Annotated in this window: 76 protein-coding genes and 7 pseudogenes; 66 read left to right on the plus strand and 17 right to left on the minus strand. The window is 33.2% G+C overall.

Going from position 1 to position 83,025, the window contains the following annotated elements:
- Nucleotides 1-420 (plus strand): DUF4183 domain-containing protein (locus AC3WVA_RS11985; RefSeq protein ID WP_492321931.1); only part of this gene is annotated, 420 nt, incomplete at its 5' end.
- A gap of 58 nt (nt 421-478) precedes the next feature.
- On the opposite strand, the pseudogene AC3WVA_RS11990 reads toward AC3WVA_RS11985, so the two are convergent.
- Nucleotides 479-719 (minus strand): annotated as a pseudogene (locus AC3WVA_RS11990) (DUF4183 domain-containing protein).
- Between the two features lie 469 nt (nt 720-1,188).
- Between AC3WVA_RS11990 and AC3WVA_RS11995 the strand changes: the two are divergent.
- Nucleotides 1,189-2,478, plus strand: coding sequence for an exosporium glycoprotein BclB-related protein (locus AC3WVA_RS11995; RefSeq protein WP_098880956.1), 1,290 nt, complete (start codon nt 1,189-1,191; stop codon nt 2,476-2,478).
- Nucleotides 2,479-3,044: 566 nt separating this feature from the next.
- On the opposite strand, the gene AC3WVA_RS12000 is transcribed toward AC3WVA_RS11995, so the two are convergent.
- Nucleotides 3,045-3,677 carry a cupin domain-containing protein gene (locus AC3WVA_RS12000; RefSeq protein WP_098345214.1) on the minus strand — a complete coding sequence of 211 codons (633 nt, stop codon included), beginning with the start codon at nt 3,675-3,677 and terminating at the stop codon, nt 3,045-3,047.
- A gap of 326 nt (nt 3,678-4,003) precedes the next feature.
- Between AC3WVA_RS12000 and AC3WVA_RS12005 the strand changes: the two genes are divergently transcribed.
- From AC3WVA_RS12005 to AC3WVA_RS12015, 3 genes are all read left to right on the plus strand, one after another.
- Nucleotides 4,004-4,309: a luciferase domain-containing protein gene (locus tag AC3WVA_RS12005; protein WP_141539527.1), complete on the plus strand. Its 306-nt coding sequence runs from the start codon at nt 4,004-4,006 to the stop codon at nt 4,307-4,309.
- 93 nt (nt 4,310-4,402) lie between these two features.
- Nucleotides 4,403-5,713 (plus strand): protoporphyrinogen/coproporphyrinogen oxidase, encoded by a 1,311-nt coding sequence (locus AC3WVA_RS12010; RefSeq protein ID WP_098345212.1) that lies wholly within the window; start codon nt 4,403-4,405, stop codon nt 5,711-5,713.
- A complete protein-coding gene (locus tag AC3WVA_RS12015; RefSeq protein WP_098880955.1) occupies nt 5,691-6,560 on the plus strand; it encodes an RNA polymerase sigma-70 factor in 870 nt (289 codons plus the stop codon). Before AC3WVA_RS12010 ends, AC3WVA_RS12015 begins: the two co-directional genes overlap by 23 nt.
- 32 nt (nt 6,561-6,592) lie before the next feature.
- On the opposite strand, the gene AC3WVA_RS12020 is transcribed toward AC3WVA_RS12015, so the two are convergent.
- Nucleotides 6,593-6,751 (minus strand): hypothetical protein, encoded by a 159-nt coding sequence (locus AC3WVA_RS12020; protein ID WP_001100983.1) that lies wholly within the window; start codon nt 6,749-6,751, stop codon nt 6,593-6,595.
- A gap of 303 nt (nt 6,752-7,054) precedes the next feature.
- On the opposite strand from AC3WVA_RS12020, the gene AC3WVA_RS12025 reads away from it, so the two are divergent.
- From AC3WVA_RS12025 to AC3WVA_RS12035, 3 genes are all read left to right on the plus strand, one after another.
- Nucleotides 7,055-7,654, plus strand: coding sequence for an O-methyltransferase (locus tag AC3WVA_RS12025; protein ID WP_098345210.1), 600 nt, complete (start codon nt 7,055-7,057; stop codon nt 7,652-7,654).
- Nucleotides 7,655-7,962: 308 nt separating this feature from the next.
- On the plus strand, nt 7,963-9,075 hold the full coding sequence (locus AC3WVA_RS12030; protein ID WP_048524825.1) for a toxic anion resistance protein: 1,113 nt from the start codon (nt 7,963-7,965) through the stop codon (nt 9,073-9,075).
- A 24-nt stretch (nt 9,076-9,099) separates the two neighbouring features.
- Nucleotides 9,100-9,933: a DUF3974 domain-containing protein gene (locus AC3WVA_RS12035; RefSeq protein ID WP_048524826.1), complete on the plus strand. Its 834-nt coding sequence runs from the start codon at nt 9,100-9,102 to the stop codon at nt 9,931-9,933.
- A 55-nt stretch (nt 9,934-9,988) separates the two neighbouring features.
- On the opposite strand, the gene AC3WVA_RS12040 is transcribed toward AC3WVA_RS12035, so the two are convergent.
- Nucleotides 9,989-11,548: a glycoside hydrolase family 10-like protein gene (locus AC3WVA_RS12040; RefSeq protein WP_098880954.1), complete on the minus strand. Its 1,560-nt coding sequence runs from the start codon at nt 11,546-11,548 to the stop codon at nt 9,989-9,991.
- A gap of 227 nt (nt 11,549-11,775) precedes the next feature.
- On the opposite strand from AC3WVA_RS12040, the gene AC3WVA_RS12045 reads away from it, so the two are divergent.
- The 8 genes from AC3WVA_RS12045 to tdcB all read left to right on the plus strand — a co-directional run bounded on the left by AC3WVA_RS12045 (nt 11,776) and on the right by tdcB (nt 19,232).
- A complete protein-coding gene (locus AC3WVA_RS12045) occupies nt 11,776-12,081 on the plus strand; it encodes a PTS sugar transporter subunit IIB (protein ID WP_097840994.1) in 306 nt (101 codons plus the stop codon).
- Between the two features lie 11 nt (nt 12,082-12,092).
- A complete protein-coding gene (locus AC3WVA_RS12050) occupies nt 12,093-13,376 on the plus strand; it encodes a PTS sugar transporter subunit IIC (protein WP_098345208.1) in 1,284 nt (427 codons plus the stop codon).
- Nucleotides 13,377-13,454: 78 nt separating this feature from the next.
- A complete protein-coding gene (locus AC3WVA_RS12055) occupies nt 13,455-13,721 on the plus strand; it encodes a hypothetical protein (protein ID WP_098345207.1) in 267 nt (88 codons plus the stop codon).
- A gap of 13 nt (nt 13,722-13,734) precedes the next feature.
- Nucleotides 13,735-14,901 (plus strand): anhydro-N-acetylmuramic acid kinase AnmK, encoded by a 1,167-nt coding sequence (gene anmK, locus AC3WVA_RS12060; RefSeq protein WP_142320957.1) that lies wholly within the window; start codon nt 13,735-13,737, stop codon nt 14,899-14,901.
- A gap of 9 nt (nt 14,902-14,910) precedes the next feature.
- Entirely contained in the window at nt 14,911-15,810 is a 900-nt protein-coding gene (locus AC3WVA_RS12065) for a BadF/BadG/BcrA/BcrD ATPase family protein (protein ID WP_088314764.1), read from the plus strand.
- Between the two features lie 132 nt (nt 15,811-15,942).
- Complete coding sequence (gene plsY / locus AC3WVA_RS12070) at nt 15,943-16,491, plus strand: glycerol-3-phosphate 1-O-acyltransferase PlsY (RefSeq protein WP_048524834.1); 549 nt, start codon at nt 15,943-15,945, stop codon at nt 16,489-16,491.
- 69 nt (nt 16,492-16,560) lie between these two features.
- A complete protein-coding gene (locus AC3WVA_RS12075; RefSeq protein WP_492321932.1) occupies nt 16,561-18,144 on the plus strand; it encodes an aminotransferase class V-fold PLP-dependent enzyme in 1,584 nt (527 codons plus the stop codon).
- An 86-nt stretch (nt 18,145-18,230) separates the two neighbouring features.
- On the plus strand, nt 18,231-19,232 hold the full coding sequence (tdcB, locus tag AC3WVA_RS12080; protein WP_048524838.1) for a bifunctional threonine ammonia-lyase/L-serine ammonia-lyase TdcB: 1,002 nt from the start codon (nt 18,231-18,233) through the stop codon (nt 19,230-19,232).
- A 60-nt stretch (nt 19,233-19,292) separates the two neighbouring features.
- Here the strand turns inward: tdcB and AC3WVA_RS12085 are convergent, their stop codons facing one another.
- Nucleotides 19,293-19,622, minus strand: coding sequence for a YkvA family protein (locus AC3WVA_RS12085; RefSeq protein WP_048524840.1), 330 nt, complete (start codon nt 19,620-19,622; stop codon nt 19,293-19,295).
- Nucleotides 19,623-19,851: 229 nt separating this feature from the next.
- On the opposite strand from AC3WVA_RS12085, the gene AC3WVA_RS12090 reads away from it, so the two are divergent.
- Nucleotides 19,852-20,538, plus strand: coding sequence for an MBL fold metallo-hydrolase (locus AC3WVA_RS12090; RefSeq protein ID WP_492321933.1), 687 nt, complete (start codon nt 19,852-19,854; stop codon nt 20,536-20,538).
- A 130-nt stretch (nt 20,539-20,668) separates the two neighbouring features.
- Here AC3WVA_RS12090 and AC3WVA_RS12095 read toward each other — a convergent pair.
- Together AC3WVA_RS12095 and AC3WVA_RS12100 are read right to left on the minus strand one after the other, a co-directional pair.
- Nucleotides 20,669-20,755 (minus strand): annotated as a pseudogene (locus AC3WVA_RS12095) (restriction endonuclease); the annotation flags it as partial.
- A 12-nt stretch (nt 20,756-20,767) separates the two neighbouring features.
- Nucleotides 20,768-21,262: a hypothetical protein gene (locus AC3WVA_RS12100; RefSeq protein WP_098880951.1), complete on the minus strand. Its 495-nt coding sequence runs from the start codon at nt 21,260-21,262 to the stop codon at nt 20,768-20,770.
- 168 nt (nt 21,263-21,430) lie between these two features.
- On the opposite strand from AC3WVA_RS12100, the pseudogene AC3WVA_RS12105 reads away from it, so the two are divergent.
- The 4 genes and pseudogenes from AC3WVA_RS12105 to AC3WVA_RS12120 form a co-directional block, all read left to right on the plus strand.
- A pseudogene (locus AC3WVA_RS12105) lies at nt 21,431-21,634 on the plus strand (YolD-like family protein); the annotation flags it as partial.
- A 66-nt stretch (nt 21,635-21,700) separates the two neighbouring features.
- Nucleotides 21,701-22,069 (plus strand): annotated as a pseudogene (locus AC3WVA_RS12110) (helix-turn-helix domain-containing protein); the annotation flags it as partial.
- Nucleotides 22,070-22,249: 180 nt separating this feature from the next.
- Nucleotides 22,250-23,626 carry a DEAD/DEAH box helicase gene (locus AC3WVA_RS12115; protein WP_098345202.1) on the plus strand — a complete coding sequence of 459 codons (1,377 nt, stop codon included), beginning with the start codon at nt 22,250-22,252 and terminating at the stop codon, nt 23,624-23,626.
- A gap of 231 nt (nt 23,627-23,857) precedes the next feature.
- Nucleotides 23,858-24,172 (plus strand): annotated as a pseudogene (locus AC3WVA_RS12120) (hypothetical protein).
- Nucleotides 24,173-25,049: 877 nt separating this feature from the next.
- On the opposite strand, the gene exsF reads toward AC3WVA_RS12120, so the two are convergent.
- Complete coding sequence (gene exsF, locus AC3WVA_RS12125; protein ID WP_048524848.1) at nt 25,050-25,553, minus strand: exosporium protein ExsF; 504 nt, start codon at nt 25,551-25,553, stop codon at nt 25,050-25,052.
- Between the two features lie 1,249 nt (nt 25,554-26,802).
- On the opposite strand from exsF, the pseudogene AC3WVA_RS12130 reads away from it, so the two are divergent.
- The 3 genes and pseudogenes from AC3WVA_RS12130 to AC3WVA_RS12140 form a co-directional block, all read left to right on the plus strand.
- Nucleotides 26,803-26,886: pseudogene (locus tag AC3WVA_RS12130) on the plus strand (ABC transporter ATP-binding protein); the annotation flags it as partial.
- A gap of 98 nt (nt 26,887-26,984) precedes the next feature.
- On the plus strand, nt 26,985-27,695 hold the full coding sequence (locus tag AC3WVA_RS12135; RefSeq protein WP_098345201.1) for a class I SAM-dependent methyltransferase: 711 nt from the start codon (nt 26,985-26,987) through the stop codon (nt 27,693-27,695).
- Between the two features lie 119 nt (nt 27,696-27,814).
- Nucleotides 27,815-28,222: a VOC family protein gene (locus AC3WVA_RS12140; RefSeq protein WP_071756918.1), complete on the plus strand. Its 408-nt coding sequence runs from the start codon at nt 27,815-27,817 to the stop codon at nt 28,220-28,222.
- Nucleotides 28,223-28,266: 44 nt separating this feature from the next.
- On the opposite strand, the gene AC3WVA_RS12145 is transcribed toward AC3WVA_RS12140, so the two are convergent.
- Nucleotides 28,267-29,952 (minus strand): alpha-keto acid decarboxylase family protein, encoded by a 1,686-nt coding sequence (locus AC3WVA_RS12145; protein WP_098520586.1) that lies wholly within the window; start codon nt 29,950-29,952, stop codon nt 28,267-28,269.
- A 107-nt stretch (nt 29,953-30,059) separates the two neighbouring features.
- Between AC3WVA_RS12145 and AC3WVA_RS12150 the strand changes: the two genes are divergently transcribed.
- The 5 genes from AC3WVA_RS12150 (at nt 30,060) to spoIISB (ending at nt 32,862) form a co-directional block, all read left to right on the plus strand.
- Nucleotides 30,060-30,542: a MarR family winged helix-turn-helix transcriptional regulator gene (locus tag AC3WVA_RS12150; RefSeq protein ID WP_048529992.1), complete on the plus strand. Its 483-nt coding sequence runs from the start codon at nt 30,060-30,062 to the stop codon at nt 30,540-30,542.
- Nucleotides 30,543-30,708: 166 nt separating this feature from the next.
- Nucleotides 30,709-31,446: a 2,3-diphosphoglycerate-dependent phosphoglycerate mutase gene (gpmA, locus tag AC3WVA_RS12155; protein WP_098520587.1), complete on the plus strand. Its 738-nt coding sequence runs from the start codon at nt 30,709-30,711 to the stop codon at nt 31,444-31,446.
- Between the two features lie 188 nt (nt 31,447-31,634).
- Nucleotides 31,635-32,372: a type II toxin-antitoxin system SpoIISA family toxin gene (locus AC3WVA_RS12160; RefSeq protein WP_053082870.1), complete on the plus strand. Its 738-nt coding sequence runs from the start codon at nt 31,635-31,637 to the stop codon at nt 32,370-32,372.
- Nucleotides 32,373-32,484: 112 nt separating this feature from the next.
- Nucleotides 32,485-32,610 (plus strand): hypothetical protein, encoded by a 126-nt coding sequence (locus AC3WVA_RS12165; protein WP_048529988.1) that lies wholly within the window; start codon nt 32,485-32,487, stop codon nt 32,608-32,610.
- Nucleotides 32,611-32,685: 75 nt separating this feature from the next.
- Nucleotides 32,686-32,862: a stage II sporulation protein SB gene (spoIISB, locus tag AC3WVA_RS12170; RefSeq protein ID WP_000852620.1), complete on the plus strand. Its 177-nt coding sequence runs from the start codon at nt 32,686-32,688 to the stop codon at nt 32,860-32,862.
- 18 nt (nt 32,863-32,880) lie between these two features.
- Here the strand turns inward: spoIISB and AC3WVA_RS12175 are convergent, their stop codons facing one another.
- Nucleotides 32,881-33,270, minus strand: coding sequence for a YxeA family protein (locus tag AC3WVA_RS12175; RefSeq protein ID WP_098345198.1), 390 nt, complete (start codon nt 33,268-33,270; stop codon nt 32,881-32,883).
- A gap of 216 nt (nt 33,271-33,486) precedes the next feature.
- On the opposite strand from AC3WVA_RS12175, the gene pepD reads away from it, so the two are divergent.
- On the plus strand, nt 33,487-34,956 hold the full coding sequence (gene pepD, locus AC3WVA_RS12180) for a beta-Ala-His dipeptidase (protein ID WP_492321934.1): 1,470 nt from the start codon (nt 33,487-33,489) through the stop codon (nt 34,954-34,956).
- A 594-nt stretch (nt 34,957-35,550) separates the two neighbouring features.
- Here pepD and AC3WVA_RS12185 read toward each other — a convergent pair.
- Complete coding sequence (locus AC3WVA_RS12185) at nt 35,551-36,021, minus strand: DUF5065 family protein (RefSeq protein WP_098345196.1); 471 nt, start codon at nt 36,019-36,021, stop codon at nt 35,551-35,553.
- Between the two features lie 453 nt (nt 36,022-36,474).
- On the opposite strand from AC3WVA_RS12185, the gene AC3WVA_RS12190 reads away from it, so the two are divergent.
- The 6 genes from AC3WVA_RS12190 to AC3WVA_RS12215 all read left to right on the plus strand — a co-directional run bounded on the left by AC3WVA_RS12190 (nt 36,475) and on the right by AC3WVA_RS12215 (nt 44,165).
- Nucleotides 36,475-37,134 carry a CatB-related O-acetyltransferase gene (locus AC3WVA_RS12190; protein WP_071756913.1) on the plus strand — a complete coding sequence of 220 codons (660 nt, stop codon included), beginning with the start codon at nt 36,475-36,477 and terminating at the stop codon, nt 37,132-37,134.
- 475 nt (nt 37,135-37,609) lie between these two features.
- Nucleotides 37,610-38,923, plus strand: a complete 1,314-nt coding sequence (locus tag AC3WVA_RS12195; RefSeq protein WP_098520589.1) for a D-alanyl-D-alanine carboxypeptidase family protein — start codon at nt 37,610-37,612, stop codon at nt 38,921-38,923.
- Between the two features lie 347 nt (nt 38,924-39,270).
- Nucleotides 39,271-39,864 carry an SGNH/GDSL hydrolase family protein gene (locus tag AC3WVA_RS12200; RefSeq protein WP_492321935.1) on the plus strand — a complete coding sequence of 198 codons (594 nt, stop codon included), beginning with the start codon at nt 39,271-39,273 and terminating at the stop codon, nt 39,862-39,864.
- Between the two features lie 392 nt (nt 39,865-40,256).
- Nucleotides 40,257-42,224, plus strand: a complete 1,968-nt coding sequence (locus AC3WVA_RS12205; RefSeq protein ID WP_098880948.1) for a penicillin-binding transpeptidase domain-containing protein — start codon at nt 40,257-40,259, stop codon at nt 42,222-42,224.
- A gap of 590 nt (nt 42,225-42,814) precedes the next feature.
- Nucleotides 42,815-43,348 (plus strand): RNA polymerase sigma factor, encoded by a 534-nt coding sequence (locus AC3WVA_RS12210; RefSeq protein WP_048529973.1) that lies wholly within the window; start codon nt 42,815-42,817, stop codon nt 43,346-43,348.
- A complete protein-coding gene (locus AC3WVA_RS12215) occupies nt 43,338-44,165 on the plus strand; it encodes an anti-sigma factor (RefSeq protein ID WP_098345191.1) in 828 nt (275 codons plus the stop codon). Before AC3WVA_RS12210 ends, AC3WVA_RS12215 begins: the two co-directional genes overlap by 11 nt.
- An 11-nt stretch (nt 44,166-44,176) precedes the next feature.
- Here the strand turns inward: AC3WVA_RS12215 and AC3WVA_RS12220 are convergent, their stop codons facing one another.
- Nucleotides 44,177-45,937, minus strand: a complete 1,761-nt coding sequence (locus AC3WVA_RS12220; protein ID WP_098345190.1) for a peptidoglycan D,D-transpeptidase FtsI family protein — start codon at nt 45,935-45,937, stop codon at nt 44,177-44,179.
- A gap of 318 nt (nt 45,938-46,255) precedes the next feature.
- Between AC3WVA_RS12220 and AC3WVA_RS12225 the strand changes: the two genes are divergently transcribed.
- From AC3WVA_RS12225 to AC3WVA_RS12255, 7 genes are all read left to right on the plus strand, one after another.
- Nucleotides 46,256-48,385 (plus strand): peptidoglycan D,D-transpeptidase FtsI family protein, encoded by a 2,130-nt coding sequence (locus AC3WVA_RS12225; protein ID WP_098520688.1) that lies wholly within the window; start codon nt 46,256-46,258, stop codon nt 48,383-48,385.
- 224 nt (nt 48,386-48,609) lie between these two features.
- Nucleotides 48,610-49,539 carry a class A beta-lactamase Bla1 gene (gene bla / locus AC3WVA_RS12230; protein WP_411470214.1) on the plus strand — a complete coding sequence of 310 codons (930 nt, stop codon included), beginning with the start codon at nt 48,610-48,612 and terminating at the stop codon, nt 49,537-49,539.
- A gap of 251 nt (nt 49,540-49,790) precedes the next feature.
- The gene (locus tag AC3WVA_RS12235) at nt 49,791-50,633 is read left to right on the plus strand and encodes a metallophosphoesterase (RefSeq protein WP_492321936.1); all 843 of its coding nucleotides are present in this window, start codon (nt 49,791-49,793) and stop codon (nt 50,631-50,633) included.
- Between the two features lie 211 nt (nt 50,634-50,844).
- Entirely contained in the window at nt 50,845-51,096 is a 252-nt protein-coding gene (locus AC3WVA_RS12240; protein WP_048529963.1) for a hypothetical protein, read from the plus strand.
- Between the two features lie 178 nt (nt 51,097-51,274).
- On the plus strand, nt 51,275-52,000 hold the full coding sequence (locus AC3WVA_RS12245; RefSeq protein WP_141539530.1) for an ABC transporter ATP-binding protein: 726 nt from the start codon (nt 51,275-51,277) through the stop codon (nt 51,998-52,000).
- Nucleotides 51,997-53,016 (plus strand): ABC transporter permease, encoded by a 1,020-nt coding sequence (locus AC3WVA_RS12250; protein WP_098880947.1) that lies wholly within the window; start codon nt 51,997-51,999, stop codon nt 53,014-53,016. The genes AC3WVA_RS12245 and AC3WVA_RS12250 overlap by 4 nt, the downstream gene beginning before the upstream one ends.
- A 24-nt stretch (nt 53,017-53,040) precedes the next feature.
- Complete coding sequence (locus tag AC3WVA_RS12255) at nt 53,041-53,694, plus strand: TetR/AcrR family transcriptional regulator (protein WP_098345186.1); 654 nt, start codon at nt 53,041-53,043, stop codon at nt 53,692-53,694.
- A 121-nt stretch (nt 53,695-53,815) separates the two neighbouring features.
- On the opposite strand, the gene AC3WVA_RS12260 is transcribed toward AC3WVA_RS12255, so the two are convergent.
- Nucleotides 53,816-54,115 (minus strand): WGxxGxxG family protein, encoded by a 300-nt coding sequence (locus tag AC3WVA_RS12260; protein ID WP_000728148.1) that lies wholly within the window; start codon nt 54,113-54,115, stop codon nt 53,816-53,818.
- A 228-nt stretch (nt 54,116-54,343) separates the two neighbouring features.
- Between AC3WVA_RS12260 and AC3WVA_RS12265 the strand changes: the two genes are divergently transcribed.
- The 13 genes from AC3WVA_RS12265 to AC3WVA_RS12325 all read left to right on the plus strand — a co-directional run bounded on the left by AC3WVA_RS12265 (nt 54,344) and on the right by AC3WVA_RS12325 (nt 66,576).
- Nucleotides 54,344-55,312 carry a YbgA family protein gene (locus tag AC3WVA_RS12265; RefSeq protein WP_098345184.1) on the plus strand — a complete coding sequence of 323 codons (969 nt, stop codon included), beginning with the start codon at nt 54,344-54,346 and terminating at the stop codon, nt 55,310-55,312.
- 216 nt (nt 55,313-55,528) lie between these two features.
- Entirely contained in the window at nt 55,529-56,674 is a 1,146-nt protein-coding gene (locus AC3WVA_RS12270; RefSeq protein ID WP_001994329.1) for an acyl-CoA dehydrogenase, read from the plus strand.
- Between the two features lie 15 nt (nt 56,675-56,689).
- On the plus strand, nt 56,690-58,027 hold the full coding sequence (locus AC3WVA_RS12275; RefSeq protein ID WP_098880946.1) for an acetyl-CoA carboxylase biotin carboxylase subunit: 1,338 nt from the start codon (nt 56,690-56,692) through the stop codon (nt 58,025-58,027).
- Between the two features lie 26 nt (nt 58,028-58,053).
- Nucleotides 58,054-58,269, plus strand: coding sequence for an acetyl-CoA carboxylase biotin carboxyl carrier protein subunit (locus AC3WVA_RS12280; protein WP_001985297.1), 216 nt, complete (start codon nt 58,054-58,056; stop codon nt 58,267-58,269).
- Between the two features lie 21 nt (nt 58,270-58,290).
- Nucleotides 58,291-59,202: a hydroxymethylglutaryl-CoA lyase gene (gene mvaB / locus AC3WVA_RS12285; RefSeq protein WP_098880945.1), complete on the plus strand. Its 912-nt coding sequence runs from the start codon at nt 58,291-58,293 to the stop codon at nt 59,200-59,202.
- A 4-nt stretch (nt 59,203-59,206) separates the two neighbouring features.
- A complete protein-coding gene (locus AC3WVA_RS12290; RefSeq protein WP_098520594.1) occupies nt 59,207-59,995 on the plus strand; it encodes an enoyl-CoA hydratase in 789 nt (262 codons plus the stop codon).
- Between the two features lie 2 nt (nt 59,996-59,997).
- A complete protein-coding gene (locus AC3WVA_RS12295) occupies nt 59,998-61,539 on the plus strand; it encodes an acyl-CoA carboxylase subunit beta (RefSeq protein ID WP_098880944.1) in 1,542 nt (513 codons plus the stop codon).
- Between the two features lie 49 nt (nt 61,540-61,588).
- Nucleotides 61,589-63,529, plus strand: coding sequence for an AMP-binding protein (locus tag AC3WVA_RS12300; protein ID WP_492321937.1), 1,941 nt, complete (start codon nt 61,589-61,591; stop codon nt 63,527-63,529).
- A 274-nt stretch (nt 63,530-63,803) separates the two neighbouring features.
- Nucleotides 63,804-64,118 carry an exosporium protein ExsK gene (gene exsK / locus AC3WVA_RS12305; RefSeq protein ID WP_048529942.1) on the plus strand — a complete coding sequence of 105 codons (315 nt, stop codon included), beginning with the start codon at nt 63,804-63,806 and terminating at the stop codon, nt 64,116-64,118.
- A 114-nt stretch (nt 64,119-64,232) separates the two neighbouring features.
- Nucleotides 64,233-64,775: a GNAT family N-acetyltransferase gene (locus tag AC3WVA_RS12310; protein ID WP_142342005.1), complete on the plus strand. Its 543-nt coding sequence runs from the start codon at nt 64,233-64,235 to the stop codon at nt 64,773-64,775.
- Nucleotides 64,776-64,822: 47 nt separating this feature from the next.
- A complete protein-coding gene (locus AC3WVA_RS12315; protein WP_098880976.1) occupies nt 64,823-65,383 on the plus strand; it encodes a nucleoside/nucleotide kinase family protein in 561 nt (186 codons plus the stop codon).
- On the plus strand, nt 65,376-66,104 hold the full coding sequence (locus AC3WVA_RS12320) for an alpha/beta fold hydrolase (RefSeq protein ID WP_098880942.1): 729 nt from the start codon (nt 65,376-65,378) through the stop codon (nt 66,102-66,104). Before AC3WVA_RS12315 ends, AC3WVA_RS12320 begins: the two co-directional genes overlap by 8 nt.
- Before the next feature lie 13 nt (nt 66,105-66,117).
- Complete coding sequence (locus AC3WVA_RS12325) at nt 66,118-66,576, plus strand: DinB family protein (protein ID WP_088316141.1); 459 nt, start codon at nt 66,118-66,120, stop codon at nt 66,574-66,576.
- Nucleotides 66,577-66,633: 57 nt separating this feature from the next.
- On the opposite strand, the gene AC3WVA_RS12330 is transcribed toward AC3WVA_RS12325, so the two are convergent.
- From AC3WVA_RS12330 to AC3WVA_RS12340, 3 genes are all read right to left on the minus strand, one after another.
- On the minus strand, nt 66,634-67,650 hold the full coding sequence (locus AC3WVA_RS12330) for a D-alanyl-D-alanine carboxypeptidase family protein (RefSeq protein WP_098345178.1): 1,017 nt from the start codon (nt 67,648-67,650) through the stop codon (nt 66,634-66,636).
- 181 nt (nt 67,651-67,831) lie between these two features.
- On the minus strand, nt 67,832-68,989 hold the full coding sequence (locus AC3WVA_RS12335) for a sensor histidine kinase (RefSeq protein ID WP_048529932.1): 1,158 nt from the start codon (nt 68,987-68,989) through the stop codon (nt 67,832-67,834).
- Complete coding sequence (locus tag AC3WVA_RS12340; RefSeq protein WP_048529930.1) at nt 68,979-69,674, minus strand: response regulator transcription factor; 696 nt, start codon at nt 69,672-69,674, stop codon at nt 68,979-68,981. Before AC3WVA_RS12340 ends, AC3WVA_RS12335 begins: the two co-directional genes overlap by 11 nt.
- A gap of 191 nt (nt 69,675-69,865) precedes the next feature.
- Between AC3WVA_RS12340 and yqeK the strand changes: the two genes are divergently transcribed.
- The 7 genes and pseudogenes from yqeK (at nt 69,866) to AC3WVA_RS12375 (ending at nt 76,868) form a co-directional block, all read left to right on the plus strand.
- A complete protein-coding gene (gene yqeK, locus AC3WVA_RS12345) occupies nt 69,866-70,474 on the plus strand; it encodes a bis(5'-nucleosyl)-tetraphosphatase (symmetrical) YqeK (protein ID WP_098345176.1) in 609 nt (202 codons plus the stop codon).
- A gap of 13 nt (nt 70,475-70,487) precedes the next feature.
- Nucleotides 70,488-71,159 (plus strand): annotated as a pseudogene (locus AC3WVA_RS12350) (DUF3885 domain-containing protein).
- Nucleotides 71,159-71,896 carry a phosphorylase family protein gene (locus AC3WVA_RS12355; RefSeq protein ID WP_141539548.1) on the plus strand — a complete coding sequence of 246 codons (738 nt, stop codon included), beginning with the start codon at nt 71,159-71,161 and terminating at the stop codon, nt 71,894-71,896. Before AC3WVA_RS12350 ends, AC3WVA_RS12355 begins: the two are co-directional and overlap by 1 nt.
- A 15-nt stretch (nt 71,897-71,911) precedes the next feature.
- Nucleotides 71,912-72,547, plus strand: coding sequence for an SDR family oxidoreductase (locus AC3WVA_RS12360; protein WP_098880941.1), 636 nt, complete (start codon nt 71,912-71,914; stop codon nt 72,545-72,547).
- 102 nt (nt 72,548-72,649) lie between these two features.
- On the plus strand, nt 72,650-73,498 hold the full coding sequence (locus AC3WVA_RS12365) for a GNAT family N-acetyltransferase (protein ID WP_098345173.1): 849 nt from the start codon (nt 72,650-72,652) through the stop codon (nt 73,496-73,498).
- A gap of 108 nt (nt 73,499-73,606) precedes the next feature.
- Nucleotides 73,607-73,981 (plus strand): hypothetical protein, encoded by a 375-nt coding sequence (locus tag AC3WVA_RS12370; protein ID WP_048529919.1) that lies wholly within the window; start codon nt 73,607-73,609, stop codon nt 73,979-73,981.
- A 205-nt stretch (nt 73,982-74,186) separates the two neighbouring features.
- Nucleotides 74,187-76,868 (plus strand): M4 family metallopeptidase, encoded by a 2,682-nt coding sequence (locus AC3WVA_RS12375; RefSeq protein WP_098880940.1) that lies wholly within the window; start codon nt 74,187-74,189, stop codon nt 76,866-76,868.
- A 291-nt stretch (nt 76,869-77,159) separates the two neighbouring features.
- On the opposite strand, the gene AC3WVA_RS12380 is transcribed toward AC3WVA_RS12375, so the two are convergent.
- A complete protein-coding gene (locus AC3WVA_RS12380) occupies nt 77,160-78,386 on the minus strand; it encodes an AraC family transcriptional regulator (protein WP_492321938.1) in 1,227 nt (408 codons plus the stop codon).
- 572 nt (nt 78,387-78,958) lie between these two features.
- Here AC3WVA_RS12380 and AC3WVA_RS12385 point away from each other — a divergent pair.
- The 3 genes from AC3WVA_RS12385 to AC3WVA_RS12395 all read left to right on the plus strand — a co-directional run.
- Nucleotides 78,959-80,620 carry a SpaA isopeptide-forming pilin-related protein gene (locus AC3WVA_RS12385; protein ID WP_492321939.1) on the plus strand — a complete coding sequence of 554 codons (1,662 nt, stop codon included), beginning with the start codon at nt 78,959-78,961 and terminating at the stop codon, nt 80,618-80,620.
- A gap of 92 nt (nt 80,621-80,712) precedes the next feature.
- Nucleotides 80,713-81,516, plus strand: a complete 804-nt coding sequence (locus AC3WVA_RS12390; protein WP_098345216.1) for a class C sortase — start codon at nt 80,713-80,715, stop codon at nt 81,514-81,516.
- A 157-nt stretch (nt 81,517-81,673) separates the two neighbouring features.
- Nucleotides 81,674-83,025, plus strand: a 1,352-nt coding sequence (locus AC3WVA_RS12395; RefSeq protein WP_492321940.1) for a collagen-binding domain-containing protein, incomplete at its 3' end; no start/stop codon positions are given.

An 83,025-nucleotide genomic window follows, 5' to 3' on the forward strand; every position in this document is an offset into this window, starting at 1 on the left:
ACAGGCCCAACTGGTGTAACGGGAGCAACAGGGATAACAGGCCCAACTGGTGTAACGGGAGCAACAGGGATAACAGGTTCACCTGGCGTAACGGGAGCAACAGGGATAACAGGTCCGACTGGTGTAACAGGCTCAACGGGTCCAACTGGAGTTATTGGCCCCATTACAACAACTAATTTATTATTTTACACTTTTGCAGATGGAGAAAAACTTATATATACAGATTCAGATGGGATCGCTCAATATGGTACAACTCACATATTATCTCCTAATGAGGTTTCATATATTAACTTGTTTATTAATGGAATACTTCAACCACAACCTTTATATCAGGTTAGTACTGGTCAGCTAACATTATTGGATAATCAACCACCATCACAAGGTTCATCAATTATTTTGCAATTTATCACTATTAGTTAAAAAAGACAGATTCTTATATGAAAAGAATCTGTCTTTTTCTACTTTAAATTAGTTAAAATCAAGTGACAATAAATTCGATTGTAATTGGAATTCCATCGTCTAATGCATCTCCACCAGGAATTGTGATAGCGCCAGTAGGTCCAGTAGTAACACTGGAGTTCACACTAGGTTGAAGAATGCCGTTTACATATAAGTTATAATATAATACGTAAAAGTCGGAAAAGCAGTTGCAGTAGTACTGGCATCGTTTAAACAAGCTGTTGCAGCTCTAGTGTAGAGGTGAATCTTCTAGATGCCATAAATGGTTGAATAATAGGCGATTAATTCTCACTCTCTAAATTGTTTTTTGAACGAAGTATACAATAACTTGTCCACTATATTGTATGCGAGTTTTTGATAATAGAAACGGCTTCATGATAGTAGAGGGAATACAATTTTAGTAAAGGTATTGTTGTTACTTGGTGGTTATATGCTAATACTTAGTTTTTATACTCAAATCAAAATGTACTTTTGGACCTAAGAGATAAACGTGGAAAAATAAAATAAACTCTTAAGTTTAGGTGTTTAATCTAAGCAGTCAATTATTAAAAACATATAATTAATATGTGAGTCATGAACATAATTAAATAACGTTTTTTCAGTTTAATTATTATTCATGTTTCCTATTTTAAGTAAAACAAATAACAACTCACTCACTTTTTTTAATCGGATTTTTTAGTTCTTAAAATAGGAAAACACTCAACTATAAGAAAAGTAAGGAGGAAATAAATGAAACATAATGATTGTTTTGGTCATAACAACTGCAATAATCCGATTGTTTTCACTCCAGATTGTTGTAATAATCCACAAACGGTTCCAATTACTAGCGAACAATTAGGGAGATTGATTACTTTACTAAATTCTTTAATTGCGGCTATTGCAGCGTTTTTTGCAAATCCAAGTGACGCAAACAGATTAGCTTTACTCAATTTGTTTACTCAACTATTGAACTTACTAAATGAATTAGCACCTTCTCCAGAAGGGAATTTCTTAAAACAACTAATTCAAAGTATTATTAATTTATTACAATCTCCTAACCCAGACCTAGGTCAATTACTTTCTTTATTACAACAATTCTACAGTGCTCTTGCACCATTCTTCTTCTCTTTAATTATTGATCCAGCAAGTTTACAACTTCTATTAAATTTATTAACTCAATTAATTGGGGCTACTCCAGGAGGAGGAGCAACAGGTCCAACAGGTCCAACAGGTCCAGGAGGAGGAGCAACAGGTCCAACAGGTCCAACGGGTCCAGGAGGAGGAGCAACAGGTCCAACAGGAGATACTGGAGCAGCAGGCCCGACAGGTCCAACGGGAGACACAGGTCTAGCAGGAGCAACAGGCCCAACAGGAGACACTGGAGCAGCAGGCCCAACAGGTCCAACGGGAGACACAGGTCTAGCAGGAGCAACGGGAGCAACAGGTCCAACGGGAGATACAGGCCCGACAGGAGCAACGGGAGCAACAGGTCCAACGGGAGATACAGGACCGACAGGATTAACAGGAGCAACTGGTGCAACTGGTGGCGGAGCAATTATTCCGTTTGCTTCAGGTACAACACCAGCTCTGTTAGTTAATGCGGCATTAGCTAATACAGGAACTCTTCTTGGATTTGGATTTAGTCAGCCTGGCATAGCTCCAGGTGTGGGAGGAACTCTCACAATACTACCAGGTGTTGTAGGTGATTATGCATTTGTAGCACCACGTGATGGAATTATCACGTCATTAGCAGGATTCTTTAGTGCAACAGCGGCGTTAGCTCCATTAGCACCTGTTCAAATTCAGATGCAAATATTTATCGCACCTGCTGCAAGTAATACGTTTACACCAGTAGCGCCACCTCTATTATTAACACCAGCATTACCAGCAATAGCAATTGGTACTACAGCAACAGGAATCCAAGCTTATAATGTTCCAGTAGTTGCTGGGGATAAAATATTAGTATATGTTTCATTAACAGGAGCTAGTCCAATAGCTGCAGTTGCCGGATTTGTAAGCGCAGGTCTTAATATCGTCTAATTTGTTACAATGTTAATAGGAAATTAAACAGAGGTTCGTATATAGTCCTTCCTAATAAATTTAGGAAGGACTATATTTTTTGGGGGAATATGTAATAAATTAAATGAACAATTACTCTTTGTTAAGTTCGTATAAAAAAGTATAATTTTACCTTTCTTATTTAAGGAATAAATTATGTAACTTAAAAAATTCCAATCAGCAAAAAAAAAGATGAATTCTTTTAAAAAAGAATTCATCCATAAAATAAACTATTTATTTTTATTACAGTTACATCCTTTTTTCTTTACATAGCCTTGCTGAGTTAAGTCTCTTTGCGATTGGGAATTGGAAGATTGCGAATTCGAAGATTGAGAGGATGCTGAAGAGCTACTATTTTTATTATAAGAGTAGTTTTTTCGATAGTTATAATTACTCATAGTACTATCACCTCCAATTTAATATATAAATATTATATGTATGTACACTATCAATTGTTACTATTATTAATAGGAAGAGAAGATACAATAAAAAAATCTCCTCGGTATTTTCCTAGGAGATAAATGATGATTCTTTTGAAAATTTACAAATTAATAGCCCCAGTAAAAAGGAAAGTAATAAGAATCTTGACGATACGGATTGTGGTGTTGAGCGGGGGGATGGGGTGGATGATTTTTCATTTCACGGTTTTGATTACAATTTGCTGGAGGACCAATTACTGTAGTGGATTGAATAGGGGATACTGCTTGTTTCCATTGTTGTTCATCGAGACAGTAAGTATGGGCCATTATATTAGTGGGAGTTAATCTTAACATGTCAGAACCAAAAATAACTTCTGGTGTTGGTGCGTCGAAAATTGCTAATAAATGAGTGTTATCTGCTGTAGCAATTTCATAATGCCACCATGCTTGTGGAATATTTGCAACTTGCCCCGGTTTTATTGGTAAGTTTAATATTTGATTTGTAAAAGGATTAAGTAAAGAAACAACCGCCGATCCTGAAATACAGTAAACAAGTTCAGCTGCATTTTGATGTATATGCGGCTCTACAACATTTCCTGTACTTAAATAGATATCTAATAAAGAAGTGTTTTCTAACGTATTTAATTGTTTCATGCCAAGTACGTTTATATAATTTTGGGCATCTTTCTGAAAAAAATTACTTTTATTTAAATCATAAGTGAAATTAGTTGAGGGGGAAGTGTAGTCGATATTGGAAGTCAATTGTATTACCTGCCTTTCTATTAGTAAGTAAAGATACAAAATTAGGATATGTGTCTAGTGTTTGTTATGTGCTGTTGTTGATATCATAATAAATTCGCCTTTTGTAATAATACCTCGTTCATATAAATCTATCCCTTAAAATTATTTTTAATAATAATTCTATATAATAGAATAAATACCCTTTGAAATTATTTTCATTATGAAATAAATAAAGGTGTTGAGATTAAACTATATTCGTATCCCCATTCATACTTTGGATTGATGGAAAAAAGTAATGAAAATGTTAATTTATAATTACATCAATCATTTATAAGGAGTGAATGTCCATGTCATTTAGTGAAATGATTAGAAATGAAGTGCTCAGCTGGGCGGGTGTTTCTGAAAAACCGCATCGATTTGGTGGTATTGAAATAAATTATGGTAAGAAAGAACTTGGTCATCTGCATGGAGATAAGTTAGTTGATTTACCATTTCCAAAGTTAAAGCGAGATGAATTAGTAAACAAAGGATTAGTGAAAGCACATCACGTATTACCTGAATCAGGATGGATCAGTTATTATATAAGAAGTGCAGAGGATATACCGTTTGCAATTGAGTTATTTCGTATGCAATATGACAGAATAAAAAAATAATGAAATAAAATAGATGAGTAAAAATATATTTTTATGTCACATCCCTCTTTAATCGTTCGTCTTGTATGTAGAACGATAAGGAGGGATTTTATTATGAAGAAATTTGATGTAGCAATTGTTGGTGGTGGCCTTGCTGGATTAACAGCATCTATATATTTAGCGAAAGCTGGAAGGAAAGTGATTGTGTTAGAAAAGTCCAGTCGTTTTGGTGGTCGAGGGATGACTATAAATAAAAATGGGATCTGTATGAACCTTGGTGCACACGCCTTATATAGAGGAGGAGCAGCATTTTTAACTTTTAATGAGCTCGGTATGAATCTACCGGGTGGAATCCCATCTACAAAAGCACATGGAATATGGAAAAAGGATATATTCACCATCCCAACAGATTTTCGCTCAATTTTATCAACACCACTACTTTCGTGGTCTGCAAAAGTACAATTCTTACGTCTAATGATTCGTTTAGGGAATTTAAATGTAGGAGAAGTTCAAAAAATGAGCCTAACTACATGGACAGAAAATGAAATAAAAGATCCAATGGTTCGAAATATATTTTATGCATTATGCCGAACAACAACATATACGTTTGCTCCTACAATACAATTAGCATCATCTGTACTAAAGCAAATACAGCTTTCAATAAAAGAAGGGGTATTTTATGTAGATGGTGGCTGGGAGACGATAATAACAAAATTAAGAGACATAGCGAATCATGTCGGGGTGCAATTTTTGGCTAAAAAGCATGTTTTGGAAATAGAGCATTACGAAGATAAACAAAGAATATATTGTTTTGACGATGAGGTATTTGAAGTAGGTACAGTCATTGTGACGACTCCACCGAAAGAAGCTTGTAACATAATAAAAGGTGCAGAAGGAACAAGCTTGCATAGATGGAGTGAACAATCGGTACCGGTTACTGTTGCTGCATTAGATATTGGTTTGAGACGATTACCTAATCCGACACATCAATTTGCATTAGGGTTAGATCAACCTATATTTTTCACGAATCAATCAAGAGCAGCTAAATTAAGTGATGATGGATCAATTGCTGTGAGTTTAATAAAGTACCAGAATCCTGCACTAGAGATGAAACACACTCATGAAGATAAAGAACAGTTAGAAAGTACGATGGATTTGTTACATCCAAATTGGAAAAGAGAAGTTGTTGCACAGCAATATTTACCGACAATAAAGGTAGTATATGATTTTCCTCATATTAACCGAGTTGAAACCCCAGGTCCTAATATCCCTGAAATGCCAGGTGTTTACGTTGCAGGTGATTGGGCTGGGCATGATGAAATATTAGCTGATGCTGCAGTAGCAAGCGGGAAACGTGCAGCGTTACACATTTTAAAGCAATTAGAAAGTGAGGCAGTTCATCATGGAAACGGAGCAATTATATGAAGTGTATCAACCATTATTATTTTCGTTAGCATATAGAATCCTTGGGAGTGTTATGGATGCTGAGGATATCGTTCAGGATGTATTTATCTCATTAAATAACATAGAAGATCTTCAGTCTATAGAAAATATGAAAGCCTATTTGTGTAAGATGGCGACAAATCGTTCAATTGATAAATTACGTTCGGCAGCGTATAAACGCAACGTGTACGTAGGGATGTGGTTGCCAGAGCCACTAGTAGAAGAAAGTGATGAGCCATCAGAGTCATTTGTAATGAAAGAATCCCTTTCCACAGCATATTTATTACTTTTACAACAACTGTCTGAGGTAGAAAGGATTGTTTTCATATTAAGAGAGGTTTTCAGTTATGAATACGAAGAAATAGCTTCGATTGTTGATAAGAGTAGTGTGAACTGTAGAAAGATTTTTCAACGGGCACGAAAAAGTATATTGGATAAGCCGAAGCAATCGACATTAAGTACGAAGAAAATGGCTGCTTATGTTGAAAAGTTTGTATCATCATTACAGTGTGGGGATGCGCAAGGTATGTTAGAAGTATTAAAAACAGATGCTATACTCAAAGCTGATGGTGGTGGTAAAGTTACGACTGCGATTCATCCGATTTATTCTGCGGATCGAATTATACGTTTGTTCTTTGGGATTGCGCAACGATTGACAGAAGAGTACACTGTTGATTTCAAAATAGTAAATGGTATGCCAGGAGTTATAGTTACAATAAATAATAAAATAACATATGTTCTTTCGTTCGCATTTGAGGATGAGAAGATTTCAAACATTTATATGGTAGTTAATCCTGAGAAGCTTATGCATTTAAATGTAAAAATATAAAAAACGCATTTCTTCAGAAATGCGTTTTTTTATTATTTTTCTAACATTTCAAGAGGCACATCTTTTTCGCCGGCTACCTCAAATTTAATTTCCCCGTCTTCTTCATAAATACGTGAAATAATCGGTATAGTAATCATTAATTTTTTATGCTGTTTTCGCTTTCGAGCAGCATCTAAGCTAATCACGTTCATTGTAAGCATCCTTTCTTCTAGAAATATATAAACAAAAGAAAATGCGTCCGGAAAGGGCGCTTAATTGAATTTGAAATACCGATTCATTTAATTGGGGGTTATATAATTTAATAACTGCAATTGAATTAAAAATAGTATGAATGGAATAATTGCACGTAGAAATTAACTTTACCAAAAAACGAAACAATATGCTATAAAAAAATTTAAATCTTTGTCATATAACGAGAAAAAGGTTTTCGTTTCGCATATAATGAAAGTAGACAGGCAACAAGAGCTTTTTCATCATATTGCTTTGGAAAGGCGATGAAAAGAATGGATACGTTACATTCATTATTATTTCAACTTGAACAATATGGAGAAGAGCATGATCGAAATAAAAAAACACGGGAAGAAAAATTACGGAATATTTCTCGTGAGATGGGGCAATTTTTATCAATTTTAGCAAAAGGGTGTAGCGCAAAAAATATTTTAGAAATTGGAACTTCTAATGGTTATTCTACATTGTGGTTAGCTCATGCGGTAGAAGAAACAAATGGAAATGTAACAACTGTGGAGCTTTCTTCAGAACGAGTTGGAGAGGCGCTTGTTAATTTTGAAAAGGCAAACCTGTTGCAAAGGATTGATGTTCATAATCAAGAAGCAGGGGCATTTTTAGATGCGCAAATAGATCATTCATTTGATTTTATTTTCCTAGATTCAGAGCGTACGCAATACATGTGGTGGCTTGAGCATATAAAACGCATTTTACAACCAAAAGGTATTCTTGTTGTTGATAATGCAACTTCTCATGCAAGTGAATTAGCCGAGTTTAGAAAAATGATTAAAGAAGATGAAATGTTTGAAACGGTGTTATTAGCATTTCAAAATGGAGCATTCGTAGCGCGCAAGAAGAAATGGACTTGAGCGTAATATAATTATCACATTGAAAAAGGGTGTATGTCAAAAGATTGAGTACAGTTTGATAGGAAGAACATCCTTTATATACGTAACATACGAAGAATCCGCCTTCAGCATGTTGTTCTCTAGGTCTTAAGTCTGAGGAAAATTATGTTGATTACAGGTATACTTATAGTAAGAAACAGGGAATGACTGCATAAACAGGCATTTCTAAATAAATCGATTTCAAGCAATTAGAATGAATATGAAATACGATATAATAGATGAAATATAGTGCATATAAATTCGCACATATAAATAAAGGAGCGATTTTGTTGACTGAACTCGAGAAAAAAGAACCTGTATCGATTGTGAAAGATAATAATGTAGAAATAGTGGTTGATACAGTTATAAAAGATGCGGAATTAGAGGAACTGAATAAAGAAGCTGATCTTTATGTACAAAAGTTAAATAGCGAGCAAAATACAGATTTATCAAAAGTATTGTCTCAACTAGGCGATTTAGGGGATAAAGAGCAACAAGCAGCAGGACAAACGTTATCAGCATTAAAACGTCCTGTCACAGCGATGATGAATGGAAAGAACGAAGAAATTCCAAATACATTGTTAGAATTACGCAAAGTGGTATCAGAGCTTGATCCGAATTCACTAAAAGCAAGTGGTATGAAGAAAATAATGTTTAAAGTATTCAAGAAAAACCCACTTGAAACATACGTGCATAAATATCAATCTATAGATAAGCAAATTGAGGAGATTATAAGATCCCTTCTTATTGGTCGTGACAACTTACAAGAAGATACAGTTGGCCTTGAAATGCTTAAAGAGCAATCGCACGATAAAATTCACGCTCTTGATAAACAAGTATACTTAGGAAGAAAACTTGCTGGCATGCTGGAAGCTGAGAAACAAAATCCAGAACGTCAAAGAGATATTCCATTAATTAACGATGCATTAGAAAAGATTTTAGTGCGTACGCGTAATATGCAGCAAGCGAAAAGTGTGTTATTACAATCTATCGCATCTGTAGACATTATTAAGAAAAATAATGAAAAGTTAACGGAGGCAATTCGTAATGCAATTACGATGACGCAAAACGTTGTAACAGTTTCTGCTGCTATCCAGCTAGCATTAACAAATCAGCGTAAAACAATTGATGCAGTGAATGCGACAAATGAAGCAATTGAATCAATGGTATTAAGCAATTCTCAAGCATTAAAACAAAATACAGAAGAAACAACAAAACTGCTTGAAAATCCTGCAATTAGCATGGATAAATTACGCGAGTCATTCCAAAACGTATTCGCTGCAATTGAAGCTTCTGAGAAATCGTCAGAACGTATTATCGAGTCAAGTAAGAAGTTTGTTATTGAACTAGACACATTTAATGATGAAATGAAACAAAAACTCATTCAGCGCCCAAGAAAATAGCAGACTTTTAGAGGAGGTGAAAAAATGAGTTTCATTCAAACTGTATTAGTACTATTAGGTACATTGCTTTTAATCGCATTTACTGTCGTTGTATTAGTTGTATATTTCGGACGTAAACTGTATTTTTCATGGACGAAGCCATATAAAAGAGCACACGATTCTTTAGATAAGTTATCGAATAAATCATTACCGTTTCTACAAGAATTTACACAACACCCTCTCTTTTATCGTTGGATTCGTACGGAAGGAAAGAAAGAACAACATACATTAAACACTCTTTTCTGTGCATCGGGTCAACGTACGAGAGAGCAAGTATTCTCGATGTTACCGAAAGAAAAACAGAAAAAAGTACATGTAATGGCAAAAACAACGAAAAAGCTTACTAATGAAGATATTGATGTAGCGGCGATGAAAGTAAAAGATTTTTTAAGACAAGAAACGCAGCAAACTGTAAAACCGACAGATTTATCGTTTTATAAATTGTATTTTTATGATCGATATCCAGATGCATTAAATACAATTCAAGCGTATAAACGCTCAATAAATCCTTCATTACAACGAACGGTTGATGATATTACAATTTCAGTATTAAATGCTTTGCCGTATTATCAAGAACAACGCATGTTTGAGCAACAACATAAACTTGAAACGTTCTTAATGAAAGATTTAACAGCTATGCTGTCGTTAGTCGTACAATTACCACCTTCACAACGACCAGAAAAAGAAGAAGAACTAAAAATCTACTTGCAAAATTTCAAAAAAGAAATGGAAGTAGTAGAACGAGATATTCGTGACTCAATTGATCACGATTTGAATGTGAAGATGAGAGCAGCGACTGAGAAGTTTAAAAATAAATAATAAAAGCGCCTTAAAGCTATCGTTTTTAGCTTTTAAGGCGCTTTTTTATTAGATGTTATTTTGCTTTAACGGTTGTATGACTAGATGCAACACTTTCATTATGCAATCGATCAATTGCAGTTACTACATACGTATACGTTTCTCCAGAAATAGCTGTTTTATCTACATAAATCTCTCCAAGTTTTGTTTTTCTTACAGTAGTAAGTAAATTTTTTGGATTTTCTATATCCACTTCATTTTTTCCATTCACTCGGTAAATGGCGTAATAAGCAGAGTCATTCTCTCTATCATCAATGATACCGACAGCAATACCTTCATCTCTTGGAATGGCTCCTTTTAAAGTCGGTTGTTTTGGTGGTTCATGATCAAGCCAAGGCATAGGCGGGATTAATGCAGGATGTTTATATACGTCTTTTGCGAGTCTATCTTTAACTCCTAGTGGATTGTTATTAATATCTTTTAAGCTAAAATGCATACTCCCTTTTATTTCAGGATATAACCGGTTTAATGCAATTTGTCTTGGATATTCTTCAGGATCAGACCAAGCGGGGACAGAATTATTATTAATTTTATAGGCCGCCTGACCGATGTATAAGTGAATCGGTTTATTAGTTGTTTCTTTTACCCACCAATCTACTAATATGTCATATGCAGCTGGTGTGAAACCAATATTCCAATATATTTGCGGTGTAATGTAATCAATGTAACCTTTTTGTATCCATTCACGTGTATCAGCATAAAGATCATCATAGTTTCTTTGACCTGCAGTTGTGTTAGAGCCAGTTGGATCGTCAGCTATATTTCGCCATACGCCGAAAGGACTAATGCCAAACTTTACATATGATTTCTCTTGTTTTATAGCAGTATTTAAACCTCTTACAAGTTCATTTACATTGTCACGTCGCCAATCCTCTATATTTGTAAATTTACCGTTATTATATGTTTCGTACGTTTTTTGATCGGGGAATTGTTCACCCGCTACTTTATATGGATAAAAATAATCATCCATATGGAGCGCATCAATGTCATAATTTTGCACAATTTCTAAAGCACCTTCAGTTATAAACTTTTTCACTTCTGGAATACCAGGGTTGTAATATAATTTTCCGCCATAAGGTACAACCCAATCCGGGTGCTGTCTTGCAGGGTGATTATTTGATAATCGATTTATATCAGTGTGATTCATCGTTATTCGGTATGGGTTAATCCATGCGTGGAATTCTATATTTCTTTTATGTGCTTCTTCAATCATAAATGCTAGTGGATCGTAACCAGGATCTTTTCCTTGTGTACCTGTAAGGTATTCAGACCAAGGACCGTAATTGGAAGGGTAAAAAGCATCAGCGGTTGGTTTTATTTGTACAACAACTGCATTCATACCGGTGTTTTTTACATCGTCTAATAATCTAATAAACTCTTGTTTTTGATTTTCGATAGGTAAGCCAGTTTTTGAGGGCCAATCAATATTAAGAACAGATGCAACCCATACAGCACGTAATTCATGTTTTTTGTACGTAGTATTTACTTCAGCATAAGTAGAGTAAGGGGAAATGAAAGAGAAAGAAATAAAAAAGATGACGATACAACATATCATTAACAAACGTTTAACGATCATTTATACGCCTCCCTATTTTATCGTTAACTAATATAATATCCGAGGAGAGGTTGTTCTTACAATTGAGAAAAATGAATATTGAAACATTAATTTAATAGGAAAAATATTTTTATTGAAATTTACTTTCATCATAACTAAATTCTTTCACTTCTTCATATGCTTGTTAGTAAAGTGAAACTTCCTTTCATTCGAAGGGTGATAAATTATAAGTATAGGAGGATTAATAAATGAAGGTTTTATTTGTTTGTTCTGGAGGGATGTCCAGTGCAATTGTTGTAAACGCTTTAAAAAAAGAAGCGGAGAAAAAAGGGGTAAACATGGAAGTGCATGCGATTGGAACAAATGAGGTGGAAGAAGAAGTGAAGAATGGCTGGGATGTTGTAATGGTTGCACCTCAAGTAAGACATCGATTTGATTCAGTTAAAAAATTCGCAGAAGAGGTATCTATCCCGTGCGGTATTATACCGCCGCAAGCATACACGCCGCTTGGCGGACCGACTTTATTAAAAACTGTAAATGATTTAATTAGTTAGGGGGAAGCGTTATGAATAATTTTGTCACGTTTCTTGATAAAAATTTATCTGGACCGATGGCAAGGCTTTCTGAACAGAGGCATTTACAAGCAATCCGTGATGGAGTTATTTCAGCATTACCTTTTATCATTGTAGGAAGTTTCTTTTTAATCGTAGCATTTCCACCATTACCGAAAGATAGTTTCATATCAGTTTGGGCATTAAAAAATCAAACGAGTATATTAATACCATATCGTTTAACAATGTTTATTATGTCTTTATATATAGCATTTGGAATAGGATATAATTTAGCGAAAAGTTATAAGCTAGATGCTTTATCAGGGGCACAGCTTGCAGTATGTTCATTACTATTAACATTAACGCCTGAATTAATTGATAAAAAAGGATTTATGCTTCCGATGACAAATCTCGGAGGTCATGGACTATTCGTGACGATGATTGTTTCTATTTTATCAGTGGAGATTTTAAGGTTTTGTAAGAAGAAAAACGTAACGATCAAAATGCCAGAGCAAGTACCACCATCAGTAGCGCGTTCGTTTGAAGCACTTATACCTGCGGCTTTCGTTATTATTATTATGAGTCTTATTACTGTCGTTTTTAAAGTGGATGTACATTACGTTGTAGATAAATTAGCAGCACCGTTAGTTAAAGCTGGTGATAGTTACTTTGGTGTTATTATACCTGTATTTTTAATTACATTTTTCTGGTCTTTCGGGATACACGGTGTATCCGTTGTAGGTACTGTAGCAAGGCCGCTTTGGGATGTGTATTTAGGGAAGAACGGTGAAGCTGTAGCAAGTGGTGCAAGTCATTTTCCATTCATTGCACCAGAGCCGTTTTATCAATGGTTTATTTGGATTGGTGGTTCAGGAGCGACGTTAGGACTTGTGTTAGCTATGATTGTATTTGGACGATCAAAATATTCGAAAGCACTATCGAGGACTTGTATAGTGCCTGGTATTTTTAATATTAATGAACCAGTTATATTCGGTTTACCAATTGTCCTGAATCCAATCTTAATTATTCCTTTCGTTATTACACCGCTAGTAACAGCTACTATAGCTTATTCTGCAACTGCAATGGGATTTGTAACACCAACGCATATTATGCCGCCTTGGACACTACCAGCTCCAATTGGTGCGTACTTAGCTACAGGAGGAGATTGGCGTGCAGTTGTATTAGTGTCAATAAATATAGCAATATCATTCCTTATTTATCTACCATTCTTTAAAATGTACGACAAAAATATGCTTGAAATTGAAAAGAATGGAGACGGAGAATCTGTTAATTCGTAAGCTCCATACTCTATTTATGAGTGATAGGCATTCTGTCTATCACTTCTTTTACATGAAGTTCAGAGAGGGTGAATTAGGATGAATATAAAATTTAGTTATAAAGGGGTATTTTTATTACTATTTGGAGTAATATGTTCAAATTTTCTTTTTGTACCTTTATTAAGAATGCTACATCTATCACAAATGCATAGTATATGGCTCGTTACAAGCATTGCGGCAAGTATTTTGCTTACTATAGTTGTTTCTTTTATTGATGGATCGTTTGTATCAAAAGCTCAGTTGTTTTTTAGATTTATATTATTTTCATTCGGTTGTACGTTTGTAACTTACATGATTGTTTTTTAATAAAGAGGAGGTTATGCATGTTATGTATGTTGCAGGGGTAATGTCTGGTACTTCGTTAGACGGTATAGATGTAGCACTCGTTCATATAGAAGGAAGCGGTGTGGGTTCTAAAGTTGAACTCATCCATTTTACGACTGTGCCATTTAGTAATGATATAAAAAATGAGATCCAGCAGGCATTATCAATAGAAAATTCAAATGTACAACTTATATGCAGTTTAAATTTCAAACTCGGTTTATGCTTCGCCGATGCTGTAAAGGAAGTTTGTAAAGAGACCAATTTTCCTTTGGGACAATTAGATTTAATTGGTTCTCACGGACAAACGATTTATCATCAGCCACAGCAAGATGGTAGTATGATTCCTTCCACATTGCAAATTGGAGAACCAGCAGTTATAGCGTATGAAACGAAAACGACGGTTATCTCTAATTTTCGAACGATGGATATGGCAGCAGGGGGACAAGGTGCACCACTTGTACCATATTCAGAGATTATTTTGTATCGCCACCAAACTAAAAATAGACTACTACAAAATATTGGCGGAATCGGTAATGTTACCGCTATACCAAGTAAACTAAGTGAGAAGAGCGTTATAGCTTTTGATACTGGTCCAGGGAATATGATAATGGATGAAGTATGTCAAAGATTATTTCAGTTGCCATATGATCAAAATGGTAAGATTGCAAAACAGGGTGTAGTTGTAGAAGAGGTTTTGACATATTGTATGAACCATCCATTTTTGAAAATGAGTCCACCGAAATCAACTGGTAGAGAACAGTTTGGAGAAGAATTTGTCAGTGAGTTATTGAAGCGGTTTGAAAAGCATAGTAAAGAAAATATATTGACGACTGTCACAATGTTTACAGCAAGTTCAATTGTTCATCACTATAAGGAGTTTATTTTGCCGTATTATGAAATCGATGAGGTAATTCTAGGTGGTGGCGGAAGTTATAATGATACACTTGTAGAAATGATACGTTATGGATTGAAAGAAGAAAAATGTGCATTATTCCTTCAAGAAGATATAGGCTATTCTTCAGAAGCGAAGGAAGCAATCGCCTTTGCCATTTTAGCAAATGAAACGTATCATCGTAATCCGAGTAATGTCCCGAGCGCAACTGGTGCTAAGCAATCTGTAGTTTTAGGGAACATAACATTCCCTCTAATTTCAAGAGAATGAGGCGAACGCATGAAGTATATGATTGGAGTAGACGGCGGCGGAACGAAGACAGAAGCAATTGCATTTGATAAAGACGGAAACGAACTTGTAAGAGCTACAAGTGGCTTTGGAAATATATTAATAGATTTTGAAGAAGCACTTTTTCATATTATGGAAGCGATTGATCAATGCCAGAGAGGGTTATTAAATGGGGATTGCGTTTGTATTTGTTTAGGATTAGCGGGTGTAAGTGGAGCAAATACAAATGAATTAACATTACGTTTAAAAAAGAAGTATGGAACACCAATTGAAGTTTTTAATGACGCAATGATTGCACATGCAGCTACTTTAAAAGGAAAAGATGGAATTTTAACAATTGGCGGTACAGGCGCGATTTGTATTGGAAAGATAGGAGAAGTGTATGAGTATAGCGGTGGATGGGGACATATTTTAGGAGATGAAGGAAGTGGGTATTGGATTGCGTTACAAGGTTTAAAGAGAATGGCAAATCAATTTGATCAAGGGGTTACACTTTGCCCATTAAGCATAAGGATTCAAGATGAGTTTCAACTTTTGACGTCGTCTCATATAAAAAGACTAGTTTATAGTTCTTCAAAAGATAAAGTGGCAGCAATTGCACCATCCGTTATTGGGGAAGCTAGAAATGGGAATGATGATGCACATGAAATCATTTTACAAGCGGCTAAGGAATTAACGAGAATTACGGTGAATATTTACAATAAAATGCAGTTTGATGTAACAACTTCAATTGCAGTAAGTGGCAGCATACTGCGTTTCGTACCTGAAATATATGCTGAATTTAAGAAATGCTGTGAGAAAAGTATAGGAGACGTTACATTTGTACCACAATCAGAACTAGCAGTGAAAGGAACATATTATTTAATGAAGAATAAATATTTTAAAATATAACTGCATGAGAATTTTTGTATGATTTGTAAATATATGATGTTAAAATATATAAAGGGGTGTGGATAAAAAAGTACAATATACATAGTTCTTGAATATTGTATATGTATTCCCATGTAGAAAGTGAATGATTACATGATTAATAGTATGCAGTTTTTGTATTTGGTCGCTTCTTATTTATTTGGAAACATATTGACCGCTTATATAGTAACGAAATGGAGACATAACGTTGATATTCGGGATGAAGGAAGCGGTAATCCTGGCGCAAGAAATATGGGGCGTGTATATGGAAAAGGATATTTCATCGCTACATTTTTAGGTGATGCAATTAAAGGGGCAATCGTAGTTTCTATTGCAAAATACCTTTTTGGAGATTCTACATTTGTATTGTTAGCTTTACTGGCTGTTTTACTTGGTCATATTTATCCAATTGTATTTAAAGGCAAGGGCGGAAAAGGCATATCAACTTTTATTGGAGGATTAATCGCATTTGATTATTTGATAGCGCTTACTCTTGTTGCTGTTTTCGTTATATTTTATTTAATCTTTAAAGGATTTACTAAGCCAGGGTTAATTACAATCGCTTGTTTACCAGTTTGCATGATTTTGTATTCTTACTCTATTGTTACGACTATTTTAAGTGCACTTATCATTGTACTTATTTTATATGTAAATCGCGAATGAAATGAACTTTTAATAAGTGGAGTTAATCTCCACTTATCATTTTTATTAAATGCATAAAGGAGAGAAAGCATGGGGTTAATTTATAAAGTTGCTGATCAAGCTTGGGAATTTGAACATATACATAAATTGAATTATAAAACATTTGTAGAAGAAATCCCGCAACATGAAGAAATGAAAGAGCGTGTTCGTATAGATCGTTTTCATGATGAAAATACATATTTAATTTGTTTAGATGAAGATAAGTTAGTAGGTATGGTTGCATTGCGAGGAAAACGACCATTCTCATTAGATTATAAAATTTCAAATTTAGATTTTTATTTGCAAGAGCATGGAGAAAACGTGTATGAAATTCGTTTACTCTCAGTAGAACGTGAATATCGAAATGGAAGAGCATTGTTAGGATTAATTCGCTTTTTACATCGTTATTTGCTTCTAAATGGATATGAATTAGCACTCATTTCTGCGACAACACGTGAACTACCTTTATATGAGCAAATGGGATTCAAATCTTTCCATTCGTTAGTTGGTACAGAAGAAGCAGCCTTCCAGCCAATGTATGTTACTCCAGCTATGTTTGAAGTATCGAGTGTTGGTGGGATTATGACGAAAGAATATACATTTTTACCAGGTCCAGTAGATATTGAAGAAAATGTTCGAAAGGCATTTTCTACTAAGCCGATTTCGCATCGTTCTAAGTCATTTCAAGTGACGATGGAAAATGTGAAAAAACGTTTACTACATATGACGAAAGCGAAATATGTGCAAATCATGTTAGGAACAGGGACGTTAGCGAGTGATGCTATTGCTTTACAATTACGCTCTGTAAAAGGAAAAGGACTAGTATTAACGAATGGGGAATTTGGCAATAGATTAGTTGGACACGCAACACGCGCGCAATTACATTTTGATACGTATAAAAAGGAAATGGGACAACCATTTATTTATACAGAATTAGAACAAATAATGGAAGCTGGAAATTATGAATGGCTTTGGTTTGTTCACCATGAAACATCTACCGGAATGTTAAATGATTTAGACGAGTTAAATGCATTATGTGAAAAGTATAAAGTGAAACTATGTGTAGATTGTATTAGCTCAATTGGAGCGATACCGATAGATTTAAAGGATGTATATTTTGCGAGCGGCGTGAGCGGAAAGGCAATTAAATCGTTTACTGGATTATCTTTCGTTTTTCATAATCATAATGTGAAAGTAAACGAGACTTTACCGGCCTATATGGACATTGGTATGTACGAAGAAAATGAAAGTATTCCATATTCACATTCATGGAATTTAATTTATGCATTGCAAGAAGCATTAAAAAGATTCGAAGATGAAATGGTATTTGAAAAAATAAAAGAGACGTATGCATATATTGAACAAGCTATTACTACTATAGGCTTAAATCTAGTTTCACCTAGAGAACATTCTGCGCCAATTATACTTACCATTCAATTAAATAAAGGTCTTTCTTCTAAAGCGTTAGGGGATGCGTTAGCGTTACAAGGATATATCGTCCATTATGAATCAGCGTATTTACAAAAGAATAACTGGATCCAAATTGCATGCCTAAATCATTACAAAGAACGTGATATGAAGAGGATGTTGAATTGTTTGCAAATGTGTGTATTACAGAGTGAGGTACATATATAAAGATTTTTTCTTAATATAGATGGATTCGTATAAAGGAGTTGCTAAATACGAAAACTTAGGAATAGATCATTGGAAGAGGTGTTAGTATGATAACAAAAAAACTACCGTTACATATAGATGATATTAAAAAAGCTCAAAACATTTTAGACAGAAATGCTCGTAAAACGCCATTAGTAAAATCATTTTATTTGACTAGTAAAACAGGCGGAGAAATTCACTTGAAATTAGAAAATATGCAATTAACGGGTTCTTTTAAATTCCGTGGTGCATTTAATAAAATGTCACAGTTAACAAATCAGGAAAAAGAGAGAGGAGTAATTGCTTGTTCTGCTGGTAATCATGCACAAGGAATTGCTTTATCAGCTCATTTACTTGGTATTAAGAGTAAAATTGTTATGCCGATTTCTGCACCTCAGGCGAAAGTTGAAGCAACTAGAGGATATGGATCAGAAGTGATTTTATATGGTGAAACTTTTGATGATGCGAAGGCAAAATGTGAGGAGATTATTAAGGAAACAGGTGAAACGTATTTACATCCATATGACGATGTAGAAGTAATGGCTGGTCAAGGAACAATAGGATTAGATATTCTTGATGATATGTGGGATGTAGATACTGTCATTGTACCAATTGGCGGAGGCGGAATTATTTCTGGTATTGCTGTTGCATTAAAATCTTTTAATCCATCCATTAATATTATTGGTGTCCAAGCAGATAATGTTCATGGAATGAAGGCTTCTTATGACAAAGGTACGATTGTAGAGCATTATGAGGCACCTACAATAGCAGATGGTTGCGCAGTTAAAATACCAGGTGATTTAACGTTTGAAGTAGTAAAGGAATTAGTAGATGATATTGTAACGGTATCAGAAGGTGAATTAGAAGTAGCGATGAAAGACTTATTACAACGTGGTAAAGCTGTTGTAGAAGGTGCTGGCGCATTAGCAACTGCTGCTCTACTTGCAGGGAAAGTGGATCCGTATATTAAAGGAAAAAAAGTAGTAGCGGTTATATCTGGTGGGAACGTAGATTTGCAGCGCATTTCCAGTGTTTGTGAGCAATTTTTTGTAGCTAATGAAGTGAAATAGTATTTTAAAAAATAGTGTTAAGAATGAGGAGCTAAGAGGATTGATCTTAGCTCTTTTTAATTATACTTGAGCAGAAGTAAATAATGACTCCATTTTTATTTTACTCTTTTCTCGAATTTCAGCATCTGCATGGCGCATTACAAATTTATGCGCAATAGCGATTGCTAAAACATCATCTAATAAGCCAATCCCAATAATAGCAGCTATATCTGGAATGAAGTCGATTGTTAATACGTAATAGGATAAAGCGGCTAATATTATAAATTTCGCTTTAGTAGGTAACCCTTTTTTTCTCATTGTGTAGTATAAAATAATACTTTCATATACGCTAGATTTCCCAAGGTTTGCTGAGCTTTTTTTGAATTTTTTCCAAAGTGTCTGTTTCTCCATATAAACACTCCTTTTACAAAAACATAGATTTTTTAAAAGGATAGACAAAGAAGTAGTGAAATAATCAATTTTATTGTATATTTCCATAAAAATAAGAATTTACCTGTTCAAAATAATAGAATGTTGGTTATGTAACGACTCACAGTGTTTTGTTACATAAGTATGTACAGTAAAATGTATGTGGATGATTTATTAGCGAGCATCTAATAAAAGGTATGGGGGAAGAAAAGTGAAGATAATAGAACTACCAATTGAATTTGAATTTAATGGGGCAAAACAATGTATATATCCGAGCTTAATTATAATAAACAATGAATTAACTTTAGTAGATACAGGTTATGTAAACTTTTTACCATTAATTGAAGACGCAATTTTAAAACATGGGTATGAGATAAAAAATTTAAAAAATATAATTATTACTCATTATGATGACGATCATATAGGATCTTTATATGATTTCAAAGTGAAATATCCTCACGTTAATATTATTGCTAGTGAAATTGAATCCCACTACATTAGTGGTGAAATAAAATCGGAGAGACTAGTTCAAGCAGAAGACATGTTACAACGTATGCCAATTGAAGAGAAAGAATTTGGTGAATGGTTTATACAACAATTAAAAAATATAAGACATATTTCTGTCGGTGAAAAAGTATATGATGGTCAAATGATTTTAAATAATGAATGTCAAATAGTAGCGACGCCAGGACATACTTCGGGGCATATTTCATTATATTTTCCGAATTCAAACTGTGTAATTACAGGGGATGCGGCCGTTCAAGAAAATTGTGAATTAGTAATAGCTAATCCGAATTTTTGCTTAGATATAGAAAAAGCGGAAGAATCTTTAAAGAGAATTAAAAACCTTAAAGCAGCAAGCTATTATTGCTATCATGGAGGAAAGCTTACTGTATAAAATAATAAAAAAACCGATCTTTCCCATTTCGAAAAGATCGATTTTTTTTAATTCATAGATTCTGTAATTCTAATTAATTCATTAAAAATGGTTTTATAAGAAAAAAGCCAAGTCTTTAAAAGAGCTGGCTTCAGGAATTCATCATGTGAATGAGCTTATCACCATCAATTAACTTAATATTTTTATTCGCAGCATATTGCTTGCGTTTTGGTTGGAAGTACTCAGTAGTTTAGTCGTCACAAATATCCTCAGCTGTTAAAACCCCCAATATATCTTCATATACAGGGCTAGTATCCACATAGGAGGAAGAACGCATGCTCTCGTAACTAGAAAAAGTTACTCTAATTTCTACAGAGAAATTTAATTCATCTTGAATTCGTTGAGCACATGTTTGATAGTTCTCCCTAATCTCTTGTAGACAGCTTACAATATCTTCTCCATATATTGGATGATTTATAATTATACGTAGTTGTCTGTTGTTTTCTGATTGCTCATTTAGGAAATAAGCGCTATCCAATTTAATATCTTCGCCAGTGATAGAAGAAGATACAATTTCTTCTATCACTGTAGCCAAAGTCTCATCACGCATTTTTTCTATTTTACTAATAATCCCGAGCTTTTTAGATGCATTACGTATCAATTTATTTTCTTTTTGATTATGCTGATGAATGAGTTGTTCCAGGTCGTCCAAAAAACATAGTAACTCCATGTGGTTATCTATCATTATGTACCCCCCTTTTTTTTATATAGTGAGATGCAGAGGGAAATATTCGCGAAAAATGAATTGGTACTAGCAATTGACAACCTATTGTGAGCATACACTGATAGGGCTAGAAGCCGCTAGCAGAAGCATGTCCAAGAAAGAGTGGTTGAGTGGTAAACACAAACTTAGGAGGAAAAGGAATTTATAGAAAACATATTATTATGCTCATTGTTATCTGAATAAGAAATGCTAATTACATATTATGAGGATGGTTATTTGCTCAATGGATATATGACTGTGATTGATATAGATCCGTTAAATAGTGCTTTAATCTGTACAGATGTTTTTTACCACAGGGTTGCACTTGTTTTTTTGATATTATTACTAGTAAAAAAGACGAATCTTAGGATGTGCACCCCGATTGTTAGACACAAACAACAATTGGAGGTGTACTTTTTTATAGTTAAATTCTCACTAGAAGAAAAAGTAAAGGTAGTAAAAAAACATTCAGATGAAGGTGACGGAGTGAAAAGACTTGCGGGATCCATAAAGGTTCATCCGAGTGTACTCCAGCAGTGGATTAAACAATATAATGCGGCAGTTGAAAAACGCTATAGAAGATATCCCCTGGATTATAAACTGGATGTAATTAATTATATGGATAGACAAGGGACATATATTAGAGAACCAGGGGCTATTTTTAATATCTCATCTTATGGAATGGTTCGTAGGTGGAAGGAAGCATATGATTTAAAAGGCATGGATTCCCTACATGAAAAGAAGAGAGGGTGTCCAACTATGAAAAATACAAATACAATAGAAAAATTAAGAAGTACATTTTGTCTCCGGCTAATATGAAAGGGTTATTAAAATCGGAAAGAAAACAAAAAGAATTTGTCCAACTAGTACACGATGAATATAAAAAAAGAAGATAAGAATTTTTTTATTTTTCATATTTGGCGAAACAAATGGTACAATGAAAGCTAATGTGAAAAATAAGGAAAAGAAGTGGTCTATTTGAAAAACTTTTTAGAATTAGGAATTAGTGAAACGTTTAATCATACATTACGTGAAAATGGAATTACAGAAGCAACACCAATTCAAGAGCAGGCAATTCCTGTTATTATGTCAGGTAAAGACATTATTGGGCAGGCGAAAACAGGAACGGGTAAAACGTTAGCATTTGTGTTACCGATTTTAGAAAAAATTGATCCAGAGTGTAGTGATGTTCAATCTTTAATTGTTGCACCAACAAGGGAACTAGCACTACAAATTACGACTGAAATTAAAAAAATGCTTGTTCAAAGAGAAGATATTAATGTACTAGCGATTTATGGCGGGCAAGATGTAGCACAGCAATTGAGAAAATTAAAAGGCAATACACATATAGTTGTTGCGACACCAGGACGTTTATTAGATCATATACGTCGTGAAACAATCGATTTAAGTAATCTTTCAACGATTGTACTAGATGAAGCGGATCAAATGCTTTATTTCGGTTTCTTATATGATATTGAAGATATTTTAGATGAGACACCTGGTAGTAAACAAACGATGTTATTCTCAGCTACGATGCCTAAAGATATTAAAAAATTGGCGAAGCGATATATGGATGAACCGCAAATGGTTCAAGTACAAAGTGAAGAAGTAACGGTAAATACAATTGAGCAGCGTGTCATTGAGACGACAGATCGTGCAAAGCCAGATGCACTTCGTTTTGTTATGGACCGTGATCAGCCATTTTTAGCAGTTATTTTCTGTCGTACAAAGGCTAGAGCGAGTAAGCTTTATGATAATTTAAAAGGACTAGGTTATAATTGTGCTGAACTTCATGGTGATATACCTCAAGCGAAACGTGAAAGAGTTATGAAGAGTTTCCGCGAAGCGAAAATTCAGTACTTAATCGCGACCGATGTAGCAGCTCGTGGACTTGATGTAGATGGTGTAACGCACGTATTTAACTTTGATATCCCTGAAGATGTAGAAAGTTATATTCACCGCATTGGTCGAACAGGACGTGCAGGTGGATCAGGTCTTGCAATTACGTTCGTTGCTGCGAAAGATGAAAAACATCTAGAAGAAATTGAAAAAACGCTTGGTGCACCACTGCAAAGAGAAATAATCGAACAACCGATGATAAAACATTTTGATGAAAATGGAAAACCGGTACCAAAGCCGGCTCCAAAGAAATCAGGTCCGAATCGTCAAAGAGATAGCCGTGAAGGTTCAAGAAGTGAATCAAGACGTGATTCGAGAAATAGCTCAAGAAGTGATTCAAGAAATAGTTCAAGAAATAGTTCGAGAAATGAAAACAACCGATCATTTAATAAGCCAAGTAATAAAAAAGGTAATACAAAGCAAGGTCAGCAAAGACGTGGCCGTTAAATAGTTATAATTGTAAAGAGTCGCAAAATATTGTGGCTCTTTTTTTGTTTGTATAGAACAAGGATGATGGCAAGAAAAAATAAAAATTTTATTCACCGTATGTAAAACTTATAAAAGAGATTTTATAGTCCAAAACCAGTAGAGAAAGGGTATTACAAGCATGTTGCAATTCAAGAACAAGTGCAAATTACGTATGAACAATATTTAATTGAAAAAAATTGAGAGAAAGCAATTTATACTAGCTCCTTTGATGATGATACGAATTATGAAAAAACAATTGGTATAACGATACGAAAATATTTTTTGCAAACAAAGAATTGGACAATTTGGTGAAAGAAATTCGTAACACATACAAACGGTACGGGAATGTTATGCTGCAGCAAAAAGAGAATGGAACAAGAGAAGTTTATGAGGATTAAACTCGTATTCGGGTACGATTGTTGGAAACTTAATTTGTTAGTTTTGTTCGATGGGGAACTCGAGAAGCACAACTGCCATCCTTATTGGGAAATTGCTTATTACGATCATGAAGGTAATGCAGTGTGATGTTAACAGAAGGGATAGTATGCGAAATAAGAAAAAAGGACTAACAGTCGTACCTGCCGTCCTTTAATAGGAGAAAAAGTAATCTTGTTTAGAACTACGCATAAACAGAAAATCTGCTTGTAATTAGTTTTGCCATAAATATACGTGTCTATACAAAAAAGGGATAAGTAAAAAATACTTATCCCCGGAAGGGAAATCCGAAGCACCAAAATGGCTCGTATTGGTCTGCAGGTTCAAAAGTAGTATATGTAAAACAAAAAATCTCATACAAAAAGCAGACAACGATTTTGGTTGTCTGCCAGTGAGTTCAATGAGTTAGCTAATTTTGATAATTTGCATCCCCGTTACGAGAAGAGTGAAGCTGCTAGTTCAAACAGCTTGTTGGTATTATTTTCGATTTCTTAAAAAATATACAGAGAAAGCAGATAAGTGAAGAACCTACCTGCTTCTGCTGTAACAAAAGAAAGAAGTATTAGCCGTGGACACGGCGGCTTGAAAATAGTATGTATTTTTATTTAAAAAATATTCAAGGGGTGAAGAAACATGGAATGTTTAATAAATGGTGTTTGCGAAATTTATCAGCTAATTAGTAAAACAAAGAGAAAAACAATGAGCAAATATAACAATAAAAAAGGTAAATGTCCAAAAGAGCGATGAGTATAAAGTGATACAAAATAGTCATATTAAAACTTGATTTTCATAAAAAATAAAGCACACATATAAGTGTGCTCTTATGAACGCTTTAGATTTGTATGACTACATAGTCACCATACAATAAAATATGCTTGTTTTATATAAATGTGTGTCAAATCTATAACATATATTTTAGTGTGTAGAAGGAACATTAAATGTTAATTAGCTAAACATATTGCTTTGATTAACGAATTTGTGCAACTGTTAACGCTGCAGAACGAATATCTACTGTACCAATTACTTCAACGGGTACAATTTGAATTAAATCACCAGGGTTTAAGTTAATTAGAATGACACCACTGGATACATCGACTTCACCGGTTCCGATAATATTAGAACGGACTGCGGTTCCAGATCCTGCAATAATATTAGTTGATGTGTTTAGTGTCAAGAAAAAGCGCGCTGCTTCCGGGGCTACTGGAACGTTATCGAGGCTGATTGTTAATGTATAACTGATTTGATAAATACCAGCTACTTGAATTCTAATTCCAGTTCCAGTACTAATTGTATCATTTATTACAGGGACAGTAATATTAGGGTTTGGACCCGTACTAGGTAATAGTAATGGCGTGAATAGTGTTGCAAATTGAGGTGAAGTAGCATTGAAAGCAAAACCAAGAGCTGGTAGTGTACTAGGGGCTTGTGCTCCACAATTAAAGTTTGTGTGCTTACGACAAGATGAACGCATATTTTCACTCCTTTCTTTCATTTAGATCGCATGAGTAATAATCTCACGATTTGGACAAGCGTAATACAATATATGAAAATTAATAGTGAATAGTGCAGAGTTGTACTGTTATGGATAAAACTAGCTGTCTGTTGTACAAAAGGAAACACTACGCTTACAGAAATAGTTTGTAATCTAAAGTTGAAAAAGAGTATGAACAGGGTTAAAAATGTTATTCAGAAATGAAAGGAAACACAATAAAAAGAGCACGCATATAAGCATGCTCTTTAACAAGAAAGGTAGATTTCTAGGAGGGACGTCTCCATACAATAATGAATGCTTGTCCGGTTAAAAGTTGAAAAAATTTATAAAAAAGTTATTTAGTAAATGATTATAAAAATTTTATTTTGTTATAAATAAAAGAGCACTTTTGAACAGTGCTCTTTCTCGGAGTGAATTGTGTCAAAAACTTTCTAAAACAGAATTGAAAAGTAGAATACTCAAGCAGTGAGTCATGAGTAATAATTCTCAAATATAAGAATGATTTTGATTTTCTATGTAAAGTATGAATCACCATATATATAGGTGATAAAAGTAAAAAAGCAGTTAGCAAAAGCTAACTGCTCGCCTCTCGACCAAGAGAGCAAGAGTGGGAAGAATTAAAAACTACCTTTTAAATTCTTCTATAGTATCGGAAAGTATTTAGAATTTTATTCGTGTAAAACATAAAAAGGCAGCTAACAAAAGCTAGCCATTAAGCCCTAGGGTATGAAAGGAATAAGAAACTGTATTTGTAGAACTAACCTAATGTTTAGTTATATTCAGGTGATTACATTACATGTTTGATGATATAGTCTTTTATTAGTAAAAAAGCTGCAAGGAGAAACATTACGTCAATCGAGAACCAAAACATATCTTTTTGAGGTTTTTTAAACTCTGATATTATGGAAAACATTAAAAATAAGGCAACAGCTATTACAATACAGAGTTTAGTTATATCAGACATTTATAGCACTCCTAACATTTAATCTTTTTTATTATATAGCTATTTCCAATGTTGAGGGATTTTAAAAGTGTTTTATGAGAATTCAAACAAAATGATCCTTTTATAAGAAAGCGAGGTTAGGAGAATAGAGGATAACATAAAGCTTTTAGGTGATGATGGGATGTTAGAGATGGAGTTTAAAGAAAGTAAGGTCAATGTTTATATCGATAAAGGATATATGATGGAATTGCTTTCGACAAGAGAACAGATTAAAGAAATGATTGACTACAATTAGGTAAGCTTAGGAACGATGATTTAATAGTGCGAGAAGAGAAGTTGTTAAAATGGTTAGCTATACTTGGATTTTAAAGAAAAAACTCCTATTGAATGTAGGAGTTTTTTCTTTGTACGAAAGCCCTAAAAGATATATAATAATTTTCTGACTATTTAAAATTGGAGGGGTAAAAATGAAAAATGAAACGTTGCACACGGAAGAAGATATTATTAAAATGCTTGATTCATTATTAAGACCAGCAGAACCATTTTGGAATGAATTTTATGAAAATAGAGAAAAGGATGTTCCGTTTTTTGAAAATGTGCCAGATGAAAATCTAGTTTCATATATAGAAACAGGATGGGTTTCCAAAGGGAAAGTGCTGGAGCTTGGATGTGGTCCAGGAAGAAATGCAATTTATTTGGCGAATGAAGGATTTGAAGTAACAGCAGTGGATTTATCTATAGAAGGTATAAATTGGGCGAAAGAGAGGGCGTTAGCAAAAGGAATAGAAATTGATTTTATTTGTGATTCAATTTTTAATCTAGAGTGTCAAAATGATTTTGATTTTATATATGATTCGGGCTTGTTACATCATATTCCACCGCATAGAAGAATAAGTTATGTGAATTTAATTAAAAACTCATTGAAACCAGGTGGTTATTTTGGAATAACATGTTTTGCAGCAGGTGATTTAGATGAGCGAAATGGATCAGAAATAACTGATTGGGACGTATATAGAGGGTGGAGTCTACAAGGTGGTCTTGCATATTCTGAAGAAAAATTAAGAGGGATATTTAAAGAATTTGAAGTGATTGAAATTAGAAAGATGAAGCAAATTGATCAACCAAATACTATGTTTGGAGAATCATTTCTTTGGACAACATTATTTAAGAAGAAATAAAAAAGTATTTAATTGACAAACTCATCTTTTTTATAGACAATATATTTACGGGAATATATGTTCGTTTTTGCTTCCCGGTGTATGTTTTGCATAAATACATAACAAGGGGATGCCTCTATATGAGTACTACAAATCAAAAAATCACTACGTTTTTAATGTTCGAAGGTAAAGCTGAGGAGGCGATGAATTTTTACACGTCGCTATTCGATCGATCAGAAATTGTAAATATCTCTCGTTACGATGAAAATGGACCTGGTAAAGAGGGGTCTGTCATTCATGCAACTTTTATGTTACACGGGCAAGAGTTCATGTGCATAGATAGTTATGTAAATCATAATTTTACATTTACACCAGCTATGTCTCTTTATGTAACTTGTGATACAGAAGAAGAAATTGAAACTGCTTTTAATAAACTAGCCAAAGAGGGAGCCGTACTTATGCCTTTAGGTGCCTATCCATTTAGTAAAAAATTTGGTTGGTTAAATGATAAGTATGGTGTGTCTTGGCAGTTAACGCTTGCGGAATAGAAATAAGAAAAAGCGTAGCCCATTTATAGCTACGCTTTTTCTTATTAAGAATTTTGCAACCCGAATCTTTTCCCAAGCTTAGCTAACAATTCAGGCTGATCCCATTGGCTTATTACAACTTCAATAAAGATAAGTTGATTCGTATTTAAAGTTATATTCGTTAAGACTTCTGCTAACTCTATTTCATTTTCCACTTTATATGTTAGACTTTTTTCTTCTGATCCGAATATGTTTGCAAGTTTTGTGTAATCCCACATTTGTATGTCATTATACGGTTCGTTTTGTCCGTGAATTGCACGTTCAACAGTGTATCCATTGTTATTAATTAAAAATATAATCGGTTTTAAATTTTGCCGAAGTATAGTTGATAACTCTTGAACAGTTAATTGAAAAGAACCATCACCAATAATTAAAATGTTACGCCGCGATAAATTAGCGAGCTGTGTACCGAGTAGAGCAGGTAATGTATAACCAATTGATCCCCATAATGCTTGTGCTACATATGTAGTGCTATTTGGTAAAGGGATAGCAGCACTACCGAAGAAAGGGGTTCCTTGCTCTGTAATTAAAACATCGTTTTCTTGTAAGAAATGGTATATTTGTTGCCAAAACCGTTTTTGTGTAACCATTTGTGCTTTTGGATTGAACTCTTCTGTTATAGATAGTGATTCTGAAATAAACGGCTTAATTTCAAGTGTTTCTTCTTTGCGATGTTCAATTAAATCACTTAATTGTTGTAAAACATCTTTCATTACAACGGGTCCATATTTTTTATCTATAATTTTCACAGTATAGGGATGGATTTCTATCACTTGCTCTTTCGTAAAGCCTTGTGTAAAGCCACCAGTAATAGTATCAGTTAATTTCACGCCAATACTAATAATACAGTCAGATTCATCAATTCTTTTTCGTAAGTATGAAGAACTAACATCACCAGTATAAATTCCTATAAATTGAAGGTGTTTTTCAGGGAATATTCCTTTCCCCATACTTAATGTTGCGATAGGAAACCCAGTTTTTTCTACGAATTCATGCAAATATTCTTCAGCATGAAAACGAGCCACTTCAAAATCAGCTAAAATAACAGGTTTTTTAGCACTTTTTATTTTTGAAGTTGCATGTAGAAGCATTTTATCCAGCGCATCTTTATTACTTACAATTGGTTTATGTAAAATGGGTTCCGTAGGTTTATTAATTGGTTTATTATACACATCAATCGGTAATTGAATATGAATAGGGCGTTTCTCACTCCAACATGCACGTAATACACGGTCAATTTCTTCAGCGGCATGCTCAGGTGTTAATTTTGATTGTGCCACCGTGATTTCTCTATACATATTGGAAAAATGATCGAACTTTCCATCACCTAACGTATGATGAGCAAGTGCTCCATTTTCCATTACTGTTGTTGGTGGTGTCCCCGTGATTTTTATAACAGGTACATTTTCTGCGTATGAGCCAGCAACGCCGTTAATGGCGCTTAATTCTCCAACACCGAAAGTGGTAATAAGAGCGGCGATTCCTTTTATACGAGCATATCCATCAGCAGCATATGCTGCATTTAGTTCATTACAATTACCAATCCACTCTAACTTTTCATGTGCTACTACGTCATCTAAAAAAGCCAAAGTATAATCTCCAGGGACACCAAAAATATGCTCGATTCCTAATTCGCTTAGTCGGTCTAATAAATATGTACTTACCGTATATTGCGTTTTCAATTGAATCATCTCCTACTTATACAGTGAATATTTCAATAGACTAAAGAAGTTCCAATGCGTTCATTAAAATATTGATTACTGGATTGTGGTATAATTTACATACAGGGGGAAAGTAGATGACACAACATAAAGAAGAACAGATGAATGAAGCGTTAGCATTATTTTACTTTGCATATAAAACATTTACTGAAAAGCCAGATGAAATTATAAAAGAGTATGGCATACAACGAGTACATCACCGAATTTTATTTTTTATCGCACGCTTTCCAGGGATAAGTGTAAATGAGTTATTATCACTGCTAGAAATAAGTAAACAAGCTCTCCACGGACCACTACGACAACTTGTGGAAAAGGGCTTAATTGAGAGTAATGAAGCGACACATGACCGCCGTGTGAAACAGTTATCATTAACAGAGGAAGGTACCGATTTAGAGAAAAAATTAAGCGATGTACAAAGACAACAAATGAGTGCTATTTTTTCAAAATTTGGTGAATCGTGTGAAGAAAATTGGCATCAAGTTATGAATGAAATGGCAAATAGCCGATCAGGTTTTGATGCCTGGATGTCGAAACGGGAAGTTGCAATCGATCAAAAATGATAAGAAATACATCTGTTTTATAGTTTGAAAAACAACAAATTTTATCCGTACATTTGGCAACTATGGATTGGTCATAGAGTGAATGGATAAAAAGATACATTACTAGATACTTTATACGTGTACGCAATGGAACAATACAATTCACATTTCCGAGAGGGGAATTATTATGATAAAACTTGTACTTATTCGTCACGGACAAAGTTTATGGAATCTTGAAAATCGCTTTACAGGATGGACAGATGTAGATTTATCAGAGAATGGATTAAGTGAAGCGAGAGAAGCAGGAGCGATATTAAAGAAAAATGGATATACTTTTGATGTCGCTTATACATCTGTATTAAAACGAGCAATCCGGACGTTATGGATTGTACTTCATGAGATGGATCTTGCTTGGGTCCCAGTACATAAATGTTGGAAGCTAAATGAAAGACATTACGGTGCATTGCAAGGGTTAAATAAAGATGAAACAGCGAAAAAATATGGTGAGGAGCAAGTTTATATTTGGAGAAGAAGTATTGATGTAAGACCACCTGCTCTTACTGAAGATGATCCTAGATATGAAATGAATGATCCAAAATATAAAGCACTTAAAAAAGCTGAGTTTCCATTGACTGAATGTTTAGTGGATACGGAGAAAAGAGTACTTAATTATTGGCATTCAGAAATTGCGCCATCATTAAAAAGTGGTGAAAAGGTGATAATTTCATCGCACGGTAATACAATTCGTTCGCTAGTAAAATACTTAGATAACCTTTCAAGTGATGGTGTTGTTTCATTAAATATTCCAACAAGCATTCCGCTCGTTTATGAATTAGACGATGATTTACGTCCAATTCGTCATTATTACTTAAGTATGGACGGAGAAGTACCAGAAGGGGAAATTCCGAAACATATTTCTTTTTAACATGAAAATTTGAAACGCATGCTTGTCTACATATACAATGGAGATTCAAGATAAAAGACGTGGTACCTTCTAATGTATATGCGATATTGCTAAATTTAGAAGCTTGTCCACGTCTTTTGTCATAAAGAGAGCTGCTTGTGCATGTAATGATATCGTGAGTAGTTTTTGAATGGAGGGTGATGTCATTGGTGATCTCTAACATTCGAATCGGCTTATTTATTTTAGCAATCGTTTTTCTAGTTCTTGTTTTCTTTTACTGGAGAAATGAAGAGTTGTACGAAGAGAAGAAGCAACGGATTAGAAAGACTTGGTATGGGTTATTTATAGTATCAGTCACCGTGTATTTCATGATAAAAGGAATTGATTTAACCCTCTGGAAAAATCTTTTAATGTTCACTGCAATGGTTATTTTCGTTGATATTGCATTTATTTTAACACCTAATATTTCAGAAATATGGGGAGCGAAATTTAGCGATATCGGCAAGACTGTTCAATCGATAAAAAGATCATTAATTGCTTCTAAAGCAAGAGGAGAAATATACACAACAATTATTCAAAATGTGAATCCAGCAGTATTCGGTACGATGGAATGGCATACGGAAGAAGACTATACAAAAAGTTTAAATGCATTTTTAGATTCATACGGGGAAAAGATTGGAGCGAAAATTGTTGTATTTGAATCGGCAAAGGAATTAAATACAAACTTTCGCGGTATCCGCTCGCAATTTAGTACTATCGTTCCATTTGAACACATTGAGCAATTGAATGAGCAGAAAGCGGTGCAAGTAGAAAATGTCGGAATTATACCAGCAAAAATAGTGAGTGATGTTTTCATTGTTATTGATGGGAAGAAAAATAATCTGCAAGATCGGGATTTTGAAAATGTATATAATTTAACAATACATCATAGTTACTTTAGTAAATAAGGACAGGATTTTCTTCTGTCCTTTTCACTTATACATAAAGACAAAGTAAATTCAGACAAACTTGTATAAAATCGGACAATCATCCCTACACTAGCACGTAGAGGTGATTGTAGTGATAAAAGATTATGACAATGATTTTTTTAAAGAAGATAATGAAGATGCAACAGATTTCTCGTTAATAAAAGGAGATACATTACAGCAAGTAGAAGAATTAGAAGAAGAATTAAAAAGAAAGTGATACTTGTACACGCTGTCTACATTTGCGATATAATATAAATAGAAGATTGTATCTGTTTGAAAAGGGGGAGAAGAGATGGCTGAAGTGAATGTACAAAAATCTTCATTTTTTAAAGAGAAAAAAGAAGAACCAAATACAGATTTCTCTCTTGTGAAAGGTGCGTTAACGGAAAATATAAATCGTTTAGAGAAACTGATGAATAATAGCAGTTCAAAATATATACGAGTGAAAAAAACAAAAGAAAATGCATAGAGCATTTTCTTTTGTTTTTTATTTAGCATTTAACTTTTCTTTTACTTTTGCAGGTAACTCAGCTTCTTGAATCTCTTCATATGATTTCACTTCAATTGATGATATTTCATTTTTGCTCTTATCATCTTGATCTACATAAAGACATAAAAATGCATTTTTATTTAATTTATGTTCGTTTGATGCTTTCTTACTTCTAAATGTAATTTGTTTTTTTACTCCGTCTTCGTCATAAGCAGGCAGTGTGTAGTTTCTTAAGTTTTTACCTTCAACTTTTTCGATAGTTCCCTCGCCTTGTATCTGTACGTAATATACATCTTTACCAATTCGATTTAATGATGCTCTTTCACATCCAATAGTAAAACTAGAAAATAATAAACATAGTGTAATAATTACTAAAAACCTTTTCATTTTCTTTATCTCCTTCAATCTGTTTCTTTACACAGTATACGGCTATTATGAAATGAGAAAAATCGATTTAGAATACAACACTCTTACAGTGTTGTAAGAGTGTTGTCCATAAAATGAACACTATATTAAAAAGTTAAAAGAAAGGTAAAATAATGAATCATGGTATAATGATAAAAGACTTACATATTATTTTGTCATTTTGAGAGGAGCTTAAAAATGTATTCTACTTTAGAACAATTAACAAAGCACCCTGTATTTTATCATTTTGCAGAAATTTCAAAGATTCCTAGAGGATCAGGTAATGAAAAGGAAATTAGTGATTATTTAGTTGGCTTTGCAAAAGAGCGTAACTTAGAAGTGATTCAAGATGAAGCATTAAATGTCATTATTAAAAAAGAAGCAACTACTGGTTATGAAAATGTACCAGCTATAATCATTCAAGGTCATATGGATATGGTATGTGAAAAAAATCAAGCAACCGTACATGATTTTGAAAAAGATCCAATTGAATTACGCATCATTGGGGACATGTTATATGCAAATCAAACGACTTTAGGTGCTGATAATGGTATTGCAGTTGCGTATGCGATGGCTTTATTAGATTCAAAAGACATTCCGCATCCAGCACTTGAAGTAGTTATTACTACTGAAGAAGAAACAACAATGGGCGGGGCTTTCGCTGTTGATGCAAATCACTTTGATGGTAAGATTTTTATTAATATTGATTCTGAAGAAGATCATAAATTACTTGTAAGTAGCGCAGGTGGTGCGAAAGCTGTTGAAACAATTCCAGTTATTTGGGATGAAGCGCCAGCGAATACGGATGCATACCGTCTATATGTTGGTGGTTTAAAAGGCGGACATTCTGGTATGGAAATTGATAAACAACGTGGTAATGCAAACAAAGTATTAGGACGAGTATTACGCGATTTATCAGCAAATATTAAATTTGATATAAGTGAAGTTCACGGCGGATTAAAAACAAATGCAATTCCGCGTGAAAGTGTAGCTACAATTGTATTACGTACAGAAGATGTAGAGAAAGTAGAAGAAAAACTAGTATCTTGGACAAGAGTATTACAAGAAGAAATGCGTGCTGTTGATCCAGATGTTCACGTTACACTTACAAAATTGGATGAGAAAGTAGAAAAAGTATTTGCTAAAGAGACACAAAAGCAACTTATTTCATCATTATTCTTAATTCCAAACGGCATTCAAAGTATGAGCTTGGATATTAAAGGTCTTGTAGAAAGTTCAACAAATTTAGGCGTTATTGAAACGTTACAAAATGAAATTAAATTACGTAACGAAGTGAGAAGTTCTGTAAGAAGTTTAAAACAACATGTTGCAGATGAGATTAAATGTATCGCCGAGTTAGTTGGTGCAACATTTGAAATCGAGTCAGAGTATCCAGAATGGCCATACAATCCGAATTCACAAATTCGTAATTTGTTTGAAAAAGTGCATCAAGAAAAATACAATAAAGATGTTGAAATCTTTGCTGTACATGCAGGAATCGAATGTAGTGTATTCGTTCAAAAGATGCCTGAATTAGATGCAATTTCATTCGGTCCAGATATATTTAATGTTCACACTCCAGATGAACATATTAGTATTTCTTCTGTTGTGAATAACTGGGGATTCTTCGTTGATGTAATGAAGGGGACGAAAGAATTAGCTAAATAAGATTGCTGAAATGAAAAGTAGCCTAAAAAAGCCTAAAAACTTGATAGGCTACTTTTTTGTATAGCGTTTTATTAGAAATTCACTTTTACGTTAGTAATTAATTTTTGGTTTTATTTCTAGAGGAGATCGTACCAAAGACCGCTCCAGAAATTGCTCCAATTAAAGTCATAAAAATTGCACTCCATGCTGCAAATGACATTTTTACACCTCCAAATAATCAATTATTGTTTCTTAGTCTTTTGAATAGAAATGATAATTGCAACAACTATTAAGAAAATAAGGGGAGACCAAGAATAGAAAGACATGTAATATTCTCCTTCTAATGTTAATTTTAAATATTTTTATAGATAAATTATCTCATTTTTAAAGAGTGAACAAATAAAATATGCACTATTGCATATTTTATTTGTAGAACTTAAAGAACTCGAAATAGTTATTGAATAAAATGCTAATTTATAAAGAGAGTAAGCATTTTTTTAACCTTAAAAAGGGTGAATAATCAAAAAGCTCCGCTATCTTATATAAGGTAGCGGAGCTTTTAAAATGGTTTTTACTCAATAAAAATAGTATCCAATATTTTTTGGGGAGATTTAATTATTTTGAGATTTTAAAGCTGCCTCCATAATAATAATTTTCTCCAAGTTTCATAACAGCTACATATGTTCCAGGATTATAGGACTTAGTAATAGGTGTTACAAATCTACCATAATTATGTTTCAAACCCGAGTCATAAATAGTTTTATATCTATGCAAGTTTATTTCATCATTTTCATTTCCACTCAATTGATATATTTTTACTATACCAGTATCTTTACCACCAGTATATATAGTAACATCGAATGTATCTCCGTGTTTTAAGTCACCAACTGCTAACTCTTCTATAAAATCTGCATTATGATGTAATAAAAAGTAGTTTTGCCACTGCCAATTATCTAAAAATGGTGATACTTTTTGTGTAAGTTGTGATTGTGCAGATACAGGTGTGATTGTATAAATTGTATTCGATAATAAAACTCCTCCAACAGTCAATGCACCAATAATTGTGGATTGCCTTAAAAGTTTCATGTTCTAAACCTCCTATTTACTTAAGGATTCAGAAATCGCTGTGTGAAAAACTGGCTGTGAAATCTAATAGATGATAATATCTTCTATAATCATATTAACATTTATTGATTTATCAGACAAATTAAAATGTAATAAGACTATATCGAGGAAGTTACAGCTAATACAGGAAAGAAGTTGGATGTTTAGTTAAGAAATCTTTATCATATGTAATTGGGATTTGTTATTTGAAAACTCGATTGTTTTAATGTTTAAATTTCTATGCACACTTTAAGTTTCAGTACATCATTTTACAATTTGACTTATGTAATTTAACACGTTATGATTTTTTTATTATAACAGAAAGGCTTGAATATAATGATTCGTCGTTTGAGAAAGCTAAAAAATGTAGCAGTCGTAGTAAGCTTCTAAGTGAATGACAAAGATCTACAATACTTAGAAGCGAGGAATAAAGTTATGAAGCATCCATTATATAATCATTGGTCAGAAACGAAGTATTTAAAAGATATAGTAACAAATCCACTTATTGAGGTAGGAGAGTACTCCTATTATTCAGGTTATTATGGTCATCAAAATTTTGAAGATGGCTGTGTAAGGTATTTGTGGGGGGATGCTAAGTCCCGAGCACTTTTCAATCCAATTGAACAGATGGGATGGCATCTTGATAAACTCATTATTGGGAATTATGTTTGTATTGCCAGTGGAGTAGTCATTTTAATGGGCGGTAATCATAATCATCACTCAGAATGGATTACGGTATATCCATTCGCTGAGCAAATTGAACATTCATATGAACCGAAGGGTGATACAGTCATTAAAAGTGATGCTTGGATTGGAATGAATGCTATTATAATGCCTGGCGTTACAATTGGTGAAGGCGCAATCGTTGCAGCAGGATCTGTCGTAAGTAAAGATGTTCCGCCCTATACAATAGTTGGTGGAAATCCTGCTAAGGAAATAAAGAAACGATTCACTGACACAGAAATGAATCTGCTGATGGAAATGCGTTGGTTTGATTGGGATAGAGAATTAATTGAGAAGGCAATGCCCATATTATCTAGCTCATCTATTAAACAATTATATGATTTTTATAAAAAGGAAGTAAAAAATAGATAAGTCTGTGAAAAAACTACATTCTATATAGGATGTAGTTTTTTATTATAAAAAATTAATAGTCTAAACTAAGGAAAATTCATCTCTAGTATGAGTATAGCAAATAGCTGAATTAAATAATTTAAATCCTTGATAGGTAATAAATGAATGTTCGGTTACCGGTGTGCCACGAAAATTAATCGGGACACACTGCTTTTATTTTTTATAAATGTGGAACAAATGTATTACTTAGATTGTCTATGAAGTGTAATCCTCAAAAATATGAAAGTGCGAATCATTTTGAAAAATACAAAGGTATTAAAAAGAGGTATGTGTGTAGGAATATTAAGTATCAATAGGCCTAAAAGGGTGGGATGAGATGTTCTATATGAAAGTGGGACTAATGTCTTATATTTAGAATTTGATAACGTTGTCTATTTTTTGAAGGATTATGTTAGAATAACGTTTTTTGGGTGCAAAGATATTGGAGGTAATAGAAGTGAAAGATGTGTTGTGCAAGAGATTTATTGTAATAATAACAGTGCTTACACTATTTTGTAGCATAGTTGTTACATCTGGAAGAGCAACAGCGGAAACAGTTTCTGCTATAGAAGTAGAAGCAGGATCAGCAATTTTAGTAGAAGCAAATTCCGGAAAGATTTTATATGAAAAAAATGCAGATGAATCATTAGCAATTGCTAGTATGACAAAAATGATGAGTGAATACTTAGTTCATGAAGCGGTGGAGAACGGAAAACTTAAATGGGATCAAAAAGTTAAAATCTCTGAATATGCATATAAGATTTCACAAGATCGCTCATTATCAAACGTTCCATTAGAAAATGGTGGCTCTTATACAGTAAAAGAGTTATATGAGGCAATGGCAATTTACTCTGCAAACGGTGCAACAATTGCTTTAGTTGAAGAAATTGCTGGAAAAGAAGCCGATTTCGTGAAAATGATGAATGATAAGTCAAAAGAGTTTGGAATGAAAAATTACAAATTTGTAAACTCTACAGGCTTAACAAACTATGATTTAAAAGGACATCATCCAGAAGGGACAACTCCAGATGAGAAAAATAAAATGTCCGCAAGAGATTGTGCGATTTTAGCGCAACGTCTCGTTCAAGATTTTCCGGAAATATTAGATACAGCAAAAATCCCCAAAAAAACATTCCAAAATGGTGGCAAATATCCAATTGATATGGTGAATTTTAACATGATGTTACAAGGTTTAATTAAACAATACGAAGGTGTAGATGGGTTGAAAACAGGAACTACTCCAGAAGCTGGTGATTGCTTCACTGGTACAGTAGAAAGAAACGGTATGCGTCTAATATCTGTGGTGATAAAAGCAAACTCCCATACAGCACGTTTTGATGAAACGAAGAAATTATATGATTATGGATTTGGGAATTTTGAAATGAAGAAAGTTTATGGAAAAGATTCAGTAGTAAACGGATATGAAACAGTGCGAGTAGCAAATGCAAAAGACAAAGATGTAGTTGTTCAAACGAAGCAAGCTGTTTCACTTCCAATACCAAAGAGCAACAAAGACGTATATAAAAAAGAATTTAAAGTATTGAATGAAGAACAAGAAGCACCTATTAAAAAAGGTGTAACAATTAGTAAAATGATTATCTCGCCTAAAGACAGTACAGATCCAGGGTTCTTATTAGGTAAATCATTACAAGTAGACCTTGTAACAAAATCTGATATAGAACAAGCAAATTGGTTAACACGTTTTATGCGTAACATCGGATCTTTTTTTAGCGGTATGTGGGATAGTGCGGTTGATATAGTAAAAAGCTAATTTTATAGTCTGAAACAAAAGGTTTCAAAGTATTATAGATTTTTATGTTGATGGCTTGGAATTGAAGAGGGTATTATTTTTCAAATTTTGCCAGTCGGAACTTTTCGTATTGCTATTAAGCTAAAATAAATTTGTATCTATATAATCAAAAAACGCTATTCTTTTTGTAGAAATATACAAAAAGGATGGCGTTTATTTAAATTTAAAGCACCCTGGTACAAGGAGAGTTTAATAAAGTTACACAGGATGGAAGAAGATTCATTATTCAATTAAATTGCAATGGAAATAGATATGCGCTGTGAACTATTATATAGTGTAGATATGGATAACAAAAAGGGGGAGTACATATGTGGAAGCGATTTGTAGCGATTGGTGATAGTTTTACAGAGGGGATAGGGGATGAAGTTGAGGGAATTGCATTAAAAAGCTGTGTAGAACATTTTGTTCAACTTTGTGTCAACGATATAGAATATGCTAATTTTGCAAAACGTGGGTTAGTAACTAAAGAAATTCGCTCGCAGCAATTGGAAAAAGCATTAACGTTTAATCCAGATTTGGTAAGTCTAATCGCAGGTGCAAACGATGTATTAAAAGGACGTTGGAATCATCAAGAATATAAGAACGATATGGAAATTATAATAGATACATTAAGTAAAACAGATGCTGATATTATTATAGGAAACCTTCCAGATTTTACAGTTAGGCTTCCTTTTGCTTCTGAAAAAAAAGAAGTTTTAAAAGAACAGTTATTAGAGGCAAACGAAGTTATATTTTCAGTGAGTAGGGAGTATAAGCTTCATCATATTGACTTTTGGAATCATCCACTAGTTAATGATAATACGGTTTGGTCTAAGGATTTAATTCACCCAAACTCAAAAGGATATGTAAAAGTTGCTGAATTAATTCATAGTAGTTTACCTGTACATGACTCTTCTAAATAAGCTTTAGAGTGAACGAATCCCCAGTCGCATACAGCATATGGGTTTCGATGCGGAATAGAAGATATATAGCGTCTATAAATTAAACTTTAAGTATTTTTTTGTTGAAGGCCTCTTAGAATAAGGGGCCTTTTTTGTATTAAATATCTACAAAAAAGGATAAGAGCTGGGAATCTAAACAAAAAGATATTTTAATTAATAGTGTTAAATAGATACGCTCCTTTTGTTTGTAAAAATATTAATATCTTCTCCTTTGAATGGAACTTAATCATAAATTATTTTTTTGTAAATGTGGAACAATTTCATTACTTACACTGTCTATTAAGAGTTACAACATTTTTTATTTAATTTATTAAGAAAGGAATAAACATTTTTAACTAAGGGAGAAGATTGAATTGAAAAAATTATGTATGCTGCTTTTCTTTTGTTTTGCAGTTATGTTGGTAGGATGTAATAAAAACGATTCGCCAAAACAAGCATTTGAAGAATATATAAATTTATGGAATGATAGAGAATTTGCAAATATGTATGATCATTTATCAGAACATGCCCAAAAAACGATTTCTAAAAAGGAATTCACAGAGAAATATCAAAAAATTTATGAGGGCATTGGCGTTAAGAATTTAAAAGTTAAAACGAAAGGAGAGAATGCTAAAGATAAAGAACTTTTTCTTTTTGAAGTTAAGATGGATACGGATGGAGGAACAGCTTCATTTATCCATGAAGCAAAACTTGTGAAAGATAAAGATGCTTGGAAAATAGATTGGACACCAGATTTCATTTTTCCAGGTATGAAAAAAGATTACAAAGTACGTATGCAAACAGAATATGGAAAACGAGGAGAAATATACGATCGAAATGGGAAAGGTCTTGCAACGAATGGTAAAGCGACTGAAGTTGGAATTATTCCGGAGAAACTAGGTGAAACGGCAGCGCAAACAAAAGAAATAGTAGCACAGTTACTGGATATGTCTATAGAAGAGGTCGATCAGAAGCTTACAGCGAAATGGATAAAACCGGACTCCTTTGTACCAATTGGTATTTTAAAAGAGGGAACTAGACAGAATGATTATATTGAATTAGAAGGAGTATCATCTCGCCCAGTAAATATTCGTACGTATTCATTAGGAGAAGCAGCGGCACACTTAACTGGCTATATAGGAAATGTGAATGCAGAGGAGTTAAAATCGCTTCAAAAAAGAGGTTATCAAGCTGATGATTTAATAGGTAAGACAGGTTTAGAGAAAGTACTGGAGAATAAATTGCGTGGTGAAAAGGGTGGACGCGTATTTATAGAAGATGAGAATGGGAAAGAGATTAAAAACGTAGCAAAAAAAGAAGCGAAAGCAGGGGGAAATGTTACGTTAACAATTGATGCTGCAATTCAAGAAAAAATCTATAATGAGATGAAAAATGAAGCAGGCTCTAGTGCAGCAATCAATCCTAAAACAGGTGAAACAATCGCACTAGTAAGTAGCCCTGCTTATAACCCAAATACAATAGTTAGAGGAGCATCAAAGGCCCAACGAGAAGCATGGAATAACGACTTGAAACTACCAATGATGAATCGTTTCACACAAGCATTTGTACCAGGTTCCGTATTTAAAACGATTACAGGTGCAATTGGTTTGGAAACAAACACAATAAAACCTAAGGAAGAATTTAATATTCAAGGATTAAAGTGGACAAAAGATTCCTCTTGGGGAAATTATTATGTAACACGTGTGAAGGATGCAAGTCCAATTGATTTTGACAAGGCAATGAAATACTCTGATAATATTTATTTTGCTCAACAAGCCTTGAAGATGGGAAAAGATAAGTATGTAAATGAATTTAAGAAATACGGATTTCATGAAAAATTACCAATCGAATACGAATTTCCTATTTCAATCATTGCAAGAGATGGGATAAAAAATGATATTCAACTAGCAGACACGGGATACGGACAAGGACAAGTATTAATGACACCACTTCATTTAGCGTTAACATATGCACCGATTGTAAATGAAGGGAATATTCCCTCGCCTCATCTTTTAAAAGAAGCAAAAGTAGAAGGGAATTGGAAAGAAAATGTGGTTTCTAAAAAGAATCAAGAGATATTAAAAAGTGCATTAATAAAAGTCATTAATGATCCTGATGGTGCGGGGAGAATTGCTAAGGTTGATGGTATAACTCTTGCTGGTAAAACCGGTACAGCAGAACTGAAAGATTCGAAAGAAGCAGAAGGAAAAGAACTTGGATGGTTTGCAGCTTTTGATGAAAATGAGCCGAACATGATTGTTACCATGATGATCGAAGATGTAAAAGGAAGAGGGGGGAGTAACGTACCAGGTGAAAAAATAAAACATATTTTCCAAAAATAATAATTAATTATAAAGTAAAATCTTTTACTACATTTATTTTTTGATTAACACAAAGGTATAAATCATGCAAAAGAAAGTATAATTAAGCTTCGAAAAAGCATTCTTCTTAATCGAGAATGCTTTTTGTTGTGTGTGTAGAAAGTTGATATCCCATCTTTATTTTCATTTTTGAAAGGGTGACATTGCTGATAGTAAATAGAAGAGGTGAACAAATTGAAATGGACAAGTTTTAAACTAAAAAAATCAGTTATTTAGTAAAACATAAATAGAGCACACAAATAAGTATGCTCTAAGAAAAATAGGTGATACAACTAGAGTGTTGTGTGAAATTCAAAATAATAATCAGATTTTTATGAGTGTATTTCTAACATTGTATGTGTTACTTGTTTTTTTAGGAGCCTGTCATGTGAGAAAATATATATTTGATTATTTTATGAAAGTAATTGCACACCTTTACATTTTTAGGAGGATTTTTTTATCAAAAAAGATAAGCAATGGAACAAATGCAACTTGTATCTTGTCTATATATTGAAACCATAATAAAAGTGAGGGTAGTTTTATGTTTATTCAAATAAGTTCGAGGTGTGGAAATGGAACAGAAGTTTATTGAAAAATGTAATCATGATGAGCTTGACTATGTTATAAACGATTATTGGCAAGATGTATGGAATTATTCATTTATTATTACGAAAGATCCACACTTATCAGATGATATCACGCAAGATGTATTTATAAAGGTATTTAAAAACTGGAATTCATTTCGAAAGGAGTCATCTATTAAAACGTGGATATTAAAAATTACAAGAAATACGGCAATAAACTATTTGAAATCCTCCTATTTTAAAAGGATATCTTTAGTAGGATTTTTTATTGATGATAAACAATCTCCATCGGCAGAAAAAGAATTTTTTAATCAAGAGGAAATGAATGAAGTTTGGGATGTTGTATTAAAACTACCTAAAAAACATCGTGAAATAATAATTTTAGACGCGAAATATGAATTATCTTATGAAGAAATGGCTGAAACACTAGGAGTATCTATTGGAACTGTAAAATCTAGATTAAGCCGAGCGAGAAGTAAGGTTTCAAAATTAATTGGGGAGGGTAGTAGTGATGAACAATAAACAAAATCCCGACTGGTATAGTAAATTAAAAAAAGGTCCCATGGAGAAGCGTAAAGATGAAGAAGAGTTTATTTTTAAAATAAAGCAGTCTATATATGAAAATAATGAAGCGGATCTTGTAAAACATAAAAAACCGTTTCGTAAAAAAGCGCTGCCTATTGTAGTTGTTTTCGTTTGTACAATGTTATTTGTTATTGTTCAACAACCTTGGCTTAATGATAATAAATCACCGGTCCAAAGCAGCACTCAAATTAAGCCTAAAACGAAAGACGAGTCTGCTCAAGATCCAACATTAAAACAATTTATGAATGATTTATATCAAAGTACAAATGCAAAAAATGAAAACGACTTGAATAGAGCGTTAAATGATGAAGTTTTATTTAAAGGGAAGAGTTATAAGAAGGATGAATTGAAGTTTGATGAAGATATTTTTCATGAGTTGCAAGTTGCCCTTACAATGGGGGGGGAATTTACAAATGATACAAAGCAAGCGTACAAAGTACCAAGTGGATTGACAGAAAGTAACGAACGAAAGCAAGTGCATTTTATATATGCAACAGTTACTGGAAATAAAACGAAAATATTAGCTGAACCAAAGCGAGAATCACGAGTTTTATATGAAGTATCTAATGAAATGGTAAAAGCTTGGATTCCAGAAAAAGTGAAAAATGATGAATATATAAAAGTATCGACAATTAGCGGTAATACTGGATATGTACAAAAAGAGTATGTATTAACTGATATTAAATATTCATTTATGTTCGAAAAGGATCGTGAAGGTAAATGGAAAATAACGAATATAGATTCTATATGGTAAAAGAGGAAGGTTCACTTTAATGAACCTTCCTCTTTATTTTTATTTTCTTTTTGAAGTGTATTCCAGTACTCTAAAATTTCTGATGTAACGAGAGCAGCAATGTTTTTTTCTGAATTACTACCAGGAATAACGACAGAAACGGCAATTTGTGGATCTTCGGTAGGAGCATATGCAATGAAAAGAGAATGATTGATCATCCTTGCTTGCTCATTCGGAAAACCTGTAATTCCTGTTTTGCCTGCGACGTCAAAAGGTAGCTTTTTAATCTCCTCTATATTTTGGCTCATTCCGCCTTGCACGACATTCCAAAAGTCCATCGGATAATGATTTGAACTTTCTAAAATTGGTTTGAAATTTTTCGTTTCCTTACCATTTGGACCAATAATAGCACTTATGATTTGAGGTTTATATTTATCACCTTTACTTGCCAAAGTTGCTGCATATTGAGCAAGTTGAAGAGGAGTGTGTACTTCATTTCCTCCCCAAGAGGCATTTAATAAAGCTGAGATTCCATTTTCAAATTTATTAGATGGATGAAGCTCATATTGTCCGTCTTCTTCAAAGGGTAAATCAATCCCCGTTTTAGAACGAAGGCCGAATTGCATTAAATAATCGGTCCAAATGTTTGCCACTTTTTCTATATTGCCATTATTTTGGTTGAATAAGGGCAGAGCTATTTTTGCTGTCATAAATGTATTAGATGAATTAATGATAGCCTGCCGCGGTGTAATCTCACCTGTTGGCGTTCCAGGTGCATTCATAATGTTATTTTGATTATCATACTGAAAAGTACCTTTATCAAAGTAAGTATCTTTAGGTTGAAAAAGCTTTTCGTTTAATCCAATTAAAATAGTAAGTGGCTTTATAGTAGAGGCCATATTTACATAAGATTCACCATACTTTAATTTTTGAATTGCTTTATTTTGCGAAAGTGATTTAATGTTTTCTTTTTCAGGTGATGTATGTAATATATTTGGATCAAATACTGCTGAGTTGGCCATAGTTAAAATTGCGCCAGTTTTTGCATCGCTCACTACAGCATAACCAGCTTTAGCATCAGGTGTTTTCTTAATTTGAGATCTTAATGCTTCTTCTGCCTTTTGCTGCAACTCAGAGTCTAAAGCTAGCCGTACATCTTTACCTTTTTGTACTTTTTGAATGTTCCACAAGAACTTTTTATTATTCAATTTAAAAATAAGAGTTTTACCTGGTTTTCCTTTTAAATCATTTTCATATTGAAGCTCAACCCCACTTTTTCCAACAGGCATATTCTCTGAATTAAGGTCATTTTCTACATAACCAATTACTTGTGAACCAATTTCATGCTTGGGATAATATCGGATCACTTCATCTTTAATTATTACATTATTGGGTTTGTTCCTATTTACGAATGTAAGTTCACTCTCATTAATGTCAGAGTATAACGGTATATCATTCATAGTTTGCTTTTTACAAGATTGTTGTAAGTGTAATTTTATGTCTTTTGCAGAAATGTCATGTTGAAACTCGCTTGAAAATTGATTGAAAAAAGCTAATGTGTTTGATGTATCTAGTTTCGATATCTTTTCATCATTAAAAGTGCAATATAGAGACTTAACTTTCTTATTTGTAGCTAGTATTACACCATTTTGATCAAGTATTTGTCCTCTTTCGGCTGAAGAGGTTTCGATAGTAATTGAAAAGAAATGGCTTTTAAACAAAATTATTAATATAAAACCTACAATAGAAAGAATCGCTATAAATCTCCATCTTTTTATTTTTGTATGTAACATAAAACCCTCCCTTTTTAGCTTATTCCATATTATAGTTAATTATTTTTTTTGTAAATGTGGAACAACTTTATTATTTAGGTTGTCTATTAAGTATTACAGCATGAAGAAAGGAATAAATAGTATGAAATTTTACTTTTAAGATGGGTCGTATTTCTAATGCAAGCGACAAAAAGTAGAGAGAAAACAAGACAGGAGAGTTTTGAATTACGTAGCAAAACGAAAAGAAATGGATGCTTACAATGGTTTAGTGAAAAAGTCGAATCGATATTTATAATCGGCCATCGCTATGTAATATATAAGCAAATAAATGGAGGATTTATGGAAAAGCAAAAAGGAAATAAGAAGACATATATATCTATTCGATTAAATATAATGTTCCTTTGCATATTTTTATTATTTTCAGCTATTATTATGCAGCTTGGAAAAGTGCAAATCGTAGAGGGAGAGGCTTATAAGAATCAAGTGGAAAACAGTCAAAATGCAACAACTAGCATTCCAGTTCCACGTGGACAAATACTAGATCGCGAAGGGAAAACAGTTGTTAATAATAAATCTCTTCGTACGATTACGTATACAAGGGCAAAGGGAATTACTAGTGAAGATATTTTAAAAACTGCAAAAGACTTGGCAAAAGTACTTGAAATGCCTGAACAAGATATAAACAAATTAACAGATATCGATAAAAAAGATTTTTGGATGCAGTTGAATACGAAACGTGCGGAGACAAAGATTACGAAAAAAGATATAGAGAAGTTTAAAGAAAAAGGTATAGAGGGAAAAGAGTTAGATAAAAAAATAGAAGACTTAAGACGAAGTCGTATTAAAGAAGCAGAATTGGCAGAATTAACAGCACAAGATTTAAAGGTGTTAGCGATTAAAAGTAAAATGAGCTCAGGTTATCAACTGACACCCCAAATTATAAAAAAAGATGTAACAGATCAAGAGTATGCGCAAATCAGTGAAAATCTTGCGGAGTTTCCTGGGGTAGATGCAACAGTTGATTGGGAGCGCAATTATGTAAATGGTGATTTATTTCGTTCCGTGTTAGGTAATATTACGAGTAGTGAAGAAGGTCTGCCAAAAGAAAATTTAGATTCTTATTTAGTACGCGGATATAACCGTAATGATCGTGTTGGAAAAAGTTATATTGAACAACGATATGAAGATGTGTTACACGGTACAAAAGAAGAAGTGAAAAATATTACAGATAAATCAGGAAATATTATAAACACAGAAATAATTTCTAAAGGAAAAAGTGGTAATAGTTTAACATTAACGATTGATATGGAATTACAAAAGAAAGTGGAAGAAAGTTTAGAGAAAAATTTGAGAGCTTTTAAGAGTTCAGAGACACTATTGGACCGAGCTTTTGTTGTTATGACGAATCCGAATAACGGACAGATTCTATCTATGGCAGGCAAAAGGATTGTAGAAAAAGAAGGGAAAATGGAAATCGAGGATTTGGCATTAGGTAATATGACAACTTCGTATGAACTAGGATCAGCTGTAAAAGGTGCAACTTTATTAACTGGATATGAGACAGGGGCAATACAACCAGGAGATCAATTTTATGATGCACCGATGAAATTTAAAGGTACACAAGCTAAGAAATCGTGGAATGTATCCGGATTTGGTAATATTAATGATTTACGAGCTCTACAAGTATCTTCGAATGTATACATGTTCCAAACAGCTTTAAAAATTGCGGGCGTTAATTACGTACCAAATGGTTCATTGGATATAAAACAAGAAGCATTTAATACGATGCGCTATTATTTTAAGCAATTTGGGTTAGGCGTGCCAACAGGTATTGATTTACCGAATGAAATAATTGGACAAACTAGAAAAGTAGATAGTCAGCCTGGTTTTTTACTAGATTTTTCTATCGGCCAGTATGATACGTATACGCCATTGCAATTAGCACAATATATTTCAACGATTGCTAATGGCGGTTATAGAATGCAACCTCAAATTGTACAAGAAATACGAGAGCAATCAATAAAAGAAGAGGTTGGCAAAGTTATTCGTTCTATAGATCCTGTCGTATTAAATCGGATTGATATGAAGACAGAGCATATTGATCGAATAAAAGAAGGCTTTAGATGGGTATTCCAAGAAGGTGATGGAACTGGTGTGAAGTATTTCAAAAATGCTCAGTACAAGCCAGCAGGAAAGACCGGGACGGCTCAAACTGTGTATGGTGGAGATGATCCGATTGGTAGAAATGCGAAAGGAGAACGTATGGAATGTTACAACTTAACGTTAGTTGGGTATGCTCCTTATGATAATCCAGAAGTAGCATTCTCTGTAGTAGTTCCGTGGCTTCATAACGATAAAAGTGGTATTAATTCTATAATTGGAAAAGAAGTTTTAGATGTATACTTTGATTTGAAAAAGGAACGTATACATGGTGAAGCTACTAGTACAGATAGTTCTAATCAAAATTAGTAAAATGTGAGTACTTTTCTCAGGGGAAGAGACTCTGTTTATATAAAAGACTTTAAAAGTTAAAAGAAGATTTGAAATAAGAGATAACAGTTATCCTAGTTGATATCTTTTATTTTGTTAATAATACCGATATTAATTATAAAGTTTTTTTAGTTTATGGAACAAACTTGTTTCGGTGATTGTCTATTATGTGTAAGTAAAAAAGTATTAAGATCTTGAAAGGAATGATGATTTTGAAAAACAAGAGGATGCTAAAGATAGGAATATGCGTTGGTATATTAGGTTTAAGTATTACAAGTCTACATGCTTTTACAGGAGGGGTGTTCCAAGTTGAAGCGAAAGAAAAGACAGCACCAGTTAAACATAATAATCATGGGACGTATAAAGAATTCTCTCAACTTGAGAAAAAATATGATGCTCGATTAGGTGTGTATGCTATTGATACTGGTACAAATGAAACAATCTCTTATCGACCTAACGAAAGGTTTGCTTTTGCATCAACCTACAAGGCGTTAGCGGCAGGGGTATTACTTCAGCAAAACTCTACTGAGAAATTAAATGAAGTTATTACTTATACGAAAGAAGACTTAGTGGATTATTCACCTGTTACCGAGAAACATGTAGACACTGGAATGACGCTAGGAGAAATTGCTGAGGCTGCTGTTCGTTATAGTGATAATACTGCCGGGAACATTTTATTTCATAAAATAGGCGGACCGAAAGGATATGAAAAAGCACTTAGACAGATGGGGGATCGGGTTACTATGTCTGATCGCTTTGAAACAGAATTAAACGAGGCAATTCCAGGAGACATTCGTGATACTAGTACAGCGAAAGCAATTGCTACAAATCTTAAAGCTTTTACGGTTGGAAATGCACTTCCAGATCATAAACGTAACATTTTTACAGAGTGGATGAAAGGAAATGCAACTGGAGACAAACTTATTCGTGCGGGCGTACCAACTAACTGGGTAGTTGGAGATAAATCAGGAGCAGGAAGTTATGGGACACGAAATGATATTGCTATCGTTTGGCCACCAAATAGAGCACCAATTATTATCGCAATTTTATCCAGTAAAGATGAGAAAGAAGCTACCTATGATAATCAACTTATTGCAGAGGCAGCTAAAGTTATAGTTAATGCTTTAATGTGATAGTATATGAATTTTACATTTGTAAAAATAATGTTATTGAAAGAATAAAGTTAGAAAACGATTCTTTTTCATGTGAAAAGAATCGTTTTTGTATTCTTATTATGAAAAAGATAAAAGTAAAAAACTTCAAATAGTTATTACGTATTTCATCTGGAATTTCAAATACTGCATTTTATTAACGTAAACAATTTTGAAAATATATAATATAATTCAGTTAAAATAAGTGTTTTATAAAAATATAAGGAGAGAATATGAACAAAAAGACTAAAAGAATCATATTATTTATTGTGACTTTAATAGGTATGAGTGTTTTTTTATATGTACAGAATAATTTAATTAGCATAACGAGAGTTGATATAACATCTAGTAAAATTCCTTCTACATTTAAAGGCTTTAAAATTCTACAAATTTCAGATTTACATAATAAAAAATTTGGCAACAATCAAGAAACTTTAATTCAAAAAGTAAAAGGTGAAAATCCAGATGTTATTGTTATTACAGGTGATCTAATTGACAGTAAATCATACGATGCAGAAGTAAGTATGGAATTAATACGAGAACTTGTAAAGAAGTATCCTATATATTATGTGACAGGAAACCATGAAAAATGGTCAGGAAAATATAATGATTTAGAGAAAGAATTAAAGAAACACCATGTTACTGTTTTAAGAAATGAACATGTAACGATTCATAAAGGGGAACAAAAAATAAATTTACTTGGAATTGATGATCCGGCATTTGTAGCTGGAAACCGTGATGAAGGAAATGTTGTAAAAGATGAAATTTTAAAAGCAAAATTTGAAATGAAGCCACATGCATATAACGTATTACTATCCCATAGACCTGAATTTCTGGCAGAGTATGCTAATGAGAAAATAGATTTAGTGTTATCAGGGCATGCTCATGGAGGTCAAGTTAGATTGCCATTTATCGGAGGATTAGTTGCTCCAAATCAAGGTATATTCCCTACATATACAGCCGGTTTATATGAAAAACAAAATACATCTATGGTAGTGAGTAGAGGCTTAGGTAATAGTGTCATTCCGCAAAGAATTTTCAATAGGCCAGAACTTGTAGTCGTACAGTTAAATTGAACTGTACGATTTTTTGTATATAAAAATAAATAGGCGATATGCATTTTATATAAGTTAACATTACAATTTTGTTAAAAATTTTCTTCGTTACATAAAGTAACAAAATTTGACCCGAAGAGTTTGTTATAGTGTAAATAATCAAAAAACTTAAAAATTAGTCGAGTGAAAAGTGTGATAAAGAATCTGTATAAAAACATAAAGGGGTGTACACATGCATAAAGAATATGAAATTGAAGAGTATACGGCGATTGAGGAACAAATACATTATTATTGTAAATGCTTATTAGTAAGTCATCCTGATCAAATTATAAAGTATTTAGAAAGAAGGTTAGAAAAATATGCAGAAACGTTACAATATGCCCATTTATATCCCGACACGGTTATATTACCGTTACAGCAGTTAGTTATCGAATATTCTTTAGATGTTGCTAGAATTAGGAAATATATGAATTTAAAAACGTAAAGTAAAATATATAATTTAAATGAAACAGAGTCGACTTTAAGAAATGATATTCTAATGTCGACTCTGTTTCATTGTTTAAGACTGAAAATACATACTAATCAATGAAGTTTGACATATAATTACGCAAGAGTAAAATAAAAGTGAGTACTCACTCATTTTTAAAAAGGGGGAAGAAAACGTGCAGCAACCTGCAATTATTTTACGAACCGTTTCAAAAAGTTTTGGAAAAAAAGAAGTGTTACACAATCTTGCATTGCAAGTTGAAAAAGCTGAGATATTTGGTTTAGTTGGGCCTTCTGGTTCAGGGAAAACGACACTTATTAAATTGATTGCTGGTATTAATGAGCCGACTAAAGGTGAAGTGTTTGTTTACAACACGAACATGCCTAATTTAAATGAAATGAAAAGAATTGGCTATATGGCTCAGGCGGATGCATTATACGAAGAATTATCAGCATATGAAAATGCAGATTTTATGGCAACAATGTATGGATTAAAGGGAAAGCATAAAAAAGAAAGAATACAAGAGGTTTTTGAACTTGTTCAATTATCACAACATATGAAAAAGCAAGTACAGCATTTTTCAGGCGGGATGAAGAAGCGTTTATCATTAGCGATAGCACTCCTTCATGAACCTGAAATATTAATTTTAGATGAACCGACAGTCGGGATAGATCCGATTCTTAGAAAAACAATCTGGGAAAAATTTTATGATCTTAAAAAGAAAGGTACTACCATTATTGTAACAACGCACATTATGGATGAAGCTGAGTTTTGTGAACGATTAGGGTTAATTAGAGAAGGAAAGTTAGTTGCGATTGGAACACCTGAAGAATTGAAAAAGCGAGTATCTTCAGGACGGATTGAAGATGTCTTTTTGTTTGATGAGGAGGTCCTATCATGAGAGTTACTGGTGTAATCATTCGTATTATTCGTCAATTTTTTCGGGATAAGCGTTCGTTAGCGATGATGTTTGGGGCACCTATGTTATTACTTTGGTTATTATCGCTAGTGTTTACACAAAAAGACTATGTACCGCATATCGCTGTTGTTGATATGCCCGCTCGGGTAGTAAAAATGATGAAAAATCAGGAAGCGTCAATTTATGAATATAGTAAAGAAAAGGCAATGTCTGAGCTGGAAAATCAAAAGTTAGATGCAGTAATTCGTTTGGAAAACGGAAAAATGAATATTGTATTAGAAGGTAGTGATTCGTCAAAAAATCGTGCTGTCCTTCAAATATTACAAAAAAGTACAGAGAAGAACGATGTATCAATTATGAAAACTGAAGTGAATTATTTACATGGTTCTAAAGATTTTACAATGTTTGATGGGCTTGGTCCTGTATTAATCGGTTTCTTTACATTTTTCTTTGTATTTATTCTATCAGGGGTCTCTTTTGTAAGAGAACGTTTAAGTGGTACTTTAGAAAGGTTATTATCGACTCCAATTAAAAGATGGGAAATAGTTGTAGGATATATTATTGGTTTTGGGATCTTTGCATTTATACAATCCATTATAATTGTAAGTTTTTCAGTTTATATTTTAGACTTGTATGTAGCTGGCTCCATATGGCTAACGCTACTTATTACATGCATGCTTTCTTTAACAGCATTAACGTTAGGGACGTTTTTATCAGCATACGCAAACAATGAATTTCAAATGATTCAGTTTATACCGCTTGTCATCGTGCCACAAATTTTCTTTTCTGGGTTGTTTCCAATTGAATCTATGAATAAGTGGCTTCAAATGTTAGGGAAATTATTTCCGCTCACATATGGCGCTGACGCAATGAGACAAGTGATGATTCGAAATCAAGGTTTTACAGAGATTGCATTAGATTTAACTGTTTTACTATTTTTCTCAGTATTATTTGCAATAGGAAATGTATTTGCATTAAAGAAACATCGGAAAATATAATGATGATACAAAGGGGCATTATAGATGAAGAAAGATTGGCTAGAAGAATTAATTGCCGCAACAAATACGGATAAACGAAATGAACGTCAAATGCGTATACTAGAGGCAGCTGTTGATATGTTTGGAGAAAAAGGATATGCTTCCACTTCAACAAGTGAAATTGCAAAGCGTGCTGGTGTAGCGGAAGGAACAATCTTTCGCTACTATAAAACGAAAAAAGATTTATTGTTAGCAGTCGTCATGCCAACATTAACAAAGTTTGCTGCGCCATTTTTCGTACAAGCCTTTGCAAAGGAAGTATTTAAGTCGGAATATAAATCATATGAAGCGTTTCTAAGAGTTGTTATTCATAATAGATTTGAATTTGCAAAAAAGCATTTTCCAATGATAAAAATATTAATTCAAGAAGTGCCATTTCAGCCAGAACTAAAAAATGAAATACAACATTTAGTAGAAACAGAGTTATTTTCACATTTTAAAAAGTTGATTGTAAAGTTTCAAGAAGACGGGGAAATTATTGAAATGCCGCCATCTTCTGTATTAAGACTTACTTTATCAGCTGTATTAGGTTTATTATTAACAAGATTTTTATTATTGCCAGAAGAAAAATGGAATGATGAAGTGGAAATTGAAAATACGATTCAATTTATATTGTATGGAGTAACGCCACGAAATTAATCATCGAAGTATGAATTATATATGTTACATTTAAGCAAAATAATAAATCGCCTTTAAAAAGGCGATTTATATTTGTTATATTTTTGATAAATAAGTACTTGTTTACGAAAAACATTCTAGATTAACGTACTTCTTTGTCTCTTCTTCTAAGACCTAATAATCCTGCTAGTCCTAATAAACCAAGCCAAGCCCAATTATTATTTCTATCACGATTATCATTTAAATCATTTGTCGTATTTACATTTCGAGTTCTCACATCATTATTAACTCTGTCTAAGTTATTGTCATTAACTCGAGTTGAAATATCAGTGTTATTAACTCTATTCATATGATTTCCATCGTATTCAGCTTGAGCAGATGTGCCTAAAAACATAATAGATAGTGCTAAAACACTTAAAATAGATGATAATTTTTTCTTCATAAATTCCCCTCCTTTCTTACGTATTAAATTCTCCAACTCTTTTGTGCATTATTCATATGACAGTATCAAACCATATTTATAAAGTGAACATCTTTACGTCGTAGAGTTAAATAACTGTTAAAATGTCATTGGAAATGTTTGTTAAAATATAAATAAAACAAACTTTGATTATGATACTAAACTTAGTACAATTTATATGGTAAGGACTAGTACAAAGGAGGTAATGAAATGCGACAATTTGCGAAACCAACAATTGTTGTAAGTAAATGTTTAGAATTTGAAGCTTGTCGTTATAATGGCGAGATGATTCCAGATGTAACAATACGAAATTTGCAGCCATTTGTTACATTTATACCTGTTTGTCCAGAAGTCGAGATCGGATTGGGGACTCCTCGTGAAACGATACGAATTGTAGAAGAAAATGGTGTGAATAAGCTTGTACAGCCGTCGACGCGGGAAGATGTAACTAAAAAAATGGAGCAATTTTCAAATGACTTTTTACAAACGATACCTGATGTGGATGGTTTTATTTTAAAGAATCGTTCGCCAAGTTGTGGTACCCGTGATGTGAAAATTTATTCTGGTTTTGAAAAAGCGCCAGCAAGAGGAAAGGGCTCTGGTTTATTTGGCGGAGCAGTAATAAAAAATTTTTCGCATCTTCCAATTGAAGAAGAAGGTAGATTGTCGAATTTTATTATTAGAGAACATTTCTTTACAAAGTTATTTACAATCGCATATTACAAAATGATCAAACATAATAAAAATATGAAAGATCTTGTATCCTTTCAGTCTGATAATAAATATTTATTTATGGCATATAATCAGGTAAAACAAAAGGAATTGGGGCGAATAATTGCAAATCACAAAAATGAAAAGATTGAAGTAGTATTTGAAAATTATGAGAAAACTTTATATGAATTATTTATGCGCACACCCCGTTATACATCGAATGTAAATGTATGTGAACATATTTTTGGATATTTTAAAACAAAATTGAAAAAACAAGAAAAAGATCATTTTTTAGATCTGATACAAAAATATAAAGAAAAGAAAAGCCCGCTTAGTAGTATACTTGCAATTTTAAAATCATGGGCTCTTCGATTTGATGAAAAGTATTTATTACGACAAACATATTTCGAACCATACCCTGAAGCTTTAGTAGAGATTTCAGATTCGGGTAAAGGTAGAGATTATTAAACAATAAATTACATATTTCGACAATAAAACTCCTATGTTGTTGTAGAACAATGTAGGAATTTTTTTGTGCATTAGTACAGGATCTGTTTTAAAATTAGATTATGACAGAATTATAACAATTATCTAACTAATATTCTTGTCTTTTAATCTGTAGTGTTTGCAGTAGAAACTCGCACGCTGTCGAAACTCAATATTCGATAAGGGGTGTGTAGCGGAATGGAATTTACTCTAACTCGCGAAAAACAAATGATTAAAGAAATGGTACGTGACTTTGCTGAAAAGGAAATCGCACCGAAAGCTGTGTATTATGACAAAACTGCGGAATTTCCATATGAAACATTTCAAAAAATGGGCGAACTAGGATTATTAGGCATCCCATTCCCTGAAGAGTATGGAGGTTCAGGTGGCGATACTGTATCGTACGCGTTAGCAGTTGAAGAAATTGGTCGTGCTTGTGGTGGAACAGGATTAAGTTACGCTGCAACAATTTCATTAGGTGCTTCTCCAATTTATTATTTCGGTACAGAAGAACAGAAAAAGAAATATTTAGTTCCAATGGCATCAGGTAAAACGTTAGGTGCTTTCGGATTAACTGAGCCGAATGCTGGATCTGATGCAGGTGGTACACAAACGAAAGCTGTATTAGATGGCGATGAATATGTAATTAGTGGTGAAAAGTGTTGGATTACAAATGCAGAGTATGCAAATACAATTATTGTAACCGCTGTCAACGGTGTTGAAGACAATGGTAGAAAACGCATTTCGGCATTTATTGTACCGACTACTAGTGAAGGATTAACGATCTCAAGTCCTTACGATAAAATGGGTGTCCGTGCTTCTAATACATGTGAAATCGTACTTGATGGTGTACGTGTACCGAAAGAAAATATTCTTGGTGATGTAAATAAAGGATTTAAACAATTCTTATATACACTTGATGGAGGACGTATTTCAATCGCAGCATTAGCTGTTGGTATTGCACAATCTGCATTTGAACGTGCGCTGCAATACGCGAAAGAACGTCAACAATTTGGAAAGTCAATCTCTAATTTCCAAGCGATTCAATTTAAATTAGCTGATATGGCGACTGAAGTAGAGCTAGCGCGTAATTTAGTACATAAAGCAGCTTGGTTAAAAGATAACGATAAACCTTTCGGTAAAGAAGCGGCTATGGCAAAGTTATTTGCATCTGAAGCAGCAAGCCGTATTGCAAATCAAGCAGTACAAATTCACGGTGGATACGGTTATATGCGTGAATATGAAGTGGAACGACATATTCGTGATGCGAAACTATTAGAAATTGGTGAAGGAACTTCTGAAATTCAACGTCTCGTAATTGCTAGACATTTAGGATGTAGATAAAAGGGAGGAATCACTATGTTTCAAAAAATATTAATTGCTAATCGCGGGGAAATCGCAGTTCGTATTATGAAAACTTGTCAAAAACTTGGCATTCGCACTGTTGCTATTTATTCTGAGGCTGATGAAAACGCCCTACATGTAAAAATGGCAAATGAAGCTTACTTAGTAGGTGGGTCGCGTGTCCAAGAAAGCTATTTAAACCTTGAAAAAATTATTGAGATAGCTAAGAAGACAAATGCTGAAGCAATCCATCCGGGATATGGATTATTATCTGAGAATCCGTCTTTTCCGGTTCGCTGTAAAGAAGAAGGAATTGTATTTATCGGACCGTCAGAAGAAATCATTACGAAGATGGGAAGTAAAATTGAATCACGTATTGCAATGCAAGCTGCAGATGTCCCAGTAGTTCCAGGTATTACTACAAATATTGAAACTGCTGAAGAAGCAATTGAAATTGCAAAACAGATTGGTTATCCATTAATGTTGAAGGCATCCGCAGGCGGCGGAGGCATTGGAATGCAGTTGATGGAAACTGAGCAAACGCTCACCAAAGCATTTGAAAGTAACAAAACAAGAGCGCAAAACTTCTTCGGTAACGGAGAAATGTATTTAGAACGCTATATAGCAGATGCGCACCATATTGAAATTCAGCTTTTAGCAGATACACATGGTAATACAGTGTATTTATGGGAGCGTGAATGTTCAGTACAACGCCGAAATCAGAAAGTAATTGAAGAAGCACCTTCACCATTTTTAGATGAAGGTACACGAAAAGCGATGGGTGAAGTTGCTGTACAAGCTGCCAAAGCTCTAGGATATACAAATGCTGGTACAGTTGAGTTTCTAGTTGATGATCAGAAAAACTTCTATTTCTTAGAGATGAATACGAGATTACAAGTAGAGCATCCAGTTACAGAAGAAATTACTGGTTTAGATCTTGTAGAACAACAACTTCTAATTGCATATGGTGAGAAATTATCGTTTACACAAGATGATGTAAAACGTAGTGGTCATGCCATTGAGGCACGTATTTATGCAGAAGATCCGAAGACTTTCTTCCCATCACCTGGGAAAATTACAGATTTAACGCTTCCAACAAATGTACGTATTGATCACTTTTTAGAGAATCAAGTAACGATTACACCTTTCTATGATCCAATGATTGCGAAAGTCATTGCTCATGGTGAAACTCGTGAAGAAGCAATTTTGAAATTACATGATGCTTTAGAAGAATTAAAGGTAGAAGGCATTAAAACGAACACGCCAATGTTAATTCAAGTTTTAGAAGATGATGTGTTCAAAAGCGGTATTTATACGACGGGTTTTGTAACGAAACAACTTGTTAAAAAATAAGATTTAACAATATTAAGGGGGAAAAAATGATGACGAAAGTATATGCATCGATGGCGGGAAATGTATGGAAGATTGTTGTAGGAGTAGGAGATACAGTAGAGGAAGAGCAGGATGTCGTCATTTTGGAATCTATGAAAATGGAAATTCCAATCGTTTCAGAAGAAGCTGGCACAGTTATGAAAATTAATGTGCAAGAAGGCGATTTTGTAAATGAAGGAGATGTATTGCTAGAAATTGAATAGGGAGATATAGGGGGAAGCGAATTGAAACTACCTAATTTTGCTGTCATTAAAGAAGTCGGGCCACGTGATGGCTTACAAAATGAAAAAAAGATTGTTGGCACAAAAGATAAAGTAAAATGGATTCAACTACTTACAGAGGCGGGATTATCGTACGTTGAAGTTTCCTCATTCGTTCACCCTAAATGGGTTCCTGCATTAGCTGATGCAAATGATGTGTTTTCTGAGCTGAAAAGGGATCCAAATGTTACATATGCAGCGCTTGTTCCAAATCAAAATGGTTTGGAACGAGCTTTTTTGCAAAATGTAGATGAGGTGAATGTTTTTTTATCAGCAAGTGAATCTCATAATAAAAGTAATATTAATAAATCAATTAAAGAAGCATTAGCTGTAATTGAAGATATAACAAAACAGGCATTATTCGAAGGGAAAAAGGTAAGGGGCTATGTTTCTACTGTATTTGGATGTCCTTATGAAGGAGATATAAGCGTCGTAGCAGTTGACGAATTATGTAATCAACTATTTTCATATGGCATTTATGAAGTATCTCTTGGTGACACGATCGGTGTAGCGAATCCGTTACAAGTAGAGAAAGTATTAGAACATTTATTAAAGAAATATGATGCTTCGCAGTTTGCAATGCACTTCCATAATACGTATGGAATGGCTCTGGCGAATGTAGTTAAGTCATTGGAATATGGTATTACAACATTTGATAGTTCTTGTGGTGGTCTTGGGGGATGCCCATATGCACCAGGAGCATCAGGCAATGTTGCAACAGATGACTTAGTTCATATGCTCCATAAGTTAGGAGTCCAAACGAACATTGATGAAGAGAAGTTATTGAGAGCAAGTCAATTTATTCAAAGTAAATTAAATATCCAATTACCGAGTCATGTGTATAGAGCGCTTCAACATAAAACGATAAGTAGGTGAGAAGATGCTACAATTACAAAACATTTCAGTTGATTATGTAACACCTCACGTTGTAAAGATTTCATTATATCGTGAAAGACAAGCTAACTCATTATCTTTAGCGTTATTAGAAGAGTTACAAAACATATTAACTCAAATAAATGAAGAGTCAAATACTCGTGTAGTTATTCTAACAGGTGCTGGTGAAAAAGCATTTTGTGCCGGAGCTGATTTAAAAGAACGTGCTGGCATGAATGAAGAACAAGTTCGTCATGCTGTTAGTATGATTCGTTCTACTATGGAAATGGTTGAACAATTACCACAGCCAGTTATTGCTGCTATAAATGGAATCGCACTTGGTGGTGGTACGGAATTAAGTTTAGCTTGTGATTTTAGAATTGCTTCAGACACTGCAAGTCTTGGTCTTACTGAAACGACTCTTGCAATTATACCAGGAGCAGGTGGTACGCAGCGTTTACCAAGATTAATTGGTGTTGGTAGAGCGAAAGAATTAATTTATACAGGCAGACGCATTTCGGCGCAAGAAGCGAAAGAATATGGTCTAGTAGAGTTCGTTGTACCAGCTCACTCACTTGAAGAGAAAGCAATTGAAATGGCAGAGAGAATTGCTAGTAATGGTCCAATTGCTGTTCGATTAGCAAAAGAAGCAATTTCAAACGGTATTCAAGTTGATTTACATACCGGATTACAAATGGAAAAACAAGCGTATGAAGGTGTAATCCATACGAAAGATAGATTAGAAGGATTACAAGCATTCAAGGAAAAACGCATACCAATGTATAAGGGGGAGTAAATATGTTAGACCAAAAACAACAATCGAATACATTTGAAGAACGAGTTGAAACGATTAAACAAGGCGGCGCACCAAAATATCATGAACAAAACAAAGCAAAAGGAAAACTATTCGTTCGAGATCGCTTAGCTCTTTTATTTGATAATGGTGAATATGTAGAAGATGCATTATTTGCAAATTGTGAACAAACAGGATTACCTGCTGATGGTGTTGTAACAGCAACAGGTAAAATACATGGTCGTACGGCATGCGTAATGGCAAATGATTCAACAGTAAAGGCTGGATCATGGGGCGCACGTACAGTTGAAAAGATTTTACGTATTCAAGAAACGGCGGAAAAATTACGTGTTCCATTATTTTATTTAGTTGACTCTGCTGGAGCGCGTATTACTGATCAAGTTGAAATGTTCCCAGGGCGCCGCGGTGCAGGAAGAATCTTCTATAATCAAGTGAAATTATCAGGTAAAGTTCCGCAAGTATGTTTATTATTTGGTCCTTCTGCAGCTGGTGGTGCATATATTCCAGCCTTTTGTGACGTTGTCATGATGGTAGAAGGTAACGCATCTATGTATTTAGGATCTCCTCGTATGGCTGAGATGGTTATCGGTGAGAAGGTAACGTTAGAAGAGATGGGCGGAGCTCGTATGCATTGCTCTGTATCAGGATGCGGAGATGTTTTATGTAAAACTGAAGAAGATGCGATTACACAAGCAAGACAATACATTTCATATTTTCCAAACAACTACTTAGAAAAGACTCCATTGGTTATACCTCAAGAACCGAAACAATTCGAAAAAACGTTAGAACAAATCATTCCAGAAAATCAAAATGCTCCTTTCAATATGAAAGATCTCATTAATAGAGTTATTGATGAAGGTTCTTTCTATGAAGTGAAAAAATTATTTGCTCAAGAACTCATTACAGGTTTAGCACGTATTGATGGTAAGCCAGTGGGTATTATTGCAAATCAACCGCGTATGAAAGGCGGCGTATTATTCCACGATTCAGCTGATAAAGCAGCAAAGTTTATTAATTTATGCGATGCATATCATATTCCATTATTATTCCTTGCAGATGTACCTGGATTTATGATTGGTACAAAAGTAGAGCGTGCTGGTATTATTCGCCACGGCGCAAAAATGATTTCTGCAATGAGTGAAGCAACAGTGCCGAAAATTTCTATCGTTGTTCGTAAAGCATATGGTGCTGGTTTATATGCGATGGCGGGTCCAGCCTTTGAACCAGATTGCTGCTTAGCGTTACCAACAGCTTCTATCGCAGTAATGGGTCCAGAAGCCGCGGTCAATGCTGTATATGCAAATAAGATTGCAGCTTTACCAGAAGAAGAGCGTGATAGCTTCATTGCTGAAAAACGAGAAGAGTATAAGCAAGATATTGATATTTACCATTTAGCATCAGAGATGGTCATTGATGGTATTGTTCATCCAAACAATTTAAGAGAAGAGTTAAAAGGACGATTCGAAATGTATATGAGTAAATATCAAGTATTTACGGATCGTAAACATCCTGTTTATCCAGTTTAAAAGCCCTAATTAGGGCTTTCTTGCTCAAAAAGTCAAGGAGGGGAAAACATTGAAACAAGCAGTTTGGTTTCCAACAGAAGAGTATAAAGAAAAAACGCGTTTATATGGTTGGATGAAATCATTGGGCTATGAAGATTATGAAACGTTTTATAATAAATCTATTGAAGAAACAGCTTGGTTTTGGGGAGAAGCTGAGAAAGCGGTTGGCTATCAGTGGATGAAACCTTATACAGAAGTGCTAGATTTAGAAAATGGTACGCCGTTTGCACAGTGGTATAATGGCGGAACATGTAACGTTGTAGAATCAGTTTTATCACGCTGGCTTGCAGATGATGAAACAAGAACACAACCAGCACTTCAGTATGAGGGGGAAAATGGAACTTCAAAATCATTTACATATGAAGAACTTGACAGCTGGGTAAGTTGTGTTGCAAACGGTTTGAAACATGCGGGTATTGAAAAAGGTGACCGTGTAACAATTTATATGCCGATGATTCCAGAAACAGTTGTTGCAATGCTAGCTGTTATGAAAATTGGAGCAATTATTTCACCAATATTCTCAGGATTTGCGTCTGATGCAGTCATGACACGTGTGCAAGCTGCAGGGTCGAAAATGATCATTACTGTAGATGGTTTTTCACGCCGAGGTAAAGTTGTTTCATTAAAAGACGAAGTAGATAAGACGTGTGAACATTGTCCAACTGTTGAAAAAGTTGTTATTGTTCGTCATGCAGGAAATGACTTTACACCGCATAATTATGATTTCTCATGGAGCACGTTAGAAAAAGAAAAGCCATTTGTACATGCTGAAGAAATGCATAGTGATGATCCATTAATGCTCATTTATACATCAGGTACAACTGGGAAACCGAAAGGAACAGTACATACACATGCTGGTTTTCCTTTGAAAGCTGCATTTGATGCAGGATTTGGAATGAATATCAAACAAGGTGACCGCGTATTATGGGTAACTGATATGGGCTGGATGATGGGACCATTTCTACTATTCGGCTCTCTCATTAATGGAGCAACGATGGTTATGTACGAAGGTGTACCTGACTTCCCAGAGGCGGATCGTTTATGGGAAACAGTTGATAAATATGAAATTACACATCTTGGTATATCACCAACATTAATTCGTGCGTTAATGGCAAAAGGTGATGAGTATGTAAATAAACATTCGCTTAAGAGTTTAGAAGTATTCGCCTCAACAGGCGAGCCTTGGAATCCGGACCCTTGGATGTGGCTATTTGAAACAGTTGGAAAAAGCAATGTACCAATTTGTAACTATTCAGGCGGAACTGAAATTTCTGGTGGGATTTTCGGAAACGTCCTTATTAAACCAATTGCACCGATTAGTTTTAATGCATCTTTACCAGGAATGGCAGCGGTTGTGCTCGATGATCAAGGTAATCCAATTCGTGATGAAGTTGGAGAATTATGTTTAGAGAAACCGTGGGTTGGTATGACGAAGAGCTTCTGGGAAGACGATGAGCGTTATGTGAACACATATTGGTCACGTTTTGAAAATAAATGGGTTCATGGTGACTGGGTAATTTATGATGGTGAGCAGTATATTATTACAGGACGCTCAGATGATACGTTAAACATTGCTGGAAAACGTATTGGACCTGCTGAATATGAATCAATTCTTGTAAAGCATAATGATGTCATAGAAGCTGCTGCAATTGGTGTACCTGATGAAGTAAAAGGTGAAGTTTGTCATTGTTTTGTAGTATTAAGGGACAATATAACATTCACAGGAGAGTTAAAGAAAGAATTAATGAGTTTAGTAAGCTCTCATATCGGAAAAGCATTATGTCCAAAAGATATTCACGTTGTAGAAGATTTACCGAAAACACGTAATTCTAAAGTCATGCGACGCGTCATTAAAGCTGCTTACTTAGGAAAAGAATTAGGTGATTTATCATCACTTGTGAATCCTGAGGTAGTTCCGTTTATTCAGGGGTTACAGTCTAGTAAATTATAAAATTAAAGCATGTATAATGTGAACTGACCTCTAATTGTTAGAGGTCAGTTTTTATTTTTTCTTGTATTAAACTAAATAGAAAAAGAGATTTTTTATTATTAAGGTTCGGATTGCAAATAAATACAATGGAAGTTCATACAACAATATATTTGTTTTTTATGTATACAGGATAATTTAGTGCATGTGTTTGTTTTTTCTTTTCTATGTTTTTGCCTCGTACACTTTGAAGCTAGTGGACATACTATATTAATAGAAATGATTAGGGGGTGAGATTTTGGGATATCGTTATAGTAATTCTAGAAAAAAGTGTTCATGTAAACAGGATGATTGTTGGGACGTTTTTGAAGAGTGTAAAAAAGAACATGAAGAGCAAAATAAGGCATGTGACTGTTGCTGTGTACAAGGAATTAGAGATGAGCTGAGAAAGTTAGTAAACAGATCAGTGCGCATTACAACAGGAAGTAATAATTATGCAGGAACTGTTTCTTCAGTCACTTGTGATGTTGTAAAGCTTGCTAATAGTGCTGGGGTAGTTACAGTAATTATTTCAGTTTGCAAAATTGAAGCGATTGAGCCATTGTTGACATAGGGAAAAAGGGTAATTTCGCGTTTTGGTAAAGCCATTCTTAAGAATGGCTTTATTTTAATTTCATATAAAGGAGAATATATTCTTTATATAGAAATAGGTTTGGGGCTATAAAATATGATGTACGAAAGGAGCATAAAAGTGATTAAACTAGAAACCTTTAAAAAGTCTGATTTCAAACAATTAATAGGTTGGATTGGCTCCGAAGAGTTTTTAATACAATGGTCAGGAAATGCATTTACATACCCGTTAAATGAACAGCAATTAGAAAAGTATATAGAAAGCGAAAATACGCTTGCATTTAAAGTAATAGATGAGGATTCTAAGAATGTAGTTGGTCATATTTCACTTGGGCAAATAGACAATATTAATAAGTCTGCAAGGATTGGAAAAGTGCTAGTTGGTGATACGAAAATGAGAGGGCGATCTATAGGGAAACATATGATGAACGCAGTACTACAAGTTGCATTTGAAGAATTAAAACTACATAGAGTAACCCTTGGTGTTTATGATTTTAATAATTCTGCCATCTCATGTTATGAAAAAACAGGATTTGTAAAAGAAGGTTTATTACGAGAGTCAAAAAAAGTAGGAGAAACGTATTGGAATTTATGGGAAATGAGTATGTTAGAATATGAATGGAGCGATAAAGAATTATAGTTATCTGTAATTATATTATGTTAATTAAAAGGGGTATGGTGGGGATTGTGAATAATAAAACGAAAATCATTACAATTGCAGCTGTTTCAGGAGGAGGTAAAACTACTGTCACAGAAAAATTAACTCAAAAGCTAACAAATTCAAAAGCACTATATTTTGATAGCTATCACTTTGAAAATTGTCCTACTGATATTTGTAAATGGATTGATGATGGAGCAAATTATGATGAATGGGTACTTACGCCATTAATTCATGATATTCAGCATCTTATACGAGAGGGTAATGTAGATTATATTATTGTAGATTATCCTTTTGCATACTTAAATAGTGAAATGCGAGAATTTATTGATGTAACTATATTTATCGATACGCCTTTAGATATTGCGATGGCTAGAAGAATCTTGCGAGATTTTAAAGAAGATACAATAGATGAAATACATAATGATTTGAAACATTATATGACATTTGCGAGAAAAGCTTATTTAGAAGCAATTCATACTGTTAAGCCGAATTCGGATATTGTATTGGATGGCTCCTTATCTGTAAGTGAAATAATTAATCATGCTGTAGAGGAACTTGGCCTGAGAGAAGTGATTGTCAATGATTAAATGTATAGAGGAATATGTACAAGTTGACGATTTTAAAATGTATACGAAAAAGTTCCAAGGAAAGAAGCTGCAGCCAGTTATTATAATGGAGGCAGGTTATGGCGATTATTCAAAGACATGGGATCATATTGCTGAAGAGTTGACGGAATATGGGACGGTACTTACATATGATCGAGCGGGATTAGGGAAAAGTAGGAAGAGTTCCAAGAGACGTATTAGTTCTGAAATGGTAAAAGGTTTAAGGTGTTGTTTGACGCAATTACAATTGAAACCACCTTATATTTTTGTAGGACATTCTTTCGGCGGTATAAATGCACGTTTATTTGCGAATTTTTATCCTGAAGATATGTTGGGAATCGTTTTGGTGGATTCGACACCAGAAAATTATAAAGAAGCATTTTTACCAATCATGTCTACTGAATTTCAAGAAGCTTACTATAAACAGTTTGTATATGAAAGTTCATATGAAGAGTTTACATTTAGTTTAAGTGAAGTAGATAGGTATTGTAAATCAATGAATGATATTCCACTTGTCGTGTTAGCTGCGGGTAAAAAAGCTTTTTATTCGCCAGATGCACAAATGAAATGGTTACAATTGCAAGAAGAATTATTACGATTATCAAGCAATAATAAATTTGTAATTGCAGAACGAAGTGGTCACTATATTCAAAAAGACGAGCCTCAATATATAACAGATGCTGTTAAATGGATTATTGGGTAGGGGAGAGATAAATATGCACACTATATTTCAATATAATTGGCAAGTAAGAGATGATTGGTTTAAGTGGTGTGAACAACTTTCAGAGGAAGAATTACTTCGCAATCGTATTGGTGGTGTTGGAAGTATTTTAGAAACATTATTTCATATTGTCGATGTTGAATATAGCTGGATTAGTGCACTTCAAGGAAAAGAAGATAATGAACCGCAGTTTCAAGATTATCAATCAATCCAAAAAGTAAAAGCGTTATCTGATTTATATAAACGAGAATTAGATGATTTTTTGCAGTTGTGGTCATCTAGCCTAGAATGTAAAATATTAAAAGCTTCGTGGACAGATAAAACATATACATACGGTGAAGTGTTAAGACATGTAATTGTACATGAAATTCATCACATTGGTCAGCTATCTATATGGGCGAGAGAACTAAATCTTCAGCCTGTTTCAGCGAATTTAATTGGAAGAGGGCTATAGTTAAAAAAACGGCTTGTACTGTAAATGCAAGCCGTTTTATATATATAAGAAGATTTCCTAATTGAAATCCTCGGATTTTTTCTGACGTATATGTAAAAACATTAAAATTGTAATAATGAAGAAAATCAATAATGTTTGTATGATTAAATTTTTAAACTGAAGCAAAACTGTCCAAGATGTAACAGCATCTTTAAAAGCTTGGAGTGCAGAATAAGAGGATGGATCAAAACCGTACTGTAGTAGCTTTTTTGTTTCAATAAAGGTACTGTTTTCTTCATTTGAGTCTAATATTACAGAAATAAGTCTAGTATCTCCTCGATGTGCTGTACTTACAAAACTATAATTACCATTAGTTGAAAAACTAGTTTGTAAGCCGTCAACACCTTGGAGATTAATGTTTTTATTAAGGGAATAAATCATTTTATTTGTGTTGAAAACTTTTGAATCTTTGAAGGTAAATTGGTAAGAGGTTAGTTTCGTAATATTCAATACATCTGGAAAGTCTTTTACTAATTGTGTCGCTAGTTTCGCTACATCTATGGCTGTTGTATTTGTTTGCTTATTTGTATCGTTATTCATACCAGTAGCATTTAGAAACGGGGATGGTTGTGATAACTTTAGTTGTTTTGCTTTTTCATTCATTAAAAGTGTAAAGTTATCTTCGTTTCCAGCAATGTGTTCTGCAAGGGCAAGTGCGGAACGATTATTCCCTGTCAAAAACAATGCATGAAGTAAATCACGAACTGTCGTTTTATCTTTCGAAGTTACTTGTATAGGATTTGTTTCTGCTCGAAAAACTTCGTTACTTATTTTTACTAATTCGTCTAATTGTATTTTTCCTTCATGCAGTTGTTCCATTGCGATATACTCTGTCATTAATTTAGATAAAGTAGCTGACTGTATAGAAATATCTTCATTTTTTTTAAAAACAACTTCACCTGAATTAGCATCTATTAAAATAGCTGATTTAGCTTGAATAATTGGACCATTTACATAAAGATAAAAATATAAAACGATAAGTGCTGTAATAACAAAAGATAACAATAAAATTGTGAATTTTTTCAGGAATTGCATAAGCGATCCTCCTATTATGACATCGATAATAATATTGTAAAAAGGAATGCTTAATTAGGATGAAAGAAAAGGTAAAGAATTTCTAAAGAATTATAAAGGATTATTAAATTTTGGATGTTAATGGAAAATAAAAGGTCCAATTCCTTTTATGATAAGGAATTGGACCTAAAGTTAAGCTCTATTAACATTTATATTGTTGTAGTTTTACAGTGAAAGTTGTTTTTTTATCATCACTATATACTTCAATTGTTCCTTTATGCAATTCAACAATACTTTTTGCAATTGCTAATCCGAGACCAGATCCACCAGTGTTCGTAGAGCGAGATTTTTCAACGCGATAAAAACGTTCAAAAATATGAGGTAAATCCGTACTAGGAATAGGTTGGCCGTAATTTGTTATATCTATAGTAATCATATTATTGCTTTCATAGGCTGCAAAATCAATATAATCACCGTCGTTTCCATAAGCGATAGCATTAATAATTAGATTTTCAAATACGCGTACTAATTTGTCTCCATCAGCTAATACCATCAGTTTTTGAGATGGGAAAGAAGGGCGACATTCTATATTCGCTTCTTGAAATTGTATTCGAAATTGAACAGTTAATTGTCCAAGAAGTTCTACAATATCAATGGGGACAGAATATAAACTTAACTCTTTATTTTGAACACGTGTATATTCAAACAAGTCATTCATTAATGCATTAAGACGGGTTACTTTATCATAAATGACTTGTATATAATGGCGTAATTCCACTTCATCTCTATAATTATCATGGTGGATTAAATTCACGTATCCAACTATTGAGGTAAGAGGAGTACGTAAATCATGCGATACATTTGTAATCAATTCACTTTTTGCTTGTTCTGCCTGTCTTTCTTCATCAATCGAGACTTTCAATTGTTCAACAATGTGATTAACCCCAGTTGCTAATTCTTCCAGGTAATTATGATGTACGATAGAAACTTTATGATTAAAGTTTCCATTTGAAATATACCGAATCTCTTCTATCATTTTTTTAATGCAAGTTTCATAGTAAAGCTTTCTTTCATGACGGTAAAAAATGTATAGGTAAGATGAGAAAATCGAAAATAAAAATAAATAAGAGACGATCATCATCCAAAGAGATTCCTTTATTCCTTTATATTTTTCATAACCAAAAATTCTAATGAATTCTTTGCCGAGTTCGCTTAATGTAAGTGAACTTTCAATTACACTTGTAACAAGGCGATATATAATTAATTCAGTAATAGGGGTAAGTGTGATAGCTAACATGAACCAAAAAATTAACTTCCACTTTGGGATATCTTTTAATATATCAAATGCTTCATTTCTCAATTTTATAGCCTACTCCCCAAACAGTATGAATAAACTTCTCTCCATTCATTCCTGTTTCAAGTTTATCTCGTAAATTACTAATGTGAACCATTACAGTTTTATTTGAGCCATAACCATCTTCATTCCAAACGCGTTCAAAAATTTCTTCGGAACTAAATACTCTCCCCGTATTACTCGCAAGTAAATATAAAATATCAAATTCAATAGAAGTAAGCTTAATATATTCTCCATTTACTTTAACTGTATGATTATGTTTGTGTATTTCAGCGGAACGAATATGAATAATACCATCTTCATTTTTAGAGGAAATGGCATTTTGGAAAGATGATCTTCGTAGTAAAGCTTTCACTCTAGCTACTAATTCTAATGGATTGAATGGTTTAATCATATAATCATCTGCACCAGTCATAAGACCTAATATTTTATTCATATCTTCGGCTTTTGCACTTAGCATAAGAATGGGTACAGTATTATTCTCACGAACCTCTTGGCAAACTTCTAATCCGTTTCGTTTTGGCATCATAATATCCAAAACCATAAGGTCAACTTCATATGTAGAAATCATTTGTAATGCTTCATCACCATCGTATGCTTTATAAATGTTATAACCTTCATTTCGCAAATAAACAGCAAGTAATTCAACAATTTCTTTATCATCATCAATAATTAATATGTTTTTATTCATTATGTAGTTCCTTTCCTTACAAATCATTAACATTACTATAATATCAAACATTTATGTATTTTGTAGCAATGATTCCACATAAAATTTCATGTAACGTATAAAAAAGGGATTAAAACATTCTTAACGAATACAATTAAAAAGGATATTTAAATACAACGTTATACTCAAAATTAGGAAGAAGGGGACATACGATGTTATATAAGGATATATATTCATTTACTCCAACTGGAAAAATTGAAAATGATATAAAAGATTTTCTATTAAAATACAATAAAGAAATTACATATAAACATTCAATTCGAGTGGCAAATGAATCTCGTAAAATTGGGATTATGTATCATGTAAATGAAGAAAAGGCAGCAATTGCAGGATATTTACATGATATTAGTGCAATCTTTCCGAATGAAGATCGGATTGTAGTTGCTGAAGAATTTGGAATAGAGATATTACAAGAAGAACGGAAATTTCCAATGATTATTCATCAAAAACTTTCGAGAGTAATCGCAAAAGAGATATTTAAAGTGGATGATGAAGAAATTTTGAATGCAATTTGTTGCCATACTACACTACGTAAACATGCAACGAAAATGGATTTAGTGTTATTTGTTGCTGATAAAATAGAATGGGATCAAAATGGAGCGCCACCATATTTAGTAGAAGTAAAAAAAGAATTAGAAAAATCTTTAGAACATGCTGCTTTTGCATATATTTCATATTTGTGGGATAGAAAAGATAAGTTGAAAGTTTTGCATCCTTGGTTAGAAGAATCATATTGGCAGTTAAAAGAAATTATAGGGTAGAAAGGGTATAAGAATGCAATTAAAAGAATATATGAATCAAACATTTCCTGGGGTTACATTAGTACCACATATATACTTTCAATGGGAAAATCATTTGCATTTTCATTTTGGGAAAGGCAAATGTCCAAATGTCGAAAGAACCGATGATTTAAATATGAAGTATTTCTCTCAACTTTATATATATAATAAACACTTATTTGAAGATATATTTTCTAAAGAAGATGAAGTCTTTTTAGTAACAAATGATTATCGATTTAAAAAGGAAAATATGAAAAATTCGCAGAAAATTAATCTATATAGACGTTTTATTCATAATAGAGATTTAAAGTATCATATAAGGCAAGAAACAATACCTTTTGTATTTGAAGAAGAAGCTGACTTGTATTGTACTTATCAATTTTCACTAAAATGTTTTGCTTGCGATATAAAATATATGCCGCTTATTCAAGCTGCGAATCATGAAGATTTTCCGGGTCTTTAGCCTCGTTTTGGGCGCAAAAAAGAAATTTCTTATCCAGATGTGTTTCTTATAAATGTAACGAAAGATATTATCATGTTTATTTATGATGATAGAGGATGTGAAGTAATTACGAAGAATAAAGAAACAATACGAAATGTATATGAGAAATATAAAGAGTGGATTCCATATTATGAACGAGAGAGTATAGATAAAGTATTTACATGATAACAATAGGGGAAGTGAAGCGTGTTATGAAACGTATTGCAATCGTATCTGCATGGGAACCAGAACTCACGTATTTACATCAATATTATCCAAGTGAACGTATTGAAAAACGAGCAGCTTGGGAATTTCATTTTCATACTATAAATGATCTGGAAATTATTTCAGTTATAACTGGTGTTGGTAAGGTAAGCTGTGCTAGTTGTGTACAATTATTAATTAGCGAGTTTCAGCCTGATGAGTTGTTTATGACAGGGATATGCGGAAGCTTATCAAATAAGGTGAAAAATGGTCATATTGTAGTAGCTCTTAATGCAATACAACACGACGTTACTGCTGCGGGTTCGGGGGAAGATGTTTTCAATTTATATAATGGTAGAACAGCACCTATTGAAACAACAAAGTCACTTGTAAGAAGAATTAAAAAGGTACGATCTTATGATCCGATTCATTTTGGTACATTTTTATCTGGAGATCAACGTATTCGTAGTTCAGAAATGAGGTATTTACTTCATACTGTATATGGAGCATTAGCGGTTGATCAAGAAGTGGCAGCTTTTGCTTATGTTTGTCAAATCAATAACAAACCTTTTCTCAGTTTAAAAGCTGCATCAGATCAAGCGAATGATAAAACGAAAGAGGAACAAAAAATCTTTAAAATGTTAGCGTGTGAACGAGCGTGTGAGCATTTAATTGCTTTTTTACGAGTGTATGAGATTAATGTAGTAAATAATAGATAGTAAGAGGGGTTAATATTGGAAAGTACAAATAAAATAGCTATTTTGGGTGCAAACGGAAAAGCCGGGAAATTCCTTGTAAAAGAAGCGCTAGATAAGGGGTATCAAGTAAAAATATTAACAAGAACTTCTAATAATATCAAAATAACAAATGAAAATTTAGAGATTATTAATGGAGATGCACGTGATTTTGCTTCAATACGCAAATTACTTAAAGGGTGTCGAGCTGTAATTAATGCAGTAGGTCAACCAAAAAATGAATCTTATATTTTTAGCACAGTAACGAAGCATATTTTAGAAGCAATGAAAGAATTTGAAATAAAAAGATATATTGTAATTTCTGGAGGTTCTTTAAATGTTACAGGAGATCAAAAGGGAATTGTAAATAAGATAGGGGCTACCTTATTTAAAGTTTTTTTATCAAAAATGATGCAAAATAAATATAGAGAATTACAAATTATCCAAAGTAGTGAAGTAGATTGGACAATTGTTAGATTACCATTCGTTATAGAGGGAAATGGTAATGGAAATATAAAAGAGAGTTTAGTATATATGCCAGGAATCAAAATACAAAATGGGGATATAGCACCATTTGTTATAAAACAGATTAATAGTAACAGATATGTAAGGAAGTGCCCGTTTATTTCAAATTAACTAGTAGAATTAAAAATTAATGAATGATGGGTAGAGTGAAACTAGTATATTTTATGTATTTGAATGTTTAGTTTAACACGAGTGAGCGGGGGATAATTTTATATGATTCAATACAAAAGATGCAGTGAAGTAAGTATAGATTTAGTATATGAAGCTTTTAAAGATGGATTTTCAGATTATATTATTAAAATGGAAGTTTCAAAAGAAGATTTTATAAAAAAGTTTTTGGGGCCAGAAGGGAATTCACTTAAACATTCCTTTCTTGCTTTAGACGGTAACAAATCTGTTGGTGTAATACTTGGCGGGATAAAGGATTACGAAAACATAAAAACAATGCGCTGTGGAACATTAGCGATTCATCCTAATTACCGTGGTATTGGTGTGAGTCAAAAGTTATTTGAACTACATAAAGAAGAGGCGGTTCAAAATGAGTGTAAGCAACTTTTTCTTGAAGTCATTGTAGGCAATGACCGAGCGATTCATTTTTATACGAAATTAGGCTATGAAAAAGTGTACGATCTATCTTATTATCATTTAAAAGATATGACTAAAATAATAAATAAAGAGTGTAAGGGAATTGAAGTAAAACAATTAGATTTTTCATCGTTTAAACTTGAAATTCAGAAATGGTTGCACTTCCATATAAATTGGCAAAATGATATGGATTATATCGAAAAATCAAATAATACATTTTACGGGGCATATGTCGATAATGATTTAAAAGGTTCAATATGTATGAATGAACAAGGTAAAATTAGTTTTCTTTTCGTAGACAAAGACTATAGAAATCGTGGTATTGGATCAAATTTATTACAAGTGGCAAGAGAAAACTTAAATGTATCAAGTTTATCAATTGGGTTTCCAAACAACAATTTACTAGAAGGATTTTTCAAGAAAACTGGATTTGAAAAGAATTCGTTAGCACAATATGAAATGTATGTATTGCTGTAAAAAACGGAAGGAGTTATTCTTTCGCTTTTTATTTTTGTACTATATTGATATTTTACTTTGTATAATATTCTATTTTTTTGTAGAATAGATAGGATGGGAGGGGATGAAATGAATAATGGATTAAAAGTTAAGATTTTTGAATTGCATTGTTTCGTTCAAAAGACTTATTCTGATATTAAAATAGCATGTGATATTGCTATTTATCAAGAAAACACTTCTAAATATTTAATTTCATTAGGGTTTCTAAATAAATCATATATGACTTATTTAGAAGCAAAAAGATTTTATCGTGAAAATGAAGAACTCATAAGTGTAGAATTTGATAATTTCTTTCATACATATGATAAATTAGAACAGGAATTAAAACTAGTTATTTCAACTGAAGATAAAAATCCTTTATTACTACATAGTAGTTTTGATCAGTTTCAGCAGAAAGTTGAAAATATAAATGACCTAATAAAAGTATTGCAAAATGCTCGTTAATGAATTTTTTTCTTTTTATGTAGAAATTATGTATTAAAAATATATTAGGGATATTACATATTGAACGGATGACTTTTGTTGGTTACAGAAGTCATCTTTTTATAATACGGTTTTGCGTAAAGTGTTGTAATTTTTATTTTTCTATTTTTGATAAGAATACATTTAAGTAGTTTCATATTTTAGTAAATAATACGAGGGAAATAACATGAATAATAAAAAAGAAATAGCTATAGTTGCTTTAACAACAGGATTGGCCTTAACAACTGTGACACCATATGGAGTAGGTTATGCAGAGGAAAAGAGTCAAATGCAAGTTGAAATTCAAGGGGATTCGTTCCGTTCAGGTGAACTGACACAACCATCACAAAAGATGCCTGAGAACGTAGTGAAAGATGCACTTAAGGAAAAGACGGAGCATGCTTTGTCTCCAAAACAAGTGAGTGGAGACGAAGGGGTAGATTACAAAGTTATTCAAAAACGTGGTTCTTATGATGGGACTACACTTGTACGTATGCAACAAATATATGAAGGTAAAGAAGTATACGGACACCAATTGACTGCTCATGTAGATAAAAAGGGTATTATTAAAAGTGTTTCAGGAGAAAGTGCACAAAATTTAACTCAAGAAAATGTAAAGAATGTAAAAAATTTATCAAAAGAAGAAGCAAAGCAATATATTTATACGAAGTACGGAAACGATGTTAAATTTATTTCTGAACCAGAAGTTAAGGAAGTTATTTTTGTTAATGAAAATAATGGGCAGGCTAGCAATGCATATCAAGTTACATTTGCTGCTGCAACACCAAACTATGTATCTGGAACTTATTTAGTGGATGCTCATAATGGGAATATGTTGAAAAACATGGTGAAAGAGTCAGATTTAAAAGTAAGTGAAGAGCATGTTGAAGCTATTAAGGAGAGTAAAAAAAGTAATTTTAAATCATTAACCGGCACTGGAAAAGATGATTTTGGAATAACTCGTACATTCGGTATTTCTGAACAAAGTAACGGGAAATATGCGCTTGCTGATTACACAAGGGGGCAAGGAATTGAGACGTACGATGTGAATTATAGAGATATTACTTTTGAAGATAAATATTATCCTGGTATATTAGCGACTAGCACATCAACAACATTTAATGATCCAAAAGCGGTAAGTGCTCATTTCTTAGCAACAAACGTATATGATTTTTATAAAGATAAATATAAGCGTAATAGTTTTGATAATAAGGGGAAAAAAGTAGTTTCAGTTGTGCATGCATGGGATTCTGGAGAAACAAATGATCCTAAAAATTGGGCAAATGCATTTAGTGCTAATATTAACAATGTTAGTATGCTTATATATGGTGATCCGATGGTTAGAGCGTTTGACATAGCGGGTCATGAATTTACACATGCGGTTACATCTAGCGAATCTAATCTTGAATTTTTCGGGGAATCTGGGGCAATTAATGAGGCATTATCTGATATTATGGGAACGGCTATTGAGAAATATATAAATAATGGGGAATTTAATTGGACAATAGGAGAACAAAGCGGATCAGTTCTCCGTAATATGAAAAATCCATCTTCAGTCAAATTTTTTAATGGAGTATCGTATCCAGATGATTATAGCAAATACAGTGATTTAAACGGAGAAGATAATGAGGGCGTCCATTTCAACTCAAGTATTATTAATAAAATCGCGTATTTAATTGCACAAGGTGGAACTCATAACGGTGTAACTGTAAATGGTATTGGTGAAGATAAAATGTTTGATATTTTCTATTATGCAAATACTGATGAATTGAACATGACATCTAATTTCACTGAATTAAGATTAGCGTGTCTTAAAGTTGCAACGAACAAATATGGTGCGAATTCAATTGAGGTTGAAGCGGTTCAAAAAGCATTTGATGCAGCGAAAATTAAAGGAACCGTGAAAGAAAACGAAAAAACTGAGGCCAATCAAGTCCCAGAGTTATCAGTACCGCCAACAATTACACTACGTGTCGGTGATAAATTTGACCCAATGAGCAATATAAAAGCTATTGATAAAGAAGATGGTAATTTAACAAATCGAGTAGAACATAAAGGTGATGTAGATACTTCTAAACCTGGAAAATACATTGTGGAATACTCTGTTGTTGATTCTCAAGGGGGCAATGTAACGGCTACGCAGACGGTAATTGTAGAGGGGAATGAAGAAACATTAGATTTAAACCCTACATTAACAGTGCCTACTGCAACGACGATTCATTTAGGCGATTCATTCGAACCAATGGCAAAAGTATTAGCTATTGATAAAGAAGATGGCGATCTTACTTCTAAAGTAAAAGTTAATGGTGAAATAAATACCTCTAAAGCTGGTACTTACGTATTAATGTATACAGTGACAGATTCTAAAGGACATGAAGTTTCTGCAAAACAAACTGTAACGGTCAAAGTTAGAGAAGAAGTTAAAAATGAAATACCAATACTAAAAGTACCTGCTACAACTACAATTACTGAAGGAGACCATTTCAACCCAATGGTAGGTGTATCAGTTACTGATAAAGAAGACGGGGATCTTACTTCTAAAGTAGCATATGAAGGTATTGGAGATACTACTAAAGCTGGTACTTTTGAAATAATATATAGTGTCACAGATTCTGTAGGTAATGAGGTACATGCAATACAAAAAGTATTAGTGAAGGATAAAGACACTAGCAAAGCTAAAGGTCTTGCTAATAACAGTGATAACGGTAATATCCCGAACAACAGTAATTCCGATAAAAAAGAAACTACATATAAAGAACTTCCAAATACGGGTGCAAGTACAACTAATAGTGCAACAATGGGCATATGGATGGTTGTTGCAGGTACAGTGCTCACTTTAGTTCGCAAATTTAGAAGGATACAAAAATAATAGTAGGAATTATTTCTCACACAATAATTATTAGAAAAATTTTTTACTTAATAAGATTTTAGTATTTAAGTGGTGTATTTTGCTTCTATAAAACTTTGCGTTCGGACGCTATTTTGCCTACAGACCTACATTACATATAAAACACGTTACTATTCTCATTCAAATAAAAGAATAGTAACGTGTTTTTTGATTTAAAAATAGCCTAAATTCAAAAGGTCATGAATGTGGAAGAAATTTTAATCTGCCATTGATAAGTTACTAAAAACACTTTGTTTTAATGAAAGTTTAACTCTATATGACAACATGAGATTTTCGGTATTTACCAGGTGTTTCGTTAGTGAATTTTTTAAAAATTTTAGTGAAATAGCTTTGATCACTAAAGTTGAGCGAAGCACATATGTCTGATAAGGGATAGGTTGTGAAAGTTAATAATTTTTTTGCTTCTTCAATTCGTTCACGTTGAATGTACTCAATTAATGAAATACCGACTTCTTTTTTGAATAATATAGATAAATAATCTGAATTTACGTTTGCAAATTTAGCAAGTTGTTTAACAGATATTTGATTGTAAATATTTTTAAAAATATAGTTTTTGCAAATAGCGATAGTCTTTGAGTGTTTCTGTACTTTTTGTGCTTTTACACAGTCTGCAAAAGTACAGAAAACATCTCTTAATAAATCCCAAACAGATTCTGTGTCTTTTAAATCCTCTGTCTTTTGGATGTGTAGATCGTAAATCTTGTAAGCTATCGCGGAAGGGAGTCCTCCTTTTATAGCATATCTAGTAGCAAGTGTGATGGATGAAATACAAATGTTTTTATGACGTCTTAATTGATGGAATGAAGATAAGGATGAAAGAGTCACTTGTTGGAATTCGTAATAATATTTGAGTACGCTTTCTTTATCCCCGTTTTCTATAGCTCCAAGTAGTTGGTTCTCTATATACAAATTATGACAGATAGATTCATTTTTTTGCATTGAAATATATACATCCTCGTTTAAGATACTGCTATGACTTACATGAAATGAGTCACTGTTATTTGAAAAGATACTTACATCTGAATTTTTTTTATAGAGAATGTTATAGAACAATATTGCTATATTTACAAAGAAATTTTGATCTTTGACTGACAATGAAAAATAATGATCTCTTGTTCTTTTATAATTCGAAATAAAATTAGGGTTACTATCCACTTTACTTGTAGAAAAATTTACATGTGTCAAAGGCCCAATAATAATAGTACCGTTCACCATATAATGGCTCTTTATGTGAATTAAAATGAAGTGTCCTAAATATTGGTGAGTTCTGAAGATAGGTGAATTATTTGAATCATTTTTTTGAAAAAGCACATGTAACTGTTCTATTCTTGATTTATAGAACGAATGTGAATCATCTTTTGATGTAAACTCTAAAAGAATATTTTTGTTGCAATCTAAAAAACAAACTGGAATTTCAAAAGATTGGAAAAACATATTACAAATGTACTCTATCTCAACTAGACTGAGCTTTTTAGTCATATTATTCCTCCTTACAGTTGTGCGTAATAGTTGAATGTTTATATATTCCTTTTTTATAAGTAGAAACGGAAAAACTTTATCTATAAAAATTATAAACTTCTAAGAATAATACCATAATTTAACATGAATATCACATATTATTTGAATATACAGGTAATAGTTTTAGGGAGTAACGTAACATATGAATTGTCACACTTATTCGTTGTTCATTGCTTATATGTATCAAAAATGATTAAGATTAGATTTTAAATAGGGATAAGAAGGGAGAGATTAATGAATTAAAGTTAAGTTAAGTAATTAATGAAAATTAGCGATAGAAGTTAATATGTAACTATTTTTGAAGTAGAGATATAAGTGTAATTAAGGGGGAAAACTACATATATCATACGGAGAGACAACGTAATAATAGAAAATAAGAAGAGTGAATAAGTGATTGTAAAAAATGGATTGTTGGACGACTATGTTTTAGGTTACTCGTTTAAATCTGGTACTTGGCACACTGTTACTTTTAAGAGGGTAATAGTAATAAAGAGATTTTTAAAATGATAGAAGTAGTAAAGGAGATAAGAGAAATGAAAAAAATATTTAGTGTGCTTTTAGTATTTTTCTTAACATTTTCTACATGGTCTAGTGTATTAATAAAGGCAGCTTCACCATCTAAAGGTACTTTAACGATTCATAAATATGAACAAGAAAAAGATAGCGCACCGGGTCTAGAAGGTGATGGCTCTGCAAATCAAGAGGTACCAACAAATGCGAAACGGTTAAAAGGTGTAACGTTTGAAGTAAAAAGGGTTGCGTCGTTTGAAAAAATTTCAAACGATGGGAAAATCGTAAAAGAAGATGTGAAGCCTGTAATGGGAGCAACTCCAACTCAAGTAGTAACAGATGATAATGGACAAGCTGTATTAAAAGATCTTCCGCTAGGACGTTATGAAGTGAAAGAAGTGGCAGGACCTCCGTATGTTAACCTAAATGCAAATACGTATACGGTGGATATTCCATTAACGAATAAAGAGGGTAAGGTGCTAAACTATGATGTTCATATGTATCCGAAAAATGAGATTAAACGTGGTGCAGTTGATTTAGTAAAGACTGGTGCAAATGAAAAAGCATTAGCAGGTGCAGTATTCTCTTTATATAAAAAAGATGGTACAGAAGTGAAAAAAGAGTTAGTAACAGATGGTAATGGGCATATTCGCGTGCAAGGATTAAAGTATGGGGAATACTATTTCCAAGAGACAAAAGCGCCGAAAGGGTATGTAATAAATCCGACTAAACGCGAGTTTTTTATCAAGACCTCCGGAACTATTAACGAAGATGGAACAATTACTTCTGGTACAGTAGTTAAAGTAAAAGTGCAAAACTATGAAGAACCAAATATTGATAAAAAGATTAACGGTGTTTTGGAAGCGTTACCAATCAATCCGTTAACTAATTACAATTATGATATCAAAACATTAATTCCAGAAGACATTAAAGAATACAAAAAATATGTAGTAACAGATACTTTGGACAATCGTTTAATGATTCAAGGAAAACCAGTCGTGAAAATTGATGGAGCGGACGTAAATGCAAGCATTGTAGAGGTAGCTGTAGAAGGCCAAAAAGTAACAGCTACAGTAAAAGATTTCACAAAGTTAGATGGTAAAAAAGAATTTCATTTACAAATTAAATCACAAGTAAAAGAAGGAGTACTATCTGGTTCGGAAATTTTAAATACAGCAAAAATTGATTTTATAAATAAAAATGATGTAATTGGAGAAAAGGAATCTAAACCTGTAGTTGTTGTTCCGACAACTGGAATTATCGAGTTAACAAAAGTTGATGGTGCTGATAAGAAGAAATTAAAAGGTGCAGAGTTTGTACTTAAAGATAAAAATGGAAAAATAGTTGTTGTGGCAGGTAAAGAAGTCACAGGTGTATCAGATGAAAATGGTGTTATTAAATGGACTAACATTCCGTATGGAGACTATCAAATTTTTGAAACGAAAGCACCAATTTATACAAAAGAAGATGGTACAACAGCTTCATATCAATTATTAAAGGACCCTATTGATGTAAAGATTAGCGAAAATAATCAAACGGTTAAATTATCGATAGAAAATAATAAAAGTGGATGGATTCTTCCAGTAACGGGTGGTATCGGAACGACTCTTTTTACTGTACTAGGCCTTGCGTTAATGGTTACAGCGGCATTTGTTTTCTTTAGAAAAAAGTTTGCTAATAATTAAGGTTTAAGGAACATGTAAGCAAGTGATGTGAAAAGGGGAGAAGCAAAATGCTTCCCTCTTTTCAATATTATAGTATATACAGAGGTGGAAATATGAAACGAAATCTTGTTTTAGGAGGTATTTTTTTATTTGGATTAGGTATTTTTTTATATCCTACTATTAGTAATTGGTTGGCGACTCGTGCACATTATTCTGAAATTAGCTCCTACGATAAGAAGATTAAAACACTACAAAAGAAAGAAGTTGAGCGTAGGGAAAAAGAAGCAGCCGAATATAATAAACAAGTTCAAACTTCCACGAAAACATTTGCAGATCCATTTTCTGAAGAAAAAAATAATCATCAAGCGTATGCCGATGCATTAAATTTAGGTGATGTAATGGGGTATATTGAAATATTGAAAATTAATATAAAACTGCCAATCTATCAAGGGACCTCTGAGGAAGTATTGAGTCGCGGGGTAGGTCATTTAGATTATTCTTCACTTCCGGTAGGTGGAGAAAATACGCACACTATTTTAACAGGGCATCGTGGTTTACCATCAGCAAAATTATTTACAGATTTAGATAAGTTGAGTGAAGGAGATCTTTTTTATATTCATTCTTTAGACAAAGTTCTTGCTTATAAAGTAGATCAAATTAAAGTAGTGTTACCACACGAAACAGACGATTTAAAAATTGTGGAAAATAAAGATTATGTAACATTAATTACATGTACGCCTTATGGAGTAAATACAAATAGATTACTGGTTCGAGGTGAGCGTGTGGAATTTAATGAGAAAGAAAAACAAAAAATGCGTAAAGAGATATTTATGTTTAATAAGTGGACTGTAGTAGTCTTAATCCTATTATTATGTTTGTTTCTAGTCGTAATTTATAAGAAAAAATTAACTCGATAGAATGAATTTATTTATTTATTCTGTATTAATGGGCAGTGAGACCGAAAATCCAGAGATAAGTAAAAAAGGTATATAGAGGGTAAACTAAATCCTCACTGAAAAAAGTTTCACTTTATGCGACTGTAGAAAAAATACGGTAAAGGTGGGAACAAAGGAATTGAGGTTACAATTAAAGTTGGTAAGTATTCATTTTATGGTTTTGTTAATGTTATGTGTAAGTTTTGTCGTATATGCACCAAAAGAAGCATATGGATCCACGACTAACTTAGAAGGTCTAGGGGATATATCGCGTTATAATGCTGTTGTCTTCGGTAACCATAAAGCAGTAGGTGGCGACATTGAAGGAGCAATTGCAGTTCAAGGTGATATGGATGCATCTGGTTATACGATTGTAGGTGCAGCAGCGGGAACATCTAATATAGTTGGGGAAAAATGGGATGATGAGAGATATCCATCCTTGTTATTGTCTGGAAAATTTAAAAAATCAAGAGAGGAATCTTTTATCATTCAAAACGGAATAGTCGTAATGACAAAAGAGAGTGATCCAGATCGTATCATACAATCTTCTTATGATCGTATCGTTTATAAAGAAAAACTAGAGATTGACGCGAAATTTAATGAATTTCAAAACATAGTTAGCCAAGTCAGTAAAAATGCAGGTCAATATAAAACGAATACCCCAATTCCAAATATGAGTTACGGAATCGGAAAAGATATAAACAATCCTAATATTTATATTTCATCAGAATTGATAGGGAAAATCAATTTAGATATAAGAGATGTCTTTTTACCTAATGCTAAAGGAAAAGATTTTATTGTTATGTATTCGGATGCAATAGAGGTTACATTTAAAAATGGGTCTATTCTATATGACACGAACAATATTGGTAGGGCTACAGATATAATTCCCACATCACAACCCTATTCTCCTAATTCACCGTTCACTGAGTTATACGGGAAGGTGATTTGGGTTTTTCCTAATGCGAAAAAGATCACAACAGAGGGGTATGGTGTCGTTGGGAGTGTGTTTGCTCCAAATGCTGTATTAGAAACAAAAGGCGGTTCGATTAATGGACAAGCATTTGTCGGCGCGGTACAACAAACTGGTGGATTTGAATTTCACAATTTCAAATTTAACTGGAAACATTGGAACAAGCCTAGTACAGGAAAAGTAAAGATAAAAAAAGTAGATAGTAATAATGATAATAAAGAATTGATGGGAGCAAAGTTTCATATTGAAGATTCAAATAAAAAAGTAGTTGGTGAGTTAGTAACAGATGAAAAAGGAGAAGCGATATCAAAAGAATTACCAATAGGAAACTATACCTTAGTAGAAGTAGAAGCACCTAAAGGTTACGAATTATTAAAAGATAAAATAGCTGTAAAAGTAGAAAAAGATGCAGTGGTAGAAATTAAAATAGGAAATAAGAAATCACCAGATCCGCTTGGGAAAATGAAGATAGTGAAAGTAGATACGGGAGATAAAAATAAAAAGCTAGCAGGAGCAAA

The sequence above is a fragment of the Bacillus sp. EB106-04-02-XG92 genome (genome assembly GCF_058791995.1).

Excerpts from the sequence above, each read along its gene's own strand:
- AC3WVA_RS11995 (WP_098880956.1), top strand. The coding sequence starts at position 1,189 with ATGAAACATAATGATTGTTTTGGTCATAACAACTGCAATAATCCGATT.
- AC3WVA_RS12005 (WP_141539527.1), top strand. The coding sequence starts at position 4,004 with ATGTCATTTAGTGAAATGATTAGAAATGAAGTGCTCAGCTGGGCGGGT.
- AC3WVA_RS12010 (WP_098345212.1), top strand. The coding sequence starts at position 4,403 with ATGAAGAAATTTGATGTAGCAATTGTTGGTGGTGGCCTTGCTGGATTA.
- AC3WVA_RS12015 (WP_098880955.1), top strand. The coding sequence starts at position 5,691 with ATGGAAACGGAGCAATTATATGAAGTGTATCAACCATTATTATTTTCG.
- AC3WVA_RS12020 (WP_001100983.1), bottom strand. The coding sequence starts at position 6,751 with ATGAACGTGATTAGCTTAGATGCTGCTCGAAAGCGAAAACAGCATAAA.
- AC3WVA_RS12025 (WP_098345210.1), top strand. The coding sequence starts at position 7,055 with ATGAAAAGAATGGATACGTTACATTCATTATTATTTCAACTTGAACAA.
- AC3WVA_RS12035 (WP_048524826.1), top strand. The coding sequence starts at position 9,100 with ATGAGTTTCATTCAAACTGTATTAGTACTATTAGGTACATTGCTTTTA.
- AC3WVA_RS12040 (WP_098880954.1), bottom strand. The coding sequence starts at position 11,548 with ATGATCGTTAAACGTTTGTTAATGATATGTTGTATCGTCATCTTTTTT.
- AC3WVA_RS12045 (WP_097840994.1), top strand. The coding sequence starts at position 11,776 with ATGAAGGTTTTATTTGTTTGTTCTGGAGGGATGTCCAGTGCAATTGTT.
- AC3WVA_RS12050 (WP_098345208.1), top strand. The coding sequence starts at position 12,093 with ATGAATAATTTTGTCACGTTTCTTGATAAAAATTTATCTGGACCGATG.
- AC3WVA_RS12055 (WP_098345207.1), top strand. The coding sequence starts at position 13,455 with ATGAATATAAAATTTAGTTATAAAGGGGTATTTTTATTACTATTTGGA.
- anmK (WP_142320957.1), top strand. The coding sequence starts at position 13,735 with ATGCATGTTATGTATGTTGCAGGGGTAATGTCTGGTACTTCGTTAGAC.
- AC3WVA_RS12065 (WP_088314764.1), top strand. The coding sequence starts at position 14,911 with ATGAAGTATATGATTGGAGTAGACGGCGGCGGAACGAAGACAGAAGCA.
- plsY (WP_048524834.1), top strand. The coding sequence starts at position 15,943 with ATGATTAATAGTATGCAGTTTTTGTATTTGGTCGCTTCTTATTTATTT.
- AC3WVA_RS12075 (WP_492321932.1), top strand. The coding sequence starts at position 16,561 with ATGGGGTTAATTTATAAAGTTGCTGATCAAGCTTGGGAATTTGAACAT.
- tdcB (WP_048524838.1), top strand. The coding sequence starts at position 18,231 with ATGATAACAAAAAAACTACCGTTACATATAGATGATATTAAAAAAGCT.
- AC3WVA_RS12085 (WP_048524840.1), bottom strand. The coding sequence starts at position 19,622 with ATGGAGAAACAGACACTTTGGAAAAAATTCAAAAAAAGCTCAGCAAAC.
- AC3WVA_RS12100 (WP_098880951.1), bottom strand. The coding sequence starts at position 21,262 with ATGATAGATAACCACATGGAGTTACTATGTTTTTTGGACGACCTGGAA.
- exsF (WP_048524848.1), bottom strand. The coding sequence starts at position 25,553 with ATGCGTTCATCTTGTCGTAAGCACACAAACTTTAATTGTGGAGCACAA.
- AC3WVA_RS12135 (WP_098345201.1), top strand. The coding sequence starts at position 26,985 with ATGAAAAATGAAACGTTGCACACGGAAGAAGATATTATTAAAATGCTT.
- AC3WVA_RS12140 (WP_071756918.1), top strand. The coding sequence starts at position 27,815 with ATGAGTACTACAAATCAAAAAATCACTACGTTTTTAATGTTCGAAGGT.
- AC3WVA_RS12145 (WP_098520586.1), bottom strand. The coding sequence starts at position 29,952 with ATGATTCAATTGAAAACGCAATATACGGTAAGTACATATTTATTAGAC.
- AC3WVA_RS12150 (WP_048529992.1), top strand. The coding sequence starts at position 30,060 with ATGACACAACATAAAGAAGAACAGATGAATGAAGCGTTAGCATTATTT.
- gpmA (WP_098520587.1), top strand. The coding sequence starts at position 30,709 with ATGATAAAACTTGTACTTATTCGTCACGGACAAAGTTTATGGAATCTT.
- spoIISB (WP_000852620.1), top strand. The coding sequence starts at position 32,686 with ATGGCTGAAGTGAATGTACAAAAATCTTCATTTTTTAAAGAGAAAAAA.
- AC3WVA_RS12175 (WP_098345198.1), bottom strand. The coding sequence starts at position 33,270 with ATGAAAAGGTTTTTAGTAATTATTACACTATGTTTATTATTTTCTAGT.
- pepD (WP_492321934.1), top strand. The coding sequence starts at position 33,487 with ATGTATTCTACTTTAGAACAATTAACAAAGCACCCTGTATTTTATCAT.
- AC3WVA_RS12185 (WP_098345196.1), bottom strand. The coding sequence starts at position 36,021 with ATGAAACTTTTAAGGCAATCCACAATTATTGGTGCATTGACTGTTGGA.
- AC3WVA_RS12190 (WP_071756913.1), top strand. The coding sequence starts at position 36,475 with ATGAAGCATCCATTATATAATCATTGGTCAGAAACGAAGTATTTAAAA.
- AC3WVA_RS12200 (WP_492321935.1), top strand. The coding sequence starts at position 39,271 with ATGTGGAAGCGATTTGTAGCGATTGGTGATAGTTTTACAGAGGGGATA.
- AC3WVA_RS12210 (WP_048529973.1), top strand. The coding sequence starts at position 42,815 with ATGGAACAGAAGTTTATTGAAAAATGTAATCATGATGAGCTTGACTAT.
- AC3WVA_RS12215 (WP_098345191.1), top strand. The coding sequence starts at position 43,338 with ATGAACAATAAACAAAATCCCGACTGGTATAGTAAATTAAAAAAAGGT.
- AC3WVA_RS12220 (WP_098345190.1), bottom strand. The coding sequence starts at position 45,937 with ATGTTACATACAAAAATAAAAAGATGGAGATTTATAGCGATTCTTTCT.
- AC3WVA_RS12225 (WP_098520688.1), top strand. The coding sequence starts at position 46,256 with ATGGAAAAGCAAAAAGGAAATAAGAAGACATATATATCTATTCGATTA.
- bla (WP_411470214.1), top strand. The coding sequence starts at position 48,610 with ATGATGATTTTGAAAAACAAGAGGATGCTAAAGATAGGAATATGCGTT.
- AC3WVA_RS12235 (WP_492321936.1), top strand. The coding sequence starts at position 49,791 with ATGAACAAAAAGACTAAAAGAATCATATTATTTATTGTGACTTTAATA.
- AC3WVA_RS12240 (WP_048529963.1), top strand. The coding sequence starts at position 50,845 with ATGCATAAAGAATATGAAATTGAAGAGTATACGGCGATTGAGGAACAA.
- AC3WVA_RS12250 (WP_098880947.1), top strand. The coding sequence starts at position 51,997 with ATGAGAGTTACTGGTGTAATCATTCGTATTATTCGTCAATTTTTTCGG.
- AC3WVA_RS12255 (WP_098345186.1), top strand. The coding sequence starts at position 53,041 with ATGAAGAAAGATTGGCTAGAAGAATTAATTGCCGCAACAAATACGGAT.
- AC3WVA_RS12260 (WP_000728148.1), bottom strand. The coding sequence starts at position 54,115 with ATGAAGAAAAAATTATCATCTATTTTAAGTGTTTTAGCACTATCTATT.
- AC3WVA_RS12265 (WP_098345184.1), top strand. The coding sequence starts at position 54,344 with ATGCGACAATTTGCGAAACCAACAATTGTTGTAAGTAAATGTTTAGAA.
- AC3WVA_RS12270 (WP_001994329.1), top strand. The coding sequence starts at position 55,529 with ATGGAATTTACTCTAACTCGCGAAAAACAAATGATTAAAGAAATGGTA.
- AC3WVA_RS12275 (WP_098880946.1), top strand. The coding sequence starts at position 56,690 with ATGTTTCAAAAAATATTAATTGCTAATCGCGGGGAAATCGCAGTTCGT.
- AC3WVA_RS12280 (WP_001985297.1), top strand. The coding sequence starts at position 58,054 with ATGATGACGAAAGTATATGCATCGATGGCGGGAAATGTATGGAAGATT.
- AC3WVA_RS12290 (WP_098520594.1), top strand. The coding sequence starts at position 59,207 with ATGCTACAATTACAAAACATTTCAGTTGATTATGTAACACCTCACGTT.
- AC3WVA_RS12295 (WP_098880944.1), top strand. The coding sequence starts at position 59,998 with ATGTTAGACCAAAAACAACAATCGAATACATTTGAAGAACGAGTTGAA.
- AC3WVA_RS12310 (WP_142342005.1), top strand. The coding sequence starts at position 64,233 with ATGATGTACGAAAGGAGCATAAAAGTGATTAAACTAGAAACCTTTAAA.
- AC3WVA_RS12320 (WP_098880942.1), top strand. The coding sequence starts at position 65,376 with ATGATTAAATGTATAGAGGAATATGTACAAGTTGACGATTTTAAAATG.
- AC3WVA_RS12325 (WP_088316141.1), top strand. The coding sequence starts at position 66,118 with ATGCACACTATATTTCAATATAATTGGCAAGTAAGAGATGATTGGTTT.
- AC3WVA_RS12330 (WP_098345178.1), bottom strand. The coding sequence starts at position 67,650 with ATGCAATTCCTGAAAAAATTCACAATTTTATTGTTATCTTTTGTTATT.
- AC3WVA_RS12340 (WP_048529930.1), bottom strand. The coding sequence starts at position 69,674 with ATGAATAAAAACATATTAATTATTGATGATGATAAAGAAATTGTTGAA.
- yqeK (WP_098345176.1), top strand. The coding sequence starts at position 69,866 with ATGTTATATAAGGATATATATTCATTTACTCCAACTGGAAAAATTGAA.
- AC3WVA_RS12365 (WP_098345173.1), top strand. The coding sequence starts at position 72,650 with ATGATTCAATACAAAAGATGCAGTGAAGTAAGTATAGATTTAGTATAT.
- AC3WVA_RS12370 (WP_048529919.1), top strand. The coding sequence starts at position 73,607 with ATGAATAATGGATTAAAAGTTAAGATTTTTGAATTGCATTGTTTCGTT.
- AC3WVA_RS12375 (WP_098880940.1), top strand. The coding sequence starts at position 74,187 with ATGAATAATAAAAAAGAAATAGCTATAGTTGCTTTAACAACAGGATTG.
- AC3WVA_RS12380 (WP_492321938.1), bottom strand. The coding sequence starts at position 78,386 with ATGACTAAAAAGCTCAGTCTAGTTGAGATAGAGTACATTTGTAATATG.
- AC3WVA_RS12385 (WP_492321939.1), top strand. The coding sequence starts at position 78,959 with ATGAAAAAAATATTTAGTGTGCTTTTAGTATTTTTCTTAACATTTTCT.
- AC3WVA_RS12390 (WP_098345216.1), top strand. The coding sequence starts at position 80,713 with ATGAAACGAAATCTTGTTTTAGGAGGTATTTTTTTATTTGGATTAGGT.